This window comes from Verrucomicrobiia bacterium, from assembly GCA_019634635.1.
Taxonomy (GTDB): Bacteria; Verrucomicrobiota; Verrucomicrobiia; order Limisphaerales; family UBA9464; genus UBA9464.
This window is the reverse complement of record JAHCBB010000012.1, coordinates 1-115,343: the sequence shown is the minus strand read 5'-3', so window position 1 is coordinate 115,343 and position 115,343 is coordinate 1. Positions and strand designations below refer to the sequence as shown.

At 65.8% G+C, this 115,343-nt stretch carries 104 protein-coding genes and 1 pseudogene (1 of these 105 running past the window's edge); 57 read left to right on the top strand and 48 right to left on the bottom strand.

The window, feature by feature from the left end; all coding sequences use genetic code 11:
- The 5 genes from KF791_10725 to KF791_10705 form a co-directional block, all read left to right on the top strand.
- Window positions 1-303, top strand: partial view of a biopolymer transporter ExbD gene (locus KF791_10725; protein MBX3733056.1) — the 3' portion only. The gene continues 120 nt to the left of window position 1, outside the view; only the last 303 of its 423 coding nucleotides appear in the window; the start codon falls outside the window, past its left edge; its stop codon occupies window positions 301-303.
- A 155-nt stretch (window positions 304-458) separates the two neighbouring features.
- A complete protein-coding gene (locus KF791_10720; GenBank protein MBX3733055.1) occupies window positions 459-650 on the top strand; it encodes a YezD family protein in 192 nt (63 codons plus the stop codon).
- A gap of 114 nt (window positions 651-764) precedes the next feature.
- Entirely contained in the window at window positions 765-1,730 is a 966-nt protein-coding gene (locus tag KF791_10715) for a sulfate ABC transporter substrate-binding protein (GenBank protein MBX3733054.1), read from the top strand.
- Window positions 1,731-1,871: 141 nt separating this feature from the next.
- The gene (locus tag KF791_10710) at window positions 1,872-3,152 is read left to right on the top strand and encodes an amino acid permease (GenBank protein ID MBX3733053.1); all 1,281 of its coding nucleotides are present in this window, start codon (window positions 1,872-1,874) and stop codon (window positions 3,150-3,152) included.
- A 495-nt stretch (window positions 3,153-3,647) separates the two neighbouring features.
- Entirely contained in the window at window positions 3,648-4,466 is an 819-nt protein-coding gene (locus KF791_10705) for a prepilin-type N-terminal cleavage/methylation domain-containing protein (protein MBX3733052.1), read from the top strand.
- A 426-nt stretch (window positions 4,467-4,892) separates the two neighbouring features.
- Here KF791_10705 and KF791_10700 read toward each other — a convergent pair whose 3' ends face one another.
- Complete coding sequence (locus tag KF791_10700) at window positions 4,893-5,186, bottom strand: hypothetical protein (GenBank protein MBX3733051.1); 294 nt, start codon at window positions 5,184-5,186, stop codon at window positions 4,893-4,895.
- A gap of 79 nt (window positions 5,187-5,265) precedes the next feature.
- Window positions 5,266-5,655, bottom strand: a complete 390-nt coding sequence (locus tag KF791_10695) for a phage integrase N-terminal SAM-like domain-containing protein (protein MBX3733050.1) — start codon at window positions 5,653-5,655, stop codon at window positions 5,266-5,268.
- Window positions 5,656-5,852: 197 nt separating this feature from the next.
- On the opposite strand from KF791_10695, the gene KF791_10690 reads away from it, so the two are divergent.
- Together KF791_10690 and KF791_10685 are read left to right on the top strand one after the other, a co-directional pair.
- The gene (locus tag KF791_10690; protein MBX3733049.1) at window positions 5,853-6,074 is read left to right on the top strand and encodes a type II toxin-antitoxin system HicB family antitoxin; all 222 of its coding nucleotides are present in this window, start codon (window positions 5,853-5,855) and stop codon (window positions 6,072-6,074) included.
- Window positions 6,075-6,076: 2 nt separating this feature from the next.
- Window positions 6,077-6,301, top strand: a complete 225-nt coding sequence (locus tag KF791_10685) for a type II toxin-antitoxin system HicA family toxin (protein MBX3733048.1) — start codon at window positions 6,077-6,079, stop codon at window positions 6,299-6,301.
- 418 nt (window positions 6,302-6,719) lie between these two features.
- Here the strand turns inward: KF791_10685 and KF791_10680 are convergent, their stop codons facing one another.
- The 4 genes from KF791_10680 to KF791_10665 all read right to left on the bottom strand — a co-directional run bounded on the left by KF791_10680 (window position 6,720) and on the right by KF791_10665 (window position 11,464).
- The gene (locus KF791_10680; GenBank protein ID MBX3733047.1) at window positions 6,720-8,378 is read right to left on the bottom strand and encodes a DUF4129 domain-containing protein; all 1,659 of its coding nucleotides are present in this window, start codon (window positions 8,376-8,378) and stop codon (window positions 6,720-6,722) included.
- Window positions 8,379-8,397: 19 nt separating this feature from the next.
- Window positions 8,398-9,723, bottom strand: coding sequence for a DUF58 domain-containing protein (locus tag KF791_10675; protein ID MBX3733046.1), 1,326 nt, complete (start codon window positions 9,721-9,723; stop codon window positions 8,398-8,400).
- 66 nt (window positions 9,724-9,789) lie between these two features.
- On the bottom strand, window positions 9,790-10,665 hold the full coding sequence (locus KF791_10670) for a MoxR family ATPase (protein ID MBX3733045.1): 876 nt from the start codon (window positions 10,663-10,665) through the stop codon (window positions 9,790-9,792).
- A gap of 589 nt (window positions 10,666-11,254) precedes the next feature.
- Window positions 11,255-11,464, bottom strand: coding sequence for a hypothetical protein (locus tag KF791_10665; GenBank protein ID MBX3733044.1), 210 nt, complete (start codon window positions 11,462-11,464; stop codon window positions 11,255-11,257).
- A gap of 42 nt (window positions 11,465-11,506) precedes the next feature.
- On the opposite strand from KF791_10665, the gene KF791_10660 reads away from it, so the two are divergent.
- On the top strand, window positions 11,507-11,740 hold the full coding sequence (locus KF791_10660) for an addiction module protein (protein MBX3733043.1): 234 nt from the start codon (window positions 11,507-11,509) through the stop codon (window positions 11,738-11,740).
- A gap of 111 nt (window positions 11,741-11,851) precedes the next feature.
- Here the strand turns inward: KF791_10660 and KF791_10655 are convergent, their stop codons facing one another.
- The 3 genes from KF791_10655 to KF791_10645 all read right to left on the bottom strand — a co-directional run bounded on the left by KF791_10655 (window position 11,852) and on the right by KF791_10645 (window position 16,309).
- Entirely contained in the window at window positions 11,852-13,510 is a 1,659-nt protein-coding gene (locus KF791_10655) for a hypothetical protein (GenBank protein ID MBX3733042.1), read from the bottom strand.
- 69 nt (window positions 13,511-13,579) lie between these two features.
- Window positions 13,580-14,146, bottom strand: coding sequence for an OsmC family protein (locus KF791_10650; protein ID MBX3733041.1), 567 nt, complete (start codon window positions 14,144-14,146; stop codon window positions 13,580-13,582).
- 237 nt (window positions 14,147-14,383) lie between these two features.
- Window positions 14,384-16,309: a sigma 54-interacting transcriptional regulator gene (locus KF791_10645; GenBank protein MBX3733040.1), complete on the bottom strand. Its 1,926-nt coding sequence runs from the start codon at window positions 16,307-16,309 to the stop codon at window positions 14,384-14,386.
- A 211-nt stretch (window positions 16,310-16,520) separates the two neighbouring features.
- On the opposite strand from KF791_10645, the gene rpsO reads away from it, so the two are divergent.
- From rpsO to KF791_10630, 3 genes and pseudogenes are all read left to right on the top strand, one after another.
- A complete protein-coding gene (gene rpsO, locus KF791_10640) occupies window positions 16,521-16,778 on the top strand; it encodes a 30S ribosomal protein S15 (protein MBX3733039.1) in 258 nt (85 codons plus the stop codon).
- A gap of 265 nt (window positions 16,779-17,043) precedes the next feature.
- Window positions 17,044-19,251, top strand: a pseudogene (locus tag KF791_10635) (polyribonucleotide nucleotidyltransferase).
- Between the two features lie 638 nt (window positions 19,252-19,889).
- The gene (locus tag KF791_10630) at window positions 19,890-20,855 is read left to right on the top strand and encodes a ketose-bisphosphate aldolase (GenBank protein MBX3733038.1); all 966 of its coding nucleotides are present in this window, start codon (window positions 19,890-19,892) and stop codon (window positions 20,853-20,855) included.
- Between the two features lie 35 nt (window positions 20,856-20,890).
- On the opposite strand, the gene KF791_10625 is transcribed toward KF791_10630, so the two are convergent.
- On the bottom strand, window positions 20,891-21,739 hold the full coding sequence (locus KF791_10625) for an alpha/beta hydrolase (protein MBX3733037.1): 849 nt from the start codon (window positions 21,737-21,739) through the stop codon (window positions 20,891-20,893).
- Window positions 21,740-22,065: 326 nt separating this feature from the next.
- On the opposite strand from KF791_10625, the gene KF791_10620 reads away from it, so the two are divergent.
- Window positions 22,066-26,547, top strand: coding sequence for a hypothetical protein (locus KF791_10620; GenBank protein MBX3733036.1), 4,482 nt, complete (start codon window positions 22,066-22,068; stop codon window positions 26,545-26,547).
- Window positions 26,548-27,034: 487 nt separating this feature from the next.
- A complete protein-coding gene (locus tag KF791_10615) occupies window positions 27,035-28,093 on the top strand; it encodes a hypothetical protein (GenBank protein ID MBX3733035.1) in 1,059 nt (352 codons plus the stop codon).
- Window positions 28,094-28,263: 170 nt separating this feature from the next.
- On the opposite strand, the gene KF791_10610 is transcribed toward KF791_10615, so the two are convergent.
- From KF791_10610 to KF791_10585, 6 genes are all read right to left on the bottom strand, one after another.
- Window positions 28,264-29,775: a mechanosensitive ion channel family protein gene (locus tag KF791_10610; GenBank protein MBX3733034.1), complete on the bottom strand. Its 1,512-nt coding sequence runs from the start codon at window positions 29,773-29,775 to the stop codon at window positions 28,264-28,266.
- Between the two features lie 159 nt (window positions 29,776-29,934).
- Complete coding sequence (locus tag KF791_10605) at window positions 29,935-30,660, bottom strand: YebC/PmpR family DNA-binding transcriptional regulator (GenBank protein ID MBX3733033.1); 726 nt, start codon at window positions 30,658-30,660, stop codon at window positions 29,935-29,937.
- Between the two features lie 70 nt (window positions 30,661-30,730).
- Window positions 30,731-31,555: a phosphate ABC transporter ATP-binding protein gene (gene pstB / locus KF791_10600; GenBank protein ID MBX3733032.1), complete on the bottom strand. Its 825-nt coding sequence runs from the start codon at window positions 31,553-31,555 to the stop codon at window positions 30,731-30,733.
- Between the two features lie 14 nt (window positions 31,556-31,569).
- Window positions 31,570-32,478: a phosphate ABC transporter permease PstA gene (gene pstA / locus KF791_10595; protein ID MBX3733031.1), complete on the bottom strand. Its 909-nt coding sequence runs from the start codon at window positions 32,476-32,478 to the stop codon at window positions 31,570-31,572.
- A gap of 17 nt (window positions 32,479-32,495) precedes the next feature.
- Window positions 32,496-33,455, bottom strand: a complete 960-nt coding sequence (gene pstC, locus KF791_10590) for a phosphate ABC transporter permease subunit PstC (protein MBX3733030.1) — start codon at window positions 33,453-33,455, stop codon at window positions 32,496-32,498.
- A 237-nt stretch (window positions 33,456-33,692) separates the two neighbouring features.
- Window positions 33,693-34,526: a PstS family phosphate ABC transporter substrate-binding protein gene (locus KF791_10585; protein MBX3733029.1), complete on the bottom strand. Its 834-nt coding sequence runs from the start codon at window positions 34,524-34,526 to the stop codon at window positions 33,693-33,695.
- A 169-nt stretch (window positions 34,527-34,695) separates the two neighbouring features.
- Here KF791_10585 and nadA point away from each other — a divergent pair, with 169 nt between their 5' ends.
- The 4 genes from nadA (at window position 34,696) to KF791_10565 (ending at window position 38,735) form a co-directional block, all read left to right on the top strand.
- Window positions 34,696-35,682, top strand: coding sequence for a quinolinate synthase NadA (gene nadA, locus KF791_10580; protein MBX3733028.1), 987 nt, complete (start codon window positions 34,696-34,698; stop codon window positions 35,680-35,682).
- Window positions 35,683-35,697: 15 nt separating this feature from the next.
- Window positions 35,698-36,366 carry a phosphoribosylanthranilate isomerase gene (locus tag KF791_10575; GenBank protein MBX3733027.1) on the top strand — a complete coding sequence of 223 codons (669 nt, stop codon included), beginning with the start codon at window positions 35,698-35,700 and terminating at the stop codon, window positions 36,364-36,366.
- Between the two features lie 93 nt (window positions 36,367-36,459).
- Window positions 36,460-37,422, top strand: coding sequence for an ornithine carbamoyltransferase (gene argF / locus KF791_10570; protein MBX3733026.1), 963 nt, complete (start codon window positions 36,460-36,462; stop codon window positions 37,420-37,422).
- A 68-nt stretch (window positions 37,423-37,490) separates the two neighbouring features.
- Entirely contained in the window at window positions 37,491-38,735 is a 1,245-nt protein-coding gene (locus KF791_10565; protein MBX3733025.1) for a 4-hydroxy-3-methylbut-2-enyl diphosphate reductase, read from the top strand.
- A 23-nt stretch (window positions 38,736-38,758) separates the two neighbouring features.
- On the opposite strand, the gene thrB is transcribed toward KF791_10565, so the two are convergent.
- The 6 genes from thrB to KF791_10535 form a co-directional block, all read right to left on the bottom strand.
- Entirely contained in the window at window positions 38,759-39,679 is a 921-nt protein-coding gene (gene thrB / locus KF791_10560; protein MBX3733024.1) for a homoserine kinase, read from the bottom strand.
- A 6-nt stretch (window positions 39,680-39,685) separates the two neighbouring features.
- Window positions 39,686-40,666: an NAD(P)-dependent glycerol-3-phosphate dehydrogenase gene (locus KF791_10555; protein MBX3733023.1), complete on the bottom strand. Its 981-nt coding sequence runs from the start codon at window positions 40,664-40,666 to the stop codon at window positions 39,686-39,688.
- Window positions 40,663-41,289: a glycerol-3-phosphate 1-O-acyltransferase PlsY gene (gene plsY / locus KF791_10550; protein MBX3733022.1), complete on the bottom strand. Its 627-nt coding sequence runs from the start codon at window positions 41,287-41,289 to the stop codon at window positions 40,663-40,665. The genes KF791_10555 and plsY overlap by 4 nt, the downstream gene beginning before the upstream one ends.
- Window positions 41,290-41,403: 114 nt before the next feature.
- Window positions 41,404-45,138 (bottom strand): DUF2723 domain-containing protein, encoded by a 3,735-nt coding sequence (locus KF791_10545; protein MBX3733021.1) that lies wholly within the window; start codon window positions 45,136-45,138, stop codon window positions 41,404-41,406.
- Between the two features lie 42 nt (window positions 45,139-45,180).
- A complete protein-coding gene (locus KF791_10540; protein MBX3733020.1) occupies window positions 45,181-45,378 on the bottom strand; it encodes a hypothetical protein in 198 nt (65 codons plus the stop codon).
- Between the two features lie 109 nt (window positions 45,379-45,487).
- Window positions 45,488-46,036 carry a sigma-70 family RNA polymerase sigma factor gene (locus KF791_10535; GenBank protein MBX3733019.1) on the bottom strand — a complete coding sequence of 183 codons (549 nt, stop codon included), beginning with the start codon at window positions 46,034-46,036 and terminating at the stop codon, window positions 45,488-45,490.
- 370 nt (window positions 46,037-46,406) lie between these two features.
- Between KF791_10535 and rplB the strand changes: the two genes are divergently transcribed.
- The 24 genes from rplB to rplQ all read left to right on the top strand — a co-directional run bounded on the left by rplB (window position 46,407) and on the right by rplQ (window position 59,438).
- Window positions 46,407-47,255: a 50S ribosomal protein L2 gene (gene rplB, locus KF791_10530; protein MBX3733018.1), complete on the top strand. Its 849-nt coding sequence runs from the start codon at window positions 46,407-46,409 to the stop codon at window positions 47,253-47,255.
- Between the two features lie 3 nt (window positions 47,256-47,258).
- Window positions 47,259-47,540 carry a 30S ribosomal protein S19 gene (gene rpsS, locus KF791_10525; protein MBX3733017.1) on the top strand — a complete coding sequence of 94 codons (282 nt, stop codon included), beginning with the start codon at window positions 47,259-47,261 and terminating at the stop codon, window positions 47,538-47,540.
- A 12-nt stretch (window positions 47,541-47,552) separates the two neighbouring features.
- Entirely contained in the window at window positions 47,553-47,885 is a 333-nt protein-coding gene (gene rplV, locus KF791_10520) for a 50S ribosomal protein L22 (GenBank protein MBX3733016.1), read from the top strand.
- Window positions 47,886-47,889: 4 nt separating this feature from the next.
- A complete protein-coding gene (gene rpsC / locus KF791_10515; GenBank protein MBX3733015.1) occupies window positions 47,890-48,597 on the top strand; it encodes a 30S ribosomal protein S3 in 708 nt (235 codons plus the stop codon).
- A 12-nt stretch (window positions 48,598-48,609) separates the two neighbouring features.
- Entirely contained in the window at window positions 48,610-49,029 is a 420-nt protein-coding gene (gene rplP, locus KF791_10510) for a 50S ribosomal protein L16 (GenBank protein MBX3733014.1), read from the top strand.
- Window positions 49,030-49,042: 13 nt separating this feature from the next.
- A complete protein-coding gene (gene rpmC / locus KF791_10505) occupies window positions 49,043-49,258 on the top strand; it encodes a 50S ribosomal protein L29 (protein MBX3733013.1) in 216 nt (71 codons plus the stop codon).
- Between the two features lie 8 nt (window positions 49,259-49,266).
- Window positions 49,267-49,551: a 30S ribosomal protein S17 gene (gene rpsQ / locus KF791_10500; protein MBX3733012.1), complete on the top strand. Its 285-nt coding sequence runs from the start codon at window positions 49,267-49,269 to the stop codon at window positions 49,549-49,551.
- A gap of 26 nt (window positions 49,552-49,577) precedes the next feature.
- Entirely contained in the window at window positions 49,578-49,943 is a 366-nt protein-coding gene (gene rplN / locus KF791_10495) for a 50S ribosomal protein L14 (protein ID MBX3733011.1), read from the top strand.
- A gap of 23 nt (window positions 49,944-49,966) precedes the next feature.
- Window positions 49,967-50,284, top strand: a complete 318-nt coding sequence (gene rplX / locus KF791_10490) for a 50S ribosomal protein L24 (protein ID MBX3733010.1) — start codon at window positions 49,967-49,969, stop codon at window positions 50,282-50,284.
- 14 nt (window positions 50,285-50,298) lie between these two features.
- Complete coding sequence (rplE, locus tag KF791_10485) at window positions 50,299-50,838, top strand: 50S ribosomal protein L5 (GenBank protein MBX3733009.1); 540 nt, start codon at window positions 50,299-50,301, stop codon at window positions 50,836-50,838.
- 20 nt (window positions 50,839-50,858) lie between these two features.
- The gene (gene rpsN, locus KF791_10480) at window positions 50,859-51,128 is read left to right on the top strand and encodes a 30S ribosomal protein S14 (GenBank protein ID MBX3733008.1); all 270 of its coding nucleotides are present in this window, start codon (window positions 50,859-50,861) and stop codon (window positions 51,126-51,128) included.
- A gap of 21 nt (window positions 51,129-51,149) precedes the next feature.
- Window positions 51,150-51,536, top strand: coding sequence for a 30S ribosomal protein S8 (gene rpsH / locus KF791_10475; protein MBX3733007.1), 387 nt, complete (start codon window positions 51,150-51,152; stop codon window positions 51,534-51,536).
- Between the two features lie 28 nt (window positions 51,537-51,564).
- Complete coding sequence (gene rplF / locus KF791_10470) at window positions 51,565-52,101, top strand: 50S ribosomal protein L6 (protein MBX3733006.1); 537 nt, start codon at window positions 51,565-51,567, stop codon at window positions 52,099-52,101.
- Window positions 52,102-52,137: 36 nt separating this feature from the next.
- Window positions 52,138-52,500, top strand: a complete 363-nt coding sequence (gene rplR / locus KF791_10465; protein MBX3733005.1) for a 50S ribosomal protein L18 — start codon at window positions 52,138-52,140, stop codon at window positions 52,498-52,500.
- A 183-nt stretch (window positions 52,501-52,683) separates the two neighbouring features.
- Window positions 52,684-53,211: a 30S ribosomal protein S5 gene (rpsE, locus tag KF791_10460; GenBank protein MBX3733004.1), complete on the top strand. Its 528-nt coding sequence runs from the start codon at window positions 52,684-52,686 to the stop codon at window positions 53,209-53,211.
- Window positions 53,212-53,216: 5 nt separating this feature from the next.
- Window positions 53,217-53,666 carry a 50S ribosomal protein L15 gene (gene rplO / locus KF791_10455; GenBank protein MBX3733003.1) on the top strand — a complete coding sequence of 150 codons (450 nt, stop codon included), beginning with the start codon at window positions 53,217-53,219 and terminating at the stop codon, window positions 53,664-53,666.
- Window positions 53,667-53,692: 26 nt separating this feature from the next.
- Window positions 53,693-55,075, top strand: a complete 1,383-nt coding sequence (secY, locus tag KF791_10450) for a preprotein translocase subunit SecY (protein ID MBX3733002.1) — start codon at window positions 53,693-53,695, stop codon at window positions 55,073-55,075.
- A gap of 92 nt (window positions 55,076-55,167) precedes the next feature.
- On the top strand, window positions 55,168-55,938 hold the full coding sequence (map, locus tag KF791_10445) for a type I methionyl aminopeptidase (protein MBX3733001.1): 771 nt from the start codon (window positions 55,168-55,170) through the stop codon (window positions 55,936-55,938).
- A gap of 37 nt (window positions 55,939-55,975) precedes the next feature.
- Window positions 55,976-56,089 (top strand): 50S ribosomal protein L36, encoded by a 114-nt coding sequence (rpmJ, locus tag KF791_10440; protein MBX3733000.1) that lies wholly within the window; start codon window positions 55,976-55,978, stop codon window positions 56,087-56,089.
- A gap of 23 nt (window positions 56,090-56,112) precedes the next feature.
- The gene (rpsM, locus tag KF791_10435) at window positions 56,113-56,508 is read left to right on the top strand and encodes a 30S ribosomal protein S13 (protein MBX3732999.1); all 396 of its coding nucleotides are present in this window, start codon (window positions 56,113-56,115) and stop codon (window positions 56,506-56,508) included.
- A gap of 26 nt (window positions 56,509-56,534) precedes the next feature.
- Entirely contained in the window at window positions 56,535-57,101 is a 567-nt protein-coding gene (gene rpsK, locus KF791_10430) for a 30S ribosomal protein S11 (protein MBX3732998.1), read from the top strand.
- 17 nt (window positions 57,102-57,118) lie between these two features.
- A complete protein-coding gene (gene rpsD / locus KF791_10425) occupies window positions 57,119-57,727 on the top strand; it encodes a 30S ribosomal protein S4 (protein MBX3732997.1) in 609 nt (202 codons plus the stop codon).
- A gap of 115 nt (window positions 57,728-57,842) precedes the next feature.
- Window positions 57,843-58,862: a DNA-directed RNA polymerase subunit alpha gene (locus KF791_10420; GenBank protein MBX3732996.1), complete on the top strand. Its 1,020-nt coding sequence runs from the start codon at window positions 57,843-57,845 to the stop codon at window positions 58,860-58,862.
- Between the two features lie 12 nt (window positions 58,863-58,874).
- A complete protein-coding gene (rplQ, locus tag KF791_10415; GenBank protein ID MBX3732995.1) occupies window positions 58,875-59,438 on the top strand; it encodes a 50S ribosomal protein L17 in 564 nt (187 codons plus the stop codon).
- 117 nt (window positions 59,439-59,555) lie between these two features.
- On the opposite strand, the gene KF791_10410 is transcribed toward rplQ, so the two are convergent.
- A complete protein-coding gene (locus tag KF791_10410; protein MBX3732994.1) occupies window positions 59,556-60,278 on the bottom strand; it encodes a cyclic nucleotide-binding domain-containing protein in 723 nt (240 codons plus the stop codon).
- A 142-nt stretch (window positions 60,279-60,420) separates the two neighbouring features.
- Here KF791_10410 and KF791_10405 point away from each other — a divergent pair, with 142 nt between their 5' ends.
- A complete protein-coding gene (locus KF791_10405) occupies window positions 60,421-61,818 on the top strand; it encodes a gluconate:H+ symporter (GenBank protein ID MBX3732993.1) in 1,398 nt (465 codons plus the stop codon).
- A 29-nt stretch (window positions 61,819-61,847) separates the two neighbouring features.
- On the opposite strand, the gene KF791_10400 is transcribed toward KF791_10405, so the two are convergent.
- From KF791_10400 to KF791_10375, 6 genes are all read right to left on the bottom strand, one after another.
- Window positions 61,848-62,489 (bottom strand): membrane integrity-associated transporter subunit PqiC, encoded by a 642-nt coding sequence (locus tag KF791_10400; GenBank protein MBX3732992.1) that lies wholly within the window; start codon window positions 62,487-62,489, stop codon window positions 61,848-61,850.
- Window positions 62,486-63,472 (bottom strand): MCE family protein, encoded by a 987-nt coding sequence (locus KF791_10395; protein MBX3732991.1) that lies wholly within the window; start codon window positions 63,470-63,472, stop codon window positions 62,486-62,488. Before KF791_10395 ends, KF791_10400 begins: the two co-directional genes overlap by 4 nt.
- Complete coding sequence (locus KF791_10390; protein ID MBX3732990.1) at window positions 63,469-64,284, bottom strand: ATP-binding cassette domain-containing protein; 816 nt, start codon at window positions 64,282-64,284, stop codon at window positions 63,469-63,471. Before KF791_10390 ends, KF791_10395 begins: the two co-directional genes overlap by 4 nt.
- Window positions 64,285-64,298: 14 nt before the next feature.
- Window positions 64,299-65,432: an ABC transporter permease gene (locus KF791_10385; protein ID MBX3732989.1), complete on the bottom strand. Its 1,134-nt coding sequence runs from the start codon at window positions 65,430-65,432 to the stop codon at window positions 64,299-64,301.
- Window positions 65,433-65,618: 186 nt separating this feature from the next.
- Entirely contained in the window at window positions 65,619-67,091 is a 1,473-nt protein-coding gene (locus tag KF791_10380) for a DUF1501 domain-containing protein (GenBank protein ID MBX3732988.1), read from the bottom strand.
- Window positions 67,088-69,541 carry a DUF1553 domain-containing protein gene (locus KF791_10375; GenBank protein MBX3732987.1) on the bottom strand — a complete coding sequence of 818 codons (2,454 nt, stop codon included), beginning with the start codon at window positions 69,539-69,541 and terminating at the stop codon, window positions 67,088-67,090. The genes KF791_10380 and KF791_10375 overlap by 4 nt, the downstream gene beginning before the upstream one ends.
- Before the next feature lie 360 nt (window positions 69,542-69,901).
- Between KF791_10375 and KF791_10370 the strand changes: the two genes are divergently transcribed.
- From KF791_10370 to KF791_10360, 3 genes are all read left to right on the top strand, one after another.
- The gene (locus tag KF791_10370) at window positions 69,902-71,014 is read left to right on the top strand and encodes a sugar ABC transporter substrate-binding protein (GenBank protein ID MBX3732986.1); all 1,113 of its coding nucleotides are present in this window, start codon (window positions 69,902-69,904) and stop codon (window positions 71,012-71,014) included.
- A gap of 62 nt (window positions 71,015-71,076) precedes the next feature.
- Complete coding sequence (locus KF791_10365) at window positions 71,077-72,591, top strand: sugar ABC transporter ATP-binding protein (protein ID MBX3732985.1); 1,515 nt, start codon at window positions 71,077-71,079, stop codon at window positions 72,589-72,591.
- The gene (locus KF791_10360; GenBank protein ID MBX3732984.1) at window positions 72,588-73,517 is read left to right on the top strand and encodes an ABC transporter permease; all 930 of its coding nucleotides are present in this window, start codon (window positions 72,588-72,590) and stop codon (window positions 73,515-73,517) included. The genes KF791_10365 and KF791_10360 overlap by 4 nt, the downstream gene beginning before the upstream one ends.
- Window positions 73,518-74,024: 507 nt before the next feature.
- Here KF791_10360 and KF791_10355 read toward each other — a convergent pair.
- The 5 genes from KF791_10355 to dnaK all read right to left on the bottom strand — a co-directional run bounded on the left by KF791_10355 (window position 74,025) and on the right by dnaK (window position 79,308).
- The gene (locus KF791_10355) at window positions 74,025-74,447 is read right to left on the bottom strand and encodes a hypothetical protein (protein MBX3732983.1); all 423 of its coding nucleotides are present in this window, start codon (window positions 74,445-74,447) and stop codon (window positions 74,025-74,027) included.
- A 73-nt stretch (window positions 74,448-74,520) separates the two neighbouring features.
- Window positions 74,521-75,129, bottom strand: coding sequence for a lytic transglycosylase domain-containing protein (locus tag KF791_10350; protein ID MBX3732982.1), 609 nt, complete (start codon window positions 75,127-75,129; stop codon window positions 74,521-74,523).
- A gap of 136 nt (window positions 75,130-75,265) precedes the next feature.
- Window positions 75,266-76,897, bottom strand: a complete 1,632-nt coding sequence (gene groL, locus KF791_10345) for a chaperonin GroEL (GenBank protein ID MBX3732981.1) — start codon at window positions 76,895-76,897, stop codon at window positions 75,266-75,268.
- A gap of 51 nt (window positions 76,898-76,948) precedes the next feature.
- Window positions 76,949-77,242 carry a co-chaperone GroES gene (locus tag KF791_10340; protein MBX3732980.1) on the bottom strand — a complete coding sequence of 98 codons (294 nt, stop codon included), beginning with the start codon at window positions 77,240-77,242 and terminating at the stop codon, window positions 76,949-76,951.
- Between the two features lie 125 nt (window positions 77,243-77,367).
- The gene (dnaK, locus tag KF791_10335) at window positions 77,368-79,308 is read right to left on the bottom strand and encodes a molecular chaperone DnaK (protein MBX3732979.1); all 1,941 of its coding nucleotides are present in this window, start codon (window positions 79,306-79,308) and stop codon (window positions 77,368-77,370) included.
- A gap of 279 nt (window positions 79,309-79,587) precedes the next feature.
- Here dnaK and KF791_10330 point away from each other — a divergent pair, with 279 nt between their 5' ends.
- The 4 genes from KF791_10330 (at window position 79,588) to ppk1 (ending at window position 85,281) form a co-directional block, all read left to right on the top strand.
- Window positions 79,588-80,529: an NAD(P)-dependent oxidoreductase gene (locus KF791_10330; protein ID MBX3732978.1), complete on the top strand. Its 942-nt coding sequence runs from the start codon at window positions 79,588-79,590 to the stop codon at window positions 80,527-80,529.
- Window positions 80,530-80,738: 209 nt separating this feature from the next.
- Window positions 80,739-81,290: a Rieske 2Fe-2S domain-containing protein gene (locus KF791_10325; GenBank protein MBX3732977.1), complete on the top strand. Its 552-nt coding sequence runs from the start codon at window positions 80,739-80,741 to the stop codon at window positions 81,288-81,290.
- Window positions 81,287-83,095, top strand: a complete 1,809-nt coding sequence (locus KF791_10320; GenBank protein MBX3732976.1) for a cytochrome b N-terminal domain-containing protein — start codon at window positions 81,287-81,289, stop codon at window positions 83,093-83,095. The genes KF791_10325 and KF791_10320 overlap by 4 nt, the downstream gene beginning before the upstream one ends.
- 35 nt (window positions 83,096-83,130) lie before the next feature.
- On the top strand, window positions 83,131-85,281 hold the full coding sequence (ppk1, locus tag KF791_10315) for a polyphosphate kinase 1 (protein ID MBX3732975.1): 2,151 nt from the start codon (window positions 83,131-83,133) through the stop codon (window positions 85,279-85,281).
- Between the two features lie 54 nt (window positions 85,282-85,335).
- On the opposite strand, the gene KF791_10310 is transcribed toward ppk1, so the two are convergent.
- The 8 genes from KF791_10310 to KF791_10275 form a co-directional block, all read right to left on the bottom strand.
- On the bottom strand, window positions 85,336-86,079 hold the full coding sequence (locus KF791_10310) for a sigma-70 family RNA polymerase sigma factor (protein ID MBX3732974.1): 744 nt from the start codon (window positions 86,077-86,079) through the stop codon (window positions 85,336-85,338).
- Window positions 86,076-88,493, bottom strand: coding sequence for a serine/threonine protein kinase (locus tag KF791_10305; GenBank protein MBX3732973.1), 2,418 nt, complete (start codon window positions 88,491-88,493; stop codon window positions 86,076-86,078). Before KF791_10305 ends, KF791_10310 begins: the two co-directional genes overlap by 4 nt.
- A 105-nt stretch (window positions 88,494-88,598) precedes the next feature.
- Window positions 88,599-90,251 (bottom strand): hypothetical protein, encoded by a 1,653-nt coding sequence (locus KF791_10300; GenBank protein ID MBX3732972.1) that lies wholly within the window; start codon window positions 90,249-90,251, stop codon window positions 88,599-88,601.
- Window positions 90,252-90,403: 152 nt separating this feature from the next.
- Window positions 90,404-91,720: a Gfo/Idh/MocA family oxidoreductase gene (locus tag KF791_10295; protein ID MBX3732971.1), complete on the bottom strand. Its 1,317-nt coding sequence runs from the start codon at window positions 91,718-91,720 to the stop codon at window positions 90,404-90,406.
- Between the two features lie 47 nt (window positions 91,721-91,767).
- Complete coding sequence (locus tag KF791_10290; protein ID MBX3732970.1) at window positions 91,768-92,931, bottom strand: PQQ-binding-like beta-propeller repeat protein; 1,164 nt, start codon at window positions 92,929-92,931, stop codon at window positions 91,768-91,770.
- A 271-nt stretch (window positions 92,932-93,202) separates the two neighbouring features.
- On the bottom strand, window positions 93,203-93,982 hold the full coding sequence (locus tag KF791_10285) for a hypothetical protein (GenBank protein MBX3732969.1): 780 nt from the start codon (window positions 93,980-93,982) through the stop codon (window positions 93,203-93,205).
- A 166-nt stretch (window positions 93,983-94,148) separates the two neighbouring features.
- Window positions 94,149-94,964 (bottom strand): ABC transporter permease, encoded by an 816-nt coding sequence (locus tag KF791_10280; protein MBX3732968.1) that lies wholly within the window; start codon window positions 94,962-94,964, stop codon window positions 94,149-94,151.
- The gene (locus KF791_10275) at window positions 94,961-95,890 is read right to left on the bottom strand and encodes an ABC transporter ATP-binding protein (protein ID MBX3732967.1); all 930 of its coding nucleotides are present in this window, start codon (window positions 95,888-95,890) and stop codon (window positions 94,961-94,963) included. The genes KF791_10280 and KF791_10275 overlap by 4 nt, the downstream gene beginning before the upstream one ends.
- Window positions 95,891-96,127: 237 nt before the next feature.
- Here KF791_10275 and KF791_10270 point away from each other — a divergent pair, with 237 nt between their 5' ends.
- The gene (locus KF791_10270) at window positions 96,128-96,877 is read left to right on the top strand and encodes a hypothetical protein (protein ID MBX3732966.1); all 750 of its coding nucleotides are present in this window, start codon (window positions 96,128-96,130) and stop codon (window positions 96,875-96,877) included.
- A gap of 86 nt (window positions 96,878-96,963) precedes the next feature.
- The gene (locus KF791_10265; GenBank protein MBX3732965.1) at window positions 96,964-99,324 is read left to right on the top strand and encodes a CRTAC1 family protein; all 2,361 of its coding nucleotides are present in this window, start codon (window positions 96,964-96,966) and stop codon (window positions 99,322-99,324) included.
- 4 nt (window positions 99,325-99,328) lie between these two features.
- Here the strand turns inward: KF791_10265 and KF791_10260 are convergent, their stop codons facing one another.
- Window positions 99,329-100,204 carry a prepilin-type N-terminal cleavage/methylation domain-containing protein gene (locus KF791_10260; GenBank protein ID MBX3732964.1) on the bottom strand — a complete coding sequence of 292 codons (876 nt, stop codon included), beginning with the start codon at window positions 100,202-100,204 and terminating at the stop codon, window positions 99,329-99,331.
- A 254-nt stretch (window positions 100,205-100,458) separates the two neighbouring features.
- Between KF791_10260 and KF791_10255 the strand changes: the two genes are divergently transcribed.
- Window positions 100,459-101,217 (top strand): hypothetical protein, encoded by a 759-nt coding sequence (locus tag KF791_10255; protein MBX3732963.1) that lies wholly within the window; start codon window positions 100,459-100,461, stop codon window positions 101,215-101,217.
- 3 nt (window positions 101,218-101,220) lie between these two features.
- The gene (locus tag KF791_10250) at window positions 101,221-103,374 is read left to right on the top strand and encodes an alpha-galactosidase (GenBank protein MBX3732962.1); all 2,154 of its coding nucleotides are present in this window, start codon (window positions 101,221-101,223) and stop codon (window positions 103,372-103,374) included.
- A 548-nt stretch (window positions 103,375-103,922) separates the two neighbouring features.
- Here the strand turns inward: KF791_10250 and KF791_10245 are convergent.
- The 3 genes from KF791_10245 to KF791_10235 form a co-directional block, all read right to left on the bottom strand.
- Window positions 103,923-104,129 carry a hypothetical protein gene (locus tag KF791_10245; protein ID MBX3732961.1) on the bottom strand — a complete coding sequence of 69 codons (207 nt, stop codon included), beginning with the start codon at window positions 104,127-104,129 and terminating at the stop codon, window positions 103,923-103,925.
- 296 nt (window positions 104,130-104,425) lie between these two features.
- The gene (locus KF791_10240) at window positions 104,426-104,641 is read right to left on the bottom strand and encodes a hypothetical protein (protein MBX3732960.1); all 216 of its coding nucleotides are present in this window, start codon (window positions 104,639-104,641) and stop codon (window positions 104,426-104,428) included.
- Window positions 104,642-105,118: 477 nt separating this feature from the next.
- On the bottom strand, window positions 105,119-105,445 hold the full coding sequence (locus KF791_10235) for a hypothetical protein (GenBank protein MBX3732959.1): 327 nt from the start codon (window positions 105,443-105,445) through the stop codon (window positions 105,119-105,121).
- 288 nt (window positions 105,446-105,733) lie between these two features.
- Here KF791_10235 and KF791_10230 point away from each other — a divergent pair, with 288 nt between their 5' ends.
- Together KF791_10230 and KF791_10225 are read left to right on the top strand one after the other, a co-directional pair.
- On the top strand, window positions 105,734-106,210 hold the full coding sequence (locus KF791_10230) for a phage integrase N-terminal SAM-like domain-containing protein (protein ID MBX3732958.1): 477 nt from the start codon (window positions 105,734-105,736) through the stop codon (window positions 106,208-106,210).
- A gap of 58 nt (window positions 106,211-106,268) precedes the next feature.
- A complete protein-coding gene (locus tag KF791_10225; protein ID MBX3732957.1) occupies window positions 106,269-106,436 on the top strand; it encodes a tyrosine-type recombinase/integrase in 168 nt (55 codons plus the stop codon).
- 13 nt (window positions 106,437-106,449) lie between these two features.
- On the opposite strand, the gene KF791_10220 is transcribed toward KF791_10225, so the two are convergent.
- Window positions 106,450-109,125 (bottom strand): ATP-dependent RNA helicase, encoded by a 2,676-nt coding sequence (locus tag KF791_10220; GenBank protein MBX3732956.1) that lies wholly within the window; start codon window positions 109,123-109,125, stop codon window positions 106,450-106,452.
- A 22-nt stretch (window positions 109,126-109,147) separates the two neighbouring features.
- The gene (locus KF791_10215; GenBank protein MBX3732955.1) at window positions 109,148-109,444 is read right to left on the bottom strand and encodes a TMEM14 family protein; all 297 of its coding nucleotides are present in this window, start codon (window positions 109,442-109,444) and stop codon (window positions 109,148-109,150) included.
- Window positions 109,445-109,938: 494 nt separating this feature from the next.
- Here KF791_10215 and KF791_10210 point away from each other — a divergent pair, with 494 nt between their 5' ends.
- Window positions 109,939-111,201, top strand: a complete 1,263-nt coding sequence (locus KF791_10210) for a glycosyltransferase (GenBank protein MBX3732954.1) — start codon at window positions 109,939-109,941, stop codon at window positions 111,199-111,201.
- A gap of 67 nt (window positions 111,202-111,268) precedes the next feature.
- Entirely contained in the window at window positions 111,269-115,321 is a 4,053-nt protein-coding gene (locus tag KF791_10205; GenBank protein ID MBX3732953.1) for a response regulator, read from the top strand.
- Window positions 115,322-115,343 lie beyond the last annotated feature (22 nt).

Sequence of the window (115,343 nt, the reverse complement as noted above, 5' to 3'; positions counted from 1 at the left end):
CACCTGGAGATGAACCTGCCTTCGACGCAGGTGCCTCCGCCGAGTGACCGTCCCCCCGAACCTCCGCACCAGATCCTGGTCACCGCCTCGGGCAGCATCTCCCTCAACGGGCGGGTGCTCACACTGGGGGAACTCCGTGCCAGTCTCGCGGCCCTCCAACAGCAGGACGCCGAGAGACCGTACGTCGTTCGAGGCACCCCGGATGCCGACTATCAGTATGTGGTTCGGGTACTCGACATCCTCCAGCAGTTGGACATCGTCAAAGTGGGGCTCGCCACCGAGACCGGATCTCCCGTGCTTTGAACCGACGTTCGGCGATTTGCGCCCGCCCCAGCCCGCACGCCGCGTCTGCCGGTCGTTGCCGGTTGGCTCGAGAAGTTGTCCGTCCTGCTCGAAATGGACGCCAATTCTAAATTATCTATTGATTCTATAGTTTAAATCGTGTTTGGATCGTGCTCATGGACAAACGAGTGGTCACGCAGGGGGTTGGAGAATCCCAGTCGGTCCCGGTCTGGTTGAATGCCGTTCGACTTCAAGTCGAATCACTCCGCTTTGGCCAGGTGCAGATCGTCGTTCACGACGGCCGCGTGGTGCAGATCGAGAAGGTCGAGAAAATTCGAATTGAATCCCGGCTTGGATCCGGGGAGTGATTCCATCAAGAAACCACGGCCGTGAAACTTGCCCCATTGTTGTTTGCTGACGCAGCCTCTTGCGTCCGCTTCGCCTTCGTTACGCTCCCACTCTGGTTCGCGTGGACCCTTGGGGTGGCGATCGCGGCTCCAAAATCCGTGGAGTTGCTCAACGTTTCCTACGATCCCACACGCGAGCTGTTTGAGGAGTTCAATCGTGCCTTTTCGGCGCATTGGAAGGCGACAACCGGGGATTCCGTCTCGATCCGCATGTCGCACGGAGGGTCTGGCAAGCAGGCCCGTGCGGTGATTGACGGGCTGGCAGCGGACGTTGTGACCCTGGCCTTGGCGGCGGATGTGGACGCCATAGCCGAGCGGTCGCGACAGATTTCGCCTGGCTGGCAGCGCCGGCTTCCCGACAACAGTGCTCCCTATACGTCCACCGTGGTCTTTTTGGTTCGGAAGGGGAATCCAAAGGGCATCGGGGACTGGGAGGATTTGGTCCAGCCCGGAGTCTCGGTGATCACTGCAAACCCCAAGTCCTCGGGGGGGGCTCGTTGGAACTATCTGGCGGCCTGGGGGGCTGCGGCTCGGCGATTCGGGGGGGACACCAATCAGGTCTTTAAATTCATGACCGCACTTTTTGAGCATGTTCCCGTGCTCGACACCGGAGCGCGGGGAGCGACAACGACGTTTACTCAGCGCGGCATTGGCGACGTGCTGATCACTTGGGAGAACGAGGCCTTCCTGTCCCTGGCGGAAAGCGGCGGCGACTCCCTTGAAATGGTGGTGCCGCCCCTGAGCATTCTTGCGGAACCCACGGTCGCGATTGTGGAGAGCGCCGCGAGAAAGCGGGGCACCGAGCAGGTCGCGACCGAGTATCTGAAATACCTCTACAGCGAGGAAGGTCAGGAGATCATCGCGAAGAACCACTACCGCCCCCGTCTCGAATCCGTGGCTGCCCGGTACGCCGGAAAGTTCCCAGCGATTGAGTTCCTGACGATCGATCACGATTTTGGGGGCTGGAGCCGCGCCCAAAAGGATCACTTTGGTGACGGCGGCACGTTTGAACGCGTTCAGACCGCCGGCCGCCGGCGGTAGGCGGCAGGCCCCCCCTCAGGCCGGGATTCGAAATACGGGGTGGAGACGGGGTGCCTTCGGGCATTGGGCTGGCCAGGGTTCCCGCAGATTCCCAGAGTGCCGACCGATTCCGCGGTGCACGCTGTGGAAACGGGTTGCACGATGTCAGAACACCGTCCGTTGGGATTGACGAGCGCCATCGCCCTGGTGGTGGCGGCGATGATTGGGACCGGAGTCTTCACCACGAGCGGCCTGCTGCTGGAGGACCTTCGCTCGCCCGGGGCCGTCCTCGCGGTGTGGGCCCTGGGGGGCGTCATCGCCATGCTGGGGGCGCTCAGCTACGGCGCGTTGGGGCGCCGCCTGCCGGAGTCGGGCGGGGAATACTGGTTCCTGACGCACACCGTCCATCCCGCCGCGGGTTATGTCGCCGGATGGGTCTCCCTGCTGGTCGGGTTTGCCGCTCCGGCGGCGGCTTCGGCATTTGCCTTTGGCCGGTACGTGGCCCCCTGGTTTCCCGGCTCGGACCCGCGGCTCGCCGGGGGGGCGCTGCTCCTGACCTGTGCCGTCCTGCATGCCCTGCCGGCAGGGAAGGCGGCGCGGGTCCAGAGCCTTGGCGTGGGCTGGAATCTGGCCCTGATCCTCGGATTTCTGGCGCTGGCGCTGCCGCGGGTCCGCATCGCATTGCCGGACCCCGGGGACCCAGTCGGGACTGCGGATGCCGCTGCCCGGTTCGGTGTGGCCTTGATCGTGGTTTCCTACAGCTATGCGGGATGGAATGCGGCGGTCTACGTCGGCGGCGAGATCCGCGATCCCGCGCGCAATCTGCCCCGTGCCCTGCTCCTGGGCACGCTGATGGTCACCGCGCTCTACGTGGCCCTCAACTGGGTGTTTGTGTACTCGGCGTCCGTTTCGGAACTCGCCGGGCAGGTGGAGGTGGGCCGGATCGCCGCGGAACAGCTCGGAGGCCCCGCCTGGGGCGCCGCGGTCTCGGCGCTCATCGCGCTGGTCCTGATGATGTCGGTGTCCTCCTTTCTCATGGCCGGACCCCGGGTGGTCGCCCGCATGGCGCGGGATGGCCACCTGCCGCACTGGCTTTCCGCAACCGGGGACGGACCGCCGTGGCGTGCCGTGGTGGCTCAGGCCGCGATCGCCCTGGCGATGCTGGCGACCGTGACGTTTGCGGGACTGCTGACCTATGTGGGATTGACCCTCGGCCTGATGACCGCCGCGACCGTGGGTGGATTGATCCGGATGAGACTCCGGGAAAGGGAGCGGATGCCGGTGCCGGGCTGGCCTTGGGTTCCGGGGTTGTTCCTCCTGGCGGTGCTGGGCAGTTGCGGGGCGACGGTGGTGGAACGTCCGGCCGCCGCCGCTGCAAGCCTGGGCACCGTGGCGCTCGGCCTGGCTGCCTGGCGGTGGCGCGGACGCCGGACGTCCGGGTGATCCGGTCACCCGAAACCCCTTACGGCATTCCGGAGTCCCTCGTTTGCGACCGGTCGCCCCGCAACGGTTCGGGCAGCGCCAGACGTCCCCGCGCGCACAGGGACGGGAGTTCGGGTGAAGTCGTTCATCTCCCGGCACAAAGGGACAGGACAACTTTTGGCGGGGCGACGGGACTACATTCTAAAAATGGGAACTGCTGAATCGGAAGTTGACACCGTTTCAGCCAGACGAAAACCTCCCCATGATTCCGATTCAGATGGAGAACGCTTTGTTCACCAACGACGAAGTGCCCAAACCAAACCTCTACCTCCCTTCGCGCCATGAATGTACCCAGTGGGTTGGACCCTGACCTCTGCTGAGGCGATCAGTGACAGCGGAGTAATTGTGGGATACGGGCAGATGGGCACCGCAGGTACCCGAGCATCCATCATCTACCCTCAGCGGTGTGTGAATTAAGCCTTGAAGGCCGGCACCCGCCACAACGGCGCCACAAACATGAAACCGCAGCGGGGCTTCACGCTGATTGAGCTGCTGGTGGTGATTGCCATCATCGCGATCCTGGCAGCCCTGCTGCTGCCGGCTCTGGCCCGCGCACGGTCCAGGGCCGAAGGGGCGGTGTGTTTGAGCAACCACCATCAACTGATGATCGCATGGAGTCTCTATGCCGACGACAATCGTGACTGGCTTGTCCCCAATAACCCTCCGGGCTTCCTCGGCACCCACTTGCCGAGTTGGGCGGCGGGTGACAGCGCTTACGGGAGGTCTCCCGGAACCAATGTCCACTACCTGCTGGGCACACTGGACCCAAATTATGGGGTGCTGGGCCCTTATCTTCAGAGCGTTCGGGTGTTTAAGTGTCCGTCTGATCGCCTGCCCACCGTGATTGACGGCAAGGCTCATCAACGTCTTCGATCTTATTCCATGAACAGCTATATGGGTACAGAATTGGCGGTGGCTTTCGGGTGGATCACCGATCCGGTACTGCGCCGTTTCGACCTGTCGCGCAGCAATCGGGCAGACGTCGCGACTTTCATTGACACCCACGCTGATACGCTTTGGTCTTCATTATTCGAGGTGGGCGTTGGTCCCCGAGGCCCCGGCTGGATCAACCTTCCTGCGTCCCGCCACGCCCGATCCACAACAGTTTCGTTTGTGGATGGGCACGGCGAGCTGCATCGCCTGGTGAACCCGAGCAGCATGCCGCCAGAACGCGGCTCGTATTACGAAGGTGAGTCCGTTCCCCCGCGGGGCGAGGGGCAGGACTTGCGCTGGTTTTTCACCCGCCTCGCCAAGACAAGACTCGATCCCTTCTGAACATTGCACTGCGGACCGAGCAACTTCGACGAAATTTCTCATCACATGGCGCCATGTGATCTGTCATGAATAGTGCTTGGTTAAAGGCCAACAAAACTGGGGTGTTTAACTGAGCGTCGGTAGCGGTTTCTGTGCGGGATTTCCCTATAAACTCGGCGTGGAGTCGTCAAGAGCGGATATGGCTTTGGACGACGCTTGACCGCTCTGGGTTCTGGTCGTCCGGGACGCTCGGGCACCAAATCGGCCGCCACGACTTTGTACAGTTGCTGTTGAATTCGTTGCCGTCGTTTGGCACAAAGGGACAGGTCAGCTATTGGCGGGGCGGCGGGACTGGAGCGTCGCTGGTGCGGAACGTGGCTTGGGGGAGCACCGATTCGTGCCTTCGCGGCAGGACGCGACGCGGACTTGGGCTTGAGTCGGCTGCTGTCAGTCCTTGGAGGCCTCGGCATGCCCGGCCTGCCGCCGGCACCACCTCCCGCGAAAATCCCTTCCGCTCCGATCCACCGTCCGGAGCTGTTCCTTCCCGCTCCTCCCCCTGTCCGAAGGCCACATCCGGTACGTCGCCAACGCCTGCCCGAGTTCTTGCGCGACCTGCGGCCGTCGTTGGGCCATCGCCACCACCGCGGCCAGGGCTTCACGGGCCGTGGCATCCCCGGCGGCCGCCGCCCCGTACCCGCACCAGCGATCGTCCTTGGGATCTTCCACCAATCCGGCCCGCACCGGATTGACGTCAATGTACGCCGCTTCACCACCCGCGACATGCAGGGATCATGGGCCACCGGAAATGAGGCGGGAGCCTTCAGACGACGCTGGCGCATGACGACAGCATCCAAGGCTCCATCAGCCACCCGCCATCGCCAGATCTACGGATCGTTGTCCTGTCCCTGTTGGAGGCTTTCGCAGTGGCGATAGTCCTTGTGACTGAATGGTTGCGCTCGGTGATCAGGTGCAGTATCTCAACACGGTTCTCGGGCTGCCTGAGCTGATCCGGGGAACGCTTGTGGAACCTGGCCAGATCATAAATCCAGGCGGTGTAGGCCTGAACGGTCCGCTTCGCCTTCTGCTGCAGGAGCAGGTGTCCGGTGAACCGTTGCCGCGGCGGTGTCAAGCGCGCCGGCGGACGGTTCGCGTTGGGGTGCGAGGCGGTGTGGGAGGCTGTGGAGGAACTCGTGTCTGATGAATCGCTCATAGACTGGCACTCTCAGCGCCAGCCCTACCCGAAAGCCACACCCGGCGAAGCCCCCCGCGCAGCGGCTTCGTTCAACCGTGCGCTGCAGCGAACCCGGCCAACACGTCGCGGTTTCATTCGGACCTCCTCGTGTGCCGGGTCGCTGCGCTTGGGTCGGCGACATTGCGCGCCGGGGAATTCTCTGCCATAGATTTTCCATGCGAAAAACAAGCAAACGCGAGTTTAGCGTCATCCTAGAGCTCGACGCGGAGGGGTATTACGTGGCGAGTGTTCCGGAATTGCCCGGCTGCCACACTCAGGCTCGCTCGCTTGACACGCTCCTGACCCGAGTTCGAGAGGCCATCGAGTTGTGCCTGGAGGTGGAGCGCGATGTGCCAGCGACCGCAGAGTTCATCGGGGTCCAACGCGTCACCGTCTGAGTATGCCGCGGTTGCCTCGATTGCGTGGACGCGAGGTTATCGCTGCGTTGCGGCGAGCAGGCTTCAAGGTCTTGCGCACCAAGGGCAGTCACCACTTCATACGCCACCCGGATGGGCGGCGCACGGTGGTGCCCGTTCACACTGGCGAGACGATTGGCCCCGGGTTGTTGAGCAAGATTCTCAAGGATGCAGAGATGGAGGCAGAGGAGTTTACGAGTTGGTTGTGAGATGACTGCCGAACAAAATTGCTGGAGCGAACAGCCGTCCCGCTTCGCAGCATGAGAGTCGCGGACTTCGGCGAAGCGCCCTGAAGGTCGAGAGTCACGGGCGTTAGCACAGCGGGGTGGCTGTCGCTCAGTTCTGTCGTTCGGCAAATCAGTCAAATCTTCCTTATGAAACGCTATCTCAAAGACATCGAAGCATGGTGCTGGCGCTATCGGGGCAGGCGACCATCCGCTGAACCGGAGCGTTCGGCAAACAAATGGAGATCCGACGCGGCGTTTTTGTTCTCCGGGTGAATTCTTGTGATATTGGGTGGTGCATTCACTTGGCTTTCGTCCGACGGAACGGGGAGGGCCATCGTTGCGGCGGCGGCAGGGGAGGCAGTACGCGCCTGGAGAGAACTGCGGGAGGTTTCCTCAACAATCAGGGCGTTTTCCCCGCATGAGCCGTCATGAAGGCCCACAGTTGACGAAGGGCCGCGAGGTGGTCCGGCCCGGGAGGACGCTGCGCGTACGCCAGCCGGCTGTAGGATTGGACAGTCTCGTGAAGGGGGCTCGCGATTTCAGGCAGTGACTCCGCGAGGCGCTGGGCGAATTCGAAGGGCGTTTCCTGGTGGTGCCGTGGGATTCCGTAGCCTTCGGCCCAGGCTTGAAGCGCATCAAAGGAGTAGGTGACGAGGTCGCCGGGTGACAGCCGCTGCAGCCGGGTGTCCAGGAAGGGATTCCGGAACTCCGTAAAGGGCTGCCGCGTCCGGGAGACAGGGGCCTGGGAACCCGATGCCTGCGTGGTGCCCTTTTGAGAACCCCAGGTCCATAGGTCCCGCCACAGTCCGACCAGGGCAGCCCAAAGCGCTGGTCCGTGAGACCAGAGCAATACCAGAGCCGCAGCCGCGAAGAGGGCATGGATAAGCCATTTTAAGATGGTACCCAGCGAGGACGGAACTCGAGCCGGGGACACTTGAGGGCCGGATGCGGATGGCGGGTTCTCGACGGCCGCCTTCTCGCCGGCGGAGCGCCGACCGGCCCCGTTCTCCACTGGCGGATTTCGACTAGAACCAGATTCCGTGCCGCCCGAACCCTCGGAGTATGGGGGTGTTCCTGCGCCGGCTGTGTCCTGGTCGCCGGTGGTTTTTGGCGTGCCCGGTCCCGTCCCCGCCTTCGCTCCGGCAGGTGAAGCCTTCGAGGCAGGCACTGATTGCGCTCCGATCCTCTCGGCAAGGGCCGGGAGGGAGTACGCGGCATCCGGCCGGGGCAGGAGCAGGCCGAGCAGCATCATCGTCACCGCGGTCAGCGTTCCGCGTGTCAACCAGGAGAGGGCAATGGACGCCGGCATGGGCACCCGGCGCTGACGCAGATAGCGGCGCAGTCCCAAAAAGCTGGTCGTGAGCAACAGGCCAAAGGCGGACAGGAGATAGAAACACAAGCAAGTGAAGGCCATCTCACGTCGCCCCGTATCGCTCACGGGCAGCAGCACCTGTCCCAGACCGAAGATGGGCAGGGCGGCCAGGGAGAAGCCGACGACCCAAAGACCCGGCGGTCGGGTCAGCTTCCGAGGATTCGGGTGGTCCGGTGCGGACATCGCCGCCCGCGCCTCACGGGTGGCGTATTGAACATAGAGGATTCGTCCCGGAGACCGCTCCGTCGAAGCATCCATCGCCCGTTCCCCCAGTCCCGCGACATCCAGCAGTCCCTCGCCGGTGGCATCGTCGTCATCGTCAATCAAGGTGCAGTCCCGCACCAGCCGGTCCACGCACGCCCAGGACACCGCCAGGAGGGCTAGTCCCGCGAACGGGGGTTCCACATTGCGAATCAGGGAAAGCGCGGTGACTCCGCCCAGTGCAAATCCGTAAAGGAATCCGCGGGCGGATCCGAGTTCGAGGGCGATCCGGGTGATCAATACGCTGGCCAGGGTGAACCAGCCCAAGGTCCATCGGAGGCGACCTCCGTGGTCTCCCCGATACAAGACTTCCACGAGGAAGAGAATCAGGCTGCCCACCAGCACCACGATCAGCGCAGGGGCGAGGCCGATGGCGAAATAGTCGCCCAGCGTCTGGCGTGGTCGTCGGGGGATGGCGGTGGGCACGGGGCGTGTCTCCTGGGGTTCACCGAAGCAGTTGCTCGGAGCACAGGCGGGCCAGTGTCGCCTCATCGTGAATGCGTCGCACCTCAACGCCGGTCGCGATCAGCCAGCCTGCCCAGTCCGGTCCCTGAGCCCAGGAAGGCGACTCCTGGGAGTCAAAAGCAATGCGCACGACGGTCACGCGAAACCCGCGCTTCCGGAGGCCTCCGAGCAGAACGGCGGTTTCTTCGGTCACCTCCTGGAGGATCGCCACCAGCGTGGTGTTGCGCGGCAGCCGGCTGTTCACTTCCAACAGCAATCCGGGGAAAGTCAGGCCGTCCGTCGGTTCCAGGCGCGCGAGCGTTTGCAGGATCCGGGCAAACTGATCCGTGCCTCGGCGGGTTTCCACGGCGACCGGACGGAGCCGATCACTGTGCGCCTCAAGCGCCACCCGCGCCCGCGCCTGATGTCGGGTCCGGAAAGCATGATTCCATCCTTCCGCTCTTAGGCGGTCCATGGTGTCGCGTCCATTGGAGAACAATCCCACCGGCTGGTTCATCTGATGCACGGCATTGGCCAGTGACGCGGCCGTGGTGGCGGCCAGTTCAGTGCGTGCCGCGCCGCCGACTCCGCTCAGCGCCTCGGAGTGAAAATCGAGCAGCAGGGTGGCGCCGGCGATCACCGAGGGCTCGCAGGTCCGGCTTTGCAGACGGCCAGCCCGGGCGGTGGCCCGCCAATGGATGCGATTCAGGGGATCCCCGTTCTGATAATCCCGGATCCCGGAGGTCCGCGTCGGATCCTCATACAAGCGGTGGACCAGGCGGATCTCACCGATCGGCCGGGGTGACGCGAGATCAAATCCCTCCAGGGGAACGACACGCGGCGGTACCCACACGAAGTGGGGCTCGCCGGCGACCCGGAAGCGACGGTGCAGGCCGAAGAGATCTCCCGTTTCAACGAGCAGCGGACCGATCGGGTAGCAACCCCGGGCCCGGCCTTCGACTTCGTAGCGGAAGGTTTCCTCCTCGCCCGGACGCAGCCGGACCAGGGACAGCCGTCCTCCGTGACACACCACGCGGGCCGGCGTGGCGGCGAGGGCCTCCGCCGGGAGATGATCCTCCAGAAGGATCCAGGGAATGGTGAAGCGCGAGCCGTTTCGCATGGTGACTTCCACGGTCACCGATTCGCCCAAGGCCAGCTCGGTCCGGTCGCATTCGCGGTGAACCTGCAATCCGTCCGCCCAGCGGCGGGTGAGCAGATGGCCCAGCAGCAGGACGCCGAGCAGGGGGTACATGGCATAGACCAGCAGTCCCAACTGCAGGACCGCTCCGAGGGCCAGAAGGACGACGGCGCCGGCCAGCCATTTCATTCCCGGGTTCACGGAATGATTCCGGGGCAAGGTACGTCCCGGGTGACGATGGGAGCATTCATGGACTCAGGCTGTGATGCCCGGCAGGGTGGGCACGGCCGTCTGGTGGAGGATCTCATTGATGACCATTTCGGCGCTCACCTTTCGCAGGCGCTTCTCGGGGTGAATGATGATCCGATGATTGAGGACGGCGGGGGCCAGTTCCTTGAGGTGATCGGGCAGGACGAAATCATATCCCTGGATCGCGGCCAGCGACTGCGCGGCCCGCATCAAGGCCAGGGAAGCCCGGGGGCTGGCTCCCAGGAGGATCGAGGGATGCTCCCGGGTGGCGGTGACGAGGCGCAGCAAATAATCGCGCACCTTGGGATCCAGCGAAACCCGGCGCACCTGTTCCTGGGCTTCCAGGATTTCACGGGCCTCTGCGACCGGAGTCAGCGTCTCGATCGGATGGCCCAATTGAAAGGACTCCAGAATGCGCAGTTCGTCCGCCCGGGCGGGATAGCCCAGGTGCAGTCGCATCAGGAACCGGTCGAGCTGGGCCTCCGGCAGCGGAAAGGTTCCCTCATGATCAATGGGATTCTGGGTGGCGATGATGAGGAAGGGTCGCTCCATCGGGTAGTGGATCCCGTCCACCGTCACGCTGCGCTCGGCCATTGCCTCGAGCAGGGCGGACTGGGTTCGCGGCGTGGCGCGATTCAGTTCGTCCGCCAGCACCAGTTGGGCAAAGAGCGGACCGGGCCGGAACTCGAAGGCGGTCGTTTTCGGATTGAAGATGGACGCCCCGGTGATGTCGGTGGGCAGCAGGTCAGGCGTGCATTGCAAACGCTTGAAGGTGCCGCCAACGCTCTGCGCCAGCGCGCGGGCCAGCAGGGTCTTGGCCACGCCGGGAACGTCTTCGAGCAGGATATGGCCTTCGGCGAACCAGGCCACCAGGGCCAGCATGAGGCGCTCACGCTTGCCGATGATCACCCGTTCCAGATGATCCAGAAGCCGGCGGGCCAGGGCGGCCGTCCCCGCGTCGGGTGTGGGTGACGCGGGGATGCTCGTGATGGGGAGCGAGGTGTCTCTGCCCTCCGGAGCCGCCACCGATGAAGTTGCCGGGCCGCGGGCCGCAGTGGCCAGGGCCGGCGCGGGCACGGCTGGCGGTCCACCCACCCTCTTCAGAAACGGCGACGCGGGGACATTGGAGGGCAGTCGAACCAGTGGTGAGGCGTCCACCGCCAACCGCGTGGGCTTGTGGCAGTAGGGGCACTCGGTCTCCTGTCCGCCCATGGCTTCGGGGAACTCCAGCGGGCGGGCGCACTGACTGCAAAGACAACGGGGCATGGTAAGGTCGTTGGACCATCTCCGGAACGGTGCCTCACGGTCAATCGTGGGGGTGCCGGCCGTCCGCCCGTCAGATCGAAGGTGGCGGTGACGGAAGGGGAAGCAGGACACCCCTGGAGGGAACTGCTGGAGATGTACGGCGGTTGGGGCGGGATGGAACTTTGCTTGTGGTGGTGCGCCATGGACCCTTCCGCCTGACGGCGGGTCAGTTGCTGGTGCGGCCTTCCGCGAGCGCACTGGGTAGGTCCCGCGACATCGCGAGCAAGAACAGGCGCCGTATTGCGTCATAGCCGCGATCGTTGGGATCCTCCAGGATGTCGTGGTCCCAAAAGTGTGGGTCATGCGGGTGGTAGTGGGTCCGCCAGAATTGCCGGCAGAAGAGTCCGCGCCCCAGGAACGGCGTGTGGATGTCCAACCTTGAGATTGAAACCAGGGTCCCCGGCGATAGGCTGAGGCCATGAGCATGACCGTTGAGCAGATCGTGGATGAGGCGCTGGGACTGCCTAGCGAAGCCCGAGCGCTCCTGGCAGATCGGTTGGTGGAGAGCCTTGATCCGGCCGAGGACGGTTACGTTCGCCAACTCTGGATGGAGGAAGCCACGCGTCGGCGAGACGAGGTACGGAGTGGGCGGGTGCAGACCATTCCCGGGGAGGAGGCGCTGGCGCAGGTTCGACGAGCCGTGGCCCGATGAAGTGGCAGTTTCATCCGGAGGCGCTCTCGGAGTACAAGGAGGCTGCCCTTCAGGTGCGGGAAGCACGCTGCCCGCAATGCTCCCGGGGCGGCCCCGATCTCCCCGGGGACCTCAATACCACTCGAGCTGCGGTGTCACGTCCGCGCGTTCCCAGGCCGTGAGGCGCTCCCGCTTCACCAGGGCGGCACTTTCGTTATTGCCCTGGGCCTGGAGCGATTGCTCGAGTCCGAACAGCGCCCAGCCATTTCGCGGCCAGCGGTGGAGATCTTCGCGGAACACCGCCTCGGCGGCCGAAGCGTCGCCGGCCCGCAACAGGGCGGCCCCCAGGGCGGGACGCACCGGCAGCGGCCAGAAGGTGGGTTCCATGTACGCGATGGCGTCCTCGGCAACAACGGCGCGCCGCAGATGGTCCAGTCCGGAGGCGGTGTCGCCGGCCGCCATTGCGCTCCTGCCGGCCAGCCAGGCTTCGGCGACCGCCAGCGTGTCGGCGACGGGGAATGCCGGAGTGGTCAGTTCCCGGGCCGCATCACTGGACGCCAGGCGCCCCAGTTCCTGATGCTCCCGCGCGGCGGCGTTCGGGTCTCCGAGCGCGGCGTGGGCCAGGCCGCGCGTGAAATGCCACAGGGCGCGGTCCACCAGAAAGTCGTTGGTCGCCGGCGGCCGGGCCACAGCCAGCACGGCATCCCAGTCCCCAAAGCGGGCGAGCGTCAGCCAAGGCAGATGCCGGAGCCGCGGCGCCTCGAGGGCCTTGTTGGGGCCGCAGACGTTGTCCCGGGCCAGTTGGGCCACCTCGTTGGCGAGACGTATTGCGGATGCACGGCGCCCCTCGAACACCTCGGCCCACCACTGGAAGTGGAGGTTGTGCGGATAGTAGGCGCCCGGATAGAAGCCCATGGACTGGCATTGCCTGAAGTAGTCGCGGTCCGCCTGGACGGCGAGTTGATTGGACCTGACGGCGTCGGCGTACTGCCCGACACGCATGTAGATGTGCGCGGGCATGTGCACCAGGTGGCCCGCCGCGGGCGCATAGCCGGCGAGACGGTCGGCCGCCGGCAATCCCCATTCGGGATTTGGGCCGGCCTCGACCGCATGGATGTAGAAGTGATTGGCCCCCGGGTGATCCGGCTGCCTCGCGATCACGAGGCGGAGCGCGGCGAGAATTTCGTCGGTTTCCGGCCGGGGAGTGCGGTCGCGCGTCCAGTAATCCCACGGGATGGTGTTCATGAGTGACTCGGCAAAGAGCACCCGGGCATCCAGGTCATCCGGATAGTCGCGGGTCAGCTCCCGCATGGCCCCGGCAAAGGCCCGGTCCAGGTCGCTGCGGTCTTCAACGTGCTGCTCCTGGTAGCGGGCTCCGAGCGTACGGATGTATGCCTGCTCGCGCCCGGAGACGCCTGCGGCTTTGGCGCGCGCGGCCTGCAGCGCCGCCCAGGCGGCCGCAGTGTCGTCGGGATCCATCGGACGGTTCACATGCGGTCCGTGGGCGTAGGCGACGCCCCAGTGGGCCATGGCACAGTCCGGGTCGAGATGGGCTGCCGACCGGAATGCGCGGGCCGCCTCCCGGTGGTTGAAGGCGTAGAGCAGCCTGAGTCCCTGGTCGAAATACTGTTGGGCAAGGTCCGACCGGGTCGTGACCGGATGTTGGAGGGAACCCAAACCCTGGAGCAGCGGGCCGGGAAGGGGTTCGGGAGTTGCGGCGCCGACCGCGATCGGCATCAAGGCGAGCACCGGGATCAGGAACCGGCGGAGTTTTCGGAAGATCGGTTGCATGGACGGAGGAATGAGGCCGTTGGCGTCCGGTCGGACGCCAACGGCCGGCTTGCCATCTGGAATCCCAGATTAGCCAACCACCAGACGCGACTTCAAGGGGATCGCCGTGGCCACATTGAAGTAGTTGGGTGACGTGGCCATCACCGTCCGGTGAATCCTCTCGAACTGCTCGGGAGTTCCGTTGCCGCGGACGTGGACCGTGTACCGAAGGTGGTCGTAGCCAGGCTTCACGGTCGGATCAATTCCGAGAAAGCCCCGGAGATCAATATCGCCCTCGGTCTCGATCCGCAGGGACTCCAGTTCGATGCCTTCCAGCGCGCAGAGGGCGGTGTAGCCGACGATCATGCAGGCATTCAACGCGGCGAGCAGGTACTCCTGCGGGTTGGCGTACCGGTTGGTGCCGCAAAGCTCCAGCGGTTCGTCCACGGAGATCGTGAAGTCCTTGGCCACTTCGCGTCCCCCAATCCGGTACCGGGTGACCCGGGCGTCGGATCGGGTGCCGCCCTGCCAGTGGGAGCTCACGCTCCAATGGGTCTGGCCCTCAGCGGGGTTGGCCGCAATCGAGGCGATGGCGCCTTGGAGGGCTTCGGTGTTGATCCCGTTCACGGTCCGGGTATTGGCGATCGGTGCCGTCATGATGTGTTTTCCTTTCTGTTGATGTTCTTGTTGATCCCGGAGCCATCTGGCACCGGATGTCACCCACCGAATTGCTGGAGTCGTGCCGGGCGTTGGGGATTTTTTGATGTGTTGATGATCAATGATTTATAAACGGACCAACCTCAAAGAACCCTCACGAGATCTCGTGAGTCGCGAGAGTTCGCGACCGAAGTCCGCGGAAATTCGTGCCAGGGGGGCGTCCCGGGGTGTGGGCGGCTATGAATGACTTCGGGGCCTGCGAATTCCCAGCGCCTTCATGCGCGAGGCGAGCGTCGAGGGAGCCAGGCCGAGGCGTTGGGCGGCGCCGTCGGTGCCGGAGAGTTTGCCACCGCAGGCTTCAAGAGCCCGCTCGATGTTTGCCCGCTCCAGCGCCACCAATTCCTCCGCGGTGTAGATGCGGGTGTTTGCCGGGGCATCCGGCGGGACTGCGGGTTCGCCGGCCGATCCAGGCAGGGCGGCCTGGAGGTTCGGACGGTGCCCGTCGGCGAGGATGATGGCCCGCTCGATGACGTTTTGAAGTTCCCGGACATTGCCGGGCCAGGCGTACTCGCTCAGGCGGCGCAGGTCGTCGGGGTGCGGCGGGTCAAGGCGCCGGCCCATGCGTCGCGAAAATCGCTGGAGGAATGCCCGGACGAGCAAGGGCACGTCGCCGCGGCGCTCGCGCAGGGGCGGGACCTGCAGGGGAAACACGTTGAGACGGTAGTAGAGTTCCTCCCGGAATTGTCCGGCGGTGACCATGCCCTTCAGGTCCCGATTGGTGGCGGCGATGACCCGGACGTCCACGGTCCGGGTCCGGTTCGCTCCGAGGGGCTCGAACTCCCCTTCCTGCAGGACCCTCAGCAGCTTGGCCTGCAGATCCAGGGGCAGCTCCCCCACCTCGTCGAGGAACAGCGTCCCGCCGTCGGCCATGGCGAAGCGGCCCTCCCTCCGGGTCGTCGCCCCGGTGAACGCACCGCGCTCGTGTCCGAAGAACTCGCTTTCCATCAGGGTGCCGGGAATGGCGGCGCAGTTGACCCGGACCAGCGCCCGCTCGGACCGGGGGCTCAAGGCGTGCAGCGACCGGGCGATCAACTCCTTGCCCGTGCCCGTTTCCCCATGGATCAGGACGGTCGTCCCGGCGGCGGCGACCCGTCGCATGGCGTCGAACAGTTCCCGCATGGCCGGGCTTTCGCCAAGCAGGTCTCCAATTTCGGAGAATTCCCGGACGCTTTCCCGGAGGTATTCCGTTTCTGCGGTCAGTTCCTGGATCCGACGCTCGGCCGCCATGCGTTCGTCCACGTTGCGCAGGATTACGGCATGAAAGGTGCGTCCGCGGTTTTCGAACCGCGATACCGTGGCCTCGGCGGTCACCCGGTCTCCATCCGCCCGCCGCACGGCGAAGTCGCCGGGGATCCAGAGGTGGCGCCCTCCATCGGGACGCGTGTCCAGTTCGCGCACGAAGGACTCGAACCGCGGGACGGTCTCCTCGGGCAGCCACTCCGGCAGCGGGCGCCCGGTCAGGGCATCCGGATCGCACCCAAACAGACGCCCGGCGGCCGGATTGGCGCGGACGACCGTCCCTGCTGCGTCCAGTACGGTGATGGCGTCCATGGCGCCGTCGAGCAGCGCCGACACCTGTTCCTCCCGTGCACGGATCTGCTCTTCGGCGCGCAGGCGCCGGCTTTCTGCCGCGGCCCGGGCCGCGAAGATCTCGAAAAGCGACAGCCGCCGCCGGTCTTCGGGCATTGGCTTGACGTCCAGAACCGACAGGTGGCCCATGACCTCATCGTTGGTATCAAGGAGCGGTACCCCGAGATAGCTGACCGCGTTGATCGCGACCAGGTCCGGATCACCGGGGTAGAGCTCGATGAGCCGGTCGGGGATGTGGATGAACCTGCGGGATTCGACGACCGGGGCGCAGGCGGTGCCGGTGATGTCGTACTCGAAGGGGTCCACGAACCGTCCCTGCAGCCAGAAGGCATGGGCACGCAGCCGCCGGCTGGCCGGCAGATATTCGGTGACCCAGGCGCCGGCGGTGTCCATGACCTTCGCGAGATTCCGAACCAGCGCCCGGAAGAAGTCGCGTCCGGTCACCCCGGCGGTGCCCTCCACAACGAGGCGGAGGGTGGCCAGGTCGGGGGGCGGGGACTGGCGGGCCGGCATCGGGGCAATCCTAACGGGTGTCGCGGCCGGGGAGAACCCGGGAAATCGGGCGCTCCCCGGGTCGGCCGGCAGGCGCTCCGGCCGTGGCGGAGACTGGGAGGCTTTTTCAGCGCCAATTCGGTTCTCGACACCTGGCGCATCTCCAGTACGATCCCCGCTTTGATTGACGGACAACACCGGGCGGTACCTGCTGCCCGACACCGAAATCAGCATGGAAGCCAAGTCAAAGACCATCACCGAACATCGCACGCACGACAAGGACACCGGATCGCCCGAGGTCCAGATCGCGCTGCTGACCAGCCGCATCGCCAACCTGACCGAGCATCTTCAGAAGAATGCCAAGGACAACAGTTCCCGACGCGGGCTGCTGATCCTCGTCAGCCAGAGGCGGCGCCTGCTGAACTATTTGCAGAAAACGGACGAGGGCCGTTACCAGGCCATCACCAAAAAGTTGAAATTACGCCGATAAATTCCGTGCAGGCCGGGCCTTGGGCCCGGTTTTGAATTTTGGCTGGAGCCACCCCCCATCGGGGTGCCGAGGGGGCCGCATGCGATGCGACCCGGACCGCCCCGCGACAGCCATTCCCGAAACATCATTCCGGTCGCGTCAACAACTGAGATCGGCCCGTCACCGGGTGATTTCACTCAGCGACCCCGACGCCGCGGGCGCCAGCCGGCGTTCTGTTGGGGCGGTTGATTGAAGTTCCCCGGGCTCCGGGCCGGCACAAGACAACATGCCAGAGAAAGTAACTGTGAGTGTCGGAGGTCAGGACCTCCATATCGAGTCCGGCCGCTACGCCCGTCAGGCTGACGGGTCCGTGACCGTGCAAATGGGTGACACCGTCATCCTCACCGCCGCGGTGGCGGCCACCAAGGCGAAGGAGGGAATGGAGTTCTTCCCGCTGACGGTGGATTACCGCGAGCGGGCCTCCGCCGCCGGGAAGTTTCCCGGGGGCTATTTCAAGCGCGAAGGACGCCCCACCGAGAAGGAAATCCTCACCTGTCGTCTGACGGACCGGCCCATCCGGCCGCTCTTCCCCAAGGGATGGTACAACGAGGTGCAGGTCCAGAGCGTGCTGCTGTCCGCCGACGGACAGAATGATCCGGACATCCTGTCCATCCTGGGCGCCTCGGCGGCCCTGATGGTGTCCGACATCCCCTGGGCGGGTCCGATCGGCGCCGTCCGGGTCGGACGGGTCCGCGGCGCGTGGATTGCCAATCCGACCCACGACCAGCAGTCGGAGTCCGACGTGGACCTGATCTATGTGGGGAATGAGACCGACGTCGTCATGTACGAGGGCTCGGCCAACGAGATCCCCGAGGAGGACTTCATCGCCGCGCTCCGGTTTGGCCAGGAGGCCATCCAGCCGCTGATCGCCGCGCAGAAGGAGCTTGTGGCGCGCATCGGGCGGCCCAAGCGGACCGTGAAGGTCAACGTGGTGCCCGACGAGATCCTGGCGGCGGCGAAGGAACTGGCGGGCGACCGGATCATCCCGGCCCTGCTGACGCCGCAAAAATTGGCCCGTGAAGCCGCGGTGAACGCCGTCTTCACCGAGGTGGGCGAACAATTGGTGGCCCGGTTTGGCGCCGACAAGGTCACCCCGTTCGTGCTCAAGGATGCCCAGTACTACATCCAGAAGGAGGCGGTTCGGTCGTTGATCCTGGATCACGGGAAGCGGCTCGACGGCCGCAACATGGATGACCTGCGGGCGCTGAGCAGCGCCGTCGGATTTCTGCCGCGCACCCACGGCAGCGCGATGTTCCAGCGCGGCGAGACCCAGGCGGTCTGCATCGCGACGCTGGGCACGAGCGACGACGTTCAGGAGTTCGACGCCTACACGGGCGGTGAGACCAAGAAGCAGTTCCTGCTGCACTACAACTTCCCGAATTTCTCGGTCGGTGAGACCGGCCGCATCGCCGGTCCCGGGCGCCGCGAGATCGGGCACGGGGCGCTGGCCGAGCGCAGCGTCCGGCCGATGATCCCGCTGGAGGAATATCCGTACGCGGTGCGCATCACTGCCGAGATCATGGAGTCCAACGGCTCCACCTCGATGGCCTCGGTGTGCGGTGCCACCCTGGCACTGATGGACGCGGGCGTTCCGCTCAAGCGGCCCGTGGCCGGCATTTCGATCGGCATCTGCACCGAGGACGACGCCGAGGGGCGGATCAACCGTTACCGGCTGCTCACCGACATCATCGGTTGGGAGGACGCCTTCTGCGACATGGACTGCAAGATTGCAGGCACCGAGAACGGGATCACGGGCTTCCAGCTTGATCTCAAGCTCAAGGGCCTGCCGCTGTCCATCATGGCCGAAGCGGTCGCCAAGGCGCGCAGCGCCCGTTTGGAGATCCTGAAAAGCATGGCCGCCACCCTGCCGGCGCCGCGCACCGACATCTCGAAGTATGCACCGCGGATCACGGTGCTGCGGATCAATCCTGAGAAGATCGGCCTGCTCATCGGGCCCGGCGGCAAGAACATCAAGCGCCTGGTGGATGACTCCGGGTGCGAAATTGACATCGAGGACGACGGCACGGTGAAGATCTTCTCGGTTTCGGCCGAGGGGATGGAGCTGGCCAAGCGAGAGATCGAAGCGCTGGGCGCGGAGATCGAGATTGGCCGCCTTTACCTGGGCCGCATTGTCACCATCAAGGAATTCGGCGTGTTCGTCGAAGTCATGCCGGGCCAGGACGGCCTCGTGCATGTCAGCGAGCTTTCCAACAAGCGCGTCAACCGCCCCGAGGACATCGTCAAGATGGGCGATGAGATCTGGGTGAAGTGCATCGGCGTGGACGACAAGGGGCGCGTCAAGCTCAGCCGCAAGGCCGCGATGGAGGAGCGGGGTGAAATCCCCGCAGGTTCCACCGAGGCGAATGGTGCGGCGGTCGCCGACGACGAACGGCCGCCCCGGGCGGAACGACCGGAGCGTGCGGAACGTGCGGAACGTCCCGAACGCGGAGAGCGGGGCGAGCGGGGTGAGCGTCCAGAGCGTCGGGAACGCCGGGAGCGTCCGGAACGACCCGCCGATGCCGGCCGAGCCCGGGGCGAGTCCGAGGCATCGCGTGCGGCCAAGCAGGGATCCCCTGAAGACAAGGCCCGCGCGGCATCGGCCGCCGAGCCCGGCAAGATCTACCGGGCGAAAGTAGTTGCCATCAAGGACTTTGGAGCCTTCGTGGAGTTCCTGCCAGGGGCTGAGGGCCTCGTGCATGTCAGTGAACTGGCCAACTTCCGGGTGAAGCGGGTCGAGGACATCGTCCAGCTCGGGGATGAGATCACCGTGAAGTGTCTGGGCGTGGACGAGAAGGGGCGGGTCCGGCTCAGCCGCAAGGCGGCGATGGAGGAGCGCGACAGCCGTCCCGAGGTGACCGCCGAACCGGAACGACCCGAGGCCGACGAGGAGGCTCCGGTGGATCAAGACCGCTGACCGCTGACCGCCGCGCTCGGGCACGGCGAATTTCAGAACGGCGGGCCGGAAGGCCCGCCGTTTTCGTTGCCAGAATCCAGTTCCCCCGGATCGGGACGGTCCGTAGAATCCCGCCGCGTTCGGAAGCGGACTTCCGGGCGCACAACAGCGATTTCCTTATGCCACTCACCCATACGAAAGACCTTTTTGCCAAGGCGTTGAAGGGCAAGTACGCGCTGGGCGCGTTCAACGTGAACAACATGGAACTGCTGCAGGCCATCGTCGAGGCCTGCGAGGAGGAGAAGGCGCCCGTGATGCTCCAGATCTCCAAGGGGGCGCGGGACTATGCCCATCCGGTTTATCTCAAGAAGCTCATCGAGGCGGCGGTCAGCCTGAGCACCATCCCGATCGCGGTGCACCTCGACCACGGCGACAGCTTTGAGCTGTGCAAGCAGTGCATTGATGAGGGCTTCACCAGCGTGATGATTGATGCCTCCCACGATCCGTTTGAGAAGAACGTGGAGGTCTGCCGCAAGGTCGTGGACTATGCCCACAAGCATGACTGCGTGGTCGAGGGCGAGCTGGGGATGCTCGTGGGGGCGCAGCACGACGATGGCGAGGAGGGTGGCGGCTACTCCAAGGGAGGCGTGTACACGCATCCCGACGAAGCCGTCGCGTTCGTCAAGCAGTCCGGTGTGGACTCCCTGGCGGTCGCCATCGGCAACAGCCATGGCGCCTACAAGTTCAAGGGCGAGCAGCACCTGGACCTGGAGCGGCTCAAGGCCATCAAGAAGGCCCTGCTGGATGCGGGGCTTGGGGACTACCCGTTGGTGCTGCACGGCGCCTCGTCGGTGCCCAAGGATCTGGCGCAGAAGATCAACAAGTACGGTGGCGACCTGGGGGAGGAAACCGCCGGGGTCCCCGAGGCCGACATTGAGATCGCGCGTCGCACCGGGTGCACCAAGGTCAACATTGACACCGACCTTCGCCTGGCGATGACCGCTGCGATTCGCGAGGTGCTTGCGACCAAGCCCAAGGAATTTGATCCCCGCAAGTATCTGGCACCCGCCCGCAAAGCGGTGAAGGAGCTGGTGCGTCACAAGCTCCGCAACGTGCTCTGCAGCGCCGGTCACGCGTTCGACTGAGCGTCGGGGGCCGGGGTGCCTCCCGGGCGCCCGCGTCACCGGGGCGTGGGTCCCGTCGCCGCCGGCAGCCGTTCGAGCAGGCGCCGCGGGCCCTCGAGAAATCGTCGGGGGTCGGCATCGAGCGCGTCGTTGTGGTCGCCCGCCAGTTCCCAGAGCATCTTGGGTTCGCCGGCGGCTGCGAACAGACGTTCTCCGTGGTGAAACGGGACCAACGTGTCCCCGCGCCCGTGCATCACCAGCACGGGGACGCGGATGCGGGGCAGTTTGCTGAGGTTGTCGTAGCGGATCCGGCCTATCGCCCGGACGGGCAACCACGGGAACAGCTCGGCGCCGAGGTCCGGAATGCTGGTAAAGGTGCTCTGGAGCACCACGGCACCGACCGGTTCGCGCAGGGCAAGTTCGGTGGCCACGCCGCCCCCCAGGGATTCGCCGAAGGCCACGATGCGGGTCGCCTCGAAACCCCGGTCGCGGAGCCATGCCCAGGCCGCCTGGGCGTCCCGATAGGTGCCTTCTTCATTGGGGCGACCCCGGCTCCGGCCGTAACCCCGATAGTCAAATCCGAGAACGGCCACGCCGATCTCCCGAAGCGCCGCGTAGGTCTCGAGGCGGTGGCTGATGTTGCCGCCGTTGCCGTGACAGTGAAGGACCGCCACATCGCCATACGCGGCTCCATCCGCAGCGGGAAGAAACCACGCATGGAGGCGTCGCCCGTCGGTGGTGGTCAGCCACACCTCCTCGTAAGGGATGCCAAGGGACGACGGATCGGCCCACAGCGACGGCGTGGGTTGGTACACGTTGCGATGCTCAAACCAGCGGAGAAGCACGTAGAGCAGGACGGGAAGGACCAGCAGTCGCCCCAACGACCGCAGTCTGTCCGAAGTCATGGGCCAAGTCTGCCAGCGCCGGGCCGCCGCGGCACGGTCCGAGTCGCGCCATGGATTTCGGAATCGAGTCCACATTGCGGCAATCGGTCGGGGAACATCATTTTCGCCTTGGCAACCGGGGTCCGTTTCGACTAACCACCATTTGTCCCCGAAAGGTTGTGCCGGTGCCCGGAATTCTACCTCCGGGGACCGATATCCCCAAGGGGCTGTTGTCGCCGGCGATCCCGGTCCGGCCTCGACGGCCTCCGCATTTGGCGGACGCGGGCGCCTCGGCGCCCATCCCCACCGGGAATCGTCTCCCTGTGCTCCAAAAATCCCTTCCTCTCATGAGATCCACGCATGTCCTCCACCCGGATGCCTGGCTGCCGGCATTATCCGGGTCATTACGCGGCCTGACCATTGCCGGCCTGCTGGTCCTGGGTGCCGCCTCCGCTCGCACGGCAACCTTCACGACGGATTTCTCCTTCGATCCGGGCGGGACCCCCCTTGGGACTGCCGAGGTGGAGGATGGCGTCCTGAAGCTCACCGATCTGGCGGACTTGCCGCCGGCGGACAATCCAAAGCCACTGCCGCAGAACGGCTCCTACAAACTGCCGGATTTCAATGGCGGGGCCCTGATCCAGAGCTTTACGGCCACATTCAAGGCCGCGGTGGGCGGCGGCAGCTCCCTGGGGGCGCAAGGGTTCAGCTTCGTGCTGGCGGACGACCTTTCGGATTTCGAACCGTTTCGCGAGGGCGGGGGCAACAGCCAGGGGCTCGTCATCTCCTTTGACACGATTGATAACCTCCCGGGGTTCAACGCCGAGGGGAATGACCCAGGGGACGCCCCGGGCATCATTGTGAAGATGGGCGGGGTGAAGGTGGCCGTGCGCAACTTCCGCGGCATCCCGACCTACCCGCCGAATTCGACCGCGGTCCGGTTTGCCGCGGTGGAGGTGCGGGTGGATCCCGACGGCTCGCTGACCGTCGTCTATGACGGCGTGACCGTGTATGACCGGGTGGGGATCGGATACACGCCCATCGCGGGTGTGTTTGGGTTCGGGGCGGGCACGGCTGAGTTGACGGCGGCCATCCGCAACAATCACTGGATTGACGATGTGAGCATCACCACGGCGACGGTCGGGGCCGGGGCGTATGTCGCCTCGAAGTCCCCCGCAGCGCAAAACGCACCGCCGGACGCCGTGGTCACGGTGGTGGTCGAAAATCTGACCTCGCCGACGGTCGCGATGACTTTCGACGGTGATGCGGTCCTGCCGACCGTCACCAGCCAGGGGAACACCCGCACCGTGACCTTCGATCCGCCGGGCTTCCTGGCTTCGGGATCCAACCACAAGGTGACCCTAACGTATGACGGCTCGAAGACGTTTTCCTTTGAGTTCAACGTGGCTTCGTATCTGACCGTGCCGGCGTCCGCCAAAGCGCCCGCGGGCAGCGTCAACACCACGACCAGCGGCTTCCGGGCGCGGGTTTACCAGGTCGAGTCCCCGATCGTCTCCAGCGTGGCGGCGGCGGAGCGGCAGCTGGCCGGGGAGTTCGGCCCAAGCATTGCCAGCACCTTCGGCGCAAACGCCGACGGCACCTTCAATCTGGAGACCGTCAATTTTGATGACGACCAGGAGGGCAGCGGTCACTTCATATTCGACGATGCCATTCCCGGTTATCCGGGGCTGACTGCAGACGGCTTTGAGGCGCTGGACAACATCGTCATTGAGAGCATTGCCTACCTCGAACTGCCGGCGGGCGTCGTCCGGTTGGGGGTCGTCAGCGACGATGGCTTCAAGCTCACCATCGGGCGCGACCCGCGCGACGTCACCGCTCCGGTGGTGGCGCTTGTCAACGGGGTGTCCACCACCGAGACCAGCTTCGTGGTTGAGGAGGCCGGCATCTATGGCGTGCGACTGCTCTGGTACGAGGGCGTGGGCAATGCGCATTGCGAACTGTATTCGGTGACGTCCACCGGGGCGCGGATCCTGGTGAACGACCGGTCCACGCCGGGCCACATTCGGGCCTACCGCGACCGTTCCGGCGCGGTGGCGCCCTACATCAGCAGCGCGAAACCGGCTCCCGGCGAAACCGGGGTGAGCCCCAGGCTGAGCCTGGACATCGTGGTGACCGAGGAGACCACGGTCCTGAGTCCCGCCTCGATCCAGCTCATGGTGAGGGACACGGTCCTGGTGCCGACCGTCACCAAGAACGGCCGGGCGACCACGATCAGCTATCAGCATCCGGGGCACGTGCCGGAAGGCTCCTATCCGGTCACCCTGTCGTATGCAGACGGCTCGGGCAACGCCGTGACGAGTGCCTGGTCGTTCTTCACGGTGCCGGGCGCATGTGAGAATGCCGGGGGCCCGGCGACGACCGGCTACTGGAACTTTGGTGACGGCACGCTCAAGGCGTCGGTGGGCAGCGACCTGGCCTACATTGATGGCGCACTTGCGGGTCATTACGACTTCGGAACCAGCGGCGCGGGAGCCTACGCGGACATTCCAGGGATTGATGGACAGCCCGCGAAATTCCTGGTGATCCCGCGCAATGACAATGGCGAGGACTTCCGCCGCACGGGATTGCGGGCAAAGCCGGGCCTGCCTCCGAGCGGCGGGGGCCAGAACGCCAATGTGTGGACAATGGTCATGGACGTGTACTGGGGCGAAGGCCACGGGTTTGGCACGGTGTTCAGGACGCGCGACCTGGACCAGAACAATGATGGTGACCTGTTCTGGAGGGCTTCGGACGGCTCGTACGGCAAGGGTTGCTGCTCAAACTACGACGGCATCAATCCCGCCAACAGCCACCCGCGCAACACCTGGGCGCGCGTCGTGTTCGTGGCGGACATGACCTCCACGCCCAAGCGGTTCGCCAAGTACGTCAATGGCGTCAAGCATCGCGACGACCCCAGTGGCGATGGCGCCAATCTCGACGGCCGGTACTCGCTCCCGCCGGAGATCTACCTGTTCAACGACGGCGACGACAACGAGCAGAGCACCGTCCTGGTGAGTGCCATCCAGTTCCGCGATGGCGCCCTGACCGACGCGGAGGTGGCCGCGCTGGGTGGACCTGCCGCCTCGGGCATTCCGGCGCCGTCCGGTCCCGCGGGCAATGGCGTCGCCGGACAATGGGAATTCAACGGAAGCCTGCAGGCCTCAACGGGCACGGCCGCTGCGTACATTGATGATGCCCTGGCCTCCCACTACGACTTTGGCACGAGCGGCCAGGGGACATATGCGGACATCCCGGCGATCGGCGGCCAACCTGCACAATTCCTCGTGATCCCGCGCAATGACAACGGCGAGGACTTCCGCCGCACCGGCCTTCGGGTCCGCCCGGGGCTGGCGCCGAGCGGCGGCGGCCAAAACGCCAACGTGTGGACGATGGTCATGGATGTGTACTGGGGCGAGGGGCATGGGTTCGGGACCGTGTTCCGGACGCGCGACCTGGATCAGAACAACGACGGCGACCTGTTCTGGCGGGCGTCGGACGGTTCCTATGGCAAGGGCTGCTGCTCGAACTATGACGGCATCAATCCGGCCAACAGCCATCCGCGCAACACCTGGGCGCGCATCGTGTTCGTGGCGGACATGACCTCCACGCCCAAGCGGTTCGCCAAGTACGTCAACGGGGTGAAACATCGTGACGACCCCAGCGGAGATGGCGCGAATCTCGACGGCCGGTACTCCCTGCCGGCGGAGATCTACATGTTCAATGACGGCGACGACAACGAACAGAGCACCGTCCTGATCAACTCCCTGCAGTTCCGTCCGGTGGCGATGACCGACGACGAGGTGCTGGCCCTGGGCGGTCCCTCGGCGTCCGGCATCCCGGGACCGGAATCGGTGGACCCGGGCATCAAGGGTCACTGGACCTTTGACGGCAACCTGGCCGCGACGATCGGACAGCCGGTGGCCTACATTGATGAAGCCCTGGCGTCCCACTACGACTTCGGTGCCAGCGGCCAGGGCACGTATGCCGACGTGCCGCCGATTGGAGGCCAGCCTGCCCGGTTCCTGGTGATTCCGCGCAATGAGGAGGGAGAGGACTTCCGCCGTACCGGGCTCCGGGTCCGGCCGGGATTGCCGGCGAACGGCGGTGGGGTCAATGCCAACCTGTGGACGCTGGTGATGGACGTGTACTGGGGTGAGGGGCATGGGTTCGGAACCGTCTTCCGGACGCGTGACCTGGATCAGAACAACGACGGTGACCTGTTCTGGCGGGCGTCCGATGGTTCCTATGGCAAGGGTTGCTGCTCGAACTATGACGGCATCAACCCGGCCAACAGCCATCCGCGCAACACCTGGGCGCGCGTCGTGTTTGTGGCGGACATGACCTCCACGCCCAAGCGGTTCGCCAAGTACGTCAATGGCGTCAAGCATCGCGACGACCCCAGTGGCGATGGTGCCAATCTCGACGGCCGGTATTCGCTCCCGTCGGAGATCTACATGTTCAATGACGGCGACGACAACGAGCAGAGCACCGTGCTGGTGAGCGCCCTCCAGTTCCGCGAGGGCGCCCTGACCGACGACCAGGTGGCTGCGCTTGGCGGGCCCACGGCCGACGGCCCGCCGCTCGTCGGGGATGGCGGTGATGTTTGCGTGCCCCTTGGGGCGCCACCGGAGTCCGCGGAGTTGCTGGGGAGTGCCACGTTGGGAGGGGCCTACGCTCCTGAATCCGGGGCCACGGTGGACGTTGCCGGCAAGACGATCACCGTTGCCGCCCCGGAGGGCACCCGGTACTACCGGGTCAGCGGCTCTTCGGTGACCCGGATCCGGTCGGTCACCATCAACGGCACCTCACTGGTTCTCGCCTACGAATAAGGTCCAGCGACCGGACAGAACCGCCAATGTCACACCGGGGGCTGCCGATCGGCAGCCCCCTTTTTGCGGGTGCGGCTGGCAGGGCGACCCGATCTTGGGGGTTGATGTCCCCTGCACGCCCGACAAGGGGAAGTGCCAACCGGGCGCCTGGGTCATTTGACGTGAGACAGAGGCTGAAGGAAGTCTCGGGCAAAACGCCACCGTGTTGGACAACAACCGCATCCGAGGCACCGCGACGGAGATGGGGCGGCGAATCGCGCTGAGGTACGGGACCTGTCCGGAAGGTCGTGGTGTCCATGGAACGTGGGACCCTGATGGGCGCGGCCCGTGGGGAAACGCGGGCTTCTCGCCCACGAATGCGGCAACCTGCCGCCGACTCGATCGGATGGCGGATTCGCTGCGTCTACGGTGACAATGTTCGGGGAGTCTGCCACCGTACGCTGATGGGTGTCCTTGGATGAGCACATCGGGTTCAGGAGCTGCCAGCATGGCCATTGCACTTGCGATGGCCGCGGCTGGCGGACCGTCCGCCGCGACGGTTGAGGACTCTTTTGGCTTCGAGCTCGGGCCCGGCGAGACCGCCTTTGCACTCCAGATCCCTCCGCTCGCCGGGCGCGTGGAACGTGTCGAAATGACGCTCGACGCCACGCTGCTCGGCACCATCCAGTTTTCCGGCACCTCGAGCTCCCAGTCTGTTGAGTTTGAGTCTGGGGATGTCCGCGTTGACGTCCTGCCCCGGGCACCGATGGCGGTGGCGCTTCCACCGCTTGTGCTTCGGGCCCACGGGAGTGTGGAAGTGGATGCCGGAGCCCATGTGTCCCTCCAGGTGACCTCCGGCCGGATTCAATCAGTGACGACCCAAAATGCCGGAGACCTCGACGCGCTATCCGGACCGGACCCGGTGGCGTTTGACGTGGACCTGAGCAGCGGGATCGAGGCGGGGGTGCAAACCCGTCCACCCGGAATACGGGCACTGGCCTGCGGATATCATGTGAAGGGCCGCCTCAAAATTACCCGCTGGGTTGTGGAGGATCCCTTGGGCCGCGATGACCCAATGGGGCCGGTGATCGGTCCCCACGTGGTCATTCCGGTGGAGCGCCTGCTGGCCAACGACTCCGGAACCGGCGGCGGCCCGGCAGCGATCGCTTCCGTGGCCGCGCAGAGTGCGGTCGGGTTTCCGGTGGAACTTGTCGGACGATACGTTCACTACCGCCCGGGTCCGACGTTCCAAGGGGCTGACTCGTTCACTTACGCGATCCACGGCGCCTCTCCGGGAACGACCGACCCCACCGTCAGCCTGACCATCCTGCGACGGCTCCCGCCCCCTCCGCTGCTGCCGGGCATCCGGCGCCATCCGGCTGGATTGCAGATGGACTGGCTCCATGAACCCGGAGCCCTCGTCCACCTTGAGCGGACTGCCGATTTGCTGCGCGGGCCCTGGGATTGGTCCGGAACGGCGATGGCGGATTCCGGGGGGAACCTGGTGTTTCTCGATGCGGACACGGGCAGCTCCGGGAGCCTGTTTTACCGTTGGCGCCGGGACTGATATCGCCCCCCCATGAAGGAGGCGATCCACGGTGGACGCTGAAACCGCGCTGGCGCGGTGAATGCCGGGTCGGAGTCACCTTCGGCCGGGTCCTCGCGCTGCGCTACGCTGGCTTCGAAAGGTGATCGGGGCCGGTTGCGCCACTCTCGCCGCGGGGCCCGCTTGGCGGGTCAGGACCCGGATCTGCCGGGAGTCTCGCCCGCAAACAGTGACCGCATGCGGGCAATGAAGGTCTGGGCGCGGGATGGCGACGGCGGAATGGCGTCAGCTGCATCCAACGCCCCGGTGCGTTGTTGATTCGCCTGTTCGCGGCCGGCAATGGTCTGTTCCAGGAGTTTGAGCAGGGCCGGTTCGCTGCTCGTCAGCAACTGGAGGGCCTCCCTGTGGATTTCGAGGAGGATGCATTCGGTGATGGCGGCAACCGAGGCACTTCGCGGTTCACCGGTGAGCAGGGATCGTTCCCCGAATACGTCGCCCGGTTGGAGGACGGCCAGTTCGACGGGGTTCGGGGACGAACCCCTTGAACCCAGCACTCTCAGGGTTCCTTCGGCCACCAGGAACATGGAATCACCAGGATCGCCGGCGCGCACGAGGACATGGGCCGGTCGGACACAGCGCAGGCGCACCTCAGCGGCCAGTCGGTGGAGGCTGGCCTCGGGAAAGTTGTGAAACAGTTCGACGCGGCGGAGGAATGCCAGGCGGTCCTCCACTTGGTGAAGTCCGCCCGCAATGCGTGGTAACCGCCCGAGGAAGACGTTGTTTCTGGGGTGGGCAAATGTGAGCCCCGCCTTGGAGAGGTGTTCGATCACGCACTTCCAAACGACGTGCGTGACGGTGTCCGGGGAAATTTCCCCGGGATCAAACCAGAAACGGACCATGTACTCGATCCCCTCGCCCGAGGCGTCGGTGATGAGGGCCTCCGGTGACGGGTGGCGGCGCGGTCCGTCCGGAAGCGTCGTGGCGGCGTTGACGGCGGAAATCAAGATGCGCAGGGCCCGGTTTGCCGGAACCTCGGAATCCAGCCGGAGGCGGATCTGAAACCGGCTCGCCGGATGGGGGATGGCATGATTGGTCACGGCGCTGGTGGCGAGGCGGCTGTTGGGGAGCAGGACGATGAAGCCGTCCCGCGTCCGCAGTCGCAGCGTTCTCCAGTTGATTTGCTCGATCCATCCGCGGATCGGCTCGCCTTCGTCCCCGGCGACGGAAATCCAGTCTCCAATCGAGTAGGCGCCCTCCAGATTCGCACCAAGCCCCGAAAAGAAATCGAGAATGATGGGGCGGAGGGCGATGCCGAGTACGAGGCCGAAGACCCCCGAGGCCGCCCAGAAGCCCGCCATGGATTGCTCGAAGACCGTCACCAAAATGCCCGCCATGGCCGCCGCCAGGAAGACAATGGCGAGCACGTCCTTGAGGATTTTCGGGAGGGGCTTGCCGGCGGCGCGGGTCGCGAGCCCGTCGAGGAACACCAGGCAGACCCAGCGCTGCGCCATCAGGGCTCCGACCAGCCAGAGTGCGATGCAATAAGCCCGGGCCCGCCATACCACCGCAGGGCTGTCGTCGGGCCCGGCGGACAGGTTCCACAGGGACGGCTGCACAACTCCCGTCGAGAGCAGCGCAATGAAGACGAGGGTGGGGATGGCAACGGTCCGCAGCATCCGGACGGTGGTCGGTACCGGGGGCATTTCCAGAAATGAAGGCCGTGGTTTGCCGGGACCCGCAAGCGGCGGATTGCCCGCAGTCCGGTCGCGGACGCGGGTGTCGCCGGTGTCCACGCCGCCCGGCGGTCCAGGATTCCCGAACGGGCGTCCCGTGCCGGTGGTGCGGACGATCGGAGGCGCGGACTATTTCAGGCCGGCAAACACCTGATGGACGTCGTCGTGGTCATCGAGCGCGTGGAGGAACTCCACCACGGCCTCCCGTTCCTTCGGTGGCAGGTCCACGGGATTCCTGGCCACAAACCGCATCTCGCTGGCGAGGATGGTCCAGCCGTTCTCCTTGAGCCATTTGCTCACCTGGGTGAGCTGCCTGAGGTTCGTGAAGAAGCGGGTCCCCCGCACCCCTTCTGGAATCTCCGCAGTCTCCAGCGACTCGAGATTTTCAGCGCCGGCCTCGATGGCGTCGGCCTCCGGGTCCCGGCCCAGGTCTGCGTGGGTGGCCTCGACCACCCCGAGATGATCAAAAAAGAAGCCCATGGATCCCGGTTGGCCAAGCTGTCCGCCCTTGCTGAAGAGATGCCGGATGTCCGGAGCCGTTCGATTCCGGTTGTCGGTCAGGCATTCCACGATCACCGGGACCTTGTGGGGTGCAAAGCCCTCATACAGCACCGTTTCGTATTCCACCTTCTCGTCGAGCAATCCCGCGCCCTTTTTGATGGCGCGCTCGATGGTGTCCCGGGTGACGCTGGCTTTGCGGGCCTTGTCCACCGCGACATGGAGGCGCGCGTTGAGGTCGGGGTCGGCGCCACCGATCTTGGCGGCGATCATGATCTCGCGGACCATCTTGCCAACGACCTGACCCTTCTTGTGAGCGGCGGCCTCGCGGCCCGCCTGTTTCCATTGTGCACCCATGGGTTCCGGGAGGTTGCACCAGGCGGGGGCGGGAGCGAAAGGGGAAGGTGCGGGCGGGTGCCACCCCGGCTCATCCGAACCGGCCCGTGACGTAATCCTCCGTCTCCTTGCGCTCCGGACAGGTGAAAATCCGGGTGGCGGTGCCGTATTCGATCAGCCGGCCAAAGTAGAAGAAGGCGGCGTGATCCGAGATCCGTGTCGCCTGTTGCATGTTGTGGGTCACAATCACGATGGTGTAGTCGCGCTTCAACTCCAGGATGAGCTCCTCGATCCGGGTGGTCGCGACCGGATCCAGTGCCGACGCCGGCTCATCCATCAGGAGGATGCGAGGCTGGATGGCGATGGCGCGTGCGATGCACAGTCGCTGTTGCTGGCCACCGGACAGGCGAAGCGCGCTTTCGCTGAGACGGTCCTTGACCTCATCCCAAAGCGCCGCCGCCCGCAGGGAGCGCTCCACGGCCTCGTCCACCGCCTGCCGGTCGCGAATCCCATGGATCCCGAGCGCGTACGCAATGTTCCCATGAATGCTCTTTGGAAAGGGATTGGAGCGCTGGAAGACCATGCCGACGCGCTTGCGGAGCCCGATGACATCCACATCCGGACCGAGAATGTCCTGTCCCGCCACCTCGCACCGACCGGAGGTCCGGACATTTTCGATCAAATCATTCATCCGGTTGAAGCAGCGCAGGAGCGAGGATTTGCCGCATCCGGAGGGGCCGATAAACGCGGTGACCTGCCGCTCGGGGATGCAGATCGAGATGCGGTCGAGGGCCTTCGTGGCCCCGTAATGCAGGGAGAGGTCCCGCGTTTCGATGGCGGCCGGACCCGGGAGTCCCGGGTCGGGGGATCCCGCTGCGGAAGCGGCGGAGGGGACTGGAGCAAGGGGACGGGGCATGGGCGGGGACGGGATCACAGGACCTGTCGGAGGTGGCGGCGCAACCGGGCCCGGACGACGATGGCGAGGACGTTCAGTGAGAACGTCAGCGCCAGCAACACCAGCACCGTGGCGAAGAGGATGGGGCGGGTTTTCTCAATGTTGGGAGACTGGGTGGCCAGCACGTAGCTGTGGTATCCGAGGTCCATGAACTGGTCGGTGAGCCGTGTGGGCAGCCGCGCGGTGTAGTAGGCGGCGCCGGTGAATAGGATTGGAGCGACCTCGCCCGCGGCCCGGCTGATCGCGAGGATGCCCCCGGTCAGGATACCGGGCAGGGCATTGGGCACGACGACCGAGATCACCGTCTCGAGACGGGTCGCCCCGAGGGCCAGGCTCGCCTCCCTGAGCCCCGAGGGAATCGTGCGCAGCGCCTCCTCGGTGGCAACAATGACGACCGGCAGCGTCATGACCGCCAGAGTCAGCGAGGCCCAGAACAGGGAAGGCTGGCCCCACACCGGTCCGGTGCTCCCGGTCAGGCCGTCGAGACCCCGGCCCAGAAAGTTGATGAAGAAGCCGAGGCCGAAGAGTCCGAACACGATGGAAGGCACGCCGGCAAGATTGTTGATGGCAACCCGGACCGCACGGGTCCACGGCGAGGCCGCGCGGGCGTACTCGGAAAGGTAGACTGCGGTGATCACGCCGACGGGCATCACGAAGACCGTCATCACCAGGACCCGCACGGTGGTGCCCACAATCATGGGCAGCACCGCGGCCGATTCCATGTCGAAGAAGTCCCGCCGCGGCATCGAGGCGACGAAGCGCCACGACAGGGCGGGCAGGCCCTGCAGCACGACCGTGCCCAGAATGATCGCGAGGACCACCAGCAACAGGGCGGTGGCGAATCCGGTCGCCGCGGGACCGAGGCGTCCGACAGCGACCGCCATGCGCGGTGCCGCGTGGCTCATCCGCCACCCTCCAGGCGGGTCCTGAGGCGCTGGATGAACAGCGCTCCGGCAAGATTCGTGAGGAACGTGACGGCGAACAGCAGCGTTCCCAGGAGGAAGAGGACCTGATAGTGGGGGCCCCCCGAAACGGCCTCCGCCATTTCCGCGGCGATGGTTGCCGTCAGGGAGCGGGTGGAGTCGAAGAGGCTCCAGGACAACTGGCTGGCATTGCCGCTCACCATCAGCACCACCATGGTTTCGCCGATGCAGCGTCCAAACCCCAGCACCACCGCCGCGAGCACGCCGGGTGCCGCCGCCGGCAGCACAATCTGCCAGGCGGTATCCCACCGCGATGCGCCCAGAGCGAGCGCGGCCTGGGCGTAGCTCCCGGGCACGGCCGTGAGCGCATCCTCGGCGATGGAGAAGATCAGCGGCACCGCAGTCAACCCCAGCGCGATTCCCGCCACAAAGGCGTTCATCCGGTAGGGATACCCCAACAGGCGTTGCAGCACCGACGCCAGGACCATCAACGCGAACACCCCCATCACCACCGACGGGATGCCGGAGAGCAGCTCGATCCCGGGCTTGACCCACTCGCGCAGCCGTGGTGGTGCGAGCTGGCTGACGAACAGCGCCGCCGCGAGGGATACCGGGACCGCGAAGAGGAGTCCGATCAGCGTGACCTTGAGACTTCCGGCCATGAGGGGCACCAGATTGAACTTGGAGACGGTGCCGACCGGCTGCCAGATGAAGGCCGGGCGGTCGTAGCCGGTCCATGCATGCGGAAGCAGCAGATGCCGCCACCCCACCGTATTGATGCGGGCATCGGGATCGTCACGGAACGGTGCCGGGATCTCCTCGAGGGCCTCTTCGCGCGTGACCATGATGGCCCGCACAACGGCCGGATCCATCGCCTCCCACCGGGCCCGTGACAGCCCCAGGTAACGCCGCAGCGTCTCGGGCGGCGTGCGGTCCATCTCCGATACCGGGATGACCTCCTGGATCAATGCGCTGTTCGTCCTGCCGAGGAGGAGCGGCAGGGTCTCGCGCGCGACGAACAGGAAGATCAGGAAGACGACGCCGATGGTGGACAGCGCGACCGCGGCGATGAGGCGTTCCGCGATCCATTCCCCATACCGGACGCGCGGCCTGCCTCTTGGGGCCGCCTGCGGAGGGTTCGGGTCGGTGCAGGGAGGCATGACGGGGGGAAACGGTCAGCGGGTCCGGTGGTCCGCGGGCAATGGATAATAGCCGAGGCTTCGAACGATGGATTGCCCCTCGTCACCCCGGATCCATTTCAAGTACGCGGCGACCTCCCCGTGGTCGAGATCCGGGTTCACGTAGCAGTACAGAAATCTCGAAATCGGGTAGGCCCCCGAGGCCACCGTGCTTTCGGAGGGCTCCACCGCCTCGGAAGCGGCGTCGCGGGCCACGCGGAGGTGGCGGGCGCCCAGGCCAAAGGACGCGCCGCCGTATCCGATGCCGAGCGGGTCCTGGGCCACCGCTTCGAGCACCTGGGCGGTGCCCTGGAGGGTTTGGACCGCGGACCCGAAATCCCGTCCCTGAAGCACCCGTTCCTTGAAGAATTCGTAAGTGCCGGAGCTGTTTTCCCGGCTGTAAATGGTGATGGGTGCGTCGGTCCCTCCGAGCGTGCTCCAGTTGGTGATGGTCCCGACGAAGATTCCGGCGAGTTCCGGGAGCGTGATCGCCTTGATCGGATTTTGATGATTCACATAGACGTGGAGCCCATCCATGGCGACGCGGTATTCGGCGGGCAGCTTGTGGAACGCCTTGAGGCAATTCTCCTTCTCCCGGGCCCGGATCCGCCGCGAAGCGTTGCAGATGTCGGTGGACCGGTTCTGGAGGGCGGCCAGTCCGGTTCCGGTGCCGCCACCGTTGACCTGGATGGTCACACCAGGCCGCCCCTTCATGAAGGTTTCCGCCCACTTCTGGGTCAGGACGACCATGGTATCGGACCCCTTGATCGTGATGCTTCCCGCCCGGGCGCATTCGGTCGGACCCCATCCCGAAAGGACCACGAGCAGCATCCACTGCAGTTGAGTTCTGATGGTCAACACGGCCCCACCAGACTCCGACATTTCGGTGACGGAATCCAGACCGGTCCGTGACACACGCGTGACACCGGGGGTGGGTGGCCGGCGATTCCGGGCGAATTTCCCCCTTTCGGCGTGGCATCCCGACGCCTTACGATGGGCCATGTTCAACGCACCCGAGGTGCAGGCGGCGGGGATTCGTTCGCAGAGCCCGCCCGCAGGCCTGGATGCCCTGTCACGGGATATCCTTGAACTCAAGCGTCGCCACAATGCCGTGATCCTGGCCCACAACTACCAGGTGCCGGAGATTCAGGACGTTGCGGACTACGTGGGTGATTCCCTGGGGCTGGCCCAGCATGCCGCCAGGACTCCGGCGGATGTCATCGCCTTCTGCGGTGTGCATTTCATGGCGGAGACGGCGAAGATTCTGAACCCGGGAAAGGTCGTGGTGCTGCCCGACCGGGATGCGGGTTGTTCCCTGGAGGAGAGCTGTCCGGCGGACCGCCTGGCGGAATTGCAGGCGACCAATCCCAACTTCTACACGATCGCCTACATCAATTGCTCGGCGGCGGTGAAGGCGTTGAGCGACTGCATCTGCACCAGCGGCAATGCCGCCAAGGTTGTGAGGCACGCGCCGGCGGACCGGGATCTGTTGTTTGTACCCGACGAGAACCTGGGCGGCTGGGTGATGGAACAGACCGGACGCCCGATGACCCTCTGGAAGGGCAACTGCTACGTGCACGTCGAGTGGACCCACGCCGCCATCGCTCGGATCCGCCGGGAGCATCCCGGGGCACCCATTGTCGCCCATCCGGAATGCACCCGCGCCGTGCGGATGCTGGCCGACGAGGTCTGTTCCACCGAGAAGATGGTGACGTACTGCCGGGCGTCGCCCGCCACGCACTTCATCATTGCCACGGAAGCCGGGATGCTGCACCGCCTCCGGCGGGAGTGTCCGGGCAAGACGTTTATTCCCGCGCCCACCGAGCGTTGCGCGTGCAACGAATGCCGGTTCATGAAGCTGAATACGCTGGAGAAGCTCCACGACTGCCTGGCCCGGCTGGAGCCCCGGGTGGAGCTTCCCGACGACGTGGCGCTTCGCGCGCGCCGGTCTGTGGAGCGCATGCTGGAAATCTCGGCGCTGCCCTGAGCTCAACCACGGGTGATGGAAGCCTCCGAGGCGCGAACGCGGGTGAAGATCTGCGGTCTGACGGATCCGGGCGACGCGTGCGCCGCGGTCTCCGCGGGTGCTGATGCGCTCGGGTTTGTCTTTGCCGCCGGGTCGCCGCGCCAGGTGTCGGTGGCGTCCGTGGCGTCCATGGCGCAATCCCTGCCCCCATTCGTCGCGCGTGTCGGACTCTTTGTGGATGCGGCCGCGGACGTCGCGCGGGGGATCCTCCTCGAATCGGGCCTCGACACGGTCCAGTTTCATGGTGCCGAATCCCCGGACTACTGTGGGGCGTTCCGGGGCCGGTTCCGGGTGATCAAGGCGCTGCGGGTTCGGGGGGCGGAGACGTTGGGGCTGGTTGCGGGATACCGCGGATCGGTGGATGCCATCCTGCTGGACGCCTGGGTGCCGGGCGTTCACGGCGGCACGGGGGCGCGGTTCGATTGGGATCTCGGAGCGCGTGCGCACGAGTTTGGAATCCCTCTGATCCTGGCCGGAGGCCTCGATCCGGCGAACGTGGCCCGGGCAATCCGGCAGGTGCGCCCCTTTGCAGTGGATGTGTCGAGCGGGGTCGAACGGGCGCCGGGCCGCAAGGACGCGGGAAAGATGCGCCGGTTTCTGGACGCGGTCGCCGCGGAGCGCGGCTCCGACGTCACGGCATCGTGACCCCGTGGCCGAAGATGGCGCTTTTTCTGTTCACAAACGCAAGGACGCTCCGTCACGATGCCCCTTTGGCCTGCTCCTCCGAAGCGTTGCCTGATGAAACATCTGTTGAGCCTGGAATCCCTGTCCCGCGAGGCGATCGAGTCCATCATCGCACGCGTCCCCGCGTTCAAGCGAAGCCGCACGGCGCATGGGCGCCCGCTCGCCGGGCAGACCTGGGCGATGCTGTTCAGCAAGTCGTCCACGCGCACGCGCGTGAGTTTTGAGGTGGGGCTTCGCGAGTTGGGTGCCGGCGTGATCTTCCTGAACGCGTCCGAGATCCAATTGGGGCGTGGCGAGCCGATCCGGGATACCGCGAGGGTCCTTGGTCGCATGGTTCACGGGGCGGTGGTGCGCACGTACGCGCAGCAGGATGTCGAGGAGTTTGCCGAATTTTCGGGCATACCGACGATCAATGCCCTCACGGACGCCGAGCATCCGTGCCAGATCCTCACCGATCTCTACACCTTTCAGGAGTTGTCAGGGGCTCCGGTCGCCGGGCGCCAGGTGACGTTTGTGGGGGACGCCGCCTGCAATGTCCCGGCCAGCTGGATTTTTGCGGCGGCGCGCCTGGGATTTGAGTTGAGGCTGGCCGCCCCGGAGGCCTACCAGCCGGCGGGATCGCTGCTCGAACGTGCCGGGGGCCGGTCCGGCCCGGCGCTCTCGGGGGCTCCCGGCAACGCCCGCACCTGGTACTTCCCCAACGGGGCCACGGTGGTGTGCACGCCTGATCTGGAGTGGGCGGCCCAGGGAGCGGACCTGTTGTACACCGACGTCTGGGTTTCCATGGGCAAGGAGGCCGAGGCGGCCCGGCGCCTCAAGGACCTTGCGCACTACCAGATCAACGAGGCCCTGGTGTCGCGGGCCCGGCCCGGGGTCCTCGTCATGCATTGTTTGCCGGCCTATCGGGGCAGGGAAATTGACGCCGCGACCCTCGAGGCGCATGCCGGCACGATCTTCACCCAGGCGGAGAACCGGCTGCACACGCAAAAGGCGATCCTGGACTGGCTCCGCTCCTGAAGCGGATGGCCTGCCCGGGGAGGGGATCCGCTTCCATTCTTCCAAGCTCCCCCTAGTCTTCCGCTGCCATGTCCACGTTCCCGGCACCCCCCGCGCCCCCGGCTCGAAAGGTCAACCTGCGTCGTCCCGACGTGATGCAGGCGGTCTCCGCGCAGGTGGTGGCGCACTACCGCAGCGAACTGGTGGAGCGGCTCCGCGCCAACGGCGGCCGCATCACTCATGACGGGCTGACCATCAAGCTCGCAAAGGAATTCGGATTCTGCTACGGGGTCGAGCGGGCGATTGATCTGGCCTACGCGGCCCGGAAGGTGTTCCCCAATCCCGCGCGCATCTTCCTCCTCGGAGAAATCATCCACAACCCGGAGGTCAACGACCAGATCCGCGGCATGGGCATCGTGAGCATCTCCCCCAAGCCGACCGATGAGGAACTGGCCCGGCTGCAGCTTTCGGGGGAGGACGTGGTGTTGATTCCGGCCTTTGGGACCGAGGTGGCGACGCGGCGCAAGCTGGAGGCGATTGGATGCCAGATGGTGGACACCACCTGCGGGGACGTGATGAGCGTCTGGAAGCGGGTCCGGCAGTACAGCAAGGACGGGGTGACGAGCATCATCCACGGCAAGGCCAAGCACGAGGAGACCAAGGCCACGACCTCCCAGGCGACCGCCTACGGCACCGGTCATTATCTCGTGGTCTTCGACCTGTGCGAGACCGACTACGTGTGCCGCTACATTCTGGAGGGCGGCGACAAGGATGAATTTCTCGCGAAGTTCCGCGGGGCTCATTCTCCGGGTTTCGATCCCGAAATCCACCTCCAGGCGGTCGGCGTTGCCAATCAGACCACGATGCTGCGGGGGGAAACCGAGGAAGTGCAACGCCGGTTCCGGGCGGCGATGGAGTCCAAGTTTGGCATCGAAAGCCTTGGAGACCATTTCCGGGTCTTTGACACCATCTGTGGTGCCACCCAGGACCGGCAGGACGCCCTGGAGAAAATGCTCAAGGAGCCGATGGACCTGCTGATCGTCGTTGGCGGCTACAATTCCTCCAACACGTCCCATCTCGCGGAGATGGGTGAAAAGGTCTTGCCCACCTTCTTCATCAAGAATGCGGCCAAGATGGAGTCCGGAGCCCTGATCCGGCACTGGAACCAGCACATCAACCAGGAACTGGAGACCCGGGACTGGCTGCCCGCAGGACGCCCGGTCACCGTGGGCATCACGGCCGGGGCCAGCTGTCCCAACAACCTGATCGAGGACACCATCCGCCGGCTGTTTGATCTTCGTGGACTCGATGTGGCGGCGGTGCTCCGGGATTGAGCCTCCCTCCGGAGCCCCCCGGTTCAAACCGGCGCCAGCCCGTGGGGGTCCGCGGTCAACACACGCACCTCGGAATCCGGCAGGGCCCGGTGCATCGCCCGGGCGATGGCGTCCGGGCGCTCAACGGTCAGGCAGATGATGGTGGACCCGCTGCCGCTCAGCCATCCCCCGAGGGCGCCGGCGCGTTCACCCGCGCGGATCACCTTTCCAAGCGCCGGAATCAACTGCTGGCGATAGGGTTGATGGATCCGGTCGTCGAAGCACCCCCGGAGCTGATCGAGTCGTCCGCTGGCGAAGGCCGCGGTGATGAGGGCAACGCGGGTCAGGTTGTGGACGGTGTCGGCCTTGGAGAAGGATCCGGGCACCAACGTTCGGGCCATGGAGGTGCTGATCTCGAAGCGCGGAATGAGCGTGATGAACCGGACGCGTGGATTGACGGGAAACCGCACGGTGCGTGCCCGGTTTCCGACCAGTCCTGAAGCCGTGAACCCGCCGAAGACCGCGGGAGCGGCGTTGTCCGGATGCCCCTCAAGGTCGGTCACGAGCTGGAACAGGCCGTCCTGGTCGAGTGGATCGTCGCAAAGCCGGTTCAGGGCGCCGAGGCAACCCAGCCGGGCGGTGACACTGGATCCCAGGCCGCGGGCGATGGGTACATCGCCCTCCAGGCGCACCGTGATCCCGAAGGGACGTTCGCCCGTCGCCCGGAAAAACGAGCGGGCCGCCTCCGCCAGCATCGCGGTGGCGGCGGCCTTTGCGCCGTAGTCCATTGGGGATTCGAGCGTCACGCCTCGAACCGGGGTGCGGACGACGGTGGCCCGGTTGTAGAGGCGGAGGGCGATGCCCAGGGTGTCGAAGCCGGGCCCGAGGTTGGCCGTGGTGGCGGGGACGCGCACCGTGGCGCAGGTGCGGGCATGGGACCGGAGTTGGGGGTGACCTGCGGACATGGGACCTCAGTGTTCCTCCCTCGAGCCTCGTCCCAGGATGTCCGCCACCGCCTGCTGGGGGTGCTTGCCCTCGAAGAGCGCGGCGTGGATCTCGGCCGTGATGGGCGCGGACAGTCCCAGACGGCCGGCGAGGGCGTGCGCGCTGCGGGTCGTCGGGTAGCCTTCGACGACGGCAGGGTGTCGCGAGAGGAGTTCCTCCGGAGGGACGCCTTTGCAGAGGGATTCGCCGAAACTCCGGTTGCGACTGAGCTTGCTGAAGCAGGTGACCGTGAGATCGCCCATGCCACTGAGGCCGGCAAAGGTCTCGGGACGGGCGCCGCAGGCGATGCCAATGCGGGTCATTTCCGAGAGTCCGCGAGTCACGAGTGCGGCTTTCGAGTTATCGCCGAAATTGAACCCGTCGCAGGCACCTGCAGCGATGGCGATGACGTTCTTGAGCGCCCCGCCAAGCTCCACGCCGATCACGTCCGGACTGGTATAGACGCGGAACGTCGGCCGGTGGAACAGCGCCTGGACCTGCAGTCCGAGATCCCGATCGGCGCTGGCCACCACGACCGCGGTTGGGGCGTTGCGGGCGACCTCGGCGGCGAGGGAGGGTCCGGACAGCGCCGCTGTGCGGGCCCGGGGGGCGGTTTCCGCGAGGATACCGGACATCGTCAGCCCTGTGGAATGTTCCAAACCCTTGGTGGTGCTGACGACAAAGCCCTCGAAGCCACCGAGATGGCTGGCAATATCGCGGAACACCCGGGAGGGCACGGAGAGGATGACCCCTTCGGCCTCGCGCAAAGCGGATGCCAGGTTGGCTTCGAACCGCCAATCGGGCGGCAGGGGCACGCCGGGAAGGTACCGGCGGTTTTCGTGGGCGCTTGCCGCCTCGGCGAGGTGGTCCGGATCGTGTCCCCAGAGGGTGATCTGGTGACGGTTTTGATGAAGGACGAGGCCGAGGGCAGTGCCCCAGGCGCCGGCGCCGACGATGGTGAGGTTCATGGTGGGGGAACGGGATTCGCAGGGGCCGGGGATCCCAGGCGGCGCTCGGTGCCGGCCCGCAGTCGCTGCAGATTACCGCGGTGACGCCAGATCACGAGCAATCCGATGGTCGCGGTGAGCGCCACCCGCGGCCAATGGGCGCCCGTGAAGGCGGTGGCGAATGGCAGGACCACGGCGGCCACCAGGCTGCCGAGTGAGACGTAACGACTGACCGCGATCACCAGAATCCAGGTCGCCAGGGTAATGAGGAACGCCACCGGAACCAGTGCGGCCAGCACTCCCGCCGACGTCGCCACCCCCTTTCCCCCCTGGAAGCGCAGCCAGAAGGTGTAGGTGTGCCCAAGGATCGCTCCGATCCCTGAGACGAGAGGGAGGTACAGTCGAACTTCCTCGGGGCTGACCCAGTCCCCGAACACTCCGGGTGCCAGCAGCACCGCCGCCGCGCCCTTGAGCGCATCCGCGACCAGCACAAAAATTCCTGCCGGCTTGCCGAGGACCCTCAACACATTGGTGGCGCCGATGTTTCCGGAGCCGTGGGCCCGGATGTCCACTCCCCGGGCCCGCGCCACCAGATAACCGGTCGGCACGGACCCGATGACGTACGCGATCAGCGCGGTCAGCAGGTAGGCGGCAAGGGCCACCCGCGGGTTGTAGGGTTCCGGCGGGTCCCTCGCCAAGAATGGAGTTTCGCCGATCCCGAATCCTTCCGCGTCGCAGTACGGGTGGCGGCGGCTGTTTCAGGGCAGTTGGAGCGAGGGTCGCACGGTATCGAACCGGGGATCATTGCGGAAAAGATCCCGCAGGTTGCGTGCTTTGGGATCGCGGGCCATCCGCGCATCGTTGAGGCGGATCGCGGTGGTGAGGTGGGTCTGGGCCTCCAACTGCTTGCCCTGTGCGGCGAGGATCGCCGCCAGGTCGAACCAGGCCTCGGGGCTGTCCGGGGACTTTTGAGCGAAGCGCGTCAGCGCGTCCTCCATCTTGTCAATCCGATTGATCATCTGGTAGGCTTGCGCGAGCGAGATCAACGTCCGGGTGTCGCTGGCCGGATTCGTCAGAAGGGCATCCAGCACCTCCATCGCGGTGTTGCTCCGGTTGGCCTGCAGGTAGCTGGAGGCCAGTTGAAATCCCAGGTCGGCGTTGGTGGGTTCCGCGCGGAAGCGCCGCTCCGTTTCCTGAAGATCCTTCAGATTGAGCGCCGCCGGCGGGCGGGTGTCCCGCAGGTTGCGGAGCTGGATCACCAGGTCGCGAACCCCGAGGTTGTCGGGATCAAAGCTGGCACAGGTCTCGGCGACACGCGCCGCATCGTCGTAGCGTCCCATGCCCGCCAGCAGCGAGGCGTAGTTGAACACCGTCTCGGGACTGTACGGGCACAGGGCGAACGCCTGTTTCAGGGCATATTCCGCCTCACGCAGGTAGAGTTGCTGCAGCTCCGGCTTGTCGAGCGCGCGCTGGGCGCGCCAGCCGTAGATGCTCTTGCCCTGGGCGTTGCGCAGCTTGCTGAACGCCTTCTGGGCCTGACGATCCCGGACGAATTTCGGGTCGCCCTTGAAGTCGCGGAGATCCCGGCGCTGGTAGGTGCGGATGGCAAAATCGGCCACTTCCGACACCGGGGTGTCGTACTGGATCCAGTCGCCGATGAAGCGCTTCAGGTACTGGCGCCAGAATTCATGGTCCGCAGCCAGCACTTCCGGGGACAGTTCGTCCACCGGGTTGCGCTCGATCTTCATGATGATGCCGAAGGGCACCAGGTGGGGATGCATCCACTTCAGCGGGAAGCTCTCCTCGACGTAAAACTCGTGGTCCGGATTCTTGTCAAAGATGACCTTGGTCAGCAGGCCGTTGATCGCCATGACCGCCACCTGACCGGTCACCGAGACCCGGCCGTCGGGAAGCAGTCGGACATCTTCGCCCGGGTCCAGTTGGTTGGGGTACCGTTGAGCGGCGTCCGCGGTGTACTCCTGGAAGGAGCGGGACGCCTCCTCGGGCGTTGGGATGTGAATTTCCAGATCCGGATAGAGCCCGCCAAGGCTGGTGGCGATCAATCCCGGGTACGCCGCCTCCAGGAGTTCGCGATTGAGCCGGATCCGATTGGGGGTTGGTGGATCCTGCCGGGCAAAGCGAAGCAGTCGCGGACTCAGTTCCACCCCCTCGAATCTCGAGGGCACGGCATGCAGGGACGGTCCTTCAATCACCCGGTTGAGGCCCCTCGCGAGGTCGGCGGGCGTGGCAAGGGCCTCGGCGCCGAGGGCATCGCGCAGGTGAACGGAAAGCGGGTCGTCACCGGACCGCAGGCGCGATTGAAGTGCGGGGAAGTCGGTGAAGTCATCGGGACGGAACATCGAGCTTCCGGCACGCCGCCGCTTTTCGATGCGCGCTCCCAGGTGGGAGAGGTACCGGTCCAGCGGGGCGGCCATCCGGGCGAGCAGGTTGGTCCGTCCACGCGATGCCGACCGGGCGTCGTTCAGCATGCCCTGGAAGAACGGGGGATCCTTCTGGGCGCTGCGCTGATAGTGCGCCCGGATGTAGTCGAGGTACGTGTTGTCCGCCAAGGCGTTCTGGGTGATGATGTACACGTCCCGCCGGTCGAACTTTGGATTCAGCTTGTCCTTTGGCGGCGTGAAGCTGTCGGCGAAGATCATGTACGTGGGGGCGAACCGCCCCGGGTCGGTGCCCCCGAACAGGATGGTGTCCTGTGCCATCGAGGAATAGACGGGTTGGCCGTCCTCCTTCCGCGGTGCGGGCGCCACCGGGGTGTCCATTCCCGGCTCAAACATGTCGTGCCCGAACCAATACCCGAAGTAGTGATGACGCTGCTCATTGTCCGCCCAATGGGACAGTGCGGAGTCCAGCGGAATCAGGGCAAAGAGGGCGAGAAACGGCGCCAGTTGGGCGCGCTCTCGATGCATCAGGATCAGGGCAAGGAAGCACAGGGACAGGACGAGGCTGACCAGCGCGGCAGTCCTGAGGATGGTGAAGGCCGTCTCATGGAACGTGCCCACGACCTCGTAGAGATTGAAGGCGCTGGCCACCGCGGCCCCCATCAGGAGCGGAAATCGGTAGCGTTCGTACTGGGTCAGGATCATCGCACCGATCAGCGACAGGCCGTAGCCGACACCCAGGGCGATCAGGACGTGGGAGGTCGTGAAGAACACCTTGACCAGGTCCCGGTTCTGTTTGTCCACGCCCGGGTTGAGCAGGATCAGGAGCAGCACGGCGAGGCAGAGGTAGATGGCACTGAGCCCCAGGATCCACCCGCGTTCGCGGCGCTGCATGCGCATCAAAAAGGCAAAGGGGACGAGTCCGATGAGGAGATTGGCCCAGTTGAATTCCTCCCGGGCCCCCTCGGCGTACATGAAGAGTTGCCGGAAGAGCAGGACGGGGTCGCTGGTCGGGGTGGTTTTCTCGTACTGGCCGCGTGTGAAAGCATGGATGAACCCCTCCCAAGTCCGCGGATAGCCCCAGTTCATGGGCGGGTTGGTCATCGAGGCGACCGGCATGTAGAAATAAATCAGGGCGCCCAGGAACCAGAACAGTCCGCAGAAGGCGGCAATGTGAAGCCGGTTGCCCAGGGTTCCCGTCTGGACCGCCAGCCAGCCGGCCGCAAGGGCGGAACCCATGCCGACGAGGTTGAAGATGATCAGCAGGGACGGGTTTTGGGTGAACGTCTGGATCTTGCCACTGAAGTGCGCCAGCAACCCGAGCATCCAGATCAGGGCGTTTCCGAGGAACAGGTCCCGTCCGAGCTTCCGGTCCGCCATCGCGACCAGCACCTCGATGCCCATCGCGCCCACGATCAGGGTCTGGTGGTTGGCGAAGCAAAGGCCGAACACGAAGAACGCCGCGTAGAGGTAGCGACGCTGGCTGGGTGCGTAGCTCCAGCGCATCAGCAGGACGAGGGTGAGCGTCAGGGTGAGCACCGCCAGGGTGTAGACCTCCACGATCACCGCCTGGCTCCAGATGAATCCGTTGAATCCGATCAGCAGGCCGCTGACAAATCCGGAAACAAAGCATTGAGGGTTCTCCCATCGCCGGGACAGGTCCTTGAACAGGTCAATGCTCTCGAGGATCAGGCTGCTGCCCCGCGACACCATCAAGCCGACGATGCCCGCCGCGAACGCGGCGGCGACGGCGGACGACACGGCCACCCGCCACGCGATGCTGGAAAACGGCAGGAGCTTGGTGAAGGCCCAGCTGTAAAGGGTCCAAAGCGGATAGCCCGGTGGATGGGGCACGCCGGCGTACATGGAGCCCACCGCCAGTTCGCCGGAGTCCTCAAGCGTCAGGTCCGGTGCAATGGTCAGCAGGTAGGTCAGGAGCATCACCGCCGTGACAACCGCGAAGGTGATCCAGTCCACGGGACGGAACAGCCGGCGGACCTCGGGTGCGGCCTCGGAGGCCGGTGTGGGGGAGGGCTTCGGAGCCGGGCTGGTGGAACCGGCGGGGGCGGCGGGTGACGATTTTGGTTTCGCCATGGGAGGGGGGCTCGTCGGTCAGGAACTTCGGGAAACCCGGTCTCAATTGAGGCTGCCCAAAGAATCGTTAGTGGAGGGCCCCCGGGCTGCATTTGTCCATGCAAAACCAGCCTGAGAAACGGAGTTCTGGGCGCTTTGCGCCGCGGCGGCATGCAGGGCTGCGATCTGGGCCGTCGCCGCTCCGGTGGCCACCGGCAACTGCCGGGAGGCTGGATCCACCACCAGGGATCCCACGATCATCGCCATGCCGAGTGCCGGGGCCAGCCAGGCGAATCCACGGGAAAGGGGCGATGGCCCAGACGGCGGCAGCCGCCGAGGAAAAAGGCGACGGCGCAGCCTCTGGGACGGGCTACGCGGGGTCCAAGAGGCCAGGGATTGTTCCAACGAGTGGTTCGTGTTCATGCGGAGACTGGGGTTGCTCTTGGAGAAGACAGGTTCGGAGGCGGTTCATGCCGTAACGATAACGCCCGGCCGCAGTGCTGGCTGGCAGGCCCAAGAGCTCGGCAATCTCCTCAAAAGTGCGTCGGTGCCAGATCTTCAGCACGATCACCTCCCGCTGTTCCCGCGGGAGGGCCTCAAGGCATTTCATGGCAGCACGCTCGTGAGGGGATTCGGACGGCGACACTTCGAACCACCGGTGCGACTCGAACTCCCGTGACAGTCGGCGCAGGAGGGAGCGGCGATGGTTGATCGCCCGGTTGCGAACTGACCGGAGCAGATAGTGGACCGGATTGTCGGGCAGTCGGCCCAGGGCGAGCAATGCCGCGAACACCTCGTGGAGCACGTCCTCGGCTTCGGAATGCGACAGGCCCAGGCTGCGGGCGTAGAGGAGCAGGCGCGCGGCGGACTCCTCGTACAGGGCGGTGCAGGCGGATTCGATGGTCGGTAGCGGGCTCACGCGAGCGGTTTCAATGGCACCTCGGGAAGGGAGACACTGCCACTGGCGGATTTGTATGTCGCCGGGGAAAAAAGCCGGAAACCATTGGGCCTTCGCGCTGTCCCACGCGGGAATTCGAACGACGATCTCCACCTGGAGTTGGCCGGAGGTTGGCCGGGAGTTGGCTGAGAATTGGCCCGTCGGACGGAACGATTGAAAGAATTCACAAAAAGGTATTGCATGCCATGACAGTGGTTTCTAGGCTTCTTGCTCCGTTTCGTCATCGCAGGATGCGTAGCGGAATTGTCCGACCGATAACCGTGTTGCCCCAAGCAACCGGAAGTGATGGCCGGGCGCACGAGGGCCACCGCCCCGTGACTGAAAATTTGCCGTGAAAACATTTCGACCGTTAACGCCCTCCACGCGTTATGTGACCGTGGAGGATTTCTCGGACATAACAAAGACGCGTCCGGAGAAAGCGCTGGTGTTCACCAAAAAGGGCACCGGCGGCCGCAATAATTACGGTCGTGTCACGGTCCGCGCCCGCGGCGGCGGTCACAAGCGGAAGATCCGCACGGTGGACTTCCGGCGCCGCCGTTTCGGTGTGGAGGCCAAGGTCGTTGCCATCGAGTACGATCCCAACCGCACCGCGCGCATCGCGCTGATTGAGTATCCGGACCAGGAGCGCACCTACATTCTTTGCCCGGATGGATTGCAGGTGGGGACGGCTGTCATGAGTGGCCCGACGGCGCCCCCGACGGTGGGGAACGCGTTGCCACTGGGAAACATCCCGGTGGGTGTCGCCATACACAACCTGGAACTGACCCCCGGTCGGGGCGCCCAGATGGTCCGGTCGGCCGGGGCTGCGGCCACGTTGATGTCCCGGGACGAGGGCTATGCGCAGGTGCGGCTGCCCTCGGGAGAGATCCGGAAGATCCACGAGTCCTGCATGGCCACGGTCGGCCAGGTGGGGAACGCCCAGTGGGAGAATGTGATCCTTGGCAAGGCGGGTCGTGCCCGCCATCTCGGCATCCGGCCGATGTCGCGCGGCATGGTGCGCAACCCGGTGGATCACCCGAATGGGGGCGGGCAGGGCAAGTCCAAGGGGGGCGGCGGGCGCCAGCACCTCACCTCGCCATGGGGTCTGCTTGCCAAAGGCTACCGCACCCGAAACCGCAAGAAAATTTCCAACCGGTTCATCCTGGTTCGCCGGGATGGTCGTCCGATGAAACTCAAATAGCGTATGGGGCGTTCACTCAAGAAGGGGCCGTTTGTCGAGCCCAGCCTGCTGAGTCGGGTGGAGAAGGCGAGGGCTGCCAAGTCCAAGGCGCCGATCAAGACCTGGTCCCGCCGGTCCACGATCATCCCGGACTTTGTCGGGCTGACCTTCAACGTTCACAACGGCAAGGTGTTCAATCCGGTTTTCGTCACGGAAAACATGGTGGGCCACAAGCTGGGTGAATTCAGTTTCACCCGAACCTTCAAGAAACACGGAGCGCACACGGCGAAGGCCGAGGCGAAATAGCAAGCCCTTCCCATGGAAGTCCAGGCCATCACCAAGAATTTCAGGATGTCCGCGCAGAAGATGCGCGAAGTCACCCGTCAGGTGCAGGGACTGCCCGCCGCGCAGGCGCTGGCGGTCCTCCAGTTCGTCCCCCGCAAGTCGGCCCGGGTCGTCGCCAAGACGCTCCAGTCCGCCATCGCCAACGCCGAGAACAATCACGGTCTCAAGGTGGAACGTTTGGTGGTGCACCGGGCGGCCGCGGAGACGGCGTCCAGCTTCAAGCGGTTCACGCCGAAGGCGCGGGGGTCCGCGGGACCGATCATCAAGCGCAATTGCCACGTGCGCATCGTTTTGACGGAGGTTTGATTTTATGGGCCAGAAAACGAATCCAATCGGTCTGCGCCTGCCGGTGACGCGCGACTGGCGTTCCAAATGGTTTGCCAACCATCGCGACTTCCCCGGGCTCCTTCGGGAGGACCGCCGGATCCGGGAGGCGCTCAAGCGCAAGCTCGAGTCCGCGGCCGTTCCCAAGATCCAGATCGAGCGGGCGGCCAATCGGTGCCGCGTGACGATCTTCACGGCGCGCCCCGGGGTGGTCATCGGCCGCAAGGGCTCCGAGATTGACCGGCTCAAGGAGGATCTCTCCCGACTGACCGGCAAGGAGGTCTACGTGGACATCCAGGAGGTCAAGCAGGCGGAGACCGATGCCCAGCTGGTTGCGGAGAGTGTGGCCATGCAGCTCGAGCGCCGCATTTCGTTCCGTCGTGCCATGAAGAGGGCGCTCCAGATCGCCATGGAAAACGGGGTCGAGGGCATCAAGATCCGCTGCGGGGGCCGGCTCGGGGGTGCTGAAATCTCCCGGGTTGAAACCTACCGCGAAGGCCGGGTGCCGCTGCACACCCTTCGCGCAAACATTGACTACGGTTTTGCCGAGGCCCAGACGCTCTACGGGAAGCTCGGGGTCAAGTGCTGGATCTGCAAGGGGGAGACCAAACGGTCCGAGAACAAGACGGCCGCGCCCGCCTCGCCCATCGCCGCGGCGCGCCGTGAAGCAGCCAACGTTGAACGGGCAGCCTGAGGAGACACGCGTATGGCCATGATGCCGGCAAGGGTCAAGTACCGCAAAATGCAGCGGGGGAGTCGCACGGGGATCGCCTCGCGCGGCAACAGTGTGGCGTTTGGAGAGTACGGACTTCAGGCGCTTGAACGCTGCTGGATGGACGCCAAGCAGATCGAGGCGGCGCGCGTGGCGATCACCCGATTCATGAAGCGCCGGGGCAAGGTCTGGATCCGAATCTTCCCGGACAAAAGCTTCACCAAGAAGCCGCTTGAGGTGCGGATGGGAACCGGCAAGGGCGGTGTCGAGTCCTGGGTGGCCGTCATCCGCCCCGCGAGCATTCTGTTCGAGGTGGATGGCGTCACCGAGAGCATCGCGCGCGAGGCGATGCGTCTTGCCGCCAGCAAGCTGCCGATCGCCACCAAATTCATCGTCCGTCACAAACTCACCTGATCCCATGGCGAACTTGACGTACAACGATTTGAAGGACCTGACCGCGCAGGAGCTCGGTGCCAAGGGCCGTGAACTGCGCCAGGAGCTGTTTCACCTGCGCATCCAGAAAGCCACGGCACGGCTCGAAAAGACGCATCGCATGCGCCAGATCCGCCGCGAGATCGCGCGGTGCGAGACCCGCCTGACGCAGATCCGCCGCGTCGCAGCCGCATCCCCCAATTCTCCCTGAACCGTCCCATGGTTGATTCCATCCCCCAACGAGGCCACCGCAAGGAGCGCGTCGGCGAGGTCGTGTCGGACAAGATGTCCAAGACCATCGTCGTCCGCGTGGAACGTCGCTTCCGCCATCCCCAGTTCAAGAAGGTGGTCACGGCCTACAGCAAGCTGTACGCCCACGACGAGGGCGAACGGGCCCAGACCGGGGACTTGGTGCGCGTCGAGGAGACGCGTCCGCTTTCCCGCAGCAAGCGATGGCGGCTGGTGGAGATCCTGAACCCGGATGGATCGGTCAGGACCGCCTGAAGGCCGCACTTTTTCCCCGATAAATCATGCTTCAAATCCGCTCCAGTCTCGACGTGGCCGACAACACGGGTGCCAAGGTCGCGTGGACCATCGGCGTGATTGGCCGCAATCAGCGGTACGCCGGTGTCGGTGACATCATCAAGGTCCACATCAAGGAGGCCTCGCCTGACGGCACCGTGAAAAAGGGTGAGGTTCAGACGGCCGTGGTGGTGCGCACCCGCGCTCCGATCCGGCGGGCCGACGGCTCCTATCTGCGGTTCGACCGCAATGCGGTCGTGATCATTGACAAGGAAAACAATCCGAAGGGCACCCGGATCTTCGGGCCGGTCGCCCGTGAGCTTCGCGAGAAGCGCTTCATGAAGATTATTTCCCTGGCCCCGGAGGTCATTTGAGATCCAGCACCATGAGCGAGCCCATTCAACAACGGTTTCATGTCCGGCGCGGTGACGAGGTGGTCGTCATTGCGGGGTCCGCCAAGGGCCGCCGTGGAAAGATCACCCAGGTGCTCAGGAAAAAGGGCGCGGTCGTCCTTGAGGGGGTTGACGACCGGTCCAGGGATGCCGACGAACGGCGCCGGCTGGTGAAACCTGTGCTGCACTACCTGCGCAAGAGCCAGCAGAATCCCCAGGGGGGATTGCTCTGGCTCGAGGGGCCGGTGCACGTCTCCAACGTGATGACCGTGACGGAGTTCGAGCGACGCCGCTCCCGACGGGCCACCTCCAGGCCGGCCTGATGTCCGATCTCCCGATGAAACCCCGTCTTTACACCAAGTATGTCCAGGAGGTCGTGCCCGCCCTGAAGGCGAGCCGCGGTTACGCCAACCTCCATCAGGTCCCCCGGATTGAGAAGATCGTTCTTAACATGGGCGTCCGCTCCGATGCGGAGAAGGGGTCCGTCGAGGAGGCGGCCCGTGAACTGGGCATGATCACCGGCCGGAAGCCCGTCATCACGAAGGCGAAGAAGAGTGTCGCCAATTTCAAGCTGCGCGAGGGCCAGGCAATCGGTTGCAAGGTGACGCTCCGGCGCGAGGTGATGTATGAGTTTTTGGACCGCCTCGTCACCGCGGCCCTCCCGCGAATCCGGGATTTCCGCGGGGTGTCCCCGAGGAAATTCGACGGACGGGGAACGTATTCGTTGGGGCTCCCCGACCAGACCATCTTCCCGGAAATCGAACTCGACAAGATCAAGCGGCAGCAGGGCATGGACGTGACCATTGTGACCACGGCCGACTCCGACGAGGAAGCCCGGGAACTCCTTTCCCTCATGGGGATGCCCTTCGCCAAGTAACCCGAATAGAACGACGCCCTATGGCCAAAAAATCCTGGCTGGAACGAAACAAGCGCAAGGCGGCGACCGTGAAGAAATACGCGGTGATCCGGGCGGAATTGAAGGCGCGCGGCGATTACGCCGGGCTGGCCAAACTCCCGCGGAATGCCAGTCCTGTCCGCCTGGTGAACCGGTGCGAATTCAGCGGACGCCGCCGCGCCTACCTTCGCAAGTACGGCATTTCCCGGCTGACGTTCCGTGAGGCGGCGCTCTCAGGGCTCATTCCGGGAGTGGTCAAGGCCAGTTGGTAATTCGAAGTCAAGCTCCCGAAAATGCACGATCCCATCTCTGACCTCCTGACCCGCATCCGGAACGCCGGCATGGCCCAGCATCGGGAGTTGGTGCTGCCGCACTCCCGTCTCAAGGAGGCCGTGGCCCGCATCCTCCAGCAGGAGGGATTCCTCAGCGCGGTTCGTGTTGAGGGCACCCCACTGAAACAACTTCACCTCGAACTGAAGTATCAGGGCCGGCGCAGCGCCATCACGGGTCTGCGGCAGATCTCCACCCCCGGTCTCCGCCGTTATGTGGGAGCCGGCTCGATCCCAAGGGTCCTCGGAGGCCTGGGTGTTGCGGTCCTGTCCACCCCAAAAGGTGTCGTGACCGGGTCCGATGCGCGGAAACTGAACGTGGGTGGTGAAGTCCTCTGTTACGTCTGGTAACGCCGTTGCCGTCCTCTCCCACTGATCTATGTCCCGTATTGGAAAATCCCCGGTGGTCATCCCCGCCAAAGTCAAGGTGACCGTTTCCGCGAACCGGGTCGCTGCGGAAGGTCCCCGTGGCCGGCTCGAGTTTTCACTGCCGAAGCACACTTCCGCGGAGGTGTCCGGCAGCGAGGTCCGCGTGCAGCGGGATGGCGACGGTGGGGCGGCCAGGTCCATGCACGGTCTGGCCCGCGCCATCATTCAAAACATGGTGACCGGAGTGTCCGATGGCTTCAGCAAGAAGCTCGAGATTCAAGGGGTCGGTTTCAAGGCATCCGTTCAGGGGACCACCGTGAATCTGGCGCTTGGATTCAGCCATCCGATTCTTTATGCGCTGCCCGCCGGGATCAAGGTGACCGTCGAGGAGAACACCAAGTTGACGGTGGAGGGTGCCGACAAGGAGCTCGTGGGCCGTGTGGCGGCCGAGATTCGCAGCTATTACCCGCCGGAACCCTACAAGGGCAAGGGCGTCCGGTACGCCGGGGAAAAGGTCACCCGCAAGGAGGGCAAGACGGTCCAGTAGAGGGGCCGGTCGCGGTCATCAGCAATCCATTGAAGCATGAAACCCGAAGAAAAGCGCCGGAGACGGCAATTGCGCCACTGGCGGCTCCGCAAGAAGGTGGTGGGCACCGCCTCCCGGCCGCGCATGAGCGTCAAGTTCTCAGGAACTCATATTTACGTGCAGTTTGTGGACGATGCGGCCGGCAGGACGCTGGCGTCGGCGGGCACCCGGGACAAGGGCGCCGTGCTGGAGTCCCTGGGGGCAAATGTCCGCAATGCGATGGTGACTGGGAAACGGGCGGCCGAGGCGGCCCGGGCCGCCGGGATCGAAGCCGTGGTCTTCGATCGGGGTGCCGCCCGGTACCACGGCAAGGTCAAGGCGCTCGCCGACGCGGCGCGGGAGGCGGGTCTCAAATTTTAATTGTGGAGGAACTAAATCGTGGCTGAAGAAACCAAAGTGGAGACGGTCGCATCCGACGCTCCCGTCGTGGCCCAGGTGTCGCCGTCGTCCCCGCCACCCGCCCAGGCCCCGCAGGCCCCGTCTTCCGGTCCCGGACGGTCGGACCGGGGCCCGAGGGGTCATGGCGGCCATGGCCATCGGGGGATGCGGGGTCCGCATCGTCGCGGTCCGGAGCCGTCCGACGATCGGGATGGGGGCTTCGCGGAAAAGACCCTGTTCATCAACCGCTCCGCCAAGGTGGTCAAGGGTGGGCGACGCTTCAGTTTCAGCGCCCTCGTGGTTGCCGGAGACCGGCAGGGCCGGGTGGGCATCGGCCTGGGCAAGGGGGCTGAAGTCAGCGATGCGATCCGAAAGGGGGGCGAGAATGCGAAGGCACGCCTCCTGACGATTGCGATCCGGAACAACACCATTCCCCACGAGGTGCTGGCCGAGTTCGACGGCGCCCGCGTCTTGTTGCGTCCGGCCAGCCCGGGAACCGGATTGATCTGCGGCAAGACGGTCCGGGCGGTCGTGGAGTCGGTGGGGATCCGGGATGTGCTTTCCAAATCCCTGGGCTCCAAAAACCCGGCCAACGTGGCAAAGGCCACGCTGAGCGCCCTGATGCAGCTCCGGCTCCGCGAGCAGATTCTCAAGACCCGCGGCATCGAGCCCCGGAATTCCAAACCCGACTGACCATGATGCGTCTTCACAATCTCAAGCCAAGGCCGGGCGCCAAGCATCGGCGCAAACGTCTGGGCTCCGGCGAATCCAGCGGGCATGGCAAGACCTCCGGTCGCGGCGGCAAGGGCCAGTCGGCGCGGTCGGGCAGTTCAATCCGGATCGGCTTCGAGGGGGGACAGATGCCCCTCATCCGGCGGCTGCCCAAGCGCGGGTTCAACAATGCGGCTCACGCAACCCGTTACCTTCCCGTGAACCTCGAATCGCTCAATCGCTTCGAGGACGGGGCCGTGGTGGATGAAGCCATGCTGCGCGCCTCGGGCCTCGCGAACGGGGCCGGGGACGGCATCAAGATCCTGGCCAGGGGCCGGTTGGAGCGAAAGCTGACGGTCCGGGTGGCCGCCTTCAGTGCGGTGGCCCGTGAGGCGATTGAACGGCTCGGAGGCGTCGCCGAAGTCGCAGGGAAATAGCCGCGCATCATCCGACGGAACCCATGATCCGACAGCTTTTCAAGACGTTCTCCAATTGCCTGAAGATTCCGGAGTTGCGTTCCCGGATCATCTTCACGGCCTTGGTGTTGATCGTCGCCCGGCTGATCGCCATGACCCCGGTTCCGGGGCTTAATGGTGCGGATCTTGCCCGTTACTTTGCAGAGCAGGCCGAGAAGCAGGGAGGCGGGAATTCCATCATCGCCCTCTACAGTTTGTTCACCGGCGGGGCGATCGAGAACTGTGCCGTGGGTGCGCTCGGCATCATGCCGTACATCAGTGCGACGATCATCCTGCAGCTGCTGTCCGCCGTCATTCCAGGCCTCAACAAGCTCGCCCGCGAGGAAGGGGGACGCGCCAAGATCATTGCCTACGGACGCTACCTGACGGTGCTGCTGTGCCTTGGACAGGGTTTTGTGATGGCCCTGGGGTGGCAGAACCCGGAAAACACGTTTCCTGGGTTCACGGGAAATCTGGTCCTGGTGGAGAACCCGTGGATCTACAGGTTCCAGACCACCATCATCCTGACCACGGGCACCCTCCTGCTGATGTGGCTGGGCGAGCAGGTCACGGAGCGCGGTGTCGGCAACGGCGTTTCGCTGATCATCATGATCGGCATTCTGGCCCGGCTTCCCGCCGCCCTGCGGGCGGTGTGGTCGCTGTTCTTCCCGATGGAGGGAGTGGCCCGGACGGTCAACTGGATGTACGCGGTGTTCCTGATCCTGCTGCTCCTGTCGGTCATCGCGGCGGTGGTGATGATCACCCAGGGTCAGCGGAAGATCCCCGTGCAGTACGCGCAACGTGCGGTCGGGCGCAAGGTCTACTCGGGCGGCACCTCGTACATGCCGCTGCGGGTCAACTACGCCGGGGTGATGCCCGTGATTTTCGCCCAGGCCATCCTGATGTTTCCAGGGATGATCCTCCAGAAGCTTGGCCAGATGTACAAGGTGCCGTTCTTCGAGACCCTGGCCGGTCTCTTCAGCCAGGCCAGCTGGTTTTACATCTTCGCCGAGGCGTTGATGATCCTGTTCTTTGCCTACTTCTGGGTCGCCACCCAGTTCAACGAGCTTCAGGTCGCCGACGATCTGAAGAAACACGGCGGCTACATTCCGGGCGTGCGCCCCGGGGTGGCCACCAGCGACTTCCTGCACCGGACGATGAGCCGGATTACCTTCGCCGGGGGCATGTTCCTGGTCGTGGTGGCCCTGATCCCGACCCTGATGACCCGCTACCTCAAGCTGGACTATTCCATCACCCAGTTTTTCGGAGGAACCTCCATCCTCATCACCGTGGGTGTCCTGCTCGACACCATGCGCCAAATGGAGTCCTTCCTGCTGATGAGGCACTACGATGGCTTCCTCAAGAAGGGAAGGGTCAAGGGCCGGTTTTGAACGCCCCAGTTCTTGAGCTTTGCACGCACCCAGCGGCCCCATTGGGGATCGTGCGCCGCGGTCGGCCCGGTGTTGCAGCACTTCACTCCAACGTGACAGCGTCCCGTAACCGATCTGAGACGGAGCTGGGGTACATCCGGAATGCGGGCGCCCTGGCCGCCCGCGTTCTTCGTGAAGCCTCCGCCCTGGTGACCCCCGGGCTGACGACCCGGGATCTTGACGCCCGTGTCGGCGAGATCATCCGGAACCATGGGGCCATCAGCGCCTTCTTCGGATACCGCAACTTTCCCGCGCAATGCTGCCTCTCGGTGAATGAGGGGGTGGTGCATGGGATTGGGACGGACCGGCGGCTTCAGTTCGGTGATTTGCTCAAGATGGACATCGGGGTGCGGCATCGCGGATTTGTTGGCGATGTCGCCATGTCCATGGCGGTGGGGGGATGCTCCCCCCTGGCGCAAAAACTGATGGACGTGACGCTTGAAGCGCTGCACCTGGGAATTGCCCAGGCGCGCCCGGGGAACCGGGTCCTGGACATCTCCCGGGCCATCCAGGGTCACGTGGAGTCCAACGGATTCAGCGTGGTGCGCGAGTTCGTCGGCCACGGGGTCGGGCGAACGCTGCACGAGGAGCCGCAGGTCCCGAACTTTGTGGACGAGCGAAACACGGCGCGACTGCGCCCGGGAATGGCCATTGCCATCGAACCGATGGTCAATGCGGGTCAGCCGGGCGTCGAGATCCTTGGGGACCGTTGGACCGTGGTGACCCGCGACCGTCAGCTGTCGGCCCATTTCGAGCACACCGTGCTCATCACCGGGGGCGATCCGGAAATTTTGACCCGGGACGGCACCTCGCCGCTTTACTGAGCGGGCAATTTCGGTATCCTGTTCGTCCTTTTTGACAATGAAAGTGAGAGCTTCAGTTAAAAAACTCTGCGAGAACTGCAAAATGGTCCGCAGAAAGGGAGTGATCCGTGTGATTTGCACGAACCCCCGCCACAAGCAGCGGCAGGGCTGAATCCATCCATCCGTTACTGACCTATGCCACGAATTCTGGGAGTCGACATTCCGGGGGAGAAGCGCATTGACATTGCGCTTCGGTACATCTACGGCCTCGGGCCGGTCAACTCGCTTGAGGTCCTCGCGCGGGCCGGCGTTGACCCTGCGATCCGCGCCCGAAGTCTGGATGAGGGTCAGTTGTCCCAGATCGTGAATGCCATCCAGGATGGAAAGCACGTGATCGAGGGCGATCTGCGTCGTGAGTTGGGCATGAACCTGAAGCGACTTCAGGCGATCAAGTCCTACCGGGGGTCGCGGCATTCGCGGAGCCTCCCGGTCCGGGGGCAGCGCACCCAGACCAACGCCCGCACCCGGAAGGGACCGCGACGCACGGTGGGTGTGCAGCGAAATCCGTCCGCAAAGTCCGGCACCACCTGAACGACTGAACGACAACCCGCATTCGTATGGCAGAAGAAATCAAGGCAAAGAAGGGGCCCGCCAAGGCCGGGGGTTCCCCGGAGGCGTCGGCCATCAAGAAGACCGCCCCGGAGGCGGGGGCTGCCGATCCGGCAGGCCCGGCCGCGGCTCCCGCGGCACCGGGCGCAGTGGCAGCACCCACCGCCGCCGAGTTGCTCGGGGAGGAACTCAAGCCCCAGAAAATCATTCGGGCCAAGGGATCCAAGAACATCCCCTCCGGCATCGCCAATATTGTGGCCACCTTCAACAACACCGTGGTGACCATTTCCGATGCCCAGGGAAACACCCTGAGCTGGAGCACCGCCGGGCGCGTGGGCTTCAAGGGGTCCCGGAAAAGCACGGCCTTCGCGGCCCAGCAGGCGGCCCAGGATGCCGCCCGTCAGGCGATGGCGCATGGACTCCGCGAGGTTGAGGTCCGGGTCAACGGTCCGGGTTCGGGTCGTGAGTCGGCGATCCGTGCGCTCCAGGCGGTTGGTCTGGAAATCACCGCGATCCGCGACATCACCCCCGTCCCCCATAACGGGTGCCGTCCCCGCAAGAAGCGGCGCGTCTAGGAACGGAGAAGATTTTTATGGCTCGTTACACCGGCCCCCGCACCCGCATCAGCCGCCGCTTCGGCGTCGAAATCTTCGGCGCTTCGAAGTATCTGGAGCGGCGCAATTTCCCCCCTGGCGTTCATGGACCGAAGTCCCGCCGCAAATTCAGTGACTATGCCATCGGCCTGGCCGAGAAGCAGAAGCTGCGGTACTACTATGGCCTGCTTGAGCGGCAGTTCCGGAGTGTCTACGCCCGGGCACTGCGCATGCGCGGGGTGACGGGTGAAAAGATGCTCCAGATCCTGGAGACCCGGCTCGACAGCGTCGTCTACCAGGCGGGCTTCGGGCTGACCCGCGCGCAGGCGCGTCAGTTCATCTCCCATGGCCACGTCCGCGTCAATGGCCGCAAGGTGGCGGTGCCCAGCTTCGCGGTGAAGGTCAACGATGTCGTCGAGGTCCGGGACCACGCCGTCAGCCGTCAACAGGCCAGCAAGGCCCTTGAAGCGTCCACCAGCCGGGTGGTGCCCGACTGGCTCGCGCTGGAGAAGGACCACTTGAGGGTCCGTTTGCTGCGGGTACCCTCCCGTGACGAGATCAAACCGATCGCCAACGAGCAGGCGGTCGTCGAATTTTACTCCCGCTAGTCTCCCGCCCCGCCCGAGTACGGCGGGGCATGCAATCCTGCAATTATACGGGACAATCCCCCGCCGGGGAGTGGGCGGTTGGGAAGGTCCAGATTAAAATTGCCCAAATCATATTATGCCTGTCCGTCTCGGTCGTTTTGAACTGCCCAAGCGGTTGACCAAGGATGAGTCCACCGCCACCGATCATTATGCCCGGTTTGTCGCCGAGCCCTTTGAAACCGGTTATGGCCACACCATCGGCAATTCCCTTCGCCGCGTGCTGCTGAGCTCCCTGGAGGGCGCCGCCGTCGTGTCCCTGAAAATTGACGGCGCGATGCATGAGTTCACCGCCGTGGACGGGGTGGTTGAGGACGTGACGGAAATTGTGCTCAACCTCAAGAAGGTGAAGTTCAAGGTGCACAACCGGGAGCCCCAGACACTGCTGCTTTCGGTGAACAAGGAGGGGCCGGTGACCGCCGGTGACATCCAGTTGAACCAGAATGTCGAGCTGGTGAATCCGGACCAGCATCTGTGCACCCTGGACCGCAAGAAGAAGTTTGAGATGGAGCTGGAGGTGAAGGTGGGGCGCGGGTTCTGTCCCGGAGAGGAGAACAAGAAGGCCGACCAGGCCATCGGCGTCATCGCCATTGATTCGCTGTTCTCCCCGGTGTCACGGGTCCGGTATACCGTCGAGCAGGCGCGGGTCGGGCAGAAGACCGACTACGACAAGCTCGTGCTTGAGCTCTGGACCGACGGCCGCGTCTCCCCCGACGACGCGCTCACCCAGGCGTCGGCAATTCTCCAGCATCACCTCGATGTCTTCGTGGGGTATGACAAGAATGCGGTGGAGTTTGAGGAGGAGCAGAAGCCGGTGGACGACGAGAAGGCCAAGCTCAAGAAGTTGCTCAACATGTCGGTCAACGAGATCGAATTGAGCGTCCGGGCGGCCAACTGCCTGAACAACGCCAACATCACGACGGTCGGGCAGCTGGCGCTCAAATCCGAGCAGGAGATGCTCAAATACCGGAATTTCGGCAAGAAATCGCTCAACGAGATCAAGGAGAAGCTCTCGGGCCTGGGGCTCGCACTGGGCATGAACCTGGATCCGGCGCTGCTGGAGGCCGCACCGCCGCCGGTAGAAACCCGCAACCTCTAACCCTGTTTTCCCATGCGCCACCTTAAGCGCAACAAAAAGCTCGGACGCAAGGGCGACCACCGCAATGCGATGCTCGCCAATCTCGTGGGCAGTCTCATCAAGCACCGTCGCGTGACCACAACCCTTTCCAAGGCAAAGGCCGCCCGCCCGGTTGCCGAGAAGCTGGTCACCCTGGGCAAGCGTGCCCAGGCGGCGTTGACCGCCGCGGCGAGCACCTCGGACGAGCAGGCCAAGGCGGCCGCCGTTGCTGAGAACGTGTACTGCCGCCGTCTGGTCGCCGCCCGGTTGCGCCAGCAGCCCCGCACCCATTTTGCGGGCACCCCCAAGGTGAAGGGCCGGACGTTGCGCGAGCAGTGGCGGGAACAGCACGATGTCGTCCACCTGCTCTGCGACCACATTGCCCCCGTGTTCAAGGACCGCGCTGGCGGCTACACGAGGATTGTGCAGCTGGGCCAGCGGACGGGTGATGCGGCGAAAACGGCCATCCTGGAATGGGTTGAGGCGCCGCTCGACAAGGCGGCGGGTGAGGACACTGCCGTGGCCGCCCCGTCTCCGACCTCGCAGGAGAACAGGTAGTTCCCCGACCCGTCGCGGTCGGATTCGACAAGCCCGCCGGTCCCCACCGGCGGGCTTTTCAACAGGGTCAACGCCCTCCAACCCCGCCCCCCTCGGAGCCCGTGAGTCTCCGGCCGGCTAGTCGAGGCCGCCCACGCGGGCGAGGCGGTACACATCCGCGATCTTCTTGTCGTCGGCGCGGATCCTCTTGGCCAGCGACTTGGCCAGCTCAAACAAAAGCGGGTTGGCCAGTTCGGGCTGTTCCCGGCACAGACGCTCGAACCGTTCCGCGGTGATGCGCAGGAGCGTGGACGTGCTGTTGGCCACGACATCGGCAGATCTCGGTCCACCATCAAACAGACTCATCTCGCCGAAGATGTCGCCGGGGCCGAAACGGGCGAGTTCCGTCTCCTTGCCACCCACCATCATCCGCGCCCGGACCTCGCCATCGAGTACCGCGTACATGGCATCACCCGGAGAACCCTGCTTGACGATCAACTTGTAGGCTTCGCTGCGGACCACCTCCATCAACTGGACGAAGCGCCCGAGCTGCTGGTCGTTCATGGTGGACAGAGCCTTGACCCGGCGGAGCATTCCCGGTCGGAGCCCGGAAATCAGCAGGGTGGGCTCCGGTCCCTCGGCGGGTGCCGCTGCGCCGGCGCGGCCGGCGAAGGCGTCGGACAGTTCGCGGAGATCCTCCGCCTTGATCCATTGGTTGGCCGCGACGGCGTGAATCCAGGTGCCGCGGAGCACCCGCTCATCCCGGACCCATTGCACCAGGGTGTCCAACGGCACCGGTCCATACACCACGTCGTCGGCGGCCCAGACTTTGTATTCTGCGTTGGAGGAATCGGCGGACATCGGAGGGGAATAAACCGGGTCCGCCGCCGATTTGGGAGACAATTCTATACGGGGCCGGCGCCGATGCGCGGCAAGTTTCCCGGAGGGATGGGGGCCTCGGGGCTTTTCCTTGAAGGACCGGGTATGGCAGCGTCCTGCACCGATGAATCCCACGGACTGGAAGCTCATTGCGCTCGCCTTTGCGTCCATCGGGATTTTGGTCCTGCTGATCACGCGGGCCAAGGTGAACGCCTTCATCGCACTGTTGCTGGCTTCACTGGTGGTGGGAGCCGGGTCCGTCGCCCTGGGGCGCGTGGTCAGGGATGCCGCGGGGCGGGACGTGGGATACACCCTGCTGGGTGTCGCACGTTCGTTTTCCGAGGGGCTTGGGGCCACCCTCGGGGGCATCGCGGCCATTGTCGGCCTGGGCACGATGCTGGGGAAGCTGCTGGCCGAGTCCGGTGGGGCCGAGGTGCTGGCCCGCCGGTTCGTGGCGTTCTTTGGACCCCATCGCATTCAGTGGTGCATCATGGCGCTGGCCCTTGCGGTGGGTCTGACCACCTGGTTTGCGGTCGGCCTGGTGCTGCTGCTGCCGATCCTGCTCACGCTGACCCACGAGACCCGTCAGCCGTTCCTCAGTCTGACCCTGCCGCTGTTGGCCTGCCTGTCGGTGATGCACGGGGTCATGCCGCCGCATCCAGGGCCGGTGGTGGCAGTCGAAGCATTGCAGGTGGACATGGGGTTGGTCCTGATTTGGGGGTTTGTCATCGGCATTCCGACGGCGGCCGTTGCCGGCCCGCTGTTTGCGCGGTGGGCGGTGAAGCATGTCGAAGCGCACCCGCCGCCCGTGCCGCGCCGGGCCGATACCCTGCCTCCCGGATTCCGGCTCCCGGGATTTGGGGTCACCCTGTTTTCGATCCTGATGCCGGTCGGCCTGATGCTCCTGGCCACCCTGGCGGAACTAACACTGGAAAAGGGGGATAAACTGCGTGAGCTGGCGACCTTTGCGGGCAATCCGATGATTGCATTGACGCTGGCCGTGCTCTTTGCGATGTGGTCGTTGGGGCTGGCGTGCGGGTATCGTCCGGTGGAGGTCCTGCGTTTCACCGAGTCGTCTATTGCGGCGGTGGGCATGACCTTGCTCGTGATCGGCGGCGGCGGCGGCTTTGCGCGCGTGCTGCGGGACAGCGGCGTTGCGGAGTCCATCGGACGCCTCGGCGAGGCCGTGCATCTCTCGCCGCTGATGTACGGCTGGATGGTCTCGGCCTTCATCCGGGTGGCCACGGGGTCGGCAACGGTGGCCATCACCACGGCGTCGGGCCTCCTGGTGCCGGTGCTGGCCGCTTATCCCGAAATGGGTCAGAACCACAAGGCCCTGATCGTGGTCGCCATCGGTTGCGGCTCCCTGTTTTTGTCCCACCTCAACGATTCTGGGTTTTGGATCGTCAAGGACTCCCTGGGCCTGACCGTTCCGCAGACGCTGCGCACGTGGACCGTCTGCGAGACGATCGTCGGTATTGTGGGGATGCTCCTCTCGCTTGCGGTGTATCAGATGCTCTGAGCCCGGCGCGAGGTCCGGCGGTTGGCGGCTCACCGGGCGGGGGCGCCGACGCCGGAAGTTTGCAGCGCCTCTGCCAACAAGGCCGCCAGGCGGGACACCAGGCGGCTCAGGGTGGATGGGATGGCTTCGGGCTGCGCATCGGGTGGCGGCCCGGATTCCGTGAGTCGGGCGGTGCCGTTGGTCAGCAGGCCGCCGCCGCTCGCCGAATGGACCTGCCACCACGCGATCAGCGAGCCGGTCCCCGTCGTGTCCACGTCGAACTGAAGCACATTGATGGACACGGCCTGTGACACCTCCCCGGAATTCCAGGGAGCCAACCGCACGGACCGGTAGGGCAGGCGGGCGGCGAGATCTTCCGCGAGGACCCGTTGAAACTGGCGGTCGAGGCGATCCGCCCAGAGGCTGGCCTCCAGATAGACGACTTCGCTCGTTCCGGAACGGACGGCCACGGAGGGCCTGAGCAGGTAGGAGGGCATGCGGACGGGATTGATGCCGACAGCGGTCGCCTCAGCCTCAGCCCGGGCGGACTGGGGCAAAGCATCAACCGCGACCGGCGTGAGAAGATAGCTGCGCGTTGCCAGCGTATTGGGTTTTGGCAGGCAGCCGGCGAGGGGCAGCACCGCAATGGTTGCTGCTGCCGCGAATCGTCGCATGCGATCAGGGGTGGTCATGGCTTGGGAGTTGGCGGTTTGCGCCCCGTGAGCAGGGCGTTGGGATTGCGCCGGAGGAAGTCGGCGAGTTCTGCCAGGGCTTGTGCCGCATCGGCCACCTGTCCGAGGGCCATCGTGGCATCGCTTCGGAAGGGAGCGTCCGGCTCGACCATGCCGGTCAGGGCCTCCAGACCGCGACGCATCTGCAGGAGCGCTCGATCCGCTTCGGCGAGGGTGTTCGTCACGCTGCCGGTGAGCGTGTCCATCTGGACATTTGCACCACGAATCAGCACCCGCGCATCCCCCAGCGCGAGGTTCAGCTCATGGAGGGAATTCGTCAGATCCGGGGAGGCGACCAACCCATTGGCCGCGGACAGCAGCCTCGTCACCTCCTCGTTGATCATGTGCATGTCAATCGCACCGAGGAGGCTGTCCACCCGGGTGAGGAGCGCGCTCATCCGCTCCGAAATACCCCGAAAATCCACCTGGGCGAGGTTGGCCAGCAACTCCTGAATCCCCGTGGGCATGGTTGGGATCTCCGGATACTCGGCCCGGAGTTGATGAAAGATGGCCGGCGGGGCGTTGGTGACCATGCCAAGTTCGACATACAGGACCCCGGTTACCAGGCTTTCGGCATCCAGTTTCCCCCGCAACCCCTGGGCGATCCTGGTCTTGAGAAATGCCGGATCGTCGAGGTCCATCCGGTCATCGGATTTCCTGCGGAGGATCTCCCCGTCCACTTGGATGATGACCGGGTTGGAAAAATCGTCCGGTGCCTGGTTGTGACGGATGAGCACCTCGGCCACGGAGCCGATGGTCACGCCGCGCCACTTCACCGGAGCCCCCTCCTGCAGGCCCTTCATTGAGGTGTCGAAGTAGAGGATCATCCGTTCCTGGTGACGGAACAGTCGCCCGGAGGTGAGGATCACCAGGGCGGCGACGGCGAGGGTCGTTCCTGTCAGGATGAACGCGCCGATCAGCGCGGGGCTGACTTTCTTGTTCATGGAACCTTGGAGAGATCGGGGCTGCGGGCTGCGGGTGTTGCCGTGGGGGTCAGCGGGGCCGGTGCGGCTCCCCGGGTCAGGAAATTTCGCACCCTCGGATCCTGGCTCTCAAGGAGATCCCGGGGCCGGCCATGTGCCGTCATCGTCTTGGTTTCCGTGTCCAGATAGATGGCGTCGTCGGCAATGCTGAAGATGCTGGCAAGCTCGTGGCTGACCACGACGATCGTTGCCCCGAGGCTGTCCCGAAGTTCCAGGATCAGGCGATCGAGATTGCGGGAGCTCACCGGGTCGAGACCTGCCGAAGGTTCGTCAAAGAACAGGATGTCCGGGTCCAGCGCCATCGCCCGTGCCAGCCCGGCACGCTTGCACATCCCACCCGAGATCTCGGATGGGTAATAACCTTCAAATCCGGCAAGGCCGACCAGGGCGAGCTTGAGCCGGACGATGTCCCGGATCTCCCCTGGTGGCAATGCGGTGTACTCCTCGAGCGGCAGCGCGACGTTCTCCGCGAGGGTCATCGAACTCCAGAGGGCGCCACCCTGAAACAGGACCCCGAATTCCCGGAGCTTGGCGCGCCGGTTGTCGTCATCCAGCGCCCAAAAATTCCCGCCGTCGTAGAACACATCCCCGCGGGCGGGACGGATCATGCCGATCAGATGGCGGAGCAGGGTGCTCTTGCCGCAGCCGCTGCCGCCCATGATCACGAAGACCGAGCCCGGCTGGATGCGGGCCGAGATGTCCCTCATGACCACGTAGGATCCGTAGGCCATCGTCAGGTTCCGGATCTCAATCTTGGGGGCCGTGGATTGCATTGCGGATTCGGTGCCTAGATCCCCAGGGCATTGCAAATCACGGCGAAAACGCCGTCGGCGGCAATGATCGCGGTGATGCCGGCGACGACGGCCTGCGTGGTGGCCCGTCCGACCGCCTCGGCATTGGAGCCGCACTGCATGCCGCGGAGGCATCCGGTGAACGCGACCAGGAAGCCGAAAAACGCCCCCTTTGACACCCCGAGAAGAAAGCCCTTGAGGGTGATCGCATGGAGGGTTCTCGACAGGTACTCGGTGGCGCTGATGTCCGGCATGGACACCGACACGAGGAGACCGCCCGAAATGCTGATCAGGTTGGCGAACACGACCAGGATCGGCATCATGGTCACCAGGCCGATCATCCGGGGCAGCACGAGGAACTCCATCGGAGAGATTCCAAAGGTCTCCAGCGCTGCAATTTCCTCGTTGACCTTCATCGTGCCCAGCCGGGCGGCAAACGCGGCGCCGGTGCGTCCACACATGATGATGGCGGTCATGATGGCACCCATCTCGCGAGTGGTTCCGATGGCGACCATGTCCGCGACGTAGATTCTGGCGCCAAACTGCGCGAGCGCGTTGGCACCGACGAAGGCGAGAATCAGGCCGATGAGGAAGTTGATGAGGGCCACGATGGCCAGCGCCTCGGGCCCCGCCTCCTGGACCACCTCGAGGAGGTCGCCCCATCGGAATCGTGCGCGACCCCGCACCAGCGCCGCCAATGCCCGGGCGAGTTCGCCGAGAAAGGTGACGAGAACGACCGCCTCGCGGCAGCCGAGGAGGGCGGCGTTGCCAATCCGGGTGATGAGCCGCGCATCCGGAGCCGGCCGTCCGGCATCCGCTGCCTCGGGAACCGTGCGGGCGAGCTTGAGCAGGTCCCGGACACCCTCGGGGAGTCCCGCATCCCGGAATTCAAGCCCGGCGACCCGCGCCTGTCCCTCCCACCGGCGGACCAGCGCGACCAACCGCGAGTCCCATCGTTGGAGTCCCGTGGTGTCGAATTCCACTGCCCGTGCGTTTGCAGGCAGGGTCCCAGCAAATGCGACCTCGGACTGCGTCCGGGACTGCCGGTCCCACGACCCGGACAGCCGGATCCGGAGGACCCCGGAGGCGGTCGCCTCCATCGCGCACTGGGGAGGATGATTCTCGGGCATCTCGGCAGGGAGCGCAGGCGGCAGCGGAGGCTCCGCGGACGAGACTGGTTTCAGTCTTCGAACCTGACAAGCATGCGCGTTTGCGTGTGTGTTCGCGGATCCGCAGGCTCCCGGACGGCGACCTGCTTCGGGTCCGAAGTCCTGCGCGTGGCATTCGGGACTGGGGATTTGCAGGAGGGAAAGCGGTCAGGCCAGCACGCCGCGGATGATCTCACCCTCCACATTGGTCAGCCGGCGCTGGATGCCGTTGTGCTCGAAGGTCAGTTGTTCGTGGTCGAGTCCCAGGAGGTGGAGGATCGTGGCGTTGAAGTCATAAAGGCTCAGCACGTCCTCGACGGCCCGGCGCCCCAGGTCGTCCGTGCGCCCGATGCTGACCCCGGGACGCACTCCGGCGCCCGTCAGCCAGCACGTGAAGCCGTCCGGATTGTGGTCCCGTCCCCGGGATCCCTTCTGGAACATGGGCATCCGTCCAAACTCGGTGCACCACACCACCACGGTGTCTTCCAGCAGCCCGCGCTGGCCGAGGTCGCGGATCAGGGCCGCGGCCGGCTGGTCCAGAATGGCCGCATGACGGTCGTACTGTTCCCTGAGCTTGTTGTGCCCGTCCCAGTTGAGCTCGCCACCGCTGGCGTAGGCGCCGTTGAAGAGTTGAACCATGCGAACGCCCCGCTCGACCAGGCGTCGCGCCAGGATGCAGTTGCGGGCGAAGGCGGCCTTGGTGGGGTTTGCGGTGTCGTCGGCACCATACAGGCGCAGCACGTGTGCCGGTTCGCCCGACAGGTCGAGAATTCCGGGGACCCGCAACTGCATCCGGGCCGCGAGTTCGTAGCTGGCGATCCTCGCAGCAAGCCGGCCATCTTCCGGATGGTGTTCGAGGTGCCGGGCATTCATGCGCTGCAGCAGTCCCCGTGCGGCGGCATCGGCCTCCGACGATGTTCCCGGCGGCGGCGTCAGATGCCGCACGGGACTGGTCGTGCTCATGGGCGTGCCCTGGAACACCGCCGGGAGGAATCCGGGGCCCCAGTTGTTGGCGCCCGCCTGGGGAACACCCCTCGGATCGGGGATGGCCACGTAGGCCGGCAGGTCCTGGCTGGCGCTGCCCAGGGCATAACTGACCCACGCACCCAGGCTTGGAAAACCGTCCAACACCGTCCCGGTTGAGAGAAAATTCTCCGCGGGACCATGGGTGTTGGATTTGCTGGTGAGGGAATGAATGAAGGCGATCTCGTCCGTCAGTGCCGCGAGATGGGGGATGAGGTCGGAAACCCATTTGCCCGTCCCGCCGTGCCGGCGGAACGGGTATTGCGGTTGCGCGAGTTCACCGGCCGGTCCCTGAAAGGTCACGGGCGGCCCCCCAGCCAGCGGTTTGCCGTCCTGGCGGATCAGCTCCGGCTTGTAGTCCCAAGTCTCCAGCTGGCTGACCGCACCTGCGCAAAAAATCATCACCAGATTTCTCGCCGGTGCCGGTGTGGGCGGTGGTCGGGGGGCCAGGGGGCGTGCCGCATCCATCACCGGCACGTTCCCCGCAAGCAGCCCGTCCCTTTGAAGCAGCGCGGTGAGGGCCATGGATCCCATCGTGGTGGCGGTTCCGGACAGGAACCCCCGCCGGTCCAGCAATCGGCGTCCCGGGGGCAGGAGACTCAGGAGATCTCCGTTCATGGAAGGAACAGGTACTCGTTGGCGTTGAACAGGGCCCGGCACAGCGGCTCGGGGCCGTGTTGGCGGACCACGGGCTCGGCGTCGGCCACCTCCCCGGGCGTCGGGTCGCGCCCGAGGGCAAGCCGGTACGCGTGACGCACCTGCGCCGTTGGATCCTCGCCCGCCTCGGTGCGGAGACGCCGGCCAAATGCGGCCGCCTGATCGGCGGTGAAACGGCTGTTGAACAGGTTCAGCGCCTGGATTGGCGTCGTGGATTCCCGCCGCCGCGGCGTGCTTTGTCCGGCGTCGGGACAGTCGAATGCGCCGAACACGGCCTCAGGTTCCCTGCGGACCTTGTGGGCGTACACCATCCGCCGGAGTCCGCTGTCGGTGAACGACTCCACCGCCTTGAACCCGCTCAATCCGCCGCGCTGGTCGAACAGGTCGAAACCCGGACCGTACATCGTGGCGTTGAGGTTCCCGGCGGTCGCGAGCATGCTGTCGCGCAGCATCTCCGCCTCCATGCGCCTCGACGGAAAGCGCCAAAGCCACCGGCAGTCGGCATCCTTCGCGCGCGCGCGCGGGTTGTCTGCCGAAGACTGCCGGTAGGTTGCCGACAACACCAGCAGCCGGTGCAGATGCTTGATCGAGCCACCGGTCCGCAGGAATTCGTTCGCCAGCCAGTCGAGCAGTTCCGGATGGCTGGGCCGGTCCCCATTCCGTCCGAAGTCGCCGGGAGTGGACACCAACCCGACACCGAAATGGCCCTGCCACACACGGTTGACCATCACCCGCGCGGTGAGGGGATGCGCCGGATTGGTCAGCCAGTCGGCGAGGGTTTGGCGACGCAGCGGCTCCGGGGCCTCGGCGGGCAGATGGCAATCTCCGAGGACCGCGGGCGCAGCCGGGCGGATCTCCTCACCCGGTTGCTCCGGATCTCCCCGCTTCAGCAACCGGATCGTGTCCGGCGCCCGGAAAACTCCCGCGAAGGCCCGCTGGCCGATGCTGAGCCTGCGCACGGTCGCCTCGAGCTTCTGGCGCTCCCGGATGAGGGGTGCCGCCTCGGGAGCCACCCCGGAAAACGGGTCGGGGGGATTGGTGCCGGCGAGGAATGGCGCCCGATCCCCGGAATCGGCGACCACGATCCAATCGCCTCCCCCGGAATCAACCTCAACCGTGTATCGCGTGGGCAACCGGTCATCAAACTGCCCTTGCCGGTCGCGTCCCCAGATCACCCGATCCACGACAGTCTCCACCGGGAGTTCCAGCGTCACCCAGCCGCGACCCTTCTCACTGGACATCCAGCTCCTCGCATTGCCATACCGGCCGTCGTTGATGTGGTGTAGTGCGTGACGGTCGGCCACCACGGTGTCTCCCGAGGACGTGGCGCGCGCCCCGGCGGCTTCCGCGCCGACGTTGACGTCGTCAACATCCAGCACCTCCAGTTCGTCAAGACAGGGCTCCAGAGAGTTGGTCTCGTGAATGGCAAAGCGCAGGCGCCGGGCCTTCACCGGTGCGAAGCGCTCAATGTTGAGGCGGCCGTTCACCGAAACCCGTTCCCCGCCCGGGCCCGCCGCCGGCACATGCCGGGTCATCCGACGTTCCAACATGGCGATCCGGTCCCGCGCCTTCTCCATCGCGGCCCGGCGCTCCTCAGCCTCGGGATCACGGAGGTCCCGGTCCTCGTATTCGACGCCGGCGAAGAAGGCCTGGAAGGCGAAGTATTCGCGCTGGGACACCGGATCAAACTTGTGGTCATGACATCGGGCGCATCCGAGGCTGAGCGCGAGAAAGGTTTGCGCGGCGTTTACGACGATCTCGTCAAGGGCATCCTGGCGGGCCAGTCGGATCGAGGGCTCGTCTTTTCCGATCTGACCGGGCAGCAACACCGAGGCCGTGACCAGAAATCCGGTGGCCGCATCCTCGCCAGTCAGGTCCCCGCACAACTGATCCCGCACGAACTGTCCGTAGGGCGTGTCCCGGTTGAGGGCCCGGATCACATAGTCCCGGTAGGGCCAGGCATTGGGGCGCTCCGTGTTCACCTCGAATCCGTGGGTGTCGGCGTATCGCACCACATCCAGCCACGGTTGTGCCCAGCGCTCCCCGTAATGGGGCGACGCCAGCAACCGGTCCACGAGCCGTTCCGCGGCGTCCGGACCCGGGTCGGTCACGAAATCAGCGGTGGCCTCTGAGGACGGGGGTAATCCGGTGAGGTCGAGTGTGACCCGTCGCAACCAGTCCGCGCGTTCCGCCTCCGGGGATGGGCGCAATCCTTCCGATTCGAGGCGGGCGAGGATGAACCGGTCCGCGGCGTTCCGCGGCCAGATCCGGTCCCGGGTGTCGGGGATCGCCGGGTCCGCAACCGGCTCGAAGGCCCAGTGGCGCCCGGGATCCGGGTGCTCGTTGGCGATCGCGACTGCCGGGCCGGAGCCCAGCAGGCAGATCAGCAACCACCAACGGCCCGACGGCATGACGTTCAACTACCCGCTGTGGTCGGGAATGCCAGCGTGAAACCTGCAATTCTCGGCAGTCCGTGGTCAACCAGGGGGCACCGGGCCGACCGCAGCGGAGGCGCTGACCATGCCGGTGGCCCAACACTGGGGGTCGGGGACCGCTGAAGATCGCGCGACAGATGCGGGAGCATGGGCTGGATCCATGGGCGGAGGCCGTGCGCGAGGACGACTTGGGGACAGGTCAATTGGGGGTTCCTGTCGGCCACCGACTGCCGAATGTGCGGTTTCTGACGTTGGACATGATCCGCGCTCGACATATGCGGGCAGAACGTTGTCTGGTCTTGGGTACGCCCGTTTTGCACCCCGTTGGTTTGCGCCATGAGCCGATTCCAGACGCTTCATCGTTTCTTTCACGTCGCCGGGGCCACCGACGCAGGTTCATCGCCTGCGCAACCCGGGCCGGCCGCTTCGAGTCCCGGATGGCTGGCCGGCGTCCTCGCAGGTGTCCTGCTGGCGACGGGTGCCGGCTGCGGCCGTCCACCCGATGAGGGTGCCGCACCGGGGTCGGGCGGTGGACGCCTGTTCGCCGTCAGCTTCCAAACGATGAACAATCCCTTCTTCGTGGATCTGAACGAGGGCCTGCGTCAGGTGATCGAGGCCAACGGGGACCGGTTGGTGACGCTCGACGCGCAGTTCAACAGCCTGAAGCAGAAAAATGACATCGCGGATGTCCTGCAACAACAGCCCGCCGCGATTTTCGTCAACCCGGTCAACTGGGAGGGCATCAAAGGCAGCCTCATGGAGGCCCGGCGAAGGAGTGTTCCGGCCCTCATCGTGGACGCCCCGGTCAGCGATCCAGAGCTCGTCCTCTGCCAGGTGGCAAGCGACAACGTCGAGGCCGGGCGGCTCGCCTGTGAGGCCCTCGCGCGGGTGAATCCCGGCGCCCGGGTGGTGATTCTCCATCTTTCCGTGAACAAGGCCTGCATTGACCGTGTGGCCGGATTCCGTGCGGAGGCCGCCCGCCATCCGGAGATGCGCATCCTGGACGTCCAGGAAGGGAAGGGGACCACCGAGGGCGCCCGCCCGGTGATGCGGGACCTGCTGGCGCGATTCCCGGACCTCAACGCCGTTTTTCCCATCAACGATCCCAGCGCGCTCGGGTGCCTTTCCGCCATTGAGTCCGCCGGAAAAAGCGGCCAGGTGACCGTGGTCACCGTGGACGGCTCCCGCGAGGGCGTCGCGGCGGTGAAGGCCGGCCGTCTCCATTCGACGTCGGCGCAGTTTCCCCGGGAGATCGGACGGGTGGCTGCGGAGAAGGCGTACGAGCACCTGGCGGGGAAACCAGTGGACAAGGACGTCCAGATCCCGGTCCGGCTCATCACCCGGGAGAATGCCGATGCAATCCCTGGCACTCCACCCGGCGCCAGCAACGCGAAGCAGCGACCGGAGTTCCGAATGGCCCGTGCGCCCGGGTTGGCCGCCGATCGTTGATACCGCCTCCCGGCGATTCCCATCGGATCCGCACCCGCGGTGACGGCACTCCGGGCCCGCACATGAAGGCCACGCCAAACAGTCCATCGCACCCGCCGCTCCTCGCGCTCCGCGGGGTCTGCAAGCAGTTCGGTGGTGTGCGGGCGCTGCAGGGCGTGGACTTTGAGCTGGCTGCCGGCGAGATCCACGCCCTGCTGGGCGAGAATGGGGCCGGGAAGTCCACACTCATCAAGATTCTTGGCGGCATCCACCAACCCGACTCCGGCGCCATCGCGTTCGAGGGACGACCGGTGAAGCTCCGGGACGTGACGGATGCGGATCGCCTGGGCATTCGTCTGATTCACCAGGAACTTTCGCTCGCCCCCAACCTCACGGTCGCGGAGAACTTGCATCTCGGACGCGAGCCCCGGCGGTTCGGCCTGCTGGACCGCGGCCGGATGTCGGCGGATGCCTCGGCCCTGCTCAGGCAACTGGGGCTTTCCGCGGTCGGTGCCGTGGACACGCCCGTTGCCCGGCTGAGCGTGGCGAGACAGCAGATGGTTGAAATCGCGCGCGCGCTGGCCGTCCGGGCCCGGGTGCTGGTCCTCGATGAACCCACCGCGTCTCTTTCCGGGTCGGAGACGTCAACACTCTTCGAGGTCCTCGCCCGACTGCGCCGCCAGGGGGTTGGCATCGTGTATATCTCGCATCGCCTCGAGGAGATTCGGCGGCTGGCCGACCGGATCACGGTGTTGCGCGATGGCCGCAACATCGGCACGCAGTCCGCGGATTCGACGGACACCGCAACGCTGATCCGGTGGATGGTGGGACGCGACTGTGCGGAGTCCGGGAACCGGCCGGAGTGGAAACCGGGTGCCGTGGCCCTGGCCGTCCGAAACCTGTGGGCGCCCGGGGTGCGCGGGGTGAGCTTCGACCTGCACCGCGGCGAAGTGCTCGGCCTGGCCGGACTCGTTGGGGCCGGACGATCCGAACTGGCCCGCGCCCTTTTTGGCATTGAGCCGATCACCAGCGGCTCCATTTCGGTGGAAGGTTGCGACGTCAACATCCGCTGTCCCTCAGATGCGCTGTCGGCGGGCATCGTCCTGGTGCCCGAGGATCGCAAACGCGAGGGATTGGTGATGGCGGCAACCGTCGCCTTCAACCTGACCCTCCCCTGGACGCGCGAATGGAACCGGTGGTGTCGTCCAGACCGGGAGCGCCGCGCGGCCATTGTGGGCCGGGCCGTGGAGCAATTCGGCATTCGAACCACCGGTCCAAACCTACCGGTGCGCAATCTCTCGGGCGGCAACCAGCAAAAGGTGGTCGTTGCGAAATGGATGGAGCGTCCGCCAGCGGTGTTGATCCTCGATGAGCCCACCCGCGGGGTGGATGTGGGGGCGCGGGAGGAGTTGTTTGCGATCCTTTCGCGACTGGTCGGATCGGGCATGGCGGTCCTGCTGATTTCCTCGGACCTTCCCGAGGTGATGGGGCTTTCCCACAGGCTCGCGTTGTACCGCGACGGGCGGGTCATCCGGGAGATGCCGTCCTCCCGGGCCACTGCCGAGGAAGTCATGGCGGCGTTGACCCGCAACGAATGAAACGAACGCTGCCCCTGTTGATGGCCATCGTGGCCCTGACCGGCATCATGGCCTTGTGGGTGCCGGATGGGCGGTTCCTCACGCCGGCCAACCTGCTGGATCTTGTCCAGCAGATTGCCGTCAATGCCATCCTGGCCTTCGGGCTGACGCTGGTGATCCTCATTGGAGGGATTGACCTCAGCGTGGGGGCGGTGGTGGCCCTGGTCGGGACGGTGGCCGTTGCGGTGCTGATTCCGGCCGGCTGGGTCGCTGCCGCATTGTGCGGGTTGGCGGTTGCCGGACTGTTCGGATGGATCAACGGGCTGTGTGCCTCACGGACCCGCATGCCCCCGTTCATCATCACGCTGGCCACGATGCTCGTCGCCCGGGGACTCGCCCTGCGCTTCAACGAGGGGCGTCCGCTGCCGGTTCCCAATCAGGAGCGCGTCTTCCTTGCGATGGGAAACGCGCGGGTGTTCGACCTGATTCCCGTGCCAGTGCTGCTGATGCTGGGGGCGTTTGTGGTCACCGGGGTGCTCCTGCACCGGACCGCCTTCGGCCAGCACCTGTACGCCATCGGCGGGAACCGGGAGGCCGCCCGGTTTACGGGCATCCGGCTCGCTCGAAACGAGACCGTGGTCTATGTGCTCTGCTCGCTCCTGGCCGGACTGGCGGGACTCATCCACGCCTCCCAATTGTACTCGGCAGAGCCCGGATCGGGGCAGGGATTTGAACTGAATGCCATCGCGGCGGTGGTCGTGGGAGGGACCAGCTTTACCGGGGGCACGGGCACCCTGCCGGGAACGTTGCTGGGGGCCATCATCATCGGCATCCTCGACAAGGGGCTCAACCAGGCCGGGGTGCATTTTTCGCTGCAGTATGTCATCAAGGGGGCGGTGATCCTCACCGCGGTGTACCTCGACGTCCGCCGGCACCAGGCTGCGTGAACTTCCAGAAGTCCCTCCGGAAACCGCCCCTCCGCCTCCATGCACGGGTGCCATGGCGTGGCGCCCGCCTGCCCCCGGACCTGGCCGACCACGAAGGGAAGCGCAGCGGTCCGTGGCGGTTTCGGGCGACGGGGCTCGGCCCCCTCCTCAAGGGCCTGCATCCCCCGGTCGGCAGGTTGATCACCGCCGATGCATCCACGGTCGGGAGGAGAGGAGATTTCCCGCCGGGTGCCCCGGGAACTCGGGGGGGGCGACTCCCTCGGAGGTTCAGAGGCAGTGAACGGGGCGTCGTTCAGCTTCCAGCCGCACCCGGTGGACCCGGGGCAGTTCGGGTCCATTTCCACCTCCGCCGATCCCGAGGTTTCAACTTGAATTGGTTCGAGATTTCCCCATGGAAACGGCCGGGCGGATGATCTCTGGAACGTATTGTTCCAGGGTGCGAAGATCCCAAGCTCCACGCTTCCACGCGCGACTCAGCGGGCAGGCCCCAGCGTCACCGGACTCCAGCTATGGTTCCGCAATCTGCCGGCGGATCGCGCGGAAGAAGCGGGCGATGGGCGGCGGGGCCGGGGACACGTCGAGCCGCCATTCGTTGCCGGCCAGGGCAAGCACACCGAGTTCATCCCAGCCCGAAAAGTCCTCCGAAAACTCGATCAGAAACACGTCCCCGCCCGGGTCATCGGCCGTGTAGATCTGAAAACCGCCGGGCAGGCGCCGAAGGCCGAGCCGCGGGCGCGGTGTGGCGACGGGCGTGATCTCAACGATCTGCACGCCCGGGGTGGCGCTTTGCATGGTGTATCCGGCCGTGTTGTAGAAGTCGGAGACCACCCACCAGTCCGCGGCCTCGTCGCCGGCGCGGGCTTCCGCCTGGAGGCGGAACTCCAGTGCGAACGGCTTGCCCACCGGTACGCTGGCGAGGTTCGACAGCACCTCGGAGTCGTCAAGCGTGGGGCGGTTGTAGGAATCTTCCCTGCAAACCGAATCTCCCCCAACTCCCTCCTCCTCAATTCTCCATCCCTCCCCGCCCACCCACCTTCCGAAATTGCTGCAAGCCACGGTGTTCAGGAGTGCCGAGGTATTCGTGGTAGCGCCCGGTGACGGCATCAATGTAGGCGCGCGTGGCGGGAAAGGTGATGGCCCTCCGGAATTCGGTGCTGTTGGTGGCCGCGGGTCCCTGCATCCACCGGAGCACATTGCCGCGTCCGGCGTTGTAGTCGGCGAGAGCGTAGGGCAGGGGGTCGTCGGTGTTCGTGTAGCGACGGAGCAGCTTGGAGAGATAGTAGGCGCCGGCCAGCGTGTTGGTCACCGGATCAAAGGCATGCTCATGGACGAATCCCGTCGCCCGGCTGGCCGTCGCCCATTCGAGAGCCGCGTCCTCCATCAGTTGCATCAGGCCGATCTCTCCGGCGCGCCCCCGGGCTCCGGGATCGAACCGGCTCTCTTGCCACGCCACCGCCTTGATCAGCGCGGGGGAGATCGCGTAGCGCCGCGCGGCCTCCTGGAAGGCCGGGTCGAACTCGTGGGCGCGCCGGGACCGCCAGAGCCGCCAGGCCGCCACATTGGCCGCGATCACCACCAGGAGCAGGATCCAACGGACGTGAAGCGGACGCACGGTCGGAAGGTGGGAAGACCCCCGCCCGCGCGCCAAGCGCAAAGCGGGGTGCTGCCCTCCCCCGTGTCAAAAAAAAGGGGCGGCGTCGCCAATGCGACGCCGCCCGGATGCTGAGACAAACGGGGTGCTGGAGACCTCAGTAGTCCATACCGCCGCCGTGATGCGGGTCGGCCGCCGGCTTCTCCTTCTTCTCCGGAATCTCCGTGATCAGGCATTCCGTGGTCAGGAGCAGGCCCGCAATGGAGCTCGCGTTCTGCAGGGCGCTGCGGGTGACCTTCTTCGGGTCCACCACGCCGGCCTTGACGAGGTCTTCGTATGCACCGGTGGACACGTTGTACCCGTCGTTGCCCTTGCGCTTCTTGACCTCCTGGACGATGAGGCTGCCTTCGACGCCCGCATTGCGGGCCAGTTCACGCAGCGGGGACTCCACGGCGCGGCGGACAATGTCCACGCCGATCCGCTCGTCGTGGTCCGCGAGGTTGAGGGCCTCGATGGCCGGGATGGTGCGCAGGAGTGCGACGCCGCCGCCGGCGACGATGCCCTCCTCGACGGCCGCACGGGTGGCGTGCAGGGCGTCTTCAACACGGGCCTTCTTCTCCTTCATCTCCGTCTCGGTCGCGGCGCCGACATGGATGACCGCCACGCCACCGGCGAGCTTGGCCAGGCGCTCCTGCAGCTTCTCCCGGTCGTAGTCACTGGTGGTCTCCTCGATCTGGCGACGGATCTGGTTGACCCGGCCCTGAATCTCGGAGCTCTTGCCGCTGCCCTCGACGATGGTGGTGTTTTCCTTCTCCACCACCACGCTCTTGGCGCGGCCGAGGTCGGAGAGCTCGAGATTCTCGAGCTTGATGCCGAGATCCTCCGTGAGGCACTTGCCGCCGGTGAGGATCGCAATGTCCTCCAGCATCGCCTTGCGGCGGTCGCCGAAGCCCGGGGCCTTGACCGCGCACACGTTGATCGTGCCACGGAGCTTGTTCACCACGAGGGTCGCCAGGGCCTCCCCCTCGACCTCCTCGGCGATCACCAGCAGCGGCTTGCCGGTCTTGGCCACCTTTTCGAGGAGCGGGAGAAGATCCTTCAGCGAGCTGATCTTCTTCTCATAGATCAGGATGTAGGCATCCTCGAGTTTGGCCAGCATCGCCTCCGCATTCGTCACGAAGTACGGGGACAGGTAGCCCTTGTCGAACTGCATGCCCTCGACGACGTCGAGCGTGGTTTCGATGGACTTGGCCTCCTCGACGGTGATTGTGCCGTCCTTGCCCACCTTGTCCATCGCGTCGGCGATGATCTCGCCAATCGTGGTGTCCCAGTTGGCGGAGACGGTCGCCACCTGCTTGATCTCCTCCTTGTCCTTGACCTTCTTGGCGATCTTGGCGAGGTGATCCACCGCGGCCTCGACGGCCTTCTGGATGCCGCGCTGGATGCCGATGGGGTTGCCGCCCGAGGTCACAAACTTCAGGCCCTCCCGGTAGATGGACTCGGCGAGCACGGTCGCCGTCGTCGTGCCGTCGCCGGCGGAGTCGCTGGTCTTGCTGGCGACCTCGCGGACCATCTGTGCGCCCATGTTTTCGTAGGGGTCGCTCAGCTCGATCTCCTTGGCGACGGTGACACCGTCCTTGGTGACCGTCGGGGAACCGAACTTCTTGTCAATCACCACATTGCGGCCCTTCGGGCCCAGGGTGGCCTTCACGGCCTTTGCGAGCTGTTCCACACCCTTGAGCAGGCGCTGGCGCGCGCTTTCATCGAACACGAGTTGCTTGGCTGCCATAGTTCTTCTTCTTTCGAGTTACAGGTTGAGGTTTGAAAAGGTCCTGGGGACTTATTCGACGACGCCGATCAGGTCGTCCGAGCTGAAGATCTTGTATTCCTTGCCATCAATCTTGATTTCGGTGCCGCCGTACTTGGAGACCAGCACGCGGTCGCCGACCTTGACTTCGAAGGGGATCTTCTTGCCTTCGTCATCGGTCTTTCCGGTCCCGAGGGCCCGGACGAGACCCTCCGTGGGTTTCTCCTTGGCGGTATCGGGGATGATGATTCCGCCCTTTTTCACTTCCTTGTCTTCGACAAGCTCGACGAGCACGCGGTCGCCGAGGGGTTTCACGTTGAGTGCCATACTGTTGGTATCGCGATGTTATCTTATTGTGTTATCAGGTAATTAACTCCCGCCGCACCCGCGGACGGGAAAAGTGTGAGGACGCCGGCGTCCTGAACGGGCCTGGGAGCCCGGATCCGGGGGTGTCAGGACTTCTTTTCATCCACCACCTCCGCATCAATGATCGGGCCCTCGCCCTCCCTGGAGCCCGAGGCGGCGGCTTCCGGACCGCCTGCGGGACCGCCCGAGGCGTCGCCGCCGGCGGCACCCGCACCCGGCGGGTTGTCCTTGTACATCGCCGCCGTGGCGACCTGCAGGGACTCGTTGAGTTTGTCGAGCGCCACACGGATGGCGGCCGCGTCACTTCCCTTGAGGGCGTCGCGCACCGCCTGGGCCCCCTGGTCAACGCGAGCGCGTTCGGCCCCGAGCTTGTCGCCGCTGTCCTTGACCAGCTTCTCGGCGCGGTAGGCGGTGTTGTCGGCCTCGTTCCGAAGTTCGACCTCCTCTTTCCGCTGGCGGTCCTCGTCGGCGTGGGACTCCGCGTCACGCCGCAGGCGCTCGACCTCATCCTTCGACAGCCCCCCGGAGGCGGTGATGACGATCTTCTGCTGCTTGCCCGAGCCAAGATCCTTGGCGCTGACATTCAGGATGCCGTTGGCGTCAATGTCGAACGTCACCTCGATCTGGGGCACTCCGCGGGGCGCGGGGGGGATGTCGGAGAGCTGGAACCGGCCCAGGGACTTGTTGTCCTGTGCCATCGCGCGCTCACCCTGCAACACGTGGATTTCCACACCGGGCTGATTGTCGGTGGCGGTGGAAAAGATCTCCGACTTGCGGGTCGGGATCGTGGTGTTGCGGTCAATCAGTTTGGTGAAGACCCGCCCCATGGTTTCAATGCCCAGGGATAGCGGCGTGACATCGAGCAACAGCACGTCCTTGACGTCCCCCTTGAGCACCCCGCCCTGGATGGCGGCGCCCACGGCAACCACCTCGTCGGGGTTCACGCCCTGGTGGGGGGCCTTGTTCACCATGGAACGGGCCGTCTCCACGACCTTGGGCATCCGGGTCATCCCGCCGACCAGCACGAGCTCGTCAATCTGGTCGGCCGCAATTCCCGCGTCCTTCAGGCAGGCGCGGGTCGGGGTGATGGTCCGCTCGAACAACGATTCGCAAAGCTGCTCCATCCTGGCCCGTGTCAGCGACTTCTGGATGTGCTTGGGGCCGCTGGCGTCCGCGGTGATGAAGGGCAGGTTGATGTCATACTGCTGCGAGGAGCTCAGGGCGATTTTGGCCTTTTCCGCCTCTTCCTTGATGCGCTGGAGGGCGTCCGGCTGCTTGCGGAGATCCATCCCGGTATCCCGTTTGAACTCGTCCAGGATCCAGTCCATCAGCGCGTTGTCCCAGTCATCGCCGCCGAGGTGCGTGTCACCGTTGGTGGCCTTGACCTCGAAGACCCCGTCGCCGATTTCGAGCACGCTGATGTCGAAGGTGCCGCCGCCGAGGTCGTAGACGGCAATCTTCTCGTCCTTCTTCTTGTCGAGCCCGTAGGCCAGGGAGGCGGCGGTCGGCTCGTTGATGATCCGGAGGACCTCCAATCCGGCAATCCGCCCGGCATCCTTGGTGGCCTGGCGCTGCGCGTCGTTGAAGTAGGCGGGCACCGTGATGACCGCCTGGGTGATGGACTCCCCGAGACGGGTCTCCGCATCGGCCTTCAGCTTGGAAAGGATCATGGCGGAGACCTCCTGCGGACTGAACTGCCGGGGTTTGCCCTCCACCTCCACCTCCACCGCGACGTCTCCGTTCGCGGCACGCGCCACCTTGTACGGCACGCGCTTCAACTCCTCCTGCACCTCGTCGAACCGGCGCCCCATGAACCGCTTGATGGAGTACACCGTGTTGCGGGAGTTGGTGATCGCCTGGCGCTTGGCCGCGTCGCCCACCAGCCGTTCGCCATTCTTTGCGAACGCCACGACGGACGGCGTGGTCCGGCGCCCCTCGGAATTCTCGAGCACCAAGGGCTCGCCCCCTTCCATCACCGCCATGCAGGAATTCGTCGTTCCCAGATCGATCCCTAGAATTTTGCCCATAGTTTCTATCGGCCGCATCGCAAGCGGGGTGCCGATCGGGCGGCACGGGCGCTTTTCGACGGATTTTTCAGGAAATGCGGCCCTTCCTCGGCATGTCTGGCGCTCCGGGATCAGATCCGGATGTGTCACGCCACGCCGAAGATGTCACATTCGCAAGACGCCTTTGGCACTGGCGCCGCAGTGGGGGCGTCCCGGGAATCGAATCTGGGCGTGCAAAGAAGTCCGGCTTCGCCATCATGCGCCGGTCAACCGCAATTCTTTATTTTCCTACTTCAAACCATGAGTCAACGCATTGCAGTGGTGGGGGTCGGCCGCATGGGAGCCAATATGGCCCGTCGGCTGGCCGAGAGTGGATTCCAGGTCACCGCCGTTTACGACGCGCGGCCGGCGGCGGCGGCGGCAATTGCCAGTGAGCTCGGCTGCACCGCTGCGGCCAGCCTCGCGGAGGTGACCTCGCTGGCGGACGTCATCTTCACGGTGGTCACCGACGACAAGGCCATGGACCGGGTGTTTGCGACCCGGGGCGACAGTCTGCTCACCGGGGCGCGGGGGCGGACCTTCATCAACTGTGCGACGATCACGCCCGCGGTGCACGTCGAGGTCCGCAAGCGGGCCCGGAAGGCGAAGGCGGAAAGCCTGGAGGCCTGCATGGCGTCGAGCATCACCCAGGCCCGCAATGGGACGCTCTACCTGATGATCGGTGGCGACCGCGCGGTGTTTGAGCGGGTGGAACCTTTGCTGCGCACGCTGGCCGACGACGGAAAGCTGCTCCGCTACATCGGGCCGACCGGCACGGCGGCCCAGGTGAAGGCCCTGGTCAACATGGTGATGAACATCAACACGGCCGGCCTGGCGGAAGGGCTCGGCCTTGGGGCGGCCCTCGGTCTGGACCTGAAGGTGCTGATGGAGGTGTTTTCCCAGACCGGGGCCAACAGCCGGGTCCTGGCCACCGACGGCGAGGACATGGTCAACCGCGACCATTCCTGCTTTTTCAGCGCCGCCCATGCGGCCAAGGACAGTGGCATCGCCCTTCGTCTGGCCAAAGGGGCGGGATTGAAGACCCCGCTTGCCGCAGCCGCTCATTCGCAGTTCCGCCGCATGGTCGCCGCGGGTCTCGGGGAACTCGACAAGTCCGGGATTGCGGAACTGACGTTCAAGGGGCGCGGTCCCCGCACCCGCAAGGCACCGCCGCGCAAGCGCCCTGCCCGGCCGCGCCGCTAGTCCGGCCGGCGACGTGGCGTGATGCAACCGTCGCCCTCCCGGGGGGGGGAAGGCCGGGTGCCGTCCTCTGGAAAGGGTGTCCGATGCCGTCCTGGGCTTGACGGTCCGCTGCGGGTGCCCAGGCAAGCCCCTCAACGGGACGGACGGCGCCCGGTTCCGGGAATTCCACGCTCGCCTGACCTGCGGCCGCCGGGTTTTCATCGTCCGTCATGTCCAATGCGGTGGATTCAACGGGCGGAACGCGCCGGTCCTTCGTCAAGGAAGCCCTCGCGCTGGTGATCGGAGGCCTGGCGACCCTGGTGCCGGTCGCCGCGGGATTATGGGTCTGGCTCGACCCGCTGCGCCGGCGCGGCGATGCCCGGGGTGCCGGATTCCGGCGGATCGCGTCCCTGACAGCGCTGCCGGCCGACGGGACACCGCGGAGGTTCACCGTGCTGGCCGACCGTGTGGATGCCTGGACCCGGATGCCGGCCGTTCCGGTCGGTGCTGTTTATCTCCGACGGACGGGCGAACGGGAGGTGGAGGCGCTCCAGACGGTTTGCCCCCATGCCGGATGCTTCGTGGATTACCGGCCGGAGGCCCGGGATTTCCTGTGTCCCTGTCACAACAGCACGTTCGCCATTGACGGGGCGATCAACGACCCCAGAAGCCCGAGTCCGCGGCCGATGGACACCCTCCCCGTCGAGATCCGCGGGGAGGAGGTGTGGGTCCGTTACGAGAATTTCCAGGCCGGCCAGAGCGAGAAGCGGGTGTTGGCATGAAGCCACTTCTGGACTGGGTGGATTCGCGGACCGGGCTGCGGCGTCTGGTCCATGAGGTGCTGTTCGAGAACATCCCGGGAGGTGCGCGGTGGCGGTATGTCTGGGGCAGTGCCCTCACGTTCTGCCTGCTCATTCAGTTCATCACCGGCGCCTTCCTCTGGTCGGCCTACAGCCCGGGGTCCCTGACCGCCTGGGAATCCGTCTATTACATCCAGCATGAAATGACGGGTGGATGGTTCCTGCGGGGGCTTCACCACTTCACCGCGCAGATCATGGTGGTGCTCCTGGTGCTGCACCTGATGCAAGTGGTGATTGACGGGGCGTATCATGCGCCGCGCGAGGTGAATTTCTGGTTCGGACTCGGGCTTCTCCTGCTCACTCTGGCTCTGGCGCTTACGGGATACCTGCTGCCCTGGGACCAGAAGGGCTATTGGGCGACGAAGGTGGCGACCAACATTGCCGCGGTGACGCCGTTGTTCGGGGACCAGATTCAGCGCCTGATCGTCGGCGGGGCCGACTACGGGAACCTGACGCTCACCCGCTTTTTTGCGCTCCATGCCGGATTCCTTCCGGCGGGAGTCGTCCTCCTGATCGTCGGCCATATCGCCCTGTTCCGCCGGCACGGCGTGACGGCACGGCGCCCGCTGCGGCGTCCGGACGCTCCCTTCTGGCCCGACCAGGTATTGATGGATGCCGTCGCCGCGCTGGCCGTGCTGGCGACTGTTGTGTTCCTGACCCTGGCCTTCCACGGGGCCGAGCTTTCGGCGCCGGCGGATCCCAGCGAGCCGTTTCCCGCGGCGCGGCCGGAGTGGTACTTTCTCTTCCTCTTCGAGTTCCTGAAGTACTTCCCGGGCCACACCGAGGTCTGGGGTGCCATTGTCATCCCGACCCTCGCGTTGCTGATCCTGGCCGCGATGCCCCTGATCGGCCGATGGCGGCTGGGTCACCGGTTCAATCTCGCCTTTCTGGCATCCATCGGAATTGGGGCACTGTTGCTGACCCTCCAGGCCCGCCGGCAGGATCTCGCCGATCCCACCTTTCTTGCCGCCCGGGAACAGGCTTCACGGGATGCGCGTCGCGTCGTCGAGCTCGCCCAGGCCGCCGGAGGCATTCCACCGACGGGCGCCGTGACGCTGCTTCGCGAGGATCCCCTCACACAGGGTCCGCGACTTTTCGCCCAAAATTGCGCCAGTTGTCATCGCTTCGGCGGCCACGACGGGCTGGGAAACGCGGTCGCCGATGCGCCAAGTGCCCCGGACCTCAAGGGCTTCGGATCCCGCACGTGGCTTTCGGGATTGCTGGACCCCGACCGTGTGGACGGACCCGACTACTATGGCGGCACGAAGTTTCGCGAGGGGAAGATGGTCCGGTTTGTGAAGCAGAAGGTGGCCCGGTACGACGCGGAACAGCGGGCCGGCCTGGTCCAGGTGATTGCCGCGGTCAGCGCCGAGGCCGGGCTGCCGCTTCAGGCGTCTGATGATCTTCGGGACGCCGGGTTGATTGAGGAAGGGCGCCGGTTGGTCCGTTCCGAGTTCGGTTGCACCGACTGCCACGCCTTCCGCGAACCCGATGAGGATGCCACCGCCCCGGACCTGACCGGATGGGGCTCCCGGGAGTGGATCATCGGCATCATCGCTGACCCGGGCCACGAGCGATTTTACGGGCGGCGCAACGACCGGATGCCCGCGTTCTTGTCCACCGGCCAACTGGACGAGAGGTCCATCGGGTTGCTCGCCGACTGGCTGCGCGAGGACTGGTACCGGCCCGGTTCGCCCGTCACCACCTCCGGAGCGGTCCGCAACTGAACGCCCCCCCCGGCCCCCCGCCCCCGGACCACTCCATGTCCACTCGTCATCCGGCAATCCCCCGCAAACCGAGACGCCGGTACTTCAACCGGGACCTCAGCTGGCTGGAATTCAATCAACGAGTCCTCGACGAGGCCCTGGCGCCGGACACCCCGCTGCTCGAGCGGGTGAAGTTTTTCTGCATCTTCAACTCGAATCTCGACGAGTTTTTCGAGGTGCGGGTTGCCGGACTGATGGAAGCCCGTCAGGCGGGGGTTCGGGAGCGGACTCCAGACGGGCTGGATGCCTCCGAAACGCTGACGGCCATTCGACGCCGGGTGCTGGGTCTGGTGGGCGATGCGTACCGTTGCTGGCGCAAAGAACTGGTGCCGGCGCTCGAACGGCACGGCATCGGTTTCCTGGATCCGGACGCCCTCGCCGCGGACGCCGCCGCCTGGCTCGCCGATTACTACCGCGAGAAGGTGTCACCGGTGCTGACCCCGCTGGCGTTGGATCCCGCGCATCCCTTTCCGCAACTGCTCAACAAATCGCTGAATCTCATCGTCCGGCTGCATGGGCCGCACCGGGGGCAGCTCCGGCAGTCCCTCGCCGTGGTGCAGGTGCCCCGCGGGCTCCCGCGGCTGGTGCAGGTGCCGGCGCAACCGGGCCGCCAGTGCTACATCTTCCTCCACCAGCTGATCAGCAGGTTCCTCGGGGACCTGTTTCCCGGGATGACGCTGGAGGGATGCTGGACCTTCCGGGTGACGCGCAACAGCGAGCTCTACATTGACGAGGAGGAAGTGCCGAACCTGCTCCGGGCGGTGGAGCATGAACTCGACAAAAGGAAGCGCGGCGCTGCGGTACGGCTGGAGGTCTCGGCGGACTGTCCCGCCGATGTCACCGCCGACCTCCTGGCCCATGTGGGCCTGACGCCCGAGGAACTTTACGTCGTGGACGGCCCGGTCAATCCCACGCGGCTGATGGCCATCGTCGAGGACGCCCATGCACCCGAGTTGCGGGACCCCCCGTTTCACGCGCCGGTAGCCGCGGCGTTGCGCGGGAAGCAGGACCTCTTTGCCGCAATCCAGGAACGGGACATCCTTTTCCACCATCCCTACGACAGCTTTGGGTCGGTGGTGACGTTTCTCGAGCAGGCCGCCGAGGACCCGAAGGTGCTGGCGATCAAGCAGACCTTGTATCGAACCGGTGGCGATCCCCGGATCGTCGGGGCCCTCATGAATGCGGTGAAGAACGGCAAGCAGGTCACCGCGGTCGTGGAGCTCAAGGCCCGCTTTGATGAGGCCAACAACATCCGTTGGTCCCGGGCTTTGGAAGAGGCCGGGGTGCATGTGATCTACGGCGTTGTCGGATACAAGATCCACTGCAAGGTCGCCCTCGTCGTCCGGGCCGATGACGATGGCATCCGCCGCTACGTCCACCTCGGCACGGGGAACTACAATCCCGCCACCGCCAGGCTTTACACCGACATCGGACTGCTGACCTGCCGTCCGGAGTTCGGGGAGGACGCAACCGACCTCTTCAACCTGATCACCGGGATCTGCCGTCCACAGCCGTCACGCCGGCTGTTGCTGGCGCCGTTCGACATGCTCGACCGCATCCTGGCCCTGATCCACCGCGAGGCGGCGCACGCCCGGGCGGGCCTTCCGGCGCGGATTGTGGCCAAAATGAACGCCCTGGTGGAAACACCGGTGATTGACGCCCTGTATGAAGCCTCGGCTGCCGGTGTGGAGATTGACCTCATCATCCGGGGCATCTGCTGTCTGCGACCGGGCGTGCGCGGCCTGAGCGAGCGGATCCGTGTCCGGAGCATCGTGGACCGGTTCCTCGAGCATGCGCGGATCTGGTCGTTCGACAACGCGCACCAGCCCGAGGTCTATGTGGGGAGCGCCGACTGGATGCCCCGCAACCTGCACCGGCGCATCGAGGCGGTGTTCCCGATCGAGGATGGTCGCCTGCGCGAGCGACTCACCGGCGACATCCTGGCCACCGAGTTGGCCGACAACACCAAGGCGCGACATCTGATGCCCAACGGCACCTATCAGATTCCGGCCCGCCAGGCGTCCGCCCCCCTCCGCCGGGCCCAGGTGGAGTTCATCGAAAAGGTCCTGGAGCTTCGGCGCCAGGAGGTCTCCCGCCGGCGGGTCCGCGACGGCAAGCTGGTGCCGAGAACGAGCCCGGACACCTGAGCCGGGCCCCGCCGGGGTCCCAGGCTACCCCCACCGCGGAGATGCCGTCTCCGGCTATCCTGCGAGGGCCGCCAGGAGCGATCGCAACTCCTCGTCCACCATCGAAGGGTCCGCGAGGGTCCCCGCGAGCTCCTCACGCAGCAGATCCCGGTAGCGCCGGCGGAGGCGGTGAACCGCCACACGCATCGTGCCCTCCTCCATGCCCAGCGCCCGGGCCGCGTCGGCATAAGTCCGGCTCTCCGCGCCCAACGTCAGAAACCCCTTTGTGTGCTCGAAGAGGCGTCCGTTGCCGGCGGCGGCGCACTCGACGGAGAGACGCGCGATCACCTGTCCGAGCACGGCCAAGGCCCATTCGCGATCAAAGAGGTGGTCCGGTCCGGCAGGGTCGGCGGGCTCCAGATGGTAACGGCCGTCGGCGTCCTCCCAGTCCAGGGACAGGTGCACAGCGCCGCCGCCACGCTTCTGGCGTTGGGATCGGTCCCATTGATTGGCGAGAAAATGCTTCAGCGCCGCGAGCAGGAAGGCCCGGAACCGCCCGTGCGCTGCGGCAAGGCCCTCCAGCGGGTTCGTTTCCAGGAGGCGCGCAAAGAACGCCTGGGTCAGGTCCTCGGCATCTTCCCGGGACCGACCCTGCCGCCGGACGTACGCGTAGAGCGGATACCAATATTGCCGGCACAGTTCCGCGAGGGCGCGCGCGGAATCGGGCGACGAGCGACGCCCGGCGGACAACACCACCGACCAGCGGGTGGTGACAAACACCGTGTTTTCCGGTGAGGCGGATCCGGCACCCGAGCTCATGGCGATCTCGAGACTTTTGGCAGGGTGGCCGGAGTCGGGTTCCAGTGTCCGGTTTCGACGCGCTTGAACTGGAGGGTTATCTCCGATCGCCCCTCCTCGATCTGCCGGAACCGCAGGATCCCGGATCCTCCCTCACGCGTGCGGTACACGAAGGTCCGGAAGCCGTGACCTCCCGACACCGGGGAGAGCGTTCGGGGTCGGAAGGTGCCGCGGGCATGCCGGTCGGCGACGTCCTGCGGTGCGAGGGTGTCCCATTCGGAATCCGGCACCGCGGCGAAGGTCATATCCAGGACCTGCAACTCCCCCACGCCCGCCGCGGCGTCAAAGCCGTTCTCCTGGGCCCAAAGAATGTTCTCTCCGATGCCGGCGAAGGGGTTGTCACCCGGCTTTGAGGGGGGGAACGTTCCGGTTCGGCCGGTTTCGAAATCAATCAGTTCATCAAAGGTGCGTTCGATGGTCTCGGAAAACGACAGCGGTTCCGGCGCGGGCAGGGGTGAAGACGGCACCAGCGCCAGATCACGAAACACGAACCATGTCACCGGCCGCACCTGCACCTCGAATGCCTTCACCGTCGTCAGCGGCACGTCGGCGAATGAGAAGGTCCACACTTCGGACGATTCCGAGGGCGTCCCATTCCCGCTGGTGAAATCGTGGGCCACACCGTTGGTCGTCACGGCCACCACCCGGGTGCGCCAGTTGGGATTGCGCGTGCCGAGGATCAGGGTGACCTGCGCCGATCCGGAATGATCCGACGCCCGGTGCACGAACGACTGCCAGGTGGGATCGCCCGGATGCCGGATCTGGGTGGAATTCTGATCCTGCGCGTCGTACGTCGCCACAACCCTCCACGGATCCAGGTCAAAGCCGACCCGGAGGGACATCCGCTTCAGTCCGGGCGGCAGCGCGGCCCGGACCGGCCACGCACCCGGCAGCGGATGGCCGCCGTCGAACACCTCGCCGCCACCGGTCCAGCTGACGCCGGGGCCAAAGTCCAGATGCGGGCCTGAGGCGCCGTCGGGCAGGTCCTGAAACCGGACCACGAAATCCTTCAGCGTCACGGGCGCGTCGTGCGTGATCGTGCCGATCGCGCCCGGACGGAGGGCGGCGTTCGTCAGCGGACGCCCGTCCGGTGTCCACCAGGCATTGGGTGCTGCGCCTGCGTCGGAGATGGCGACCACCTCCACGATGCCGCCACCGGGGATGCGGGCTGTTGGACGCCCCGTCGCCGGATCCCTTTCGGCCCGGATTTCGGTGGCCGCCCGCGAGAGGCCTCCGCGCAAACGAGCATCAAGAACGGTGGTCTTCAGAAAAAAGCTGCCGGTCACCAGCCCGACGAGGCCGATGAGGCCGGCAAGGATCAGGTGGTGCCGGCGTTGGGTCCATCGCGGGAAATGTCCCCCGCGTGCCCCGGAGGTCGTCGCCGATGGGGTTGCCTCCGGGGTGGCTTCGGTTGGCGTCTCCTGGATGGAGGAAAGGCGGGTTTTCACCTCGCCAGCCTGTTGATAGCGGCGCTGCGGATCGTTCTCCAGCGCGCGCAGCACAACCTCGTCGAGCCGCACATCCACGGCGACCTTCCGCGACGGCGGCGGAAATCGCCCGATGGGCAGGTCGCCCGTGAGCATCTCGTAGAAGACCACCCCCAGCGAATAGATGTCGGCGCGGTGATCCACGGTCAGCGGACGCTCGATCTGTTCGGGAGCCATGTAGTGTGGCGTCCCCATCACCTGGCCATCCGCCGTCAATCGCAGCGCGTCGGGGTCCACCCCCAGGATTTTCGCCAGGCCGAAGTCCGCGATTTTCACCCGCCCCCTGCGGTCCACCAGCACGTTCTCGGGCTTGATGTCGCGGTGGACCACGCCTTCATCGTGGGCGTACTGGAGCGCATCGCAGATCTGGGGGATGATCTGAAGGGCCTCGCGGGGCGGCAGCCGGCCGGCCTGCTCGAGCCGGCGGAGGTTCGTGCCGTCCACGAACTCCATGATGAAGAAGTACAACCCTCCCGCCTGCCCAAATTCATGGACGGCAACAATGTTCGGATGGCTGAGCCGCGCCAGCGCACGGGCCTCGCGATTGAACCGTTCGGAGAGGTTGGCGCCGTCGGTGCCGCCCTTGGGCAGGAGCTTCAGGGCCACCAGGCGGTCCAGAGCCGGCTGGCGGGCCTTGTAGACGGCACCCATGCCGCCCGCCCCGAGCAGTCCGATGATCTCGAGTGCCGGAAACAGGGCCGCCACCGCCTCCACGGATGGCGGCTCAAACCGCGGCCCCGGTCCTCCGGAGAGCGTTTGCGCCCCGCCAGCGAGCAGGCAGCGTGGGCATAATCCCGCGGGTGAGCCCGCAGGCACGGGTTGCTTGCAGCTGGGGCAGACGGGTCCGGGAGGCTTCACGGAGTCGCTTGGTGGAATGTGGCCGTTCACTTCAATGGCCTCCAGAAGCGTTTTCGGCCGGTCGTTACATCAAAATCGCTTTGCAAACCGGAAGATCATCCGGGCAGACGAGGGAAGTCGCGGACATGGATGTCTTCACGGCCTATTTGGAACCGTGTGCAGGGGACGCCCAAGTCCGACGTACCCGACCGCCGCGTCCATCGGGGTCACAAGGAACCGGAATCCCAGAGTTTCCCCGGACATCCGGTCGGTGGTGAGCCACGGGCCGCCGGGCGCCACAGCCTGCAGAGGCACCCCTCCCGTCCATGCCGCGGGCCAGACCGTCATGAGACCCTCACGGTGGATCAGGTATCGGAGGGTCGGAGTCGCCGCCTCGGGGATTTCTGTTCCCGGCAGGGGGCCGGCCGGATGATGGATGCGCACCGCTTCCAGCGGTGGCGGGTTTGCCGCGTCCAGTGCCTCCAGCTCCAGGACGTGCGGTCCGTCGGTCAGGTCGTGCACCAGGTTGACCCAGGTCTCCAACGGCAACGCCCGCAACGGCGGAGGTTCGTAGACGTCAACGCCAAGCATCCGGGCCGTCCAGGAGATCCGGGCACCCACCTGATTCGCCGGGGGCAGCACTATGAAGTTCCAATCACTGGGTTCGATCACAACCCGCCCGGAGTCTGAAACGAAGCGTTCTGTCGAGGTGCCCTCACCGTCCGCGCCCGTCACGCTTCCTTCGACCCGGAACCGGAATCGGCGGCGGTCCACGGGGTCCGCTTCCGTCACCGTCAGACTCCACTCTTCAGCGACCAGGGGTCCCAAGGAGGCGACCCGAAGCAGGGCTGGACGGGTGTCGGTTTCGCCAATCCAGGTCGAGGTGCGGGAGTGCCCCGTGCCCGACGGCCATTGCGACGGTGGCCGGCCGTCCACCAGCACGCGGCACGGGCCGCCGTCGCCGCCGGCTGCCAGCAGGTCCACGCGGTTGCCGGTAAACGGCAGCCGCAGGCGCCCCTGAATCCAGTCAAGGCCCCCGGTTCCGACCGGATGGGTTCGGACTCTGCCGTTGTTGAATGGATCGAGCGGCGGTTGCATCGGACGCGCCTCCAGGTAGGGCAGTACGATCGCCTTCAGCAGATCACTGCCCCTGAGATTCAGGTGGATGTGGTCCGACAGCAGATCCTGCGGCATCAACCCCTGGTCCCGGAGGTAACGCTTCCATGCGGACCGATTGTCGGGGTTGCAGAACCCCAGGTCCCGGGACAGGGCGGGGATCCGGACGTAGTTGACCCACGCCGGGCCGTGCAAGGAGGGAAACGTTTCGAAGTCAATCGCTGCGGAATTCATGGGTTCATCGAGTTCCCAGGGTGCCACCGGGTGGTTGCCCAGGAGGAGGACGTCCGCAGTGGTCCGTGTTCGAAACGCGCGAAGCAGCTGCTCCCAGCTCTGGCCGGGCAGGTAGGGGCCGTAGCAGTGAAAGAGGATCAAGTCCGGGAGCAGCGGATAAACATCCGCCTCGGCCGTCCGGATCAGGGAGTCGGCATTGAATGAGCTGATGGCCTGGAGATGCACTTGCACCTCGGCGTGCGGAAATCGCCGGGGAAGCTCCCGCATCAGCTCCCACGCCCACTCTTGGCGGGAGATGGACTGCCCGTAAATCACCACGCGCACCGTGGGCCGCCGGCCGGAGGGGGCCGGGGAAAACAGCGTGAGCGTCCGCTGCATTGCCAGGGTCTCGGAGATGTTTACGAGGCCGACGGGCGGCGCCTCCGCGGCGATCGGGAGGGCCAGCAACCCTCCGGCCACGACACTCAGCCACCTGAACCCCTTCCACTCCGACCCAGCGCGCAACACCGCCAGCAAGCCTATCCGGCTGAAGCCCGGCGGCAAGACACCGGAATCCGGTGTGGTGGCCGTCCGAGGGGTGGAATCCGACCGTGGCCGTGACGGGCCCGCCGTCACGCCTGGGGATAGATCCAGGGGGCCCGATAGGGTCGGCTCATCAGGGCCGCGGCCTCCGGATCACCGATGATTTGTTCCCTCGATCCGTCCCACTGGAGCGCTCTCCCGGTCCGCAGGGAAATCATGCCCAGCATCGGCAGCACTGAGGACCGGTGGGCCGACTCGATGCCCGACACCGGTTCCCTGCCGTGCTCGATCGCCTCAAGGAAATCCGTCCACAACAGGGCCAGGTTGTGGCCGTCAGGTTCCTGCAGTTGCGGGTCCTCGTGGTGCGACGTGCCGGAATCCCCCGACGGATAAAACGTCCAGCCATCGCGCCAACCGATGTGCAGGGTTCCGCGGGAGCCGTAGAAGTACGCGCCGATCGGATGCCGCTCGGCGCCATTTTGCGCAAACTTCCGGTGTTCCCACACGCAGGTGAACGTCTCGAATTCGTAGACCGCCACCTGGTGGTCCGGTGCATCGGTGGTCTGTTCCCGCTCCGTGAGGACCGGTGGTCCCGCCACCGGCCGTCCGCCGGTCGAGAAAATCCGCTTTGGGTATTCCCCGCCGTTCCACCACAGGACCTGGTCCAGCCAGTGGACCCCCCAATCACCCAGCTGGCCGTTGGCATAGTCGAGAAAGTTGCGCCAGCCCCCCGGGTGAATCCGGGAGTTGAACGGCCGGGATGGGGCGGGGCCGCACCACAGGTCCCAGTCCATCCCCTCGGGCGGCGGTCCGTTGATCGAGGGCTTCTCCGGCCCCCCGCCGCCGTGCGCGAACAGGCGGACCATCCCCACGGTGCCCACCGCGCCCGACTTCAGGAACTTCATCGCGCTCACGTGGTGCGGCCCGATGCGGCGGTGCAGCCCCACCTGGACCTTGCGGCCGCTGTCCCGGGCCGCGTGCCACATCGCGCGACTTTCGTTCACGGTGTGACCCGTCGGCTTCTCCACGAAGACGTGGGCCCCGGCGCGAAGCGCGGCGATCGCCTGCAGGGCGTGCCAGTGATCCGGGGTCGCAATCAACACCACGTCGGGGGCGGCCTTCGCCAGGAGGTCCCGGTAGTCGGCAAACGTCCTCGGGGAATCTCCGTTCAGGTCGTTCACCTGCTCCGCGGTGACTTCGCGGGCCTGTTCATCCACGTCACACAGGCCGACGACGGTCACCCGGCGGCTTGCCATCGCCTCCTTCAGGATGTTGCGTCCCCACCAGCCACAGCCGATCAGCGCGATGCGGTAGGTGCGGTCGGCAGGTTGGGGCCGCACCCACGGGGCCGCCGCGAACGCAACACCGGCCAGCCCGGCACCGCGCAGGAAGGTTCTTCGCCTCAGGGGAAGAGATTGCATGGGTCGAGGGACGTTTTCGCGCCGGCGCGGATTCAGCGGGCCTGAAGGTCGAGGCAAACCACGTCCCCGCGGGAGTTTCGGCAGTACACGCGGCCGTTCGCCAGCACGGGCGCCGTCCACGTCTTGCCGCCGAGCACCTGGGATCGGGACACGGGTTCAAAGCCGTCGGGTGTCGCCGGCGCGACCATCAGCTCCCCGGTGCCCCCCAATGCCAGGATCCTCCCCCCGGCGATGATCAGGCCACCCGATCCGAACCCTCCCTGGGACCACAATTCCGCTCCGGTCGCCGCCTCCACGCACTTCAGTGCCGCCTTCTCCGTGGTGTCCCCGTCCACGCCGTAGAGATGCCCACCCAACAGCACCGCGGCATTCATCTGGGTCCGGAGCACTTTGCTTTTCCAGACCTGCACGGGCTCCCCCGGCCCAAGCCGGTACAGCGCGGCCCCCTTGCCGTAACCCGAGGACAGAAACAGGTGGTCGCCATCCACGATTGGGTCTGCGGCGTTCACCCCGTACTCCGTAAGCCATCGCAGGCTCCATGTCGGCGAGCCATCCCGGAGCCGAACTGCCAGATAGGATTGTCCCGTCGAGAACAGGCCGAGAGTCTCGGAACCGCGCCCGACCGGAAGGGGCGTCGAATATCCCGCGCTGCGCGTTCCCGATCGCCAGGCGACCGCCCCAGTCTCACGCTCCAGCGCCAGCCCGCCATCACCGACGTTCAGGTACACCCGTTCGCCCAGCACGAGCGGGGCGCCGCCAAATCCCCAGTCGGGAATCCGCGCCCCGGTTTCCGTGACAACTTGCAGCGTCCAGAGCACCGTTCCAGTCGCGGCGTCCAGACAGAAGACATCCCCCCACCGGCTCAAGGTGAAAAGGCGGCCCGCGTCCAGCGTCGGGGTGCCGGTGGTACCGCCGTCAAAGAACTTGTCTCCAAGCGCCGCCGGATAGGCATGTCGCCAGAGTTCCCGACCGGTTGCCGCATCCAGGCAGAAGATGGTGTCCTGTTCCTCTGCATGGCCCATCGTGTACGCACGTCCCTCGCCCACGACGAACGAAGAAAACCCGAGCCCGACGCGGGCCTTCCAGGCCACGCGGGGGCCGTCGTCCGGCCAGCGGTCGCTCCAGCCGGATTCTGCGGAAATCCCGTTGCGTGTGGGGCCCCGCCAGTGCGTCCAGTCGTCCGCCCGAAGGGGCATCACTGCGAGAAGGGCCAGGCCGGCCACCCGGGCCGATTGCTTCCAAACGGTCATGACCCAACGAACGCCGGAGGGAGCGGCAAAGTCAACCCGGGGTGCCCTCACGGCCTTCGAAGCGGGAATGGATCAACGACGCCTGCGCGCGCCGCATCGAGGCGGCGGTCCTGGCCTTCGATGCGAACCTTACCAACATCCCGAATCTTGTGGTGCGGTCCTCCCTGCACGCGTTGCACGGACCCTGGGGCCGTTCCGCGGCGCGGTCTTCGACCGCTCACTGGCACCCCAGGATCCATCCCTCCACGCGGGCTGTTTCACGCTCCTGGGCCGTCAGGCGCGGTGCAAACGCCGCCGTGAGTGTGCCGTCGGCCGCGGACTGCTGCATCCAACGGGCCACCGACCACGCGTCGTGTTCGTGCGCGTTACGCCCGGCGCCCGCGGCTTCCTGGTTGCAAAGTGCCGGATAGACCTCGGCGATCACCGAACACCCCGGACGTGGGATCCACCCGTCGAACGGCCAGAAGAAGCACCGCCCACCGAGCTCGCGTCGCAGGTGCCGCAGCCAGGGGAGGCCCGCGTGGGTGGATTTTGCGACGCTCCCGGGCACATCGAAGTGAAACACCGATTTGGCTCGGGAGCGCACCTCCGATAGCCGCCGCCAACGCGCATCGCCCCGCCGTTCGAGACCCGACCCCGCCCGACCCCGACGCACCGCCTCGACCGTGACGTCCGCTTCATCCGTCGGCCAGTGCGCCTGAAAATCGTCAAGGAACCGCGACCAGTCCGCCGCCAGGCCGTGGGTCTCGAAGTACCGGACCGGGAACGAGAACCCATGATCCACGCCGACCAGCATCGGGCCCCTGCTGCGCAATGTCTCCACCAACCACGCAGCCACATCGCGTCGCGTCCAATACCGCGCGATCCCCCCGGGCGGCAGCATCCGCCCGGGAGCCGCGTCCCCCGTCGCCACGTACAGGCTCAGCCCTGGCAGCGGACTGAGCGCCGTGCCGGCACCGGAATAGTCGAGCCCGATGTAGGTGTGAAAGGGTCCCATGGCCTTCCGATTGGAGCCCGATTCATTCCCCGGATTTCAGCAGACACAAGTGCCGTCCCGCCCGCGACCCGGCCCGTGGCACGCTGAAGCGGCGAGGTCGCGATCCGCAGCGACGCGTTTCAGGGTCCACCCGTTGGCCCCGAGGCCCTGCGAGGGCGGCCCGGGATCAGCGGTCGCCGAATACGCGGCGCCTGAGGAGGATCAGATCCACCGGGATCAGCACCAGGAGCATCGCCGCGCACAGTCCCGCGGCGGCGGCGAGATGCCCGGTGGGCTTTCCCCGGAGCAGCAGCCACCGGAGCCCCTCGGCCAGATGATGCAGCGGGTTGACCTGCACCAGGGCTTGCAGCCAGGCCACGTCGGGAAGCGGAAAGTAGGTGCTGCTGGCAAATCCCAGCGGGAGGATGACCAGAAAGAAGGGCAGCCCCATGTGGTCAATGCTGGGCAGCATCGCGGTGAACAGCAGGCCGATTGAGGCGAATGCCAGAGCGGCCAGGAAGAGCAGGGGGATGACCAGCGGCAGCCAGGACCAGTGGAGCTGCAGGACGCCGGCAATCCCGAATCCGCCCAGGACAAGGCACACCACCACTGCGTACGCCGTGGCCAGTGTCGCCGCCCACAGCGCCTCACCCCACACCACGTGCTCGAGCCGCACCTGGGTGGTCAGTTGCCCCTCCCACGACCGCTGGTAGCGCATGCGCATGAAGGCCGAGAACAACGACTGGAAAAACGAGGTCATGAACGCCGTGTAGGCCAGCATCCCCGGGGCGAGGTAGGCCAGGTAGTCCAAGGGTGCCCCGGCCCATTGCAAATTCCCCACCTGACGTCCAAGCCCGACACCGAAGGCCAGCAGCAGCACCAGGGGTTCTGCCACAGGCGGCAGGGCGGCGGTGTGCCAGTTCCTGAGGTGGACCCGCACATGCCGCGCCAGGATCGCGCGACTCTGCCAGTCCAGAGCCGGACCAAGGACGCTGCGGATCATGGGGAATCCTCCTCCCGGGCAAGGGCAAGAAACAGGTCGTCAAGGGTCGGTGGACGCACCTCGTACCGCAGCTCGGAGAATGCAGCCACAAAAGTCGCCAGTTCCGGGGCACTGAGGGCAAAATGCCAGTCCGCAAGAACTGTGGATGCCATCGAGCCCCGTTCGGTCAACCACGCCAGCACCCGGTCGGCGCCGGGGGCCGCAGCGGCCATCACCACCACGTGCTCCCCCACCACATCGCCGAGCAGTTCGCGGGTGGTTCCCTGGGCGCGGACGCGCCCGCCCTGGAGCAGGACAAGCCGGTCGGACAGCCGTTCCACTTCGTCCATGTAATGGGTGGTCAACACCACGGCCATGCCCTCCGCGCGGAGTGCGGCCACCAGTTCCCAGACGCCAACCCGCGCTTGTGGATCGAGTCCGGTCGTCGGCTCGTCGAGGAACACCACCCGCGGCCGGTGAACGACCGCCCGGGCGATCATCAGCCGGCGCTTGTAGCCACCGGAGAGCGTCTCGGGCTTGTGATCGGCAAACTCCTGGAGTCCGAAACGGTTAAGCAATTCCTCAACGCGACGCGGCACGTCGGGGATGCGCGGACGATAGTATCTGCAGGTCTGAACCAGGTTGCCGCGGACGGTGAAATCGCCATCGAAGGTGTCGTCCTGGGTGCAGACGCCCAGGGCGCGCCGGGCCCGGTCGCCGTCGGTCGCGAGGTCATGCCCCGCAATGACGATCGTTCCGGCATCGGGGCGCAGGAAGCCGTGACACATGCGCAACGTGGTGGTTTTGCCCGCCCCATTGGGGCCCAGCAATCCCACGACTTCGCCCCCGCGGCATTCAAGGTCCACGCCGTCCACGACCCGTCGTCCCCCGAGCGCCTTGACGAGACCGCGCGCCTCGATGAGCGGTGATGGCGGGGGGGGATTCACCGTGGCGATCAGAGCGGTTTCGCGGCCCGGGACTGTCCCAGCGGGCGGGTGGGCATAACGCCCTCCCGCGGAGAGCGCAATGCGAATCCCCCACCCGTGCGCATGCTTCCGACCCGGTCGGACCTGGCGACGGGTGTGGCGGACTTCCCCGCAGGGGCGCGGCAGTGTGGCCGTGGACGCCTTGGACGAATCGTGGTTGTCAAAGGGTGGATGGGAGTGTAGCCGGGAGGCATGCGAATGAATCTGCGGTGGATCGCCGTTCTCTTGATCGGTTGGGCCGGCGCTCGGGCCGACATCTTGGAACTACAGGACGGTTCAGTGCTCAACGGCACGTTTCTGGGGTCAACCGCAGAGGTCATGCGGTTCCGGGTTGGCAGCCTGGACTTGGAGTTTCCGACCGGGGATGTGCTGGCCCTGACTATGGCCGGCACTCCCACTCCGGCGCCGACGGCACCGCCGCCCGTCACTTCGCCGGTACCGCCAGCCGCCCCGTCCGTTCCCGGGACCATCACCATCCCCGCAGGCACCTCGCTGCTGATCCGGATGTCCGATACCGTTTCGACCCGCAATTCTGCCGGCCGCCGTTTTGGGGCGCGGCTGGACAGCGATCTCCGGGTGGACGGCGTACTCGTCGCGCCCGCGGGTTCGCAGTTGTACGGCCGGGTGGAGGAGTCGCGCCAGGCCGGCCGGCTGACCGGGTCCTCCCACCTGGAGATTGGCTTGAACGAGATCAAGATCCGGGGCAAGCGCCACTCGATCGTCACCACCGATTACCGGGTCCGCGCCGGGAGTTCGACGGCCAACACCGCGATCAACACCGGCGTCGGCGCCGGCATCGGTGCCGCATTTGGGGGCGGCCGTGGCGCCGGCCGTGGTGCCGCGGTGGGCGGGGGTGCGAGTGCGCTTTCCTCGGCCGAAGTCGCCACAATTTCCTCCGGACAGTTGATTGAGTTTCGCCTCCTTGAGCCGCTGACCGTTCCCCGGTAGGCCGGCCGCGGCGGTGGGCGCGCCGCCACGCTTGAACCGCCGACCGAACGCGGACGGTGCTGCCTGGAGGCATCGTCGAGGTTGTGATGAATCACGCCACATGCTCGCGTGCCCGCCAGGCGATGTGGCTCCTGCCGGCAGTCGCGTTGGCGGGCCTTTGGGTCTCCTTCCGGAAAGCCTGGCAGCCGTCGGATGCCTCGAACCAGGTTCAAGTCACCGTCCCGCACCGAATCAGTCCCGAATTGGCGGCCCGGGTTGCGGCGATTGATGCCCGGGAGCAGGCGATCCGTGAGACCGTGTGGGCGCCGGAAGTTCTCGCCCAGGAATGTGGACGCACCTTGGAGGATTGGTGGGATACCCTCAACGCCGCGACCAACAGGCTGGCCGCCGCGGCCACCCTCGCGGTGGGCGAGGTCACATGGCCCTCCTGGGGGCCGCCCGTACCCGTCCTGCACGGAATTCGGATCCGCCATCCCGACGGTCCCGGGGTCCCCCGTTCCACGGACGACTGGCGGGATGGCCTGCGGTCATTGGACGCCGCGGGCTGGCGCCTTCATCAGACCGAGGTCCGACAGGTGCTCTTTGAGCCCGACGCTAATGGGGCTCCCGGGCACAGTGTCTTCACCTTTGCGGCGCATCTGACGAACGGCGTCCACATCGCGCGGGCCGCTCTGGAGGGTGAGTTGACGGTTCATTGGGACCCGGTATGGACCGCGGGAGAGCAGGTCGGTGTCCGGCGTCTCGACGTCAGCCGGATCCGCCTCGCCATTCGGGACGGGCTTCCGGCGTTTGTTCCCTGGCTGGAACAGGAGATCGAACCGCCCGTCAACGCCGTCTCCGTGGACCCATTGATCGTCCAGGATCTGGATGGCGACGGACGTCCCGAGGTGGTGCTCGCCGGCAGGAACCAGGTCTGGCGTCTGGGAGGGGATGGCCAGTTTCACGCCGAACCGCTGGCCCGTGAGGATCCGGGACTGCTCTACGCCGCTCTGATGGCGGATTTTGACGGTGATGGTGTCGTGGACTTCCTCTGCCTGCGTCATGAAGGCCTAAGGCTGTTCCGGGGATCGGTCGGCGGTCGGTTCGACGCGCCCGGGCTCCTGGGATGGCCCGCACCGCGCGAACTCCGTCATCCCATGGCGTTCACCTGCGGGGACATGGACGGCGATGGAGATCTCGATCTCTTCGTCGGCCAATACAAGCAGCCGTACGTCGCCGGCTCCATGCCCACGCCGTGCGATGATGCCCGTGACGGCCATCCCGCCTACCTGCTGCGCAATGAGGGCGACGGCCGGTTCACCGACATCACCGCCGGCTCCGGCCTGGAGCCCAAACGCCGCCGGCGCACCTACAGTGCATCCTTCTGCGATCTGGATGGGGACGGCTCTCTGGATCTGGTCGTGGTCAGCGACTTCGCCGGGCTCGACCTCCATCGCAACGACGGAAACGGACGGTTTGAGGACGTCACCGCGCGCTGGGTCGCGGAGCCGTCCGGTTTGGGCATGGGGCATGTCCTCTCGGACTTCAATGCGGATGGGCGGCTGGACCTGCTGATGATCGGCATGAACTCACCCACCGTGGACCGGTTGGAACATCTGGGCCTCTGGCGACCGCACCCGGCCCTCGATCGCAGCGCCCGCACCCGCCTGACCTACGGCAACCGGCTGTGGCTGTCGCATCCGGACGGTGGCTTCGCCCCCACCGCCCTCAATGATTCGATCGCACGCACCGGTTGGTCCTGGGGAGGCACTGCCGCCGACTTTGACAATGACGGATGGCCGGACGTTGCCATCGTCAATGGCATGGAAAGCCGCGAATCCGTGCGCGACATCGAACCCGAATTCTGGCTGCACGACCTTTATGTGGGGAACTCCGGGGATGATCCGGCCGCCCACCTCCATTTCCGCGCCAAGGTGGACCGGACCCAGGGGCGGGGTCATTCCTATGGCGGCCATGAGAAAAACCGGCTCCTGATGAATCGCGCCGGCCGTTCGTTCCTCGAGGTGGGACACCTGTTTGGCGTGGCCCTGGAGGAGGACACCCGGAACATCGTGAGCGCCGATCTGGACGGGGATGGGCGGGCGGATCTGGTGGTCCTTTCCTTTGACCGCTGGCCCAGTCCACGGCAAAAGATCCGCATCTTCCGGAACACGCTGCCGGCGGAGGGCGCGTGGGTTGGTTTCCATCTGCGAGGCGACGGTTCCTCCGTCATCGGCAGCCGGGTCACGGTGGAGATGTCCGATGGCAGGGCATCGCGCGTCGTGGTGACCGGCGACTCCCACCGTTCACAACACCCGGCCACAGTCCATTTCGGCCTCGGTGATCTGAAGCATCCACCGAGCGAGGCGACCATCCATTGGGCCTCGGGTGCGGTCACCCGGATCCCGGCGCTCGAGCCGGGCCGTTATCATGACGTGCAGGCCCCGCCCCGCCCGCGACGACCCTGATGGTTCACCGCCCCGAAATGGGGATCATCTGGATCCGGTCCCGATACCACGCAATGTCCAACCGGCCTGCCGCATCAAATGGCTTGGCCGCCCCATAATCGTAGCGCACCGGATATCGGGAGGAGGCGCTCAGCCACTTCTTGATCTCGGCATGACCGTCGGCGAACGAGAAGCCGCAGGCCCCGTTGTGATACGATGCCGGCCGGTCCTGCCAGTTGCTGGCTGCCGGATCCGTGACGAAGAACGCATCGTTGATGGAGTCCGGATGCTCGTCGAGCGTGAGGTAGGTCATCGTGGGCTCTGGAACATCGCTCGTTCGCAGGAACTGTCGGTAGCGTCCATCGAACGCCCAGCTGCGTCCGGTCGCGGAGGTGGCAAGATTGTCCGAGCGCCCGAAGAAGGCGTTCATCGAGTTGCTGCGGAGCCGCGTCTTGAAGCCGGCCCGCCTCTGGGCCGGGGCGACGAAGAGGTCTGCCGGGCACTTGTACACCCCCAGGGCGCCCCCGGTATACTTGCCCAGGACGCCGTTGAGGACCCAGGCGACATTGGTCACGCTCTGGCCTTCGGTTCCGGACGTGCCCCACGTCATCACATTGTTCACCCAGTTGTTGAACCTGCGGGTCGTGATGGCGCTGATCGTGTCGGGGATGGTGAAGTTGTTGGCACAGGCGTCGTTGAAGTCGCCCGCGTACAGGTACCAGGCCATCACCAGCTGCTTGTTGTTGTTGAGGCAGCCGATCCCCTGGGCCTTCGTCTTGGCTTTGGCAAGGGCGGGCAGCAGCATGCCGGCGAGGATCGCAATGATGGCGATCACCACCAACAGCTCGATCAGCGTGAAGCCATGGCGGCGGCCATGGCGGAATTTTGGGGGCGTTTTCATGGCACCGACGGGTCGAGGGAACTCCTCTGCAATGCCCCTTCTGTGGCGATTGCGCAAGCGTTTTGAGGTCGGTCCCAAAGAGCCCATTCGGATGCGCCCGGAACCGTCATTGACCCGGGTTCAGCCGTTTGGTAGCTCTCATGCCCCATCGGAGTTCTGCGACGGAGTCTCCCTCCGACAGGGCGCAAAATACGAAATCCTACCAATCCAGTTTCATGAGGGCTCAAGGGTGTCGGCGGGTCTGTTCGGCGCCGGTGCGCCTGGTCTCAGTGGCATGGCTTGCGGTCGCGCTGACGGGTTGCGCGACCAATTTCCGGCTCCAGCAGCGTTTCGACAACGAGCCGGTCGGGAGTCCACCGTCGGCGGCGCCGATCCCAACCCCCCCTGCGGACTCGATGACCTGGAACCGGCAGTTCGCGACATCCGTGGTCGTTGGTCGCCCGTCGGGAGGCCGCTGGGTGCAGACCCGCCGCGGCGGAACCCTCGGGGAACAGTCGCCCGCGATGGCGCTCCTCGGCATATCGGACTACTTCCAGCGGCCCGGCGCCAGTGTGCGCGGTCACTTTACCGTGCGCCTGTCGGGCCCCGGCAAGGTCTGGATTGCCGTCAAGGCGCTGCAGAATGACCAGATTGATGGCAGCCACCTCGGAGGGTATTCGCTGGAAAACTACACCCAGACGGGCACCGGCGGCGTCGCGTCTCTCCAGAGCGGACAGCTGACCAGCGCGATTGAGGACAACAGCTGGGTGGCCTGGTCGGGGGGGGGTACCGCGCTGGGGGCGCCCGTGGCGCAGGGGCAGGTCTTTGACCTCTTCTGGTCCGTGGATCAGACGTCGCGAACGCTAAATCTTGGCGCGTTTCCCGGCGACACCACGCAGGTGACCTTCCCCGCAGCCACGCGCCAGGGCGTCGCCAACACCCCGTTCCGACGCCTCCTGATCGCCATCTACATCCTCGACTTCTCACCGGACACCCGGGTGTTCTTCGACGACATCACGATCGAGGAGCTGTAGGTCATGGTGCGTCTCTGGCTCCTGGTTTTGGCGGGCGGATGGGCGATGCCGGGTTTGATCGGGGCGCCGGACTGGCTTCTGGATCCCTCGCCTTACACCGCCCGGGTGACTCCGAATGCGGACGGGCGGGAGTTGGTGATGGAGAACGGGCTGCTGCGGCGTGTGATCCGCATTCATCCAAACGCCGCCACGGTGGCCCTGGACCATCTTGGGTCCGGCGAGTCGCTGCTCCGGGGCGTCAAACCGGAGGCGGTGGTGGAACTGGAGGGCCGGCAGTTCGAGGTCGGAGGCCTCAAGGGTCAGCCCAATTACGCATTCCTGCGCCCGGAATGGATCCCGGAGCTTCAGGCGGACACGAATGCCTTCCAGTTCACCGGATATTCCGTGGGGCGTCCCGAGGAACGGCTGTCCTGGCGACGGGTCCGGCACCATGCGCCGGGCGTGAAATGGCCGCCCGAGGGCGTGTCGCTGCGGCTCGACTTCGCGGCGCCGGAGTCCGCCGCCGGAACGTCCGCCGCCGGGGTCCGGATCTCGGTGCACTTCGAGCTCTACGACGGCGTGCCGGCGTACTCGAAATGGTTGACCCTCACCCAGACCGGCGCCGAACCCGTGCGGCTTGACCGGTTCTCCAGCGAAGTGCTGGCCTTTGTGGAGCGGACTTCCGAGGTGGACGAGCTCAGCGAGGGGGCGATTCCCCCCAACGTGCACGTGGAGACGGACATGTCCTTCGGCGGCATGATGGCCTCCGGTGCCAACCGCCGGTCGTACCGCTGGCTGCCCGATCCGGACTTCCACACGCAGGTGAACTACGAGAAGCGGACCCCGTGCCTGCTGGAGGTCGGACCCGATCTGGGGCCGGCGCAGACGCTCCAGCCCGGGGTTCCGTGGGAATCGTACCGGACCTGGGTGCTGCCCATGGATGCGACGGACCGTGAGCGCTGCGGGCTCTCCGTGCGACGGCTGTACCGGATCATCGCGCCCTGGACGACGGAGAATCCGCTGATGATGCATCTGGTCTCATCCGATGGCGCCACCGTGACCAATGCCATCGAGCAATGTGCCGCGGTGGGATTCGAGATGCTCATTCTCAGCTTCGGCAGCGGCTTCAACATGGAGAACGAGTCGCCCCGGACACTGGAGCAGGCGCGGGCCTTCGCCTCCCATGCACGGCGGCGGGGGGTGGAGATTGGCAGCTACTCGCTGCTCGCCTCGCGCAGCATCGGGGCTGATCAGGACGTGGTGATGCCGCCCGGCAGGACGCCGGCATTTGGGAATGCGCCCTGCCTTCAGAGCGCCTGGGGAATCAACTACTTCCGCCGGCTGTACACATTCCACCGGGAGAGCGGGTTCACGCTTTTGGAGCATGACGGGTCGTATCCGGGCGATCCGTGTGCCTCGACCGCGCATCCCGGCCACCGCGGCCTTGACGACAGCCGGTGGAACCAGTGGCGGGAGATCGCCGGGTTCTACGGGTGGTGCCGGGGGCAGGGGATCTACCTGAACGTGCCCGACTATTATTTCCTGTCCGGCTCCAGCAAGGTGGCCATGGGGTACCGGGAGGTGAACTGGTCGTTGCCACGCGACGAGCAGGTGATCCACACCCGGCAGAACATCTACGATGGCACCTGGCAGAAGCTGCCCAGCATGGGGTGGATGTTTGTCCCGCTGACCGAGTACCACGGTGGCGGGCCGGCGGCGACGATCGAGCCGTTGGAGACGCATCTCGACCACTACGCCCGCATGCTGGACAGCAACCTCGCACTTGGGGTGCAGGCCTGTTACCGCGGCCCGCGGCTCTTCGACACCGAACGCACCCGGGATCTGGTGGCGTCCAAGGTCGCCTGGTTCAAGGCCAATCGGGATCTGTTGGAAAGCGACCTGATTCATGGCCGCCGGGCGGATGCCCGGGACCTGGACTGGATGCTCCACGTCAATCCCCGACTCCCCCAAAAGGGATTGCTGGCCGTCTTCAACCCCACCGCCCAACCCATCGCGCGGACCCTTCGGGTCTCGCTTTACTACACCGGCCTCACCGGCGAGGCGACCGTGCGCGACGCCGACGGCCGGGGCATCCGTCTCCCCATTGCTCCCGACGGTTCTGTCGAACTCCCCGTCCTGGTCCCGCCCCAGGGCATGAGCACCCACTGGTTGGAATGACACCTCCGCGCCGGAGCGCCGGAGTTCCTGAATCCCTTCTTCGGCTGAAGATGACATGGTGCGGGCGGGGAGGAAGGGGATCTGAAATCCACTCAGTCACCTCGGCTGACCGACAGGACTGCATCCGACTTGTTCGACGAGAACAGCGTCTCAACCACAACCACCGCCCGTACGTTCCGACCGATCATTGGTGTGGGTCTTATGACCATCGCGCGTCCACCAATCGAGGCCTCCGATCAGCTCCTTCACCTGGAAGTCAAGTCTGAGCCAATGAGGAACTGCGCCAGCGCAAGGCGCTGATGACGAGGCAGATCAACCGCCTGCCTCGTGATCTTTTCCAGTGCCGTGCTCATCGCGCGAGACTGCGCCGCTGACCAGCCCGTCGGCATTGACAACGGACGTGGCCCGCCCGTGTTTGCTCCAGTGATCTTGTTCGGCAACGAAATGCTCCATGCACCCGACCACCGGCCTCTGGTTCGGCTCGGCCCCGCAAGAGTTCGTGTCCGGCCCTCCAGGCGCAGGACTAATCGTTCGGCTGCCAGGCCAGATCAGGCGCGGGGCGGATGGTCTGGCGGGCTGCCGGACGACGGTCGGAACAGCAGCCGGCCCGCCAGTTGCCCGAGCACCATCCCGACGATGGTCGCGACGACGATCCCGAGCAGGCCAGGCCAGAACATCATGGCGGCGGCCACGCAGGCAGCGACCGGCACCCCGGTGGTCAAGCGGACCCGCCAGTCGTCTGGATACATTTTCATACGATTACCTTTCTCAGAACGCGTGCTGCTGCCGAACGATCAAGCGCAGCGACCCGGCCCGAGGACGCGGGGAGAGCGCAACACAGACTCTCGAAAACCAAATAATGTCATCACCATCGGAAACAGCGACCGCGCGATAGTCGTCGGTCACTCGTGCGGACCAGAACTTGCCCACCTTCTTGAATCTCAGGGAAGGATGGCGCGGATCCCGGAGCCACAACCGGTACTGCTTGATCGCCGAGCGCTGGACCGCTTCAGGAAGTGCGTGGAATCTGTCCCAAAAACTCCTGACGGCTCTACTGCTCATTCGGAGGGAAGGGCATACTCCTGCCCGCGCGGTGCTCGGCAATCGCGGCCGCAGCGGCCGCGTCCAACCTGCCGCTGGTGGCGTCCTCTTCGAACTGCCTGTCCCACTGCTCCTCAAAGCGCTTCTGAATGTGCTCTCGCAGCAGCAGAAACTGATCAGCAGGCAGCGTCTCGATCGCGGCCTCGATTTCTTGGATGCTGATCATGACGGGACAGTAGACGGATCCTGCTGGCGCTCAAGCCCGAGGATGCGGCGAACGACGATGCTCTGCCACGGCGCGCCGAAGGTGGCAATCTCGAAGCTGATGCCAACGCGCCGTTGGCAGGAGCAAATGGTTCGCCTTTTCTCCGCCGATAAATTAAGACCGTCGCACCCGCCGAAAATGCGAAGACTACGCCACTGATAGTCCACAACTGGATTTCGGAAATTCGTTTCTCTCTCTCGAATGCCTGCCGAGTCTCTGGCGTTGGATTTTCTCGCCATGCAACAAAGGATCGCGCCGTCTCCGATCGGTAAACGTGGCCCGAAAGGCCTAATCCGATAGCCAATCCCAGCTCCGCAATCAGCAAGATGAGCAAGGACTTCTTCATGAGTTAAGACAATGGCGAACGCAAAGCTGACCGATGACGAGGAGCGCAGCAAGGGCGGCAAAGTTGGAGAAAACGGCCGATCGCGCTCCTCGTCATACGGTCGAGCGTCTGGTTCGCCGTTTTGGTCGGGCAGTGGGCGAAAACCCAATGCTCGAATCGTTGTAGTCCTCGACCTGCCAGAACCCCCGTCCGATGCGGTCGACCACATCCGCTTGGCGTGCATCAGGCACGGAGAATTTCGCCCAAACTCTTTTGGGTGATTCGGGTGGGCATGTCACCTGCACGCTGCCAGGATCGTTTGTTAGAGCACGGGCAGCCGACTCCATCTGCGCGACGTGCTTTGGCTGCGCCACTACCGACAGATCGATCGTAACAAAGGCATTCATCAGCTTACCACATGCGGCGAACAGTTGATTCACCGACAGAGGCTCTGTTGGACGACTATTCGTACCGCAGGGTGGATACGTCTGTAAATGGCCAAATGGCATGGAGTTGCGGAAAACGGCTGTCGGACGATTGGCGAATGGTCCGCAGGCTGCGTCGGACGATTGTTCGAACCGCAGATTTTGGCTTCTGGAAGCTCCTGAAGCGGCCGGACTTGCCCAAATCACCTGTCGGACGGTTGGCCAATCGTCCGACAGGCACCTTCCGGCGCTCCCAATTTCTCGCGAGCGACGGAGGACGACCCGTGATCCTGGCCTCGCTTCGTGAGGCGTCCGTTCCAGGAATCAGGTCAGGGCCCGGTGGTCCAACGGCCCAGGGAGGGTCTCGTTCCCAACCCCAAGGCCTCGTTGAAGGAGCAGGTCCACGAGGTCATGCGGTTCCACCATTATGCCCGCCGGACCGTACTCTCATATTGGGGGTGGATCGCTCGCTTTCTGCGGTACCACCGCGAAGCCGGGACCTGCGGAAGAGCGGGTGGGCGGCATCTCAGGACCTTGGGCGCACCGGAGGTGGGGGCATTCCTCAGTCATCTGGCAAAGGATCGTCAAGTGGCGGCGGCGACCCAGAATCAGGCGCTCAATGCCCTCGTGTTCCTAAATGGGGAAGTGCTGCACCAACCTCTGGGAGATCTGGGTAAATGGGCGCTGGCGGAGCGTCCCAAGCGCCTGCCTGTGGTACTGACGCGGGAGGAAGTGCAGCGGATTCTGGAGGCGGCGGCTCCGGAGATGCGGCTGCCGTAGCTGTTACTCTACGGCTCCGGACTCCGGTTGATCAAACTCCTGCGACTGCGGGTCAAGGATCTGTATCTGGATTCGTCACTGCTTTGCCACCCATTTGCTGGAGTCCGGCACGGACATCCGGACTGTCCAGGATCTGCCGGGACATCAGGATGTGGCGACGACCCAGATCTATACGCAGGTCATGCACAAGCCCGGCCTGGGTGTCCGGAGTCCGCTGGACGGCTAACGCCGAACTTCGGCTATGGCCAGAGGAACCCCGGGTGCCGGGTTCGCAGGGCGGTGCGCAGTGGCGGATATTGCGTCCGGCGCCAAGCGGGGAAATCGGTGGTGACCGCGACGCGCTTCTGGTCGGGAGCCTGGAGGACCAGACGCACCGGCAGGCGCCCTTCCGCAAGGGTGGGATGCTCCTTCAGGACAAAGGCTTCGGACAACTTGAGGGTCGCCTCCGGGCCAGGCACCTCCGGGCCGTCGTCCCCGGCAGACTCCGGATACTGGAGCTTCAGGGGTTTCCCGCCGGGACCGGGGATCGCCACGGGCAGGAGCTCGTCGAGAAGCCCACGGCCGGCGGCGTCCAGGTGCCCGGCAAACGCCTCGCGAAGCGGGGTGGCCTGCGCCTCCTTGATGAGCGTCAGGCCGTGGAAGGCACGGGTCAGTGCGCGGCGGATGGCGGCGCCGTCGAACGGCGGAATCTCGAGTTCGGGGACGATTCGCGCGAGCAGGTTGACGCGGGCCACGAACTGCCGCAGCGCGTGATCCAATGTCGGCAGGTCGAACCAGCCCGCGGCAAAGGCGTCCGCCAATGCCCGGCCGGACGCCTCGGGATGAGGGTCGCGGGTGTGCTCGCGGTGGATCACCAGGTCGAGGAAGCGTGTTTCGCGCAGCGAGGCGACCCGCTTGTGCAGCCGGTCCACCTCGCAAACCTGCCGCTCGTTGAGGTGCTGCGGATACAGCTCCTGGATCCATTCCGGCCGGACCGCCGTGGCCAGAGTGAGCAGGGGGGTCCGGCCGCCCCGACCGTCCACCTCCCGCACCGCGGCCGCCACGAGCAGGGAACTGTCCACCACGCTCTCCCGCGCCAGGGTCGCGGTGCGTCCACCGGTGAGCCGGCATTCGAGGGTTCCGGAGTCGCGGCGGATGGCCAGCTGGTCCATGAACCCGGCGGCAATGCAGCAGGTGAGCGAATCCCCCGCGGTTCCGCCGGCCCGTTTCCCTCCAGGCCCGTCCGGGGGCGACGCCGCGGCCGCATCGGATGAGGCGGATGTGTCGGGCAGGTCGGGTCCGATCAGGGCCTCCCGACGCGCGATGGCGAGCAGCTGGCGGTAGGTGTCCTCCACCTGCCGCGCCGTCTGTGCATGGACGCCTTGCCGCCGGCAGGCGGCCACGTCGAAGCGGCAGTTGACGGCGAACTGGTAGGCCCGCATGAGAGTGTGGAAGTCGCTCTCGCGGCTGCCTTCAAACAGCTCGCGCGCCTCGCGGAGGTGGGCGTCATCGCGTCCGGGCCGCACCAGCAGGTCGCGTCCGCTCGTGAGCGCGGCACACAACGCGGCCGCCGGCACACAGCCCCGGCGCGACGCCTCGACCAGCATTCGGGAATAACGTGGGTGCATCGGCAGCCGGAGCATGCGATGTCCGATGGGGGTCAGGTCCGCACCGGTGGCGGCCGCGTCGTCGTCGGGCGGCTTCAGCGCCCCCAGCGTGACCAGCAGCCGTTCGGCCTGTTCGACGGCCATGGGATCCGGACGATCCAGCCAGTCGAACGTCGCGGCCCGGCGGATGCCGAGCGAATGCAGCAGGAGCACCACCTCGGCGAGGTCGGAGCGGCGGATCTCGGGCGTGTTGCGTTCCGGCCGGTCGAGGTCGGCGCTTTCGCTCCAGAGCCGCCAGCAGGTGCCCGGCGCGGTGCGTCCCGCCCGCCCGGCCCGCTGTTCGGCGGAGGCCCGGCTGATGGGCTCGACGGCCAGTGTCTGGATCCCGCGGGCCGCGTCGTGCCGGGCGATGCGGGCGAGTCCGCTGTCCACCACGTGGCGGATGCCGTCAATTGTGATGCTCGTTTCGGCGACATTGGTGGCGACGACGATCTTGCGCCGATCAAAGGCCTCGAAGGCCCGGTCCTGCTCCTGCGGTGGCAGGTCGCCGTGCAGGGGCAGGAGGATGCACGGTTCGGGGAGCGTGGCGGCCCGCAGGGCGTTGAGGGTGGACAGGATTTCGCCCATGCCGGGCATGAACACGAGGATGTCCCCGCCCGCACCGGATCGGAGGATCGCCTCGACGGCGTCCGCGGCCTGCTCGGAGGCCGGGCGGCGGTCCCCTAGGGGGGCCCACCGCACCTCGACCGGGTAGGTCCGCCCTTCCGAGCTGAGCACGGGGGCCGGGGGGCGTGCGGGGCCGTCGGGAACTGCGGTGAGATACTGGGCCACCGGCCCGGAATCGAGGGTGGCCGACATCACCAGCAGCTTGAGGTCCGGCCGGGTCGTCTGCTGCAACCGCCGGGCGAGGGCCAGGGCCACGTCGCTGAGCAGGTTGCGTTCGTGGAACTCGTCGAAGATCAGGATCCCAACATCGCGCAGATCCGGGGCGTCCTGCATCCAGCGCAGGAGGATGCCCTCGGTGACGAAGCACAGGCGGGACTGGGGGGAGAGGTGGTCCTCGAACCGCACCTGGTACCCGACCTCCGCGCCGAGCGGTGAGCGTCGCTCCCAGGCCACGCGTGCGGCGACCGAGCGGGCGGCGACCCGGCGCGGTTGCAGGATGACGATGCGCTGGTCGCCGGCGAGACCGCCGTCCAGGAGCATTTGCGGCACCTGGGTGGTCTTGCCGGATCCCGTGGCGGCCACCAGCACGAGGGAGTCGCCGTGACGGAGGGTCCGCAGGAGGTCGAACTGAAGCTGCCAGACCGGCAGGTCGCGAGGATCCATGGGGGCGGCGCGCGACGACGGTTCAGCGGGGTCGGAGGATCAACACGGCGATGAGCGTGACCACGGTGGCGGCGGCGAGGGCGCCGGAAGGCATGACCTTTTTCGTCTTCGCAAGCCGGATGCCGAAGACGATGGCGAGGAGTCCGAGGAGGATGGGGGCCGCCACGGAGGGGAGGTGTCCGAGGGCCGCGAGGGCCAGCAGGGCGGAGGCCACCACGGCCGTGATGAGCGACACGCGGCTGCGGGCCTTGACGAATCCGATGACCCCTCCCGCAACGAGGAAACCGATGTAGATCCAAACCACGTTCTGCCAGTTCATGGGTCGCGGAGCTTAGAGATGTGCCTCGGAATTGGAAGAGATCCCGAGGCGTGACCGCGTGTGGCGCTTCCACGGGCCTGGTTGGGAGTTGGGCGCACGGTTCGTCGGGAGCCTCACCCCACCGGAAGGCCCAGAGCTCTGGTGGGGCGGAGGCCATTGCGGATTTGGAATCTGCCGTCCGGTTCGTCGCCGAGAGAAACCGGATGCGGCCGTGCGCGTTGGCAACGCCCGGATTGATGGAGCTTCAATTTTGGAAACGCCTTGACGGCGACGAATCGCAGCAATGACGCTCATGAGCCGGGAAGGGCACCACGCGAATGGACCCAATCGGAATTCCCGGCTTTCCCCGCATTGAAAACCTTCATTTTTCCAAGCATTCAAGCATCTCCGGCGCTTCTGCGACCTCTGGCGGGCGGATGGAACCCTGGGGAGTGTGACCGGTTGCCGGCCGCTGGTTTCGGGCAACCGCGGATGAACCGAGCCGACTGCCACCCATGAAGGTGTCTTCGGCAGCGGCGGCCGCCGCGGCGTGCTCGTCGGACGGGAATTCTGTCGCGACGGGACGTCCCCTGCGGATCCTGCATGTGGCGAGCCACCTCAACATGCGGATGGGGGGCTCCATCCTTGCGGCGGCGCAGGTGGCGGAAACGGTCGCGGGCGAGGGATGGGAGTGTCGCGTTGTTGGCACGGTGGTGGCCGGTTCGGGAAGCGAGGAACCGTTCCCCGGGCTGTTTCCGGGAGTGCAGTTCCAGGTGTTTCCCATGCAGTTCCCGAAGCACAGCTACCACAGCATGGCGCTGAAGCGGTGGCTGGCGGCGCACACGGCGGCATACGACGTAGTGCACACCCATGGTCTGTTCAATTTCCCCTATCTGTTCGGTGCGGGCGCGGCGGCACGGGCGGGGCGGCCGCTGGTCGTGTCGCCCCATAACTCGCTGGATCCCTACGATCTGAGGAAGAAAGCCCTCCTGAAGCGGTACGTGTACGGACCGTGGTTCGTGCGGCCGCTGCTGGCCTCCGCCGCGACCGTGTTGTGCACCACCCCGCTGGAGGCGGAACGGCTGGTCACCTACGGAGCGGATCCGCGGCCGGAAGTCGCGGTGATCCCCCTGCCGGTGCCGGTGCCGCCGCCGGCCGGTCCCGATCCGGCCTGGCGCGCGCAGCACGACATCCCTGCGGACGCCACCGTGATCCTGTTCCTGTCGCGGCTGGATCCCAAGAAGGGGTTGAACCTGTTGATCGAGGCGTTTGGCCGCGTGGCCGGCGCGGATCCCGCGGCCTACCTGGTGGTGGCGGGATCCGGGGACGACTCGGTGCTCGCGGAGGCGCGCCGCCTGGTGGAGGTGCTGGGGTTGGGCGGGCGGGTGCGCTGGCTTGGTTTTGTCACCGGGGCGGAAAAGCAGCGCGCCTACGCGGGATGCGACCTGTTCGCCCTCACGTCGTTCAATGAGAACTTCGGCATCGTCGTGGTGGAGGCCCTGTACGCCGGCAAGCCGGTGTTGATCAGCCGTGAGGTGTATCTGCACGAGATGCTGGCACCCCACGGATGCGCCGATGTGTGCGAGCCGACGCTGGAGAGTGTCACCCAGGCGCTGGGGCGTCTGGTCTCCGACCGCGGGCACCGCCAGGCCCTGGCGGCACGCGCCCGTGAAGTCGCCGTGGCGGCATTCGCCCCGGAGAAGGTCCGGGAACGTCTGAGGGATGTGTATCGCCAGGCCGTATTGAAGTCGGGGAGGACCCGACGCGGCGCCGGATGAGCCGGGCCGGCGGCCAAAGCTCCGCTGGACCACCGTCGGGTGCCCATGGTTGCCTGACCGGACCCCTATGAACCTGCAGGCTGAAGCGATGGTGTCCGAGCCGTCCGTGGCTTACTGGAGGACGCTGGGCGGGCGGATGCTGCTGTTTGGCATCCTGCCGGTGGCGTTGCTCTGCACGGGGGTCGCCACGGTGGCCGGCCTGTCGGTGCTGCACCGGGAACGGGCGGCCATGGGGGACCGGTTGCGCCTCATGGCGGACCGCGTCGCGGCGGAGATCGAGCAGGGGAACATCCAGGCGGTGCAGGCGGCCGAGACGATGGCCTCGGCGCAGGTCCACGGGCTTTGGGGGCGCCGGGCGGAGTCGAGCTCGATGGCGCGGGATGTGCTGGAGCGGGCGCCGGAATTCACCGGCGCCTATTTCGGGTACGAGCCGGACGCCGACGGCCAGGACGCGGCATACGATGGCACGGATGCCGCCCGGGCGATCGGGCCCGCCTTTGGCGTGGGCGGGCGGTTTCTCCCCTACTGGTTTCGCGATCACACCAACGCAGCGGTGCTCCGGTTGACGCCGCTGATTGATATGGAGAGCAGCCTCTACTACCAGGGCACCCGCGACCGGTATCGGCGCACGGGCGTGCCGGAGGCGAATATCACGGAGCCCTACGTGTATGAGGGCAAACTGATCATCGAGCAGACCTACCCGATCGTCATGGACGGCCAGTTCCGGGGTGTGGCCGGCGTGGACCGGGCGCTGGATGACCTGGTGACGTTTCTGGACCGGATCAAGCAGCGGGACGGCGTGGACATCTTTCTGATCAGTCGTTCGGCAAACTTCATCGCCACCACCCTTGGCCCGGTGCAGGTGGGCGAGGAGACGGCGGCCATGCTGCGCGCCGTGCCGGTGACCAACACGCCCTACGGTCCCCTGTTCATGCCCCTGCATGGACGCCGGATCTCCGGGCAGCTGGAGATGGCGAGGGACCCGCTCAGCGGCGACCGCCAATATTTTGCCGCGGCGCCGGTGCCGACCGGAGAGTGGACGGTGGTGGTGCGGCAGCCGGAATCCGTTCTCCTGGGACCGCTTCGGCGACAGGCCGCCGGCACCGCGGGAGCCCTGCTCGGCGGGTTGACCCTCGCCAGCTGCCTGGGCGTGTGGGTGACGCGGCGGATGTCCTCGCGGATCCAGCGGGCCGTGGTGGCCGCCAACCGGCTGGCCCGTGGGGATCCGGATGCCATCGTCGCGTTGTCCGCGGCCGATCGCGATGAAGTGGGGCAGCTGGCCCGCAGCTTCAACGAGCTGGTCCGGACCTACCAAGGGATCAATGAGGTGTGCGGTGCGATCGCGCGGGGGGATTTCAGCCGCCGGCTGGAGCCCCGCGGCCCCGACGATCCCCTGGTGGAGGCCATCAACCGGATGGCCGATGCCCGACAGCAGGCGGAGGCCCGTCAATCCGACCAGCTCGCGTTCCTGGCCGCGCTGATTGATTCCATTCCGTACCCGATGTTTGTGAAGGATGCCGCGGCGCGGTTCGTGAGCTGCAATCGCGCCTACGAGGCGGCGTTTGCCACGACCCGCCAGGCGCTGCAGGGGCGGACCGTGCTGGACCTGGACTATCTGGACGCCGCGACGCGGCAGCGGTTCCATGAGGAGGATGTCGCGGTGATCGGGGAGTCCGGACGTCGCCGCTACGAGCTGCCGATTGCCCAGGCCGACGGCCGGGAGCACCTGGCCCTCTATTCGGTGGACGGTTTCCGGCTGGCGGATGGCCGGCCGGGCGGATTGATCGGACTCCTGGTGGACATCACCGAGCGCAAAGAACTGGAGGCCCAGTTGACCGCGGCCCGCGACGCCGCGGAGGCGGCGACCCGCGCCAAGAGCGACTTCCTGGCCAACATGAGCCACGAGATCCGGACGCCGATGAACGCCATCATCGGGATGTCGCACCTGGCCCTGAAGACGGAGCTGACCCCGAAGCAGCGGGACTACATCCGCAAGGTCGAGCGTGCGGCCCACTCGTTGCTGGGGATCATCAACGACATCCTCGACTTCTCCAAGATCGAGGCGGGCAAGCTGGCGATGGAGCGCATCCCCTTCGATCTGGAGGAGGTGTTCTCCAACCTTTCCTCGCTGGTGGGCGTGCGGGCTGCGGAGAAGGGCCTGGAGGTGCTGTTCCGGCTGACGCCCGGGATGCCGCAACACCTGGAGGGCGATCCGCTGCGGCTGCAGCAGGTGCTGTTGAACCTGTGTTCCAACGCCGTGAAATTCACCGAGCAGGGTGAGATCGTGATTGGCGTCCGGGCGGTCGAGGAATCCCCGGAATCGGCGCTGCTGGAGTTTTCGATCCGGGACACCGGGATCGGCCTGACTCCGGAGCAGCAGCGGCGTCTGTTCCAGCCCTTCTCGCAGGCCGACACCTCCACCACGCGGAAATACGGGGGCACCGGACTGGGCCTTTCCATCTGCGTGCGCCTGGTGGAACTGATGGGCGGTCGCATCTGGGTGGAAAGCGAGCCGGGACGCGGAAGCACCTTCCTGTTCACCGCCCGCTTCGGCCGGCATGAGCCCCGGGCGCCGGCGCCGCTCCGCGAGATCCCCAGGCTGAACCTGCGGGGCATGCGGGTGCTGGTGGTGGATGACAATTCCAGCTCGCGCGAGGTGCTGCGCGAAATGCTCGAGGCGATGTCCTTCGAGGTGACCCTCGCGGCGTCCGGACGCGAGGGCCTCGCCGAGCTGCTGCGGGCGGATGGGGAGCGCCCGATCCCGCTGGTGATCATGGACTGGCGGATGCCGGAGCTCGACGGGTTGAAGTCCGCCCGGTTGATCCGCGACACCGCGGCCCTGCAGCACCAGCCGCGCATCCTCCTGGCCACGGCCTACGGCAATGAGCAGCTCGGCGAGGAGGCGGCCCGTGCGGGGCTGGTCGGTGTGCTCATCAAACCGGTCGGCCAGTCGGTCCTGTTCGACACCATCGTTCAGGCGTTCAGCGAACCGATGGAGGGCGACCCGCGGTCCGCGGAGGCACCGGCCGTGGCGGCGGGGGATGAGTCGCTGCGCGGGCTGCACGTCCTGCTCGTGGAGGACAATGAGATCAACCGGGAGGTGGCGGCCGGCCTGCTCGGAGAGCTGGGCATCCGCATCACCGTGGCTGAGCATGGTTTGGCCGCGGTTCAGTGTGTCGAGCCCGGCCGGTTCCACGGCGTGCTCATGGACATCCAGATGCCGGTGATGGACGGCTATGAAGCCTCCGAGGCGATCCGGAAACGCCCGGAACTCGCCGACCTGCCCATCGTGGCAATGACGGCAAATGCCATGGCCGGTGACCGTGAGCGAGCCCTGGCGGCGGGCATGAACGACCATGTGGCCAAGCCGATTGACCCGGAGCAGCTGGTGGCGGCGATCCGGCGGTGGTTCCTTCCCAGACGCAGCGCAGCCGCGACGGGCCCGGCGGGTGATGGTGTGTCGTCGGTTCCCGAGGTCCCGGATCCGGGGTCCGTCCCGCCACCGGTGCCAGCCGATGCGCTCCCGGACCGGCTGGACGGGGTGGATGTTGCGGACGGCCTGCGACGGGTCGCGGGCAATCGCAAGCTGTACCGGTCCTTGCTGGCGAAGTTCAGCGCCAGCCAGGGGGATGCGGTGGACCGGATCCGCAGGGATGTCCTTGCCGGAGACCTCGGGTCGGCGCAGCGCCGCGCGCACACGGTGAAGGGGATCGCCGGCAACTTGGGGGCGCGGGACCTGCAGGCGGCGGCCGGGCGGGTGGAGTCGGGATTTCGCGATGGGAAGGCGGATGGTGCCCTGGCGGCGCTGCCGTCATTGGAAGGGAATCTGCGCCGGGTCTTGTCCGCCATCGCGTCGCTGGCGCCAGCCGGTCCGGCGGGAGAAGTCGCCTCCGCGCCCGCACTGGATCCGGCGGCACTCCGCGGACGGCTGGACCGGCTCGAACGCCTGTTGCGTGCCGACGACGCCGAGGCGCAGCGCGAGCTGGACGAGTTGCTGCCGCTGGTTCGCGGCACCGAGCGCGAGGCAAGCCTCGCCCTGCTGGCCTCCGATCTGGCGGGGTACGATTTTGAGGCGGCCTTGGACCGGCTGCTGGAAATCCGCGCGACCCTCTCGGCGTGACGGGCGCCGGGTAGTGTCCTAA

Excerpts from the sequence above, each read along its gene's own strand:
- KF791_10720 (MBX3733055.1), top strand. The coding sequence starts at position 459 with ATGGACAAACGAGTGGTCACGCAGGGGGTTGGAGAATCCCAGTCGGTC.
- KF791_10710 (MBX3733053.1), top strand. The coding sequence starts at position 1,872 with ATGTCAGAACACCGTCCGTTGGGATTGACGAGCGCCATCGCCCTGGTG.
- KF791_10705 (MBX3733052.1), top strand. The coding sequence starts at position 3,648 with ATGAAACCGCAGCGGGGCTTCACGCTGATTGAGCTGCTGGTGGTGATT.
- KF791_10695 (MBX3733050.1), bottom strand. The coding sequence starts at position 5,655 with ATGAGCGATTCATCAGACACGAGTTCCTCCACAGCCTCCCACACCGCC.
- KF791_10690 (MBX3733049.1), top strand. The coding sequence starts at position 5,853 with ATGCGAAAAACAAGCAAACGCGAGTTTAGCGTCATCCTAGAGCTCGAC.
- KF791_10685 (MBX3733048.1), top strand. The coding sequence starts at position 6,077 with ATGCCGCGGTTGCCTCGATTGCGTGGACGCGAGGTTATCGCTGCGTTG.
- KF791_10675 (MBX3733046.1), bottom strand. The coding sequence starts at position 9,723 with ATGAAATGGCTGGCCGGCGCCGTCGTCCTTCTGGCCCTCGGAGCGGTC.
- KF791_10670 (MBX3733045.1), bottom strand. The coding sequence starts at position 10,665 with ATGCTGGCCCTGGTGGCCTGGTTCGCCGAAGGCCATATCCTGCTCGAA.
- KF791_10660 (MBX3733043.1), top strand. The coding sequence starts at position 11,507 with ATGAGCATGACCGTTGAGCAGATCGTGGATGAGGCGCTGGGACTGCCT.
- KF791_10655 (MBX3733042.1), bottom strand. The coding sequence starts at position 13,510 with ATGCAACCGATCTTCCGAAAACTCCGCCGGTTCCTGATCCCGGTGCTC.
- KF791_10650 (MBX3733041.1), bottom strand. The coding sequence starts at position 14,146 with ATGACGGCACCGATCGCCAATACCCGGACCGTGAACGGGATCAACACC.
- KF791_10645 (MBX3733040.1), bottom strand. The coding sequence starts at position 16,309 with ATGCCGGCCCGCCAGTCCCCGCCCCCCGACCTGGCCACCCTCCGCCTC.
- rpsO (MBX3733039.1), top strand. The coding sequence starts at position 16,521 with ATGGAAGCCAAGTCAAAGACCATCACCGAACATCGCACGCACGACAAG.
- KF791_10630 (MBX3733038.1), top strand. The coding sequence starts at position 19,890 with ATGCCACTCACCCATACGAAAGACCTTTTTGCCAAGGCGTTGAAGGGC.
- KF791_10625 (MBX3733037.1), bottom strand. The coding sequence starts at position 21,739 with ATGACTTCGGACAGACTGCGGTCGTTGGGGCGACTGCTGGTCCTTCCC.
- KF791_10620 (MBX3733036.1), top strand. The coding sequence starts at position 22,066 with ATGAGATCCACGCATGTCCTCCACCCGGATGCCTGGCTGCCGGCATTA.
- KF791_10615 (MBX3733035.1), top strand. The coding sequence starts at position 27,035 with ATGGCCATTGCACTTGCGATGGCCGCGGCTGGCGGACCGTCCGCCGCG.
- KF791_10610 (MBX3733034.1), bottom strand. The coding sequence starts at position 29,775 with ATGCCCCCGGTACCGACCACCGTCCGGATGCTGCGGACCGTTGCCATC.
- KF791_10605 (MBX3733033.1), bottom strand. The coding sequence starts at position 30,660 with ATGGGTGCACAATGGAAACAGGCGGGCCGCGAGGCCGCCGCTCACAAG.
- pstB (MBX3733032.1), bottom strand. The coding sequence starts at position 31,555 with ATGCCCCGTCCCCTTGCTCCAGTCCCCTCCGCCGCTTCCGCAGCGGGA.
- pstA (MBX3733031.1), bottom strand. The coding sequence starts at position 32,478 with ATGGCGGTCGCTGTCGGACGCCTCGGTCCCGCGGCGACCGGATTCGCC.
- pstC (MBX3733030.1), bottom strand. The coding sequence starts at position 33,455 with ATGGACCGCACGCCGCCCGAGACGCTGCGGCGTTACCTGGGGCTGTCA.
- KF791_10585 (MBX3733029.1), bottom strand. The coding sequence starts at position 34,526 with ATGCTGCTCGTGGTCCTTTCGGGATGGGGTCCGACCGAATGCGCCCGG.
- nadA (MBX3733028.1), top strand. The coding sequence starts at position 34,696 with ATGTTCAACGCACCCGAGGTGCAGGCGGCGGGGATTCGTTCGCAGAGC.
- KF791_10575 (MBX3733027.1), top strand. The coding sequence starts at position 35,698 with ATGGAAGCCTCCGAGGCGCGAACGCGGGTGAAGATCTGCGGTCTGACG.
- argF (MBX3733026.1), top strand. The coding sequence starts at position 36,460 with ATGAAACATCTGTTGAGCCTGGAATCCCTGTCCCGCGAGGCGATCGAG.
- KF791_10565 (MBX3733025.1), top strand. The coding sequence starts at position 37,491 with ATGTCCACGTTCCCGGCACCCCCCGCGCCCCCGGCTCGAAAGGTCAAC.
- thrB (MBX3733024.1), bottom strand. The coding sequence starts at position 39,679 with ATGTCCGCAGGTCACCCCCAACTCCGGTCCCATGCCCGCACCTGCGCC.
- KF791_10555 (MBX3733023.1), bottom strand. The coding sequence starts at position 40,666 with ATGAACCTCACCATCGTCGGCGCCGGCGCCTGGGGCACTGCCCTCGGC.
- KF791_10545 (MBX3733021.1), bottom strand. The coding sequence starts at position 45,138 with ATGGCGAAACCAAAATCGTCACCCGCCGCCCCCGCCGGTTCCACCAGC.
- KF791_10540 (MBX3733020.1), bottom strand. The coding sequence starts at position 45,378 with ATGATCGTGGGATCCCTGGTGGTGGATCCAGCCTCCCGGCAGTTGCCG.
- rpsS (MBX3733017.1), top strand. The coding sequence starts at position 47,259 with ATGGGGCGTTCACTCAAGAAGGGGCCGTTTGTCGAGCCCAGCCTGCTG.
- rplV (MBX3733016.1), top strand. The coding sequence starts at position 47,553 with ATGGAAGTCCAGGCCATCACCAAGAATTTCAGGATGTCCGCGCAGAAG.
- rpsC (MBX3733015.1), top strand. The coding sequence starts at position 47,890 with ATGGGCCAGAAAACGAATCCAATCGGTCTGCGCCTGCCGGTGACGCGC.
- rplP (MBX3733014.1), top strand. The coding sequence starts at position 48,610 with ATGGCCATGATGCCGGCAAGGGTCAAGTACCGCAAAATGCAGCGGGGG.
- rpsQ (MBX3733012.1), top strand. The coding sequence starts at position 49,267 with ATGGTTGATTCCATCCCCCAACGAGGCCACCGCAAGGAGCGCGTCGGC.
- rplN (MBX3733011.1), top strand. The coding sequence starts at position 49,578 with ATGCTTCAAATCCGCTCCAGTCTCGACGTGGCCGACAACACGGGTGCC.
- rplE (MBX3733009.1), top strand. The coding sequence starts at position 50,299 with ATGAAACCCCGTCTTTACACCAAGTATGTCCAGGAGGTCGTGCCCGCC.
- rpsN (MBX3733008.1), top strand. The coding sequence starts at position 50,859 with ATGGCCAAAAAATCCTGGCTGGAACGAAACAAGCGCAAGGCGGCGACC.
- rpsH (MBX3733007.1), top strand. The coding sequence starts at position 51,150 with ATGCACGATCCCATCTCTGACCTCCTGACCCGCATCCGGAACGCCGGC.
- rplF (MBX3733006.1), top strand. The coding sequence starts at position 51,565 with ATGTCCCGTATTGGAAAATCCCCGGTGGTCATCCCCGCCAAAGTCAAG.
- rplR (MBX3733005.1), top strand. The coding sequence starts at position 52,138 with ATGAAACCCGAAGAAAAGCGCCGGAGACGGCAATTGCGCCACTGGCGG.
- rpsE (MBX3733004.1), top strand. The coding sequence starts at position 52,684 with ATGCGGGGTCCGCATCGTCGCGGTCCGGAGCCGTCCGACGATCGGGAT.
- rplO (MBX3733003.1), top strand. The coding sequence starts at position 53,217 with ATGCGTCTTCACAATCTCAAGCCAAGGCCGGGCGCCAAGCATCGGCGC.
- rpmJ (MBX3733000.1), top strand. The coding sequence starts at position 55,976 with ATGAAAGTGAGAGCTTCAGTTAAAAAACTCTGCGAGAACTGCAAAATG.
- rpsM (MBX3732999.1), top strand. The coding sequence starts at position 56,113 with ATGCCACGAATTCTGGGAGTCGACATTCCGGGGGAGAAGCGCATTGAC.
- rpsK (MBX3732998.1), top strand. The coding sequence starts at position 56,535 with ATGGCAGAAGAAATCAAGGCAAAGAAGGGGCCCGCCAAGGCCGGGGGT.
- rpsD (MBX3732997.1), top strand. The coding sequence starts at position 57,119 with ATGGCTCGTTACACCGGCCCCCGCACCCGCATCAGCCGCCGCTTCGGC.
- KF791_10420 (MBX3732996.1), top strand. The coding sequence starts at position 57,843 with ATGCCTGTCCGTCTCGGTCGTTTTGAACTGCCCAAGCGGTTGACCAAG.
- rplQ (MBX3732995.1), top strand. The coding sequence starts at position 58,875 with ATGCGCCACCTTAAGCGCAACAAAAAGCTCGGACGCAAGGGCGACCAC.
- KF791_10410 (MBX3732994.1), bottom strand. The coding sequence starts at position 60,278 with ATGTCCGCCGATTCCTCCAACGCAGAATACAAAGTCTGGGCCGCCGAC.
- KF791_10405 (MBX3732993.1), top strand. The coding sequence starts at position 60,421 with ATGAATCCCACGGACTGGAAGCTCATTGCGCTCGCCTTTGCGTCCATC.
- KF791_10400 (MBX3732992.1), bottom strand. The coding sequence starts at position 62,489 with ATGACCACCCCTGATCGCATGCGACGATTCGCGGCAGCAGCAACCATT.
- KF791_10395 (MBX3732991.1), bottom strand. The coding sequence starts at position 63,472 with ATGAACAAGAAAGTCAGCCCCGCGCTGATCGGCGCGTTCATCCTGACA.
- KF791_10390 (MBX3732990.1), bottom strand. The coding sequence starts at position 64,284 with ATGCAATCCACGGCCCCCAAGATTGAGATCCGGAACCTGACGATGGCC.
- KF791_10385 (MBX3732989.1), bottom strand. The coding sequence starts at position 65,432 with ATGCCCGAGAATCATCCTCCCCAGTGCGCGATGGAGGCGACCGCCTCC.
- KF791_10380 (MBX3732988.1), bottom strand. The coding sequence starts at position 67,091 with ATGAACGGAGATCTCCTGAGTCTCCTGCCCCCGGGACGCCGATTGCTG.
- KF791_10375 (MBX3732987.1), bottom strand. The coding sequence starts at position 69,541 with ATGCCGTCGGGCCGTTGGTGGTTGCTGATCTGCCTGCTGGGCTCCGGC.
- KF791_10370 (MBX3732986.1), top strand. The coding sequence starts at position 69,902 with ATGAGCCGATTCCAGACGCTTCATCGTTTCTTTCACGTCGCCGGGGCC.
- KF791_10365 (MBX3732985.1), top strand. The coding sequence starts at position 71,077 with ATGAAGGCCACGCCAAACAGTCCATCGCACCCGCCGCTCCTCGCGCTC.
- KF791_10360 (MBX3732984.1), top strand. The coding sequence starts at position 72,588 with ATGAAACGAACGCTGCCCCTGTTGATGGCCATCGTGGCCCTGACCGGC.
- groL (MBX3732981.1), bottom strand. The coding sequence starts at position 76,897 with ATGGCAGCCAAGCAACTCGTGTTCGATGAAAGCGCGCGCCAGCGCCTG.
- KF791_10340 (MBX3732980.1), bottom strand. The coding sequence starts at position 77,242 with ATGGCACTCAACGTGAAACCCCTCGGCGACCGCGTGCTCGTCGAGCTT.
- dnaK (MBX3732979.1), bottom strand. The coding sequence starts at position 79,308 with ATGGGCAAAATTCTAGGGATCGATCTGGGAACGACGAATTCCTGCATG.
- KF791_10330 (MBX3732978.1), top strand. The coding sequence starts at position 79,588 with ATGAGTCAACGCATTGCAGTGGTGGGGGTCGGCCGCATGGGAGCCAAT.
- KF791_10325 (MBX3732977.1), top strand. The coding sequence starts at position 80,739 with ATGTCCAATGCGGTGGATTCAACGGGCGGAACGCGCCGGTCCTTCGTC.
- KF791_10320 (MBX3732976.1), top strand. The coding sequence starts at position 81,287 with ATGAAGCCACTTCTGGACTGGGTGGATTCGCGGACCGGGCTGCGGCGT.
- ppk1 (MBX3732975.1), top strand. The coding sequence starts at position 83,131 with ATGTCCACTCGTCATCCGGCAATCCCCCGCAAACCGAGACGCCGGTAC.
- KF791_10310 (MBX3732974.1), bottom strand. The coding sequence starts at position 86,079 with ATGAGCTCGGGTGCCGGATCCGCCTCACCGGAAAACACGGTGTTTGTC.
- KF791_10290 (MBX3732970.1), bottom strand. The coding sequence starts at position 92,931 with ATGCCCCTTCGGGCGGACGACTGGACGCACTGGCGGGGCCCCACACGC.
- KF791_10285 (MBX3732969.1), bottom strand. The coding sequence starts at position 93,982 with ATGGGACCCTTTCACACCTACATCGGGCTCGACTATTCCGGTGCCGGC.
- KF791_10280 (MBX3732968.1), bottom strand. The coding sequence starts at position 94,964 with ATGATCCGCAGCGTCCTTGGTCCGGCTCTGGACTGGCAGAGTCGCGCG.
- KF791_10270 (MBX3732966.1), top strand. The coding sequence starts at position 96,128 with ATGAATCTGCGGTGGATCGCCGTTCTCTTGATCGGTTGGGCCGGCGCT.
- KF791_10265 (MBX3732965.1), top strand. The coding sequence starts at position 96,964 with ATGAATCACGCCACATGCTCGCGTGCCCGCCAGGCGATGTGGCTCCTG.
- KF791_10260 (MBX3732964.1), bottom strand. The coding sequence starts at position 100,204 with ATGAAAACGCCCCCAAAATTCCGCCATGGCCGCCGCCATGGCTTCACG.
- KF791_10250 (MBX3732962.1), top strand. The coding sequence starts at position 101,221 with ATGGTGCGTCTCTGGCTCCTGGTTTTGGCGGGCGGATGGGCGATGCCG.
- KF791_10245 (MBX3732961.1), bottom strand. The coding sequence starts at position 104,129 with ATGAAAATGTATCCAGACGACTGGCGGGTCCGCTTGACCACCGGGGTG.
- KF791_10240 (MBX3732960.1), bottom strand. The coding sequence starts at position 104,641 with ATGATCAGCATCCAAGAAATCGAGGCCGCGATCGAGACGCTGCCTGCT.
- KF791_10220 (MBX3732956.1), bottom strand. The coding sequence starts at position 109,125 with ATGGATCCTCGCGACCTGCCGGTCTGGCAGCTTCAGTTCGACCTCCTG.
- KF791_10215 (MBX3732955.1), bottom strand. The coding sequence starts at position 109,444 with ATGAACTGGCAGAACGTGGTTTGGATCTACATCGGTTTCCTCGTTGCG.
- KF791_10210 (MBX3732954.1), top strand. The coding sequence starts at position 109,939 with ATGAAGGTGTCTTCGGCAGCGGCGGCCGCCGCGGCGTGCTCGTCGGAC.
- KF791_10205 (MBX3732953.1), top strand. The coding sequence starts at position 111,269 with ATGAACCTGCAGGCTGAAGCGATGGTGTCCGAGCCGTCCGTGGCTTAC.